This is a genomic window from Streptomyces sp. cf386 (genome assembly GCF_900103585.1).
GTDB lineage: Bacteria > Actinomycetota > Actinomycetes > Streptomycetales > Streptomycetaceae > Streptomyces.
In genome coordinates, this window is the sequence record NZ_FNHV01000005.1 from 451,965 (window position 1) to 557,501 (window position 105,537).

The 105,537-nt window shown below is 70.7% G+C and carries 86 protein-coding genes, 3 pseudogenes and 1 riboswitch; of the genes and pseudogenes, 53 read left to right on the forward strand and 36 right to left on the reverse strand.

Annotated features, from left to right (window positions below; translation table 11 throughout):
* The first annotated feature begins 87 nt into the window (after positions 1-87).
* From BLU79_RS15885 to BLU79_RS15915, 7 genes are all read left to right on the forward strand, one after another.
* The gene (locus tag BLU79_RS15885) at positions 88-951 is read left to right on the forward strand and encodes an alpha/beta hydrolase (protein ID WP_177001032.1); all 864 of its coding nucleotides are present in this window, start codon (positions 88-90) and stop codon (positions 949-951) included.
* Positions 952-1,042: 91 nt separating this feature from the next.
* Positions 1,043-2,851, forward strand: a complete 1,809-nt coding sequence (locus BLU79_RS15890) for a methylmalonyl-CoA mutase family protein (protein WP_093906390.1) — start codon at positions 1,043-1,045, stop codon at positions 2,849-2,851.
* A complete protein-coding gene (scpA, locus tag BLU79_RS15895) occupies positions 2,851-5,043 on the forward strand; it encodes a methylmalonyl-CoA mutase (protein ID WP_093906391.1) in 2,193 nt (730 codons plus the stop codon). The genes BLU79_RS15890 and scpA overlap by 1 nt, the downstream gene beginning before the upstream one ends.
* Positions 5,040-6,026 (forward strand): methylmalonyl Co-A mutase-associated GTPase MeaB, encoded by a 987-nt coding sequence (meaB, locus tag BLU79_RS15900; protein ID WP_093906392.1) that lies wholly within the window; start codon positions 5,040-5,042, stop codon positions 6,024-6,026. The genes scpA and meaB overlap by 4 nt, the downstream gene beginning before the upstream one ends.
* 108 nt (positions 6,027-6,134) lie before the next feature.
* Positions 6,135-6,260: riboswitch (cobalamin riboswitch) on the forward strand.
* A gap of 88 nt (positions 6,261-6,348) precedes the next feature.
* A complete protein-coding gene (locus tag BLU79_RS15905; protein ID WP_093906393.1) occupies positions 6,349-7,392 on the forward strand; it encodes an ABC transporter substrate-binding protein in 1,044 nt (347 codons plus the stop codon).
* Positions 7,389-8,441, forward strand: a complete 1,053-nt coding sequence (locus BLU79_RS15910) for a FecCD family ABC transporter permease (protein ID WP_093906394.1) — start codon at positions 7,389-7,391, stop codon at positions 8,439-8,441. The genes BLU79_RS15905 and BLU79_RS15910 overlap by 4 nt, the downstream gene beginning before the upstream one ends.
* Positions 8,438-9,274 carry an ABC transporter ATP-binding protein gene (locus tag BLU79_RS15915; protein ID WP_093906395.1) on the forward strand — a complete coding sequence of 279 codons (837 nt, stop codon included), beginning with the start codon at positions 8,438-8,440 and terminating at the stop codon, positions 9,272-9,274. The genes BLU79_RS15910 and BLU79_RS15915 overlap by 4 nt, the downstream gene beginning before the upstream one ends.
* On the opposite strand, the gene BLU79_RS15920 is transcribed toward BLU79_RS15915, so the two are convergent.
* Positions 9,233-10,048, reverse strand: a complete 816-nt coding sequence (locus BLU79_RS15920) for a methyltransferase domain-containing protein (protein WP_093906396.1) — start codon at positions 10,046-10,048, stop codon at positions 9,233-9,235. The genes BLU79_RS15915 and BLU79_RS15920 overlap by 42 nt on opposite strands.
* Positions 10,049-10,242: 194 nt before the next feature.
* On the opposite strand from BLU79_RS15920, the gene BLU79_RS15925 reads away from it, so the two are divergent.
* The gene (locus tag BLU79_RS15925; RefSeq protein ID WP_093906397.1) at positions 10,243-11,250 is read left to right on the forward strand and encodes a pectate lyase family protein; all 1,008 of its coding nucleotides are present in this window, start codon (positions 10,243-10,245) and stop codon (positions 11,248-11,250) included.
* A gap of 76 nt (positions 11,251-11,326) precedes the next feature.
* Complete coding sequence (locus BLU79_RS15930; RefSeq protein ID WP_093906398.1) at positions 11,327-11,947, forward strand: hypothetical protein; 621 nt, start codon at positions 11,327-11,329, stop codon at positions 11,945-11,947.
* A 19-nt stretch (positions 11,948-11,966) separates the two neighbouring features.
* Here BLU79_RS15930 and BLU79_RS15935 read toward each other — a convergent pair whose 3' ends face one another.
* Positions 11,967-12,869: a PhzF family phenazine biosynthesis protein gene (locus BLU79_RS15935; protein ID WP_093906399.1), complete on the reverse strand. Its 903-nt coding sequence runs from the start codon at positions 12,867-12,869 to the stop codon at positions 11,967-11,969.
* A gap of 206 nt (positions 12,870-13,075) precedes the next feature.
* Between BLU79_RS15935 and BLU79_RS15940 the strand changes: the two genes are divergently transcribed.
* A complete protein-coding gene (locus BLU79_RS15940; protein WP_093906400.1) occupies positions 13,076-13,432 on the forward strand; it encodes a hypothetical protein in 357 nt (118 codons plus the stop codon).
* A gap of 112 nt (positions 13,433-13,544) precedes the next feature.
* Here the strand turns inward: BLU79_RS15940 and BLU79_RS15945 are convergent, their stop codons facing one another.
* Positions 13,545-14,108, reverse strand: coding sequence for a GlcG/HbpS family heme-binding protein (locus BLU79_RS15945; protein WP_177001033.1), 564 nt, complete (start codon positions 14,106-14,108; stop codon positions 13,545-13,547).
* Between the two features lie 234 nt (positions 14,109-14,342).
* On the opposite strand from BLU79_RS15945, the gene BLU79_RS15950 reads away from it, so the two are divergent.
* A complete protein-coding gene (locus BLU79_RS15950; protein ID WP_093906401.1) occupies positions 14,343-15,548 on the forward strand; it encodes a sensor histidine kinase in 1,206 nt (401 codons plus the stop codon).
* On the forward strand, positions 15,545-16,186 hold the full coding sequence (locus BLU79_RS15955; RefSeq protein WP_093906402.1) for a response regulator: 642 nt from the start codon (positions 15,545-15,547) through the stop codon (positions 16,184-16,186). Before BLU79_RS15950 ends, BLU79_RS15955 begins: the two co-directional genes overlap by 4 nt.
* 22 nt (positions 16,187-16,208) lie before the next feature.
* Here the strand turns inward: BLU79_RS15955 and BLU79_RS15960 are convergent, their stop codons facing one another.
* Complete coding sequence (locus BLU79_RS15960) at positions 16,209-16,598, reverse strand: hypothetical protein (RefSeq protein WP_093906403.1); 390 nt, start codon at positions 16,596-16,598, stop codon at positions 16,209-16,211.
* A 458-nt stretch (positions 16,599-17,056) separates the two neighbouring features.
* Here BLU79_RS15960 and BLU79_RS15965 point away from each other — a divergent pair, with 458 nt between their 5' ends.
* From BLU79_RS15965 to BLU79_RS15990, 6 genes are read left to right on the forward strand one after another with little or no spacing between them, the layout of a single operon-like run.
* Positions 17,057-18,325 (forward strand): ABC transporter substrate-binding protein, encoded by a 1,269-nt coding sequence (locus BLU79_RS15965; protein WP_256333325.1) that lies wholly within the window; start codon positions 17,057-17,059, stop codon positions 18,323-18,325.
* 6 nt (positions 18,326-18,331) lie between these two features.
* Complete coding sequence (locus BLU79_RS15970) at positions 18,332-19,309, forward strand: carbohydrate ABC transporter permease (RefSeq protein WP_093906405.1); 978 nt, start codon at positions 18,332-18,334, stop codon at positions 19,307-19,309.
* The gene (locus tag BLU79_RS49075; RefSeq protein ID WP_093906406.1) at positions 19,309-20,205 is read left to right on the forward strand and encodes a carbohydrate ABC transporter permease; all 897 of its coding nucleotides are present in this window, start codon (positions 19,309-19,311) and stop codon (positions 20,203-20,205) included. The genes BLU79_RS15970 and BLU79_RS49075 overlap by 1 nt, the downstream gene beginning before the upstream one ends.
* A complete protein-coding gene (locus BLU79_RS15980; RefSeq protein WP_093906407.1) occupies positions 20,202-22,769 on the forward strand; it encodes a beta-galactosidase in 2,568 nt (855 codons plus the stop codon). Before BLU79_RS49075 ends, BLU79_RS15980 begins: the two co-directional genes overlap by 4 nt.
* Before the next feature lie 11 nt (positions 22,770-22,780).
* Entirely contained in the window at positions 22,781-24,034 is a 1,254-nt protein-coding gene (locus BLU79_RS15985; RefSeq protein WP_093906408.1) for an ROK family transcriptional regulator, read from the forward strand.
* A gap of 36 nt (positions 24,035-24,070) precedes the next feature.
* A complete protein-coding gene (locus BLU79_RS15990) occupies positions 24,071-24,664 on the forward strand; it encodes a 2'-5' RNA ligase family protein (protein WP_093906409.1) in 594 nt (197 codons plus the stop codon).
* 111 nt (positions 24,665-24,775) lie between these two features.
* Here BLU79_RS15990 and BLU79_RS15995 read toward each other — a convergent pair whose 3' ends face one another.
* On the reverse strand, positions 24,776-25,048 hold the full coding sequence (locus tag BLU79_RS15995; RefSeq protein ID WP_177001040.1) for a DUF6355 family natural product biosynthesis protein: 273 nt from the start codon (positions 25,046-25,048) through the stop codon (positions 24,776-24,778).
* A 338-nt stretch (positions 25,049-25,386) separates the two neighbouring features.
* Here BLU79_RS15995 and BLU79_RS16000 point away from each other — a divergent pair, with 338 nt between their 5' ends.
* On the forward strand, positions 25,387-25,794 hold the full coding sequence (locus BLU79_RS16000; RefSeq protein WP_093906411.1) for a RidA family protein: 408 nt from the start codon (positions 25,387-25,389) through the stop codon (positions 25,792-25,794).
* Between the two features lie 23 nt (positions 25,795-25,817).
* Here BLU79_RS16000 and BLU79_RS16005 read toward each other — a convergent pair whose 3' ends face one another.
* Both BLU79_RS16005 and BLU79_RS16010 read right to left on the reverse strand, forming a co-directional pair.
* The gene (locus BLU79_RS16005; RefSeq protein WP_093906412.1) at positions 25,818-26,690 is read right to left on the reverse strand and encodes an NmrA family NAD(P)-binding protein; all 873 of its coding nucleotides are present in this window, start codon (positions 26,688-26,690) and stop codon (positions 25,818-25,820) included.
* Positions 26,687-27,115, reverse strand: coding sequence for a nuclear transport factor 2 family protein (locus tag BLU79_RS16010; protein WP_093906413.1), 429 nt, complete (start codon positions 27,113-27,115; stop codon positions 26,687-26,689). Before BLU79_RS16010 ends, BLU79_RS16005 begins: the two co-directional genes overlap by 4 nt.
* A 92-nt stretch (positions 27,116-27,207) precedes the next feature.
* On the opposite strand from BLU79_RS16010, the gene BLU79_RS16015 reads away from it, so the two are divergent.
* A complete protein-coding gene (locus BLU79_RS16015) occupies positions 27,208-27,792 on the forward strand; it encodes a TetR/AcrR family transcriptional regulator (RefSeq protein WP_093906414.1) in 585 nt (194 codons plus the stop codon).
* Here BLU79_RS16015 and BLU79_RS16020 read toward each other — a convergent pair.
* Complete coding sequence (locus BLU79_RS16020) at positions 27,761-28,150, reverse strand: luciferase domain-containing protein (RefSeq protein WP_093906415.1); 390 nt, start codon at positions 28,148-28,150, stop codon at positions 27,761-27,763. The genes BLU79_RS16015 and BLU79_RS16020 overlap by 32 nt on opposite strands.
* Positions 28,151-28,689: 539 nt before the next feature.
* Here BLU79_RS16020 and BLU79_RS16025 point away from each other — a divergent pair.
* Positions 28,690-29,460: a hypothetical protein gene (locus tag BLU79_RS16025; RefSeq protein ID WP_093906416.1), complete on the forward strand. Its 771-nt coding sequence runs from the start codon at positions 28,690-28,692 to the stop codon at positions 29,458-29,460.
* 220 nt (positions 29,461-29,680) lie between these two features.
* On the opposite strand, the gene BLU79_RS16030 is transcribed toward BLU79_RS16025, so the two are convergent.
* The 3 genes from BLU79_RS16030 to BLU79_RS16040 form a co-directional block, all read right to left on the reverse strand.
* Entirely contained in the window at positions 29,681-30,604 is a 924-nt protein-coding gene (locus tag BLU79_RS16030) for a helix-turn-helix domain-containing protein (RefSeq protein WP_093906494.1), read from the reverse strand.
* Between the two features lie 143 nt (positions 30,605-30,747).
* Positions 30,748-31,551, reverse strand: coding sequence for an aminoglycoside adenylyltransferase domain-containing protein (locus tag BLU79_RS16035; protein ID WP_093906417.1), 804 nt, complete (start codon positions 31,549-31,551; stop codon positions 30,748-30,750).
* A gap of 188 nt (positions 31,552-31,739) precedes the next feature.
* Positions 31,740-35,114 (reverse strand): pyruvate carboxylase, encoded by a 3,375-nt coding sequence (locus BLU79_RS16040; protein ID WP_093906418.1) that lies wholly within the window; start codon positions 35,112-35,114, stop codon positions 31,740-31,742.
* A gap of 175 nt (positions 35,115-35,289) precedes the next feature.
* Here BLU79_RS16040 and BLU79_RS16045 point away from each other — a divergent pair, with 175 nt between their 5' ends.
* Positions 35,290-37,365 carry a SpoIIE family protein phosphatase gene (locus BLU79_RS16045; protein ID WP_177001035.1) on the forward strand — a complete coding sequence of 692 codons (2,076 nt, stop codon included), beginning with the start codon at positions 35,290-35,292 and terminating at the stop codon, positions 37,363-37,365.
* 181 nt (positions 37,366-37,546) lie between these two features.
* Entirely contained in the window at positions 37,547-39,994 is a 2,448-nt protein-coding gene (locus BLU79_RS16050) for a SpoIIE family protein phosphatase (protein ID WP_093906419.1), read from the forward strand.
* A 12-nt stretch (positions 39,995-40,006) separates the two neighbouring features.
* On the opposite strand, the gene BLU79_RS16055 is transcribed toward BLU79_RS16050, so the two are convergent.
* From BLU79_RS16055 to BLU79_RS16065, 3 genes are read right to left on the reverse strand one after another with little or no spacing between them, the layout of a single operon-like run.
* Positions 40,007-42,076 carry an iron ABC transporter permease gene (locus BLU79_RS16055; RefSeq protein ID WP_093906420.1) on the reverse strand — a complete coding sequence of 690 codons (2,070 nt, stop codon included), beginning with the start codon at positions 42,074-42,076 and terminating at the stop codon, positions 40,007-40,009.
* A gap of 4 nt (positions 42,077-42,080) precedes the next feature.
* Positions 42,081-43,073: an iron-siderophore ABC transporter substrate-binding protein gene (locus BLU79_RS16060; RefSeq protein WP_093906421.1), complete on the reverse strand. Its 993-nt coding sequence runs from the start codon at positions 43,071-43,073 to the stop codon at positions 42,081-42,083.
* On the reverse strand, positions 43,070-43,927 hold the full coding sequence (locus BLU79_RS16065; RefSeq protein ID WP_093906422.1) for an ABC transporter ATP-binding protein: 858 nt from the start codon (positions 43,925-43,927) through the stop codon (positions 43,070-43,072). Before BLU79_RS16065 ends, BLU79_RS16060 begins: the two co-directional genes overlap by 4 nt.
* A gap of 188 nt (positions 43,928-44,115) precedes the next feature.
* Between BLU79_RS16065 and BLU79_RS16070 the strand changes: the two genes are divergently transcribed.
* Complete coding sequence (locus BLU79_RS16070; protein WP_218137780.1) at positions 44,116-44,793, forward strand: DNA alkylation repair protein; 678 nt, start codon at positions 44,116-44,118, stop codon at positions 44,791-44,793.
* Between the two features lie 106 nt (positions 44,794-44,899).
* Positions 44,900-46,906, forward strand: a complete 2,007-nt coding sequence (locus tag BLU79_RS16075; RefSeq protein ID WP_093906424.1) for a SpoIIE family protein phosphatase — start codon at positions 44,900-44,902, stop codon at positions 46,904-46,906.
* Between the two features lie 7 nt (positions 46,907-46,913).
* Here BLU79_RS16075 and BLU79_RS16080 read toward each other — a convergent pair whose 3' ends face one another.
* A complete protein-coding gene (locus BLU79_RS16080) occupies positions 46,914-47,939 on the reverse strand; it encodes a LacI family DNA-binding transcriptional regulator (protein ID WP_093906425.1) in 1,026 nt (341 codons plus the stop codon).
* A 172-nt stretch (positions 47,940-48,111) separates the two neighbouring features.
* Between BLU79_RS16080 and BLU79_RS16085 the strand changes: the two genes are divergently transcribed.
* The 5 genes from BLU79_RS16085 to BLU79_RS16105 all read left to right on the forward strand — a co-directional run bounded on the left by BLU79_RS16085 (position 48,112) and on the right by BLU79_RS16105 (position 55,179).
* Positions 48,112-49,476 (forward strand): ABC transporter substrate-binding protein, encoded by a 1,365-nt coding sequence (locus tag BLU79_RS16085; RefSeq protein ID WP_093906426.1) that lies wholly within the window; start codon positions 48,112-48,114, stop codon positions 49,474-49,476.
* Positions 49,473-50,399 carry a carbohydrate ABC transporter permease gene (locus BLU79_RS16090; protein WP_093906427.1) on the forward strand — a complete coding sequence of 309 codons (927 nt, stop codon included), beginning with the start codon at positions 49,473-49,475 and terminating at the stop codon, positions 50,397-50,399. Before BLU79_RS16085 ends, BLU79_RS16090 begins: the two co-directional genes overlap by 4 nt.
* 30 nt (positions 50,400-50,429) lie before the next feature.
* Entirely contained in the window at positions 50,430-51,293 is an 864-nt protein-coding gene (locus BLU79_RS16095; RefSeq protein WP_256333327.1) for a carbohydrate ABC transporter permease, read from the forward strand.
* An 84-nt stretch (positions 51,294-51,377) separates the two neighbouring features.
* Entirely contained in the window at positions 51,378-53,459 is a 2,082-nt protein-coding gene (locus tag BLU79_RS16100; RefSeq protein WP_093906429.1) for a glycoside hydrolase family 2 protein, read from the forward strand.
* Between the two features lie 58 nt (positions 53,460-53,517).
* Complete coding sequence (locus BLU79_RS16105) at positions 53,518-55,179, forward strand: sialidase family protein (RefSeq protein ID WP_093906430.1); 1,662 nt, start codon at positions 53,518-53,520, stop codon at positions 55,177-55,179.
* Positions 55,180-55,242: 63 nt separating this feature from the next.
* Here BLU79_RS16105 and BLU79_RS16110 read toward each other — a convergent pair whose 3' ends face one another.
* The gene (locus BLU79_RS16110) at positions 55,243-56,199 is read right to left on the reverse strand and encodes a glycoside hydrolase family 6 protein (protein ID WP_371131870.1); all 957 of its coding nucleotides are present in this window, start codon (positions 56,197-56,199) and stop codon (positions 55,243-55,245) included.
* 198 nt (positions 56,200-56,397) lie between these two features.
* The gene (locus BLU79_RS16115) at positions 56,398-58,617 is read right to left on the reverse strand and encodes a glycoside hydrolase family 9 protein (RefSeq protein WP_093906432.1); all 2,220 of its coding nucleotides are present in this window, start codon (positions 58,615-58,617) and stop codon (positions 56,398-56,400) included.
* Positions 58,618-58,923: 306 nt separating this feature from the next.
* Here BLU79_RS16115 and BLU79_RS16120 point away from each other — a divergent pair, with 306 nt between their 5' ends.
* The 6 genes from BLU79_RS16120 to BLU79_RS16145 all read left to right on the forward strand — a co-directional run bounded on the left by BLU79_RS16120 (position 58,924) and on the right by BLU79_RS16145 (position 66,618).
* Positions 58,924-60,207, forward strand: a complete 1,284-nt coding sequence (locus BLU79_RS16120; protein WP_093906433.1) for an extracellular solute-binding protein — start codon at positions 58,924-58,926, stop codon at positions 60,205-60,207.
* Between the two features lie 158 nt (positions 60,208-60,365).
* The gene (locus BLU79_RS16125; protein ID WP_218137774.1) at positions 60,366-61,328 is read left to right on the forward strand and encodes a carbohydrate ABC transporter permease; all 963 of its coding nucleotides are present in this window, start codon (positions 60,366-60,368) and stop codon (positions 61,326-61,328) included.
* Between the two features lie 2 nt (positions 61,329-61,330).
* Entirely contained in the window at positions 61,331-62,152 is an 822-nt protein-coding gene (locus BLU79_RS16130; protein ID WP_256333328.1) for a carbohydrate ABC transporter permease, read from the forward strand.
* Positions 62,149-63,570 (forward strand): GH1 family beta-glucosidase, encoded by a 1,422-nt coding sequence (locus BLU79_RS16135; RefSeq protein WP_093906434.1) that lies wholly within the window; start codon positions 62,149-62,151, stop codon positions 63,568-63,570. Before BLU79_RS16130 ends, BLU79_RS16135 begins: the two co-directional genes overlap by 4 nt.
* 98 nt (positions 63,571-63,668) lie before the next feature.
* A complete protein-coding gene (locus BLU79_RS16140) occupies positions 63,669-64,670 on the forward strand; it encodes a LacI family DNA-binding transcriptional regulator (RefSeq protein ID WP_093906435.1) in 1,002 nt (333 codons plus the stop codon).
* 61 nt (positions 64,671-64,731) lie between these two features.
* Positions 64,732-66,618, forward strand: a complete 1,887-nt coding sequence (locus BLU79_RS16145; protein ID WP_093906436.1) for a DUF2264 domain-containing protein — start codon at positions 64,732-64,734, stop codon at positions 66,616-66,618.
* Positions 66,619-66,622: 4 nt separating this feature from the next.
* Here BLU79_RS16145 and BLU79_RS16150 read toward each other — a convergent pair whose 3' ends face one another.
* Entirely contained in the window at positions 66,623-67,681 is a 1,059-nt protein-coding gene (locus BLU79_RS16150; protein ID WP_305657738.1) for an Lrp/AsnC family transcriptional regulator, read from the reverse strand.
* 103 nt (positions 67,682-67,784) lie between these two features.
* Here BLU79_RS16150 and BLU79_RS16155 point away from each other — a divergent pair, with 103 nt between their 5' ends.
* Together BLU79_RS16155 and BLU79_RS16160 are read left to right on the forward strand one after the other, a co-directional pair.
* A complete protein-coding gene (locus BLU79_RS16155) occupies positions 67,785-69,041 on the forward strand; it encodes a metal-dependent hydrolase family protein (RefSeq protein ID WP_093906438.1) in 1,257 nt (418 codons plus the stop codon).
* Positions 69,041-70,606 carry an AbgT family transporter gene (locus BLU79_RS16160; RefSeq protein WP_093906498.1) on the forward strand — a complete coding sequence of 522 codons (1,566 nt, stop codon included), beginning with the start codon at positions 69,041-69,043 and terminating at the stop codon, positions 70,604-70,606. Before BLU79_RS16155 ends, BLU79_RS16160 begins: the two co-directional genes overlap by 1 nt.
* Before the next feature lie 14 nt (positions 70,607-70,620).
* Here BLU79_RS16160 and BLU79_RS16165 read toward each other — a convergent pair whose 3' ends face one another.
* From BLU79_RS16165 to BLU79_RS16180, 4 genes and pseudogenes are all read right to left on the reverse strand, one after another.
* Positions 70,621-71,418 carry an alpha/beta fold hydrolase gene (locus BLU79_RS16165; protein WP_093906439.1) on the reverse strand — a complete coding sequence of 266 codons (798 nt, stop codon included), beginning with the start codon at positions 71,416-71,418 and terminating at the stop codon, positions 70,621-70,623.
* Positions 71,418-72,452: an LLM class flavin-dependent oxidoreductase gene (locus BLU79_RS16170; RefSeq protein WP_093906440.1), complete on the reverse strand. Its 1,035-nt coding sequence runs from the start codon at positions 72,450-72,452 to the stop codon at positions 71,418-71,420. Before BLU79_RS16170 ends, BLU79_RS16165 begins: the two co-directional genes overlap by 1 nt.
* Complete coding sequence (fdxA, locus tag BLU79_RS16175) at positions 72,449-72,769, reverse strand: ferredoxin (protein ID WP_093906441.1); 321 nt, start codon at positions 72,767-72,769, stop codon at positions 72,449-72,451. Before fdxA ends, BLU79_RS16170 begins: the two co-directional genes overlap by 4 nt.
* Positions 72,770-72,774: 5 nt before the next feature.
* Positions 72,775-73,443 (reverse strand): annotated as a pseudogene (locus tag BLU79_RS16180) (NAD(P)/FAD-dependent oxidoreductase); the annotation flags it as partial.
* Positions 73,444-73,492: 49 nt separating this feature from the next.
* Between BLU79_RS16180 and BLU79_RS16185 the strand changes: the two are divergent.
* Positions 73,493-74,200 carry a CaiB/BaiF CoA transferase family protein gene (locus BLU79_RS16185; RefSeq protein WP_256333343.1) on the forward strand — a complete coding sequence of 236 codons (708 nt, stop codon included), beginning with the start codon at positions 73,493-73,495 and terminating at the stop codon, positions 74,198-74,200.
* Between the two features lie 5 nt (positions 74,201-74,205).
* Positions 74,206-75,717, forward strand: coding sequence for an AMP-binding protein (locus tag BLU79_RS16190; RefSeq protein ID WP_093906499.1), 1,512 nt, complete (start codon positions 74,206-74,208; stop codon positions 75,715-75,717).
* A gap of 24 nt (positions 75,718-75,741) precedes the next feature.
* Here the strand turns inward: BLU79_RS16190 and BLU79_RS16195 are convergent, their stop codons facing one another.
* From BLU79_RS16195 to BLU79_RS16215, 5 genes are all read right to left on the reverse strand, one after another.
* Positions 75,742-76,200 (reverse strand): SRPBCC family protein, encoded by a 459-nt coding sequence (locus BLU79_RS16195; protein WP_093906443.1) that lies wholly within the window; start codon positions 76,198-76,200, stop codon positions 75,742-75,744.
* 94 nt (positions 76,201-76,294) lie between these two features.
* Positions 76,295-77,176 carry an endonuclease/exonuclease/phosphatase family protein gene (locus tag BLU79_RS16200; protein WP_093906444.1) on the reverse strand — a complete coding sequence of 294 codons (882 nt, stop codon included), beginning with the start codon at positions 77,174-77,176 and terminating at the stop codon, positions 76,295-76,297.
* Between the two features lie 57 nt (positions 77,177-77,233).
* Entirely contained in the window at positions 77,234-78,898 is a 1,665-nt protein-coding gene (locus BLU79_RS16205; protein ID WP_093906445.1) for a serine/threonine-protein kinase, read from the reverse strand.
* 73 nt (positions 78,899-78,971) lie between these two features.
* Entirely contained in the window at positions 78,972-80,114 is a 1,143-nt protein-coding gene (locus tag BLU79_RS16210) for a hypothetical protein (protein WP_093906446.1), read from the reverse strand.
* A gap of 140 nt (positions 80,115-80,254) precedes the next feature.
* The gene (locus tag BLU79_RS16215; RefSeq protein WP_093906447.1) at positions 80,255-82,330 is read right to left on the reverse strand and encodes a glycoside hydrolase; all 2,076 of its coding nucleotides are present in this window, start codon (positions 82,328-82,330) and stop codon (positions 80,255-80,257) included.
* A gap of 314 nt (positions 82,331-82,644) precedes the next feature.
* Between BLU79_RS16215 and BLU79_RS16220 the strand changes: the two genes are divergently transcribed.
* Complete coding sequence (locus BLU79_RS16220; protein WP_093906448.1) at positions 82,645-83,673, forward strand: LacI family DNA-binding transcriptional regulator; 1,029 nt, start codon at positions 82,645-82,647, stop codon at positions 83,671-83,673.
* A gap of 70 nt (positions 83,674-83,743) precedes the next feature.
* Here BLU79_RS16220 and BLU79_RS16225 read toward each other — a convergent pair whose 3' ends face one another.
* The 3 genes from BLU79_RS16225 to BLU79_RS48610 all read right to left on the reverse strand — a co-directional run bounded on the left by BLU79_RS16225 (position 83,744) and on the right by BLU79_RS48610 (position 86,893).
* Positions 83,744-84,526 carry a DeoR/GlpR family DNA-binding transcription regulator gene (locus tag BLU79_RS16225; protein ID WP_093906449.1) on the reverse strand — a complete coding sequence of 261 codons (783 nt, stop codon included), beginning with the start codon at positions 84,524-84,526 and terminating at the stop codon, positions 83,744-83,746.
* A gap of 51 nt (positions 84,527-84,577) precedes the next feature.
* On the reverse strand, positions 84,578-85,594 hold the full coding sequence (pdxA, locus tag BLU79_RS48605; protein ID WP_218137775.1) for a 4-hydroxythreonine-4-phosphate dehydrogenase PdxA: 1,017 nt from the start codon (positions 85,592-85,594) through the stop codon (positions 84,578-84,580).
* Positions 85,595-85,663: 69 nt separating this feature from the next.
* Positions 85,664-86,893 carry a four-carbon acid sugar kinase family protein gene (locus BLU79_RS48610; protein WP_218137776.1) on the reverse strand — a complete coding sequence of 410 codons (1,230 nt, stop codon included), beginning with the start codon at positions 86,891-86,893 and terminating at the stop codon, positions 85,664-85,666.
* 360 nt (positions 86,894-87,253) lie between these two features.
* Between BLU79_RS48610 and BLU79_RS16235 the strand changes: the two genes are divergently transcribed.
* The 7 genes from BLU79_RS16235 (at position 87,254) to BLU79_RS16265 (ending at position 95,144) form a co-directional block, all read left to right on the forward strand.
* Positions 87,254-88,234, forward strand: coding sequence for an aldo/keto reductase (locus BLU79_RS16235; RefSeq protein ID WP_256333330.1), 981 nt, complete (start codon positions 87,254-87,256; stop codon positions 88,232-88,234).
* 31 nt (positions 88,235-88,265) lie between these two features.
* A complete protein-coding gene (locus tag BLU79_RS16240) occupies positions 88,266-89,051 on the forward strand; it encodes an HpcH/HpaI aldolase family protein (protein ID WP_093906450.1) in 786 nt (261 codons plus the stop codon).
* A complete protein-coding gene (locus tag BLU79_RS16245) occupies positions 89,051-90,004 on the forward strand; it encodes a phosphoglycerate dehydrogenase (protein WP_093906451.1) in 954 nt (317 codons plus the stop codon). Before BLU79_RS16240 ends, BLU79_RS16245 begins: the two co-directional genes overlap by 1 nt.
* 129 nt (positions 90,005-90,133) lie before the next feature.
* Positions 90,134-91,564 carry an Nramp family divalent metal transporter gene (locus BLU79_RS16250; RefSeq protein WP_093906452.1) on the forward strand — a complete coding sequence of 477 codons (1,431 nt, stop codon included), beginning with the start codon at positions 90,134-90,136 and terminating at the stop codon, positions 91,562-91,564.
* 68 nt (positions 91,565-91,632) lie between these two features.
* Positions 91,633-92,355, forward strand: a complete 723-nt coding sequence (locus tag BLU79_RS16255; RefSeq protein ID WP_093906501.1) for a PaaI family thioesterase — start codon at positions 91,633-91,635, stop codon at positions 92,353-92,355.
* Between the two features lie 112 nt (positions 92,356-92,467).
* Positions 92,468-93,886 (forward strand): hypothetical protein, encoded by a 1,419-nt coding sequence (locus tag BLU79_RS16260; RefSeq protein WP_143052501.1) that lies wholly within the window; start codon positions 92,468-92,470, stop codon positions 93,884-93,886.
* Between the two features lie 148 nt (positions 93,887-94,034).
* On the forward strand, positions 94,035-95,144 hold the full coding sequence (locus tag BLU79_RS16265; protein ID WP_093906454.1) for a beta propeller repeat protein: 1,110 nt from the start codon (positions 94,035-94,037) through the stop codon (positions 95,142-95,144).
* A gap of 16 nt (positions 95,145-95,160) precedes the next feature.
* On the opposite strand, the gene BLU79_RS16270 is transcribed toward BLU79_RS16265, so the two are convergent.
* Positions 95,161-96,366, reverse strand: a complete 1,206-nt coding sequence (locus tag BLU79_RS16270; RefSeq protein WP_093906455.1) for a glycoside hydrolase family 64 protein — start codon at positions 96,364-96,366, stop codon at positions 95,161-95,163.
* A 201-nt stretch (positions 96,367-96,567) separates the two neighbouring features.
* On the opposite strand from BLU79_RS16270, the gene BLU79_RS16275 reads away from it, so the two are divergent.
* On the forward strand, positions 96,568-98,562 hold the full coding sequence (locus BLU79_RS16275; protein ID WP_256333331.1) for a spermidine synthase: 1,995 nt from the start codon (positions 96,568-96,570) through the stop codon (positions 98,560-98,562).
* Between the two features lie 15 nt (positions 98,563-98,577).
* Here BLU79_RS16275 and BLU79_RS16280 read toward each other — a convergent pair.
* The 3 genes and pseudogenes from BLU79_RS16280 to BLU79_RS47425 all read right to left on the reverse strand — a co-directional run bounded on the left by BLU79_RS16280 (position 98,578) and on the right by BLU79_RS47425 (position 99,970).
* Positions 98,578-98,954, reverse strand: a pseudogene (locus BLU79_RS16280) (hypothetical protein).
* Positions 98,955-99,000: 46 nt separating this feature from the next.
* Entirely contained in the window at positions 99,001-99,690 is a 690-nt protein-coding gene (locus BLU79_RS16285) for a haloacid dehalogenase type II (RefSeq protein WP_093906456.1), read from the reverse strand.
* Positions 99,691-99,802: 112 nt separating this feature from the next.
* Positions 99,803-99,970: a S1 RNA-binding domain-containing protein gene (locus tag BLU79_RS47425; RefSeq protein WP_107489295.1), complete on the reverse strand. Its 168-nt coding sequence runs from the start codon at positions 99,968-99,970 to the stop codon at positions 99,803-99,805.
* Here BLU79_RS47425 and BLU79_RS16290 point away from each other — a divergent pair.
* Positions 99,932-100,386 (forward strand): annotated as a pseudogene (locus tag BLU79_RS16290) (transposase); the annotation flags it as partial. The gene BLU79_RS47425 and the pseudogene BLU79_RS16290 sit on opposite strands and share 39 nt — an antisense overlap.
* A 67-nt stretch (positions 100,387-100,453) precedes the next feature.
* On the opposite strand, the gene BLU79_RS16295 reads toward BLU79_RS16290, so the two are convergent.
* Positions 100,454-102,724, reverse strand: a complete 2,271-nt coding sequence (locus BLU79_RS16295) for an MMPL family transporter (protein WP_093906503.1) — start codon at positions 102,722-102,724, stop codon at positions 100,454-100,456.
* 175 nt (positions 102,725-102,899) lie between these two features.
* On the opposite strand from BLU79_RS16295, the gene BLU79_RS16300 reads away from it, so the two are divergent.
* The 3 genes from BLU79_RS16300 to BLU79_RS50005 all read left to right on the forward strand — a co-directional run bounded on the left by BLU79_RS16300 (position 102,900) and on the right by BLU79_RS50005 (position 105,200).
* A complete protein-coding gene (locus BLU79_RS16300; protein ID WP_093906457.1) occupies positions 102,900-104,072 on the forward strand; it encodes a sensor histidine kinase in 1,173 nt (390 codons plus the stop codon).
* Positions 104,047-104,709: a response regulator gene (locus BLU79_RS16305; RefSeq protein ID WP_093906458.1), complete on the forward strand. Its 663-nt coding sequence runs from the start codon at positions 104,047-104,049 to the stop codon at positions 104,707-104,709. The genes BLU79_RS16300 and BLU79_RS16305 overlap by 26 nt, the downstream gene beginning before the upstream one ends.
* 197 nt (positions 104,710-104,906) lie before the next feature.
* Entirely contained in the window at positions 104,907-105,200 is a 294-nt protein-coding gene (locus tag BLU79_RS50005) for a transposase (protein ID WP_371131874.1), read from the forward strand.
* A 133-nt stretch (positions 105,201-105,333) separates the two neighbouring features.
* Here BLU79_RS50005 and BLU79_RS16315 read toward each other — a convergent pair.
* Positions 105,334-105,537, reverse strand: a 204-nt coding sequence (locus BLU79_RS16315) for a hypothetical protein (RefSeq protein ID WP_218137777.1), incomplete at its 5' end; no start/stop codon positions are given.

The following is a 105,537-nucleotide window of genomic DNA, read 5'->3' on the forward strand; positions in this document are numbered from 1 at the left end:
GACTAGGGTCTGACGACCGATACCGGGCAACCGCCCGCGTGCCGTCACTGCAGTCGATGCCGTTCAGGCCAGAGAGTGAGCAGCCAGATGCAACCGACCTTCGTCCTGGTACACGGGGCCTTCGCGAACTCCTTCTCCTTCGCACCCCTCCAGGCCGAGCTCGGCCTCCTCGGGCACCGTTCGGTCGCGGTGGACCTGCCCGGGCACGGATTCGCGGCGACCTACCCGCGCGCCTATCAGGCGCCGCAGGATCTCGAAGGACTGGCCACCGCGCCCGGCTCGATCAAGGGCGTGACGCTCGCGGACAACGCGGCGCACCTGATCGGGATCCTGGAGCGGGCGAAGCGGAACGGCCCCGTGATCCTCGTCTCGCACAGTCGGGGCGGCGTCACGGCCACCGCGGCGGCCAACGCGCGACCGGACCTCATCGACCGCATCGTCTATGTCTCGGCCTGGTGCCCGGTCGCTCTCGACGTCGGCGACTACTACGCCGAGCCGGAGATGGCCACGGTCGACCCCGCCTCCCTGGCTCTCGCGATGGCCGGGAACCCGGCCGAACTCGGCCTGCTCCGCGTCAACTTCCGCACCGCGGACCCGGCCGCCCTCGCCGCGTTCAAGGCGGCGTTCCTCGCCGACGGCACCGACGACGAGTTCCTGACCTTCCTCAACACTTTCCAGCCCGACGAGAACCTGGACGTCGGCACCTCCGCCGACCGGGCGCAGGCCGCGACCTGGGGCCGTATCCCGAAGACCTATGTGCGGCTGGCCGACGACACGAGCCTGCCGCTCGCCCTCCAGGACCGGCTGATCCGCGAGGGCGACGCGCTCACCCCGGACAACCCGTACGACGTCCGCACGCTCGACGGCAGCCACCTGAAGTGGCTGACCGATCCGGCACCGGCGGCCCGGGTCCTTGGCGACCTCGCCGAGCTCCTGACGGCGGCGGATTGACACGAAGAGGCCGAGGTCACAGCCACGGAGAGGGCAAGGTCACAGTCGTGCCCTCTGCTGCTCCTTTGCGCCTCTGGCCTAGCATCCGAGCATGACGGTCCTGCCTGACGACGGGCTTGAGCTGGCCGCCGAGTTCCCTGATGTGTCCCACGAGCAGTGGCAGCGCCTCGTCGCTGGTGTGCTGCGCAAGTCGGGCAAGGACGTCGAGGGAGCTCAGGCCGAGGAAGCCCTGTCCACCGCGCTCGAGGACGGGTTGCGCACCCGGCCTCTGTACAGCGCGCACGATGCCGCACCCGACCCCGGCCTGCCCGGATTCGCCCCCTTCGTGCGCGGCAGTCGCGCCGAGGGGAACACGGTCGGCGGGTGGGACGTACGCCAGCGGCACACGACGGCCGACGGGGCCACGGTCCTCGCGGACCTGGAGAACGGCGTCACGTCCCTGTGGCTGGCCGTCGGCGAGGGCGGCATCCCCGTGTCGTCGCTCGGCGGGGCCCTGGACGGCGTCTATCTCGACCTGGCCCCCGTCGTCCTCGACGCCGGGCTCGAAGTCGAGCCCGCCGCCCGTGAGTTGCTGCGGCTGTACGAAGAGCGCGGCGTCGCCAAGGACGCGGCGCGCGGCAACCTGGGCGCCGACCCGCTCGGCCACGAGGCCCGTACAGGGCAGTCGTACGACTTCTCACCGGTGGCCGCTCTCGCGCGGCTGTGCGCCGAGGAGTACCCGGGGCTGCGGACGCTGACGGTGGACGCGCTGCCGTACCACGAGGCCGGTGGCTCGGCCGCGCAGGAGCTGGGCTGCTCGCTGGCGACCGGTGTCGCGTATCTGCGGGAGCTGACCGAGGCCGGGCTGAGCGTCGAACAGGCCTGTGCACAGCTGGAGTTCCGGTACGCGGCGACCGCCGACCAGTTCCTGACGATCGCCAAGCTGCGGGCCGCGCGCAGGCTGTGGGCGCGGGTGGCCGAGGTCTGCGGGGCCCCGGGCGCCGGGGCGCAACTCCAGCACGCCGTGACCTCGCCGGTGATGATGACGCGCCGCGACCCGTGGGTGAACATGCTGCGTACGACCATCGCCACGCTGGCCGCCGGGGCGGGCGGCGCCGACTCGGTCACCGTGCTGCCCTTCGACCACGCCCTCGGTCTGCCGGACGCGTTCGCGCGGCGTATCGCCCGCAACACCTCGACGATCCTCATCGAGGAGTCGCACCTGGCCCGGGTCATCGACCCGGCGGGCGGCTCCTGGTACGTGGAGCGGCTCACCGACGAACTCGCGCAGGCCGGCTGGGAGTTCTTCCAGCGGATCGAGCGCGGCGGCGGCCTGGCCACCGTCCTTCGCTCGGGGCAGCTGGGGCAGGACCTCACCGAGACCTGGCAGGCCCGCAGCGGCAGACTCGCCAAGCGGCGCGAACCCATCACCGGTGTCAGCGAGTTCCCGCACCTGGCCGAGAAGCCCGTGGAGCGGAAGCCCGCGCCCGAGCAGTCGTCCGGCGGGCTGCCGCGGGTCCGGCGCGACGAGGCGTACGAGGAACTGCGCGCCCGCTCCGACGCCCATCTCGCGGCGACCGGCTCCCGCCCGCGCATCTTCCTGGCCGCGCTCGGCCCGGCGGCCGCCCACACCGCCCGACTCACCTTCGCCTCGAACCTCTTCCAGGCGGGCGGCATCGAGGCCGTCACCGAGGGCACCTTCGAGGACAGCGGCGCCACGGAGGTCTGTCTGTGCTCCAGTGACGCCCTGTACGAGGAGGAGGCGGCGACCGTGACCGCCGAGCTGAAGGCCGCCGGTGCCTCGCACGTGTTCCTGGCGGGCCGTCCCGGGCAGTACCCCGGTGTCGACGCGTACGTCTTCGCGGGCTGCGACGCCGTCGCCGTCCTGTCCGCCACCCTTGACCGCATGGGAGTGTCCTGATGTCCGCCCCCCTTGGCCCCTCCATCCCCGACTTCTCCGGGATCGAGCTGGGGACTCCGGCTGTCGACGGCGGCGCCGACGAGTGGCGTACGGCCGTCAAGAAGGCGGCCGGCGGGGACGACCTGCTGTGGGAGACCCCGGAGGGCATCCCGGTCAAGCCGCTGTACACCGGGCAGGACCTGGAGGGCCTGGACTTCCTGGGCACCTACCCGGGCGCCGCGCCGTATCTGCGCGGCCCGTACCCCACCATGTACGTCAACCAGCCGTGGACGATCCGCCAGTACGCGGGCTTCTCCACCGCCGAGGAGTCCAACGCCTTCTACCGGCGCAATCTCGCCGCCGGCCAGAAGGGCCTGTCGGTCGCCTTCGACCTGCCCACGCACCGGGGCTACGACAGCGACCACCCGCGTGTGACGGGTGACGTCGGCATGGCGGGCGTGGCGATCGACTCGATCTACGACATGCGCCAGCTCTTCGACGGCATCCCGCTGGACAAGATGACCGTGTCGATGACGATGAACGGCGCCGTGCTGCCGGTGCTCGCGCTCTACATCGTGGCGGCGGAGGAACAGGGCGTACCGCCCGAGAAGTTGGCCGGGACCATCCAGAACGACATCCTCAAGGAGTTCATGGTCCGCAACACCTACATCTATCCGCCGAAGCCGTCGATGCGGATCATCTCCGACATCTTCGCCTTCACCTCGCAGCGGATGCCCCGCTACAACTCCATCTCCATCTCCGGCTATCACATCCAGGAGGCGGGCGCGACGGCCGACCTGGAGCTGGCGTACACGCTCGCGGACGGCGTGGAATACATCCGGGCGGGCCGGGAGGCGGGCCTGGACGTGGACGCGTTCGCGCCCCGGTTGTCGTTCTTCTGGGCGATCGGCATGAACTTCTTCATGGAGGTCGCCAAGCTGCGGGCGGCCCGGCTGCTGTGGGCCAAGCTGGTCAAGCAGTTCGACCCGAAGAACTCCAAGTCGCTTTCCCTGCGCACCCATTCGCAGACCTCGGGCTGGTCCCTGACCGCGCAGGACGTGTTCAACAACGTCACGCGCACCTGCGTCGAGGCGATGGCCGCGACGCAGGGCCACACGCAGTCGCTGCACACCAACGCCCTCGACGAGGCGCTCGCGCTGCCCACCGACTTCTCCGCGCGTATCGCCCGCAACACCCAGCTGCTGATCCAGCAGGAGTCCGGCACCACCCGGGTCATCGACCCGTGGGGCGGCAGCGCGTATGTGGAGAAGCTGACGTACGACCTCGCGCGCCGGGCCTGGCAGCACATCCAGGAGGTAGAGGCGGCGGGTGGCATGGCGCAGGCCATCGACGCCGGCATCCCGAAGCTGCGGGTGGAGGAGGCCGCGGCCCGGACGCAGGCGCGCATCGACTCCGGGCGCCAGCCGGTCATCGGCGTCAACAAGTACCGGGTCGACAGCGACGAGCAGATCGAGGTGCTCAAGGTCGACAACTCCTCCGTGCGCGCCCAGCAGATCGAGAAGCTGCGCCGACTCCGTGCGGAGCGCGACGAGCGGGCGTGCCAGGACTCGCTGGACGCGCTCACCCGGGCGGCCGGGGGCGAGGGCAACCTGCTGGAGCTCGCGGTGAACGCGGCCCGCGCGAAGGCCACCGTCGGCGAGATCTCCGACGCCCTGGAGAAGGTGTACGGCCGGCACGCGAGCCAGATCCGTACGATCTCCGGCGTGTACCGCAACGAAGCAGGCGAGTCCCCGTCCGTGGACCGCACCCGCGCTCTGGTGTCCGACTTCGAGGAGGCCGAGGGCCGCCGCCCGCGCATCCTGGTCGCCAAGATGGGCCAGGACGGCCACGACCGCGGCCAGAAGGTGATCGCCACCGCCTTCGCCGACCTCGGCTTCGACGTCGACGTCGGCCCGCTGTTCCAGACCCCGGCCGAGGTGGCCCGCCAGGCCGTCGAGGCGGACGTGCACATCGTCGGGGTGTCGTCGCTGGCGGCCGGCCACCTCACCCTCGTACCGGCGCTCAAGGAGCAGCTCGCCGAGGAGGGGCGCGAGGACATCATGATCGTGGTCGGCGGCGTGATCCCGCCGCAGGACGTGCCGACGCTCCTGGAGATGGGGGCGGCGGCCGTCTTCCCGCCCGGCACGGTGATCCCGGACGCGGCGTACGACCTGGTGCGGCGACTGTCGACCGGACTCGGGCACGACCTGTGATCGATGTCGACGCCTATGTGAAGGGCGTGCTCGACGGGAAGCGGGCGATCATCGCGCGCGCCATCACTCTCGTCGAGTCCACCCGTCCTCAACACCGGGTGCTGGCACAGGAGTTGCTCACCGAGCTGCTTCCGCACAGTGGCCGGGCGCGGCGGATCGGTGTCAGCGGGGTGCCGGGCGTGGGCAAGTCGACGTTCATCGACGCGTTCGGCTCGATGCTGACGGCGCTCGGGCACCGGGTGGCGGTGCTCGCCGTCGACCCCTCCTCAAGCCGTACGGGCGGCTCGATCCTCGGCGACAAGACCCGCATGGAGCGTCTGGCCGTGGATCCGGCGGCCTTCGTGCGGCCCTCCCCCACCGCGGGCACGCTGGGCGGGGTGGCCAAGGCGACGCGCGAGTCGATCGTGGTGATGGAGGCGGCCGGCTACGACGTGATCCTGGTGGAGACGGTCGGCGTCGGCCAGTCCGAGACCGCGGTCGCGAACATGGTCGACTCCTTCCTGCTGCTCACCCTCGCCCGTACCGGCGACCAGTTGCAGGGCATCAAGAAGGGTGTCCTGGAACTGGCCGACGTGCTCGCCGTCAACAAGGCGGACGGCCCGCACGAGCGTGACGCCCGCGCGGCGGCACGGGAATTGGCGAGCGCGCTGCGGCTGATGCACGGCAAGGACGCCGTCTGGACGCCGCCGGTGCTCAGCTGCAGTGCCCGTGAATCGACCGGTCTGGACACCGTCTGGGAGCGCCTCGAACAGCACCGCACCCTGCTGGACTCGACCGGGCGCCTCGCCGCCAAGCGCCGCGACCAGCAGGTCGACTGGACATGGAGCATGGTCCGCGACGAACTCCTCGGCCGGCTGCACGCCGACCCGGCGGTGCGGGCCCTCGCACCGGCTCTCGAACAGCAGGTCAGGGACGGGGCGTTGACGCCCACTCTGGCGGCCGAGCGCATTCTGGGGGCGCTCGGGAACTCCTACCCTTCCTGAGCACCCGGGACGTGCCCCGACCTGGGGTGTGACCTGGGAGGCTGCGGTGCCTGTGGTAGCTTGCCGAGGCCAGTCGTACCCGTGTGCGTCCCTGTACGCGCACAGGTCAGGGAATCCGGTGTGAATCCGGAGCTGACGCGCAGCGGTGAGGGCGACGGGCGGGGCAACGGCCACTGGACGGCGAACACGGTCCGGGAAGGCGTCTCGTCCGGGCGACCCCGAGTCCGAAGACCTGCTGGCGCCCTCCGGCAGCGTCAAGGGCCGGCGGGAGCACCGTACGACCGGGCTTCGCGCATGAGCCCTCGACGCCGAAGGAAGTCCCGTGCCGTTCGCACGCCCTGTCCGTCCTGCCGCCGTTCTCCTGACCGGTGCCCTGCTGCTGACCGGTTGCGGCGGCTCCTCCGACTCGTCGGCCGGGAGCGCGGCCACGGGCAAGTCCGCGGGATATCCGGTCACGCTCGACAACTGCGGCCAGAAGGTGCGCGTCGCGGCGCCTCCGCAACGGGCCGTCTCCCTCAATCAGGGCACGACCGAGATCATGCTCTCCCTCGGGCTCGCCGACCGCATGGTGGGCACCGCCACCTGGACGGACCCGGTGGCGAAGGGGCTGGAGAAGGAGAACGCGAAGGTGCGGCGGCTGGCGGACAACGCCCCGTCCTTCGAGAAGGTCCTGGACACCGAACCCGACTTCGTCGCCGCGTCCTTCGCCTCCACGCTCGGCAAGGGCGGGGTGGCCACCCGCGAGCAGTTCGAGAAGCTCGGCGTACCCGCCTACCTCTCCCCCTCCGACTGCGTCGGCAAGGACAACAGCGGCGACGGCGACGGCTCGCGCACCGAGCCGCTCACCATGGACGCGGTCTACGGCGAAGTCACCGACCTGGCAAGGATCTTCGGCGTCGAGGAACGGGGCGAGAAGCTCGTCGCCGACCTCCGGGCCCGGGTGAAGAAGGCCGCCTCCGGGCTCGACGCCAAGGACGTGACCCTCCTCTACTGGTTCGCCAACTCCCAGTCCCCGTACCTCGCGGGCTGCTGCGGCGCGCCCGGCGCCATCACCCGCGAACTCGGTGCCGAGAACGCCTTCGACGACACCCACGAGGAATGGCCCCAGGTCAACTGGGAGACGATCGCCGACCGCGACCCCGACGTCCTCGTCATCGGCGATCTGTCCCGCAAGCAGCAGACGGCCGAAACGGCCGCGCGGAAGATCGAGTTCCTGGAATCCGACCCGGTGACGAAGAACATGACCGCGGTGCGCGAGAAGCGGTACGTGCTGCTGTCCGGGCAGGCCATGAACCCGACCATCCGAACCGTCGAGGGCGTGGAGAAGGTGGCGGCGGCCCTGCGCCAGTTCGGCCTGGCCGGGTGAGCACCGCCCTGTCGGAGGTCGCCCCGGCGGCCCTGCGCGGCCTGCGCCGCACGCTGCTGTGGGCGGCCGGTCTCGCCCTGCTGGCCCTCTCCGTCGCCGTGGCGATCACCATCGGTCCTGCGGACATCGCCGTCGGGGACGTCTGGGCGACGGTGGCCGCGCATCTCGGCTGGGGCCGGGCCGAGTTGACGCCCATCCGGGACGGCATCGTCTGGAACCTGCGTCTGCCGCGCACCCTGCTCGCCGCGGTGTGCGGGGCCGGGCTGGCCGTGTGCGGGGCGGTGATGCAGTCCCTGCTGCGCAACCCGCTCGCCGACCCGTTCGTCCTGGGCGTCTCCTCGGGTGCCTCGACCGGCGCGGTCGTGGTCGTCGTTCTCGGCGCGGGCGGCGGCCTGCTGTCGGTCTCCGGTGGCGCGTTCCTGGGTGCGGTGGTCTCCTTCGGGCTGGTGCTGCTGCTCAGCCACACCCTCGGCGGCACCACGGACCGGGTGGTGCTCGCCGGGGTCGCAGCGATGCAGTTGTTCTCCGCGCTCACCTCCTTCGTGGTGATGACGGCGGCCGACGCCGAGACCACACGAGGTGTGCTGTTCTGGCTGCTCGGCTCGCTCAGCGGGGCCGGCTGGACCGATGTGGGCGTGGGGCTGGCCGCCCTGTCGGTGACCCTGCTGGTGTGCGCCGGTTACGCCCGCGCGCTCGACGCGTTCGCGTTCGGCCAGGACGCCGCCGCCTCGCTCGGCGTGCACGTGGCCCGCACCCGCATGGCCCTGCTGTGTACGACCGCCCTGCTGACGGCGGCTCTGGTCAGCTCCGCCGGGGCGATCGGCTTCGTCGGCCTGGTCCTCCCGCACGCCGTCCGCCCGTTGACCGGCCCCGGACACACCCGCCTGCTGCCCGCCACCGCCCTCGCCGGAGCGGTGTTCCTGGTCTGGGTCGACACCCTCGCCCGCACCGCCCTCGACCCGCAGGAGGTGCCGGTGGGCGTGATGACCGCGCTGATCGGCGTCCCGGCGTTCGTCCTCGTCCTCTACCGGGACAGGAGCAGCAGATGACCAACCCCAGCGCATCCTCGGGACTGCGCGCCGACCGCGTCAGCCGCAGGGCCGACGGCACCCTGATCCTGGACGGCGTCAGCCTCACCCCCCGCCCCGGCACCGTCACCGGTCTGCTCGGCCCGAACGGCTCGGGCAAGTCCACGCTGCTGCGGCTGCTCGCCGGCGTCATCGCCCCCGACTCCGGTGCCGTCACCCTGGACGACCGCCCCCTGGACCGGGCGGGCCGCCGCACCGTTGCCCAGCGGGTCGCGGTCGTCGAGCAACAGGCCGACACCCAGGTCGCGTTGACCGTCGTCGACGTCGTACGCCTCGGCCGCGTCCCGCACCGCCGGGCCTGGAGCCCCGTGACCACGGCGGACGAGGCCGCCGTCCGCTCGGCCCTGGCCCGCACCCACCTCACCGACAAGGCCGACCGGCCCTGGCACACCCTCTCCGGCGGCGAGCGCCAGCGCGTCCAGATCGCCCGCGCCCTCGCCCAGGAACCGCGCGAGCTGCTGCTCGACGAACCCACCAACCACCTCGACATCCAGCACCAGCTCGCCCTGCTGGACCTGATCACCGAACTCCGCCTGACCAGCGTCATCGCCCTGCACGACCTGAATCTGGCCGCCATGTACTGCGACCGGCTCGTCGTCCTGAAGCAGGGCCGCGTGGTGGCGAACGGCACGCCGAGGGATGTTTTGACGGAGTCCCTCATCGCCGACGTCTACGGCGTACGCGCCATAGTCAGCGCGCCCGACGGCCCGGAGGACAGCCCTCACATACGCTTCCTGGGCTCGCTCACGACCTCAGCTCACCGGGCGGCGGCGCCAGGCGGAGATCATCGGTGAGGTCGCCAGATCGAGGCCGCCCGCGGTGACGTTGGCCAGGTGGCGGTCGATCTCCCCGTCGGTGGCCAACCCCGCTGCGACGAGCCTGCCGCGCACCTGGCGGACGGTGGCCTCCTCCAGTTCGGCGCATGCTGGTGAGGTGATCGGGAAGTAGGCGTCGGCCTCGACGTCGGCCAGTCCGGCCTCGCGCAGCAGCCGCGGCAGTCTGCGCCCGTACGCCAGGTCCGCGCCGCGCTCCCGAAGCAGCTCGCGGAAGCCGCGGCGCAGCCTGTTGGCCAACTCCTGCTCGGGGCCGTACTCGTCGGGGCAGATCAGCGGCCGCAGCGCCGGGTCGGCGTCCTCCAGCAGCAGCCATCCGCCGGGGCGCAGCGCCTCGATCATCGACCGCACGGCCTGGTCACGGTCGGCGACGTGGACGAGTACGAGCCGGGCGTGGATGAGGTCGAACGGTCCCCCGGGCGGGGGCGCTTCGGCCGCGACGTCATGGCGCAGGACCTCGAAGCCCTTCGCCTCCCGCATCCAGGAGGTGTCGATGTCGGTGGCCACGACGTGCCCGCTCGACCCGACGCGCTCGGCCAGCCAGGCCGGCACGATGGCCCCACCGGCGCCGACCTCCCAGCAACGCCACCCCTCGCCGACCCCGACCGACTCGAAGTGGCGGAACGTCAACGGGTCGAAGAGCGCCGACAGTGCGGTGAACCGGTCGCCCGCTTCGGTCTGGCGATTGTCCAGGAGGTAGCCCTTGCCGGAAGTATCCCGCGCGTCCCGTGCCATGGGCCGATCATGGCACGCGGGCCATGACTCGGTTGCGACGCGAGGGCGCGGCCAGTTCGTTGACATGCCCAAGACATCTGATTAGCATCCGGACACCTTCGGAAAGCGCTTTCCAGCGTCCGTCGTTTCCCACCGTCCATGTCTCCGCCTCCGCACGACCGACAAGATCCACCCACCCCCACGGGAGGACCCCGATGAGGTCGTCGTCACGCGCCGCACGCGGCGTTCCCGCCGTCGCACTCGCCCACTTGCTCGGCGCGATGACGATGCCGGCCGGCACGGCGGCGGAGGAGCCACCGGCACCCCTGGCGGAGACTTCCCCCACCGGATTCGCCGCCGTAACCGCGCTGGGCCACAACGGCACGACCGGCGGAGCGGGCGGCCCGACCGTGACCGCCACCACCACCGAGCAGTTCCTGGAGTACATCGACACCACTGGCCCGTTGGTCATCCGGGTCCAGGGCGCGATCGACATCACGAGCAAGCAGGGTGTACGCCCGAACAAGACGATCGTCGGAGTCGGTTCCTCGGCCGTCATCAACGGCGGCGGTCTGGACTTCTACCGCTCCTCCAACGTCATCGTGCGGAACATCCGGTTCACCGGCGCCGAGGACGACGCCGTCAACGTCGGCCAGGAGTCGCACCACATCTGGATCGACCACAACGAGTTCGTCGCCCCGGTCGACGGGGCGGTCGACATCGTCCGCGGCTCCGAGTACGTCACCGTGTCGTGGAACTGGTTCAACAAGACCGACAAGAGCATGCTGCTCGGCCACTCCGACGCCAACAGCGGCCAGGACACCGGGAAGTTGAAGGTCTCCATCCACCACAACTTCTTCGACGGCTCCAGGCAGCGGCATCCGCGGGTGCGGTTCGGCGAGCCGGTGCACGTCTACAACAACTACTACCGGGGCACCGCGATCTACGGTGTCGCGTCGACCATGAACGCGGGCGTGCTGGTCGAGGGCAACTACTTCGACGCCGTCCCCCACCCCTGCCACTCCGCCGGCGGCTACGACGAGTCGGGACCGGGCCGACTGGTCCAGCGGGACAACGTCTTCGCGGGTGCCGGTGTCGGCGCCTGCGAGACCAACGGCACCGTGACCGAGCCGCGCACGTACTACGCGTACGCGCTGGACCCGGCGACCGATGTGCCCTCCCTCGTCCGGGCCGGGGCGGGAGTAGGGAAGATCGGCACCTGAACCACCGTCGCCCCCACACACACGCGACGGCCAACCCCCCACAGGAGGAACCCCGATGAGTGCACGACGAGCCCCGATGCCCACCGGGCGCACACCCATACCCTGGCGCAACAAGGCGGTGGTGGCCACCCTCGCGGCCACCCTGCTGGCAGGCCCGGGCATCGCGCAGGCGACCCCGCAGACCGCGTCGGCATCCCAGGAACAGGTGTCGGCGGCGGCCACCATCACCTGGACCCTCGAACGGGCGAGCAACCCCACCCAGGACCAGCTGACGGCCTACGACCTCATCACGAAGGCCATGAACGCAGCGGTCGCCCGCTACAACAACGTCAGCGACCTGGGCAAGGCCATCACCGTCCGCTACGACCCGGGTGTGCCCACCGCCGACGGCAACATCAACGGCACCATCCGCTTCGGCAACCGCGGCTACATGACCGAGCGCACCGCGCTGCACGAGATCGCCCACACCATCGGCGTGGGGACGAGCTCGGGCTGGTCCCGTCTCGGTGGCAGCGGCACCTGGACGGGTGCGCAGGCCACGGCACTGGTCCGGCAGTTCGACGGTTCGAGCGCCAAAGTGTCCACCGGCGGCGGCCACTTCTGGCCGTACGGCCTGAACTACGACAACGAGTTCTCGAACACGGCGGCCGACCGCCATGTCCAGATCGTCGCCGCCATGGTGCGCGACGGGCTGTGAGCCGAGGCTCCTCCACGCCTTACCGGGGTATGCGCGTGCCTGCGCCGCTGACCCGGACCCTCGGGTCGTCTGCGTGCAGGGTCACGGTCAGCACACCCGGCCTGCCCATGTCCTCGCCCTGGTGCAGGGTCAGCACCGACTCCTGGGGCACCAAGGCGAGTTCACGGGCGTAGGCGCCGAAGGCGGCGGCTGCGGCACCGGTGGCCGGGTCCTCCACGACACCGCCGATCGGGAAGGGGTCGCGGACATGGAAGACGGTGTCCGCGGCCCGCCACACCAACTGCACGGTCGTCAGGTCCAGCTTCCGCATCAGGGCGGCGAGCCGCTCGAAGTCGTACGAGAGGTCCGCGAGCCGTTCCCGGCTGCCGGCGCCCAGCACCAGATGCCGGGCACCGGCGAAGGCGATACGCGGCGGCAGCAGCGGGTCCAGGTCGACCGACGGCCAGTCCAGCGCCGCGAGCGCCTCGGACAGGTCCTCCGGGGCGATCTCCTCGATACGGGGCTCCACGCTCGTCAGCGTCGCCCGGAGCGTGCCGTCCGCATCGGCGGTGACGGTCACCGGCACCGTGCCCGCCCGGGTGGCGAAGACCAGGTCTCCCGAACCGATCCGCTCGGCCAGGGCCACGGCGGCGGCGACGGTGGCATGGCCGCAGAAGGGCACCTCGGCGAGAGGACTGAAGTACCGAACGGCGAAGGCCCGACCGGGCGCCCCGGCCAAACCCTCGGGTTCCCCGGCCAGTCCCTCGGGCGGCCCGGTCAGGAACGCCGACTCGCTGTACCTCAGCCGGGCGGCGATCGCCAACATCGCCGCGTCGTCGAGTCCGGAGGCGTCCAGGACGACGCCCGCCGGGTTCCCGCCTTCCGGGTGGGACGAGAAGGCGGTGTAGTGCAGCACATCGGTGACCTGCTCATTGGTCGTCATGCCGTACGACAACCAACGCGCCGGAGCGCGGATTCCCGGCGGTGCGTCAGAACTCGGCCGAAGCCGCTGTGGCGCATGAGTTGTGGAATGTTCAATGATCCGGAGCGGCCTTTTCGCTCAACAGTTCGCCAACCGTTTCGGCAACCGTTTCGAGGCACCCCCACTCCGGCGCACCGAGTGCCGGAGCCGAGAATCCGGAGTTCTTCATGCGTCTTCGTCCCGCTCTCCGCCGTACCCGCGCCACCCGCGTCGCCGCCCTGGCCGCAGGGCTCGCCGCGGCCGGCGCGCTGACCCTGACGGCCCCCGCGTCGGCCGCGGCCCAGGCCGATGTCACAGCCACCCTCCGCGTCACGATCACCGACGGGGACTCGGTCATGACGCAGACCGCGGGCGTCTACACCTGCCACAGCGGCTTCACCGTCGGCCAGGTGAAGGACATCTCCGTCACCGTGCCCGCCGGCCAGTGGGTCCAGGTGTTCAGCAGCCACGGCTGCTACGACTCCCTCAACATCAGCGGCGCCACCATCGAGACCGACGGACAGGTCATCAGTTTCACGTTGTGACCGATCAGGCGCGGCCCTGAGCGCTGAGCCGGACCCGCAGCCGCCCTCCGCGCATCCGGCTCACCACGCTCGTCACCGCCCCCGGAGCACATGTACCCCGCACTCAACGTGCCTAGCGGCCCACCGCGTCCGCCCCCGCCTGCGCGAACTTCTCGTCCAGCGCCCCGGACGGGGCTCCCGCGACGCCGATGCCGGCGATCGGGGCGTTGCCCGCGGTGACGGGGACGCCGCCCGCGAGGAACAGGGTGCCGGGGATGTCCTTCAGGTTCGGGGCCTGCTCCAGGCGCTCGGCCAGCTGAGAGGTGGGGGCGTTCCAGGAGACCGCGGTGAACGCCTTGCGCTCGGCGGACTCGTAGGACTGCGGGCCGGCGCCGTCGCCGCGCAGGGTGACGATCGTGTTGCCGTTGCGGTCGACGACGGCGACCGTGACGCGCTGGTTCTCCTTCTCGGCGGCGTCGAGCGCGGCCTGCGCGGCCTTGGTGGCGGCGTCGATCGTCAGATGGGTGGAGGTGGTGGTGGCCCGGGCCGAGGCGGCAGCGGCGGCGGCAGGCTCCGCGGCGGGCGCCGAGGCGTTCGCGGACACCGCACCGAAGCCCGCCACGGCGACGACGGCGAGCACGGCACCGCCGGTGGCGACGCGAGCGCGGCGGGAGAACTTCTTGTGCACGGGGTTCATGGGTCGGTCGACTCCTTCGGTGGGCGGGCGGCCCGGTTGCCGCCCCGCTTCGTCCGCTCCCCACCCTCGGCCCGGAACAGGGCTCGCACGGTCGACGTTCCGGCTGTCCCGCTGTCGCGCGTCGGACGACACCGGGGTCATCCGATCGGTTGACCTGCCAAGCCCCCACGCCGGGTCACAATGGAGGTGTTTGCCCAGTTCAGCGCCCGCTAGCGAGAAGGGAGGCGGCCCCGGATGGGGAACCGGCCGTACGAACCGAGCACCGTGGACACCCGGTGGCTCGGCGTCGTGATGCACGCGGCGTTCTTCCTGCTGCTCGGCGGAGCGCTCGCCCGGTTCGTGCTGCGTCATCCCGGTGAACCGCGCACTCCCTGGATCATCGCGCTGTGCGTCGTGCTCGCCGTACTGCATCTGCTGGGCCCGCGGACCGGCGACACGCGCCCTCGGCCCACCCGTCGGCACTCGGCCTGGCTGGCGTCGGTCGTGGTGGTGTGGATGGTCCTGGTCGTGCTCGCACCCAGCTTCGCCTGGTGTGCGGTGCCCCTCTTCTACACCGCCCTGCGCACGCTGCCGGCCCGCGCCGCCCTCGTCCTGGTGGCGGTTCTGACGGCATTCGTCGTCGCCGCGCAGGTACAGCTCGCGGGCCGCTTCGATCCGAACCTGGTCCTGGCGCCGCCCGCGGTCGCCGCCCTCGCCACCGCCGTGTTCCTGCAGATGGAACGGCACACCGAGCGCCAGCGCGTCCTGATCGACGACCTGATCCGCACCCGCCACGAACTCGCCGCCTCGGAACGCCGCGAGGGCACCCTCGCCGAACGCCAGCGGCTCTCCATGGAGATCCACGACACGCTCGCCCAGGGCCTGTCCAGCCAGCAGATGCTGCTGCAGGCGGCCGACCGGGTGTGGGACACCGAACCGGACAAGGCCCGCGCCCATGTGCGCACCGCCGCGTCCGTCGCCGCACACAACCTCGCCGAGGCACGGCGCTTCGTGCACGACCTGACCCCCGCGGACCTCGCCGGTGGCGGCCTCGACCAGGCGCTGCGCGCGCTCGCCGCGCGGGAGGCGGGCACGGATCTCACCGTACGGGTCCACATCGACGACAACGGCCGCCTCCCCCATCTGCCCGACCGGGTCCAGTCCGCCCTGTTGCGCATCGCCCAGGGCGCCCTGGCCAACGTCCGCGAGCACGCGGCCGCCACGCAGGCCGCCCTCACGCTCACCCTCCTCGACGACGAGGTCGTCCTGGACGTCTCCGACGACGGCCACGGCTTCGACCCCGCCGCACCGCCCGACTCCCCCGGCACGGTGGACCGCGGACACGGGCTGCCCGCCATGCGGGCCCGGCTGCGGGCACTCGGCGGGACCCTGACCATCGACTCCACGCCCGGCGAGGGCACCGTCCTGTCCGCCGTCGTCCCCCTGGAGGCGCCCCGATGACCCCCGACCGTGCCCCCGTGCGCATTCTGGTCTGCGACGACCACGCCGTCGTACGGGCCGGACTGCTCGCCCTGCTCGACAGCGCCCCGGACATCGAGGTCGTCGCAGAGGCCGGCACCGGCGAGGAGGCGCTCGCGCTGGCCGCGAAACTCACGCCGGACGTGGTGCTGATGGATCTGCAACTGGGCGAGGGCATCGACGGCGTGGAGACCACCCGCCGCCTCACCGCCGCCTCCGGCACCTCCACCCACGTCCTGGTCCTGACCACGTACGACACCGACGCCGACATCACCCGCGCCATCGAGGCGGGCGCCACCGGCTACCTCCTCAAGGCCGAACGCCCCGACGAGCTCTTCGCCGCCATCCACGCCGCCGCCGAGGGACGTCCCGCCCTGTCCGCGCCGGTCGCCGGCCGCGTCATGGCCAATCTGCGCCGACCCCGCCCCACCCTCACCGACCGCGAACGCGACATCCTCACCCAGCTCGCGCGCGGCATCGGCAACCGCGACATCGCCCGCGCCCTGTACATCAGCGAGGCCACCGTCAAGACGCACCTGCGCCGCATCTACGACAAGCTCGGCGTCGACACCCGCGCGGGTGCGGTGGCGGTCGCGAAGGAGCAACGTTTGCTGCCATGACCTCGGAGCCTGTGAACAAGGCTCAGGGCTCGACGGTGCTGAGGAAGATCCGATACTCGATCTTGAAGATGTCGGCGGCCTCGGCGCAGATGCTCTCGGCCTCCGTGCGCAGCGGCGGTGGAGGCTGTGGTTCGTCGCTGAGTCCGTAGCAGGGAATGGGGTGGCGCAGCCGCTCGAGGTCGCCCTGCACGGCGCTGGTGGTGAGGAACACCGCACTGTACAACTCGTCGGCGTATTCAGGATCCTTGCGCCGCAGCCGTCGTTCCGTGTCGGCGGCGACCTTCCCGGCCGCGGTGAGCGCCGCCCCGCAGTCCGTGTCGTCCAGTGACGTGCTCGTCGTGCAGTTGTCCACGTCAGCGCCCGGGTGCGCGTCCTTCGCGTCCTCGTAGGCGTCCTGGATGTCCTGCGTCACGGGAGATGTGGTTGCGGGTGCGGATGAGGCAGGGGCGGCTACGGAAGAAGCCGGTGCCGGGGATGCCGCCTTCGACGTGGACGGCGCGGCAGGTGCCGGATCGCCGCTGCACGCGGTGAGCAGAACTGCGGCGGCAACCACCGGCAGCAGCGGGCGAATCCGTCGGATCGCTCCTGGTCCTGAGAACATGCCGGGATCGTAGGGACTCACTTTCGGGAGGGGTCCCGACCCGGGCCGGCCATGCCGGCCGTCGTCAACGCGGTGCTGCTGCAAGCGCCCCGCTCGCTCGTGTGCGAGTCGTGCAGGTTGAAACTCGTAGGAATCAAGGGCTTGTAGCGCGATTTAACGAGGGTTAGTTTAACCGTCACTCGAAGCCGGATCCCGGCTGCTGAGAGCCGCTCCCTGCGCGTTCGCGCACTTCAGCTAGGGGTACAGCCATGCCTGTTGACAAGCTTCAGATGTCCCGCAGAGGTTTCCTCGGCCTGGGCGCCGCGGCCGGAGTCATCACCCTCACCGCCTGCGGAACCTCCAGCGGCGGTTCCAGTGCCGGCCCGCTCGTGATGACGGTGTGGGGCGGCGACCCCGATCGCAAGACGTACCAGGCGCGCATCGACCTGCTGGTGAAGAAGCACCCGGACCTGAAGGTCAAGCTCCAGCTGATCCCGGGCGACTCGTACCCGCAGAAGGTGCAGACGATGATCGCCGGCGGCACCGGGCCGGACATCATGCAGGTCGCCGAGAGCGTCAACACGTACTCCAGCAAGAGCCAGTTGCTGCCGCTCGACGACCTGGCCAAGAAGGCGGGCCTCGACCCCGAGCAGCGGTTCGGCCCGGTCGGCTCCCTCTACACGTACCAGGACAAGCTCTATGCGATCCCGGACCGCTCCGGCGCGGTCACCGTGTTCTACAACAAGGACATGTTCGACAAGAAGGGCATCAAGGCCCCCACCGCGGACTGGACTTGGGACGATGCCCTCGACGCGTTCAAGGAGCTGACGGTCCCCGGCAAGGTGTGGGGATACAGCGGTGCCGAGTGGTTTCCGCAGTGGTGGAGCCTCGCGTACCAGAACGGCGGCACCATCATCGACGCGAACGGTCGGCCCGCCGTCGACAGCGATGAGGTGGTCGAGGCGCTCCAGTGGGCGGGCGACCTGGTCTTCAAGCACAAGGTGGTACCGAGCAAGGCGGACTACGCCGACATGGGCCCCGACATCGGCGGCGACCAGGCGTTCCCCAACCAGAAGGTCGCCACCCACGCCAACGGCTTCTGGGTCATGTCGGGTCTGACGAAGGCGGCGTTCGCCTGGGACATCGCGCCGATGTGGCGCGGCAAGAAGCAGGCCGTGTCGGCGTTCGGCAGCGGCCTGGCGATCTCCCGTACCTCCAAGCAGCGCGACAACGCCTTCAAGGCGATCGACTTCCTCACCTCCCCCGAGGCACAGACGGAGATCATCTCCTCCGGCCAGGACGTGCCGGCCAACCTGGAGGTGCAGAAGAGCCAGGCGTTCCTCAAGCCGTCGTGGATGAAGACCCAGGTGAACATGGGGGTGTTCGCCGAGTCCAGCGAGTTCGTCTTCCGGGCGCCGTTCATCCCCGAGTGGAACGAGATGCAGGACGTGATCTCGAACGGCCTCGCCGACTTCTGGCTCGGCAAGGAGCGCAGCGCCAAGAAGGCGCTGACCGCCGTGCAGAAGGACCTCGAGTCCCTCATCAAGTCCGCGGGATGACCGGCGATGGCGACCACGACGGCCACCGACTCCAAGGCCGCCCCGGCGGCCGCGCGGAAACCCGCGTCACCGAAGAGGCCGAAGCTCTCGAAGCGGCGGCGCCGTGAGGCGCTCTCCTTCTATCTGTTCGTCTCGCCGTGGGCGATCGGCTTCCTGGTGTTCCTGCTCGGGCCGATGATCGCGTCGATCTACTACTCCCTGACCGACTGGGACTCGTTCACCCCTCCCCAGTGGGTCGGTTTCCAGAACTACGTCACTCTCCTCACCGACGACCCGACGTTCTGGAAGGCCCTGTGGCACACCCTCTACTACGCCGCGATCTCCGTGCCGCTCGGCCTGGTGCTCGGGCTGTGGCTGGCGAACCTGCTCAACAAGCAGGTCAGGGCCCGCAAGCTGCTGCGCACCCTGATCTATCTGCCGACGCTGATCCCGCTGGTCGCCACCGCGATGATCTTCAGGATGGTGCTCGCGCCGAACGGCCCGCTCAACGACTTCCTCGGCCTGTTCGGCGTCTCGGGCCCGAACTGGCTGCTCGACGGACCCTGGGTCAAACCCGCCCTGATCCTGATGTCGGCGTGGGGCGCGGGCGCCGCGACCGTCCTGCTGCTCGCCGCGATGAAGGGCATCCCGCGTGAGCTGTACGAGGCGGCCGAGGTGGACGGCGCGAGCGCGATGCGGCAGTTCTGGAGCATCACGCTGCCGCATCTGACGCCCATCATCTTCTTCAACCTGATCATGGGTCTGATCAACGCGTTCCAGATCTTCTCGCAGGTCTACATCCTCATCCCGAAGGGCAAGAACCCCGCCGGCTACGACGCGGCCCAGACCATGGTGCCGCTCCTGTTCGACCAGGCGTTCAGCTACTACCACATGGGCTACGCCTCGGCGATCTCCTGGCTGCTGTTCCTGGTGATCCTGGTGTTCACGGTGATCGCCTTCCGCACCACCCGGCGCTGGGTGTTCTACGAGACCGAGGTGAAGTGATGGCGACCCTGGCGACCCCCGTCAGCAAGAAACGCCAAGAGGCCCCTGCCGTACGGGCGTTCCGCGCGACCCCGTTCACCTACGGCACCCTTCTGATCGTCGCGGCGATCCTGACCACCCCGCTGGTCTTCGTCGGTTCGATCGCGCTGTCCAGCGACGCCACCGTGAACGCCGGCTCGTTCACGGTCATCCCGCGCGAGTTCCACTGGGAGAACTTCTCCCGGGTGTTCGGCACCGAGCTGCCGGTGGGCACCTTCCTGCTCAACTCGGTGCTCATCTCGCTGTTCTCGGTGGCGGGGCAGGTCCTCTCCAGCGGCCTGGTCGGCTACGCCTTCGCCCGGCTGCGGGCGCCGGGCAAGAACACGATGTTCCTCGTCGTCATCGCGACGATGATGATCCCGACGCAGATCACGATGATCCCCCAGTTCATCCTCTTCCGGGACCTGGGCTGGGTGAACACCTTCCTGCCGCTGATCGTGCCGAACTTCTTCTCCAACGCCTTCAACGTCTTCCTGGTACGGCAGTTCGTCTCCCGGCTGCCCAGCGAGCTCGACGAGGCCGCGATGATGGACGGCCTGGGCTTCTTCGGCATCTACCGGCGGATCATGTTCCCGATGCTCAGGCCGGTCCTGATCGCCATCGGCATCTTCACCCTCACCCACACCTGGGGCGACTTCATGGGCCCCCTGATCTACCTCAACGACGAGTCGAAGATGCCGCTCGCGCTGGGCGTGCAGTACATCACCGCCACCTCTCAGGCAGGCCAGGCCCCGCCGTGGAACCTGGTGATGGTCGGGTCGATCCTGCTCGCGGTGCCAATGATCGTCGTCTACTACCTGGGCCAGAAGTACCTGTACGAAATGGACATCAGCGGCGGAAGCGCGGGAGTGAAGTGAACCGTACGGAGACCATCGAAGCCGTCCGCCTCGACAGCCGAGGCGTGTGGATCGACGGCCGGCCACGCACGCTGCTGTGCGCGTCGCTGTTCTACTTCCGCCTGCCCCGGGAGCAGTGGCGCGAGCGGCTCGCCCAGGTGCGGGCCTCCGGATACACCTGCGTCGACGTCTATCTCCCGTGGAACTTCCACGAGTTGGCACCCGGCCGCTGGTCCTTCGAGGGCCGCCGGGATGTCGCCGCCTTCCTGGACCTCGCGCACGAGGAAGGCCTGTACGTCATCGCGCGGCCGGGCCCCTACATCTGCTCCGAGTGGGACGGCGGCGCTCTGCCCGCCTGGCTGGGCCTGGACCCGGAGTTGAGGGTCCGTCAGAACGAGCCGCGGTATCTGGAGCAGGTCACCGCCTGGTTCGACCAGGTGCTGCCGCTGCTCGCCGAGCGCCAGTACCCGGCGAACGGCGCGGTCATCATGGTGCAGTTGGAGAACGAGCTGGACTTCTTCGACTGCGCGGACCGCACGGGCTATCTGACGGCCCTGCGCGAGGCGGCCCTCGGTCACGGCATCACCGTCCCGCTGATCGCCTGCTCAGGGCAGGGCGACCTCGCGGGCGCCACCGGCGATGCCGACGGTGTCGTACCGGCCTGCAACTTCTACCCGGACGACGACTCCCCGGACATCGAGGCCGAGGTGCGCCGCTATGCCGGGCTGGTCGCCGAGCGCGGGGTGCCGCTGCTGGTCACCGAGACCAACCGGCGCCATCGGACGCTACGGCGGCTGCTGGCGAGCGGCGCCAAGCTGATCGCGCCGTATCTCCAGTCGTCCGGCTGGAACTTCGGGTACACCCCGTCGACCGGCAACTGGGGCCGCCCCGGGAACTTCATGAGCCACGGCTACGACTTCGGCGGCTACGTCACGTCGACCGGCGTGGAGCGTCCGGAGTTCGCCGAGGCGCAGGTCTTCGCGCGGGTCGTCGAGGTGTGGGGCGACCGACTGGCACTTGCCGTGCCGGGCGCCCCGGACACCGAGGTGGACTGCGACTTCCCCACGAGCTCGGCGCTCGGGACGCTCGACCTTCCCGAGGGCGGCCGACTGGTGGCCGTACCGCATCTCGGAACGGAGCCCGGTACGGCGGCCGTTCGGGGGGTGCCGGTCACGGTCGCACCGGGTTCGTGTCCCCTGATGGCGGTGGACGTGCCGCTGCGGCCCTGGGGCATGGACGCGACGCTGACACTCGCCTCGGCGGATCTCGTGGCGGCGGCGGACGGGGGGCTGGTGTTCTCCTCCGATGTGCCGGTCACCGTCGTACTGGACGGGACACGGGCCGAGATCCCGGTGTCCGAGCGGCGGACCGTGGCGGGAGTGACGCTCGTCGTGCTGCCATCGGCGGACGCGGCACGCCTGCGCGCGGTCGACCCCGACGGCTCGCTGCGCCTGGCCGATGCCCCGCACCGGCCCGACCAGCCCGCGCCGACCGCCGTACTCAAGGCACGGCGGCGGACCGACATCCCGCCCGAGCAGCCCGCGGGCCGTCACGACCTGCCGCCGACGCTGGAGTCGCTGGGGGTGTACCGGGGACGTGGCGTCTACCGGACCACCACGGACCTGACGGACGTCGACGAGCTGCTGCTCACCGGCGCGGCGGACATCGTCGATCTGTCCGTCGCGGGCAGGACGCATCCGCCGATCGCCGGTTTCGGCGCGGCGCGGCGCGTCGACGTACGGGAGGTGACGGGCGGCGTCGCGATCGAGGCCGTCGTGGAGATCTGGGGCCACGCCAACTTCGACGACGCCCGCCTGCCCGCGCTCCGCCTCGGCGCCCTGCGCGGCCTGGGCACTCTGTGGAAGGTGCGCGAGACGACGGACGTCTCGGCCCTGTGGACCGTGCACGGACATTGGGCAGGCGCCCCGGCGCCCACCCGGGTGCTCGGCGGCTGGAGCAGCACGCGCGTCGCGGTGCCGGTCACCTATATCCGTACGGTCCACTCCCCCACCCCGTCGGCGCTGCACCTGCGTGGTGTCGTCGAACCGCTGCGGGTGAGTGTGGACGGCGGCGCGCCGGAGACCGTCCACACCGAGAACCCGTGGGTGCTGCTGCCCGCCGGCACCCACCAGGTGTCGGCCACGCTGCCGCACCATCCGAGCGGCCCCGGCCTGCGCGCCGAACTGCTCGCGCTCGATGCCGTACGGGACTGGTCGTGCGCGGTGCAGGACGACGAGTCGCTGACCGCGTTCGCCGACCGGTCCGGCCGCACGGAGGAGATACGCCTTCCGCTGGCGCTGAAGCCGGGAGAGGAGGCGTGGCTCGACGTCGACCTGCCGGCCGCCCCGTCTCCGGGAGGGCACCTCGTCCGGTTGGACGCCACGCAGGTCCGGGTGACCGGATGGGCCGGCGGAGAGTGCGTGGGACGCGTCTGGACCGGCGACCGGCCCGCCTTCTCGGGCGGGGACCCCGACGCTCTCTGGGTACCGCCGGGATGGCCGGGCCTGACCCTGTTCGTCCAGGGTATTGAGGGGCGGGACGCTCCGGAGATCCGTACGCTGTGGCTGGGGGAACCGACCGACTGAGGGGGATACGGGTGGCCCGGCACACGGCCCGTGACCTGCGCAGCGAGAACCGGTTCGAGGTGCTGCACGCGCTGTTCGACCTCGGGCCGTCCTCCCGCCAGGAACTCGCCCGGCACACGGGCCTCAGCCAGGCCACCGTCACGACGCTGGCCGGCGAGTTCCTGGCGGAGGGTGTGCTGCACATCGCCGCCGTGGAGCGCAACGCGGTGGGACGGCCGTACGAACGGCTCACGATCAACCCGGGCCGCGGCCGCATCGTCGGGGTCGACGTCGCCGAGACCTACGTCGACGCCACGGTGTACGACCTCGCCCTCGACGTCCTGGGCCGCCACGAGGCCCCCCTCGACGAGGATCAGAACGACCAGGCGTACGTCGTCGACGGCATCGTCGGCGCGATCGAGGCGGCCCTGAAAGCGAGCGGTACCGGGCGCGACGGGATCGTGGGGGTCGGGGTCAGCATGCCGGGCCATGTCCAGCACGACTCCGGGGTCTCCGTCTTCGCGCCCAACTGGGACTGGCACGACGTCCACATCGAGGAACTGCTGGCCGAGAGGCTGCGGTTGCCGGTGTACGTCGACAATCCGCTCAAGGCGGCGATCCTGTCCGAGATGTGGTTCGGCGCCGGACGCGTCGTGGACAGCATGGCCGTGGTCAACATCGGGACCGGGGCCGGGGTCGGCCTCGCCATCGAGGGCTCGCTGATCCGGGGCATGACCAACAACGCCGGCGAGTGGGGACACACCCTGCTGATGCTGGACGGCCGCCCGTGCCGATGCGGTCGACGCGGCTGCGTGGAGGCGTACGTCGGCGCCCCTGGCTGGGAGGCGACCCTGGCCGAGATCGACCCGTCCCATCCGGCGCTGGGCCGGTCCGGGCAGCGGGACTTCGTCGAGGCCGTCGCCGCCGGCCTGGCCGCGGGGGACCCGGTGCTGCGGGAGCTCGTCCGGCGCTCGGGCCGCTGTCTCGCCGCGGCCCTCGGTGACCTCGTCAACCTCCTCAACGTCCCGAAGGTGACCCTGACCGGCTGGCTGCCGAAGGCACTGGCCGAGTGGCTCGTCCCCGCCGTACGGGACGAACTCCCCCGCCATGTGCTGCCGGGTTCCCTGCCCGGCCTCACCGTCGAGGTGTCCGAGGTCCCCGGCAACGCCGTGTCCCTGGGCATGGCGACCTTCACCCTGGAACAGTTCCTCACCCGCCTCGGCCTGGCCAGCCCCGCCCGAACCCGAGCGCAGGCGGGGGCCGAGGCCGCGCCGACGATCGGCTGACGCACCTGAGCGAACCCTCTTTGGGACCATGGCTCTGTGGACGGAAATCCGGTCTTCGGCGGGGCCGAGCCGGTGGATGTGCTCGCGGTGGCGCCGACGGCCCGGACGGCGGTGGCGTGGCTGCCTCCGCATGAGCTCTGGCCGGCGATTCAGGACATCCGCTGGGAGCACGATCCGCAGGTACGACGGTGGCCGCCGCATGTGAATCTGCTGTTCGGCTTCGTACCGGAGGACGAGTTCGCGTGGGCGGTACCGCTGCTCTCCGCCGGGGCGGCGAGGAGCACGGCGTTCACGGCCCGTCTGACCGGTGTGCGGTACTTCCGGCACCGGCATTACGCCACAGTGTGGCTCGATCCGGCCGCGGCGGATCCGGCGCCGTGGGCCCGTCTCCACCGAGAACTGCATCTGCGGTTCCCGCTCTGCCGCGGGCGCGACGGCCGGTTCACCCCGCATCTGTCACTCGGCCGCACCCAGGACCCGGGGCGCCTGGCCGCCGAGTGCGCCGCCCGGCTCGGCACGCTGTCGGCGGCGGTCGAGGAGGTCGTCCTGCTCTCCCGACACGGCGAGGAGCCCATGCGGCCCCGGGCCGTGATCACCCTGGGGACGGGAGAGGTCCGCCGTCCGGACTGACCCACGGCGCCGGACAGACCTTCCGCCGCGTGGCCCCAGCCGGCCCACGAACGACCGAGGCCACACATCAAGCGGAAGGGAACGGGGCCGCCGGCCCCGGGTGACTGCCTGTCAGCAGGTGCGGCCGACGTAGTAGGCACCCTGGATCTTGTCGGCGGAGCCCAGCCAGGTCTTGCCAGGGGCGACGCACCGCTCGTAGTCCGGGGCCAGGGCGACCTCGACCTTGATGACCACCCTTGAGCCGTCGGAGGTGCAGTGGTTGTAGAAGGCGTCGGCGCTGGTCTCGTAGAAGCCGCAGGGGTCGGCCGCCGCGGGGGTCGCGTGGGCGGTCAGGGCACCGAGGGACGTGAGCACGAGGGCGGCGGAACCGAGGGCGCCGGTCACCATACGACGAACACGCAAGAGGAACTCCTTGGGCAGTGGCGGACACCATGCCTGGACAGGCCTTTGTCCGCCGGTCGGTTGGATACCGGAACCAGGATCGCCAGGCCGCCCGGCGCGATTGATCGACTGACGTGCCGTTCACCTGGCGAATCGTTTGGCCTCTCCCTCGATGAGGTGATCGTGCCCGGTTCTCCACCCGCCCTTGAGCTGCTGGGTTTCCATCGGGTTCCCCAGTCACCGAAAAGTGCGTTCTTCCAGGTCAGCGCAGACTCTCCTACGGTTTCCAGGTAACGAGAGGTGACCAGGAACGTCCTGGTCCGAAGAAGGAGACGCGCAGCATGGCCATCACCCTGGTGAACCCCGCCGGACTGCCGGAGGTCGACGCCTATCGGCAGGTGTCGGTCGCGTCCGGCTCGAAGCTGGTCTTCATGGCCGGACAGGTCGCCTGGGACACCGACGGCGTCACGGTCGGCGAAGGCGACCTCGCCGCCCAGGTCGAGCAGTGCTACGTCAATGTCGCGACCGCCCTGGCCGGAGCCGGCGCGTCCTTCGACGACGTGGCGAAGCTGACCGTCTACGTCGTCGACTGGACCCCCGACAAGATGCCCCGGCTCATGGAGGGCATCGCCCGTGCGGGCAAGCGGCTGGGCGTCACGCCGGTGCCGCCCGCGACACTCATCGGCGTCGCCGCACTGGACGTACCGGAGCATCTGGTCGAGATGGAGGCCACGGCGGTGCTGGACTGACGCCGACTGGGGGGCTTCCTCACCTACCGGGTCGGGCCGGTCACAGATGCCGCTGGAAACGACAGCTCCCGTTCGGCGACCACCCGGAAAGGGCTCGGCGGGCGGCCCGTCACGCGCAGGACGGTGTCGGTGGTGCGGTCTTCGGCGTCCTCGGCGATGGCGCGGTCCATGTCGGCGAGCATGGTGGCGAACTCCCGCGGTATCACCGCGGCGAGCCGGTCGCGCAGGGCGTCGTAGGTCAGGTGGTGGTGGGTCACCGGGCGGCCGGTGACCTGCGTGAGGATCGCGGCGATGTCGTCGTGGCTGAGCGCCTGCGGCCCGGTCAGGATCAGGTCCGTGTTGGGGGCGCGGTCGTCGGTCAGGGCATGGACGGCGACGGCGGCGATGTCGTCGGCGTCGATGAATCCGACCCTTCCGGTTCCGGCCGCGGTCTCGATGACGCCGCGCTCTCGGATGCTGTCGGCATGGGTGTGCGTGCCGGTGAAGTTCTGCATGAACCACGAGGGCCGCAGGACCGCCCACTGGTCGAACAGGCCGGGCAGCGCCTGGTGCACCGCCCCCACCGCCGGGCCGCCCTCGGGGATCGCCGAGGAGCTGAGCAGTACCGCGCGCCGCACGCCGGCGGCGTGGGCCCGGTGGAGGAAGGGCACCATGACCGGGGCGGGCTCCGGATCTCCGACCGGCGGCACGAGGTAGACGCGGTCGACTCCGGTAAGGGCCTCGTCGAAGGTGGCGGGGTCGTACCAGTCGAAGCGGACCCGTTCCGTGCCCGGCAGCGGGGTGGCTCGACGGCCGGCCGCCTTGACCCGGTGGCCCGCGGCGATCAGTTGTGCGGCGGTGCGACGGCCCGTGGTGCCGGTGGCGCCGATGACCAGGGTGGTGCGGGTGGCGGTCATCGGGCGCTGCTCCCGGTGAAGTCCAGGCCGGGTTCGAGGACGGCGAGGGGGTTCCAGTAGTCGCGGTAGGAGGTGAAGTGCCCGTCCTGGACGGTCACGACGGCGATGTAGGTCATCTCGAAAGGTCCTCCCGTCTTGACCACACGGCCCACACCACGCATCTCGACCACGATCGTTTCGGGGTCGGTCGTCCGGTGGATGCGCAGGTCGGGGAAGTCATGCAGGTCGATGTAGTCGGGGTAGTCACGCATGTAGGCGGCGACGGCCTCCCGGCCCGCCAACCGCCCGGGCAGGCCCGGGGGCGCGAAGGGGAACTCCATGACGCCGTCGTCGGCCCAGAGGCCGACCCAGGCGGGAATGTCCTTGTCCAGCAGCAATCGCAGGCTGTGGCGGTAGAGATCTTCCGGTGAGGTGGTCGGGGGCATGAGCTTCTCCGTCCCGTACGATACGGACCAGCGGTCCGCTTCTTCCGTGAACGATACGGACCGCCGGTCCGCATCGCAACCGGAGGAGCCTCATGCCCGAACGCAAGCCCCGTAAGGACGCGGTCCGTAACCGGGCAGCCGTCTTCGAGGCGGCCGACACCCTCTTCGCCGAATGCCGGAGCCCCGAGGAGGTCACGATGGCCGACATCGCGGCGGCGGCCGGCGTCGGCAAGGGAACCCTCTTCCGTGCCTTCGGCGACCGCACCGGGCTGATCCGCGCACTGTGCGCCGCCCGACTCGAACCCCTCAGGAACGCCATCGAGGAAGGCCCCGCGCCGCTGGGCCCCGCCACGCCCCCGATTCAGCGCGTACCGGCGCTCCTGGACGCCGTCCTGTGCTTCAAGCTCGACAACCGCCATCTCGCGCTGGCCCTTGAGACCACCGGCTCCGACAGCCCCTACCGGACGGAGCACTACGAGCGTTGGCACTCCCTGCTCCGGGACCTCCTGGACGGCGTCCCGGGCGTGACCGACAGCGGCTTCGCCGCCCACGCACTGCTCGCCGCCACCCGGGCGGATCTCGTCGAGTACCTGGCCGGTGAGAAGGGGGTGCCACGCGAGGAACTGCGCGAACAATTGGCGCAGTTCACTGCCGGAGTTCTTGGTGGCAGTGCGTGAACCGGTGATCCTTGCACCCTGGTGACGACGCTTCGACTGCATCAGGCGACCTCTGGTGGGCCTGCAAGGCGACGCTCACCAGGGTCAGGAGCTGGTCGATGTCCGATTCGCATTCCAGGTGGATGGTGACCCAATGCGAGTCGGGCACCAGCCGGACGGCGGTCGAGTTCTTCAGTTCGTCCTGGAAGCGACGGATCGTCCTGGCGGTGAGGTGCAGATCGACGTTCCGGTCCGAGTGGAAGTGCACGCTCTCGGCTCTGGCCGAGCGCAGCGCCCGACCGGTGCCGCAGCTGGGCGGGGCCTCCGAGAGGTCCGGCCGGCCCGCCAGTTGCGTCATGGCACGTGAGGCCGTGGTCATTGCTCCATCATCGGGCGCCCATGGGCAGGCCACTAAGACGTGAGCAAGCCTTGACCGGGCTGCAGAGGCAGTGGTTCGTCCGGGACCCGTCCCGCACGACCCCCGGTAGGAGACGGGCATGAAGCTGACCAACCCGTTCCGGCGGCGTCGGCCTTCGGCTCCGCCGCGGCGCCCGGATCCGAGCACTACGACCCGCCCGAGCGGCGAACGCGAACTGCGCGGTCACAGCTCGATCGTGTACTGCCTGGCCACCGTGCCGACCGTCGGCGGTGCGCTGCTGGCCAGCGGCGACACTCAGGGCGGCGTACTGCTGTGGGACGGTGGGACCGGCGAGCGTATCGCCGGACCGGTCACCGTCGACGCCCTCACCGTGTCGGACCTGGCCGCGGTCGACCTCGGCGCCGACGGCTGGATGTTGGCATGCTGCGGCTCCGACGGCGTCACGTTGTGGGACCCGCGAGCCGGGCAAGGAACCACGGCGGCTCGTCGACACCGGTGCGTCGGCCCTGGCCGTCATTCCGGGCGAGCCGCAGCTGATCGTGATCGCCGACGCGAAAGCGGTCAGGGTGATCGACCCGGCGAGCGGGCAGGAGGTGTTCGGTTTCCCTCAACCGCCGCATCCGAAGGGCCACATCGGCGACCAGGTCCACAGGCTGGCCGGCGTACGTCTGGACAACGGGATATCCGGCTTCGCCGCCGCCCGGTACGGTGGCGCGGTCCAGGTGTGGGAGCCGGTCGGGGGCGTGTGGCGCAGGCGGCGTTCCCCACTCGGAAGCCTCCGCAGTGGCGTGCTGACGGCATTCGACAGCCGACTCGCGATCGCAGCCCGGCGCGGCGTCGAGGTGGGGGACCTGAAGACCGGCGCGCGTACCGCCCGGGGCGAGCTGGACACCCCTTTCAGGGCACTCGCACCGGTTCGGCTCGGTCGGCGGACGGTGCTCGCCGCGGCGTTTCGCGAGCACCACGAGTGTGGGGTGCAACTCTGGGATCCGCAGGAACCGTCCGCTCTCAGCGCGGTGTTCAACCAGCACGGGCCGGCGTTCGGTGTTCCGGCGTACGGCAGCGCGACGATCAACGCCGTCACCGGCATCACCTGCCCGGACGGGACGACCCGGGTGGCCGGCGCCGGCAGCGACGGCTGTGTGCTCATCTCGGCGCCGCTCGACGAGCACGACCTGGTCGCCGGGCAGCATCCCGGTCCGCACCACCGCGGCACAGTGGCGGCAACTTCGCCAAGGTGCGCGCGAGCGACGGCGAGATCGTCGGACTGTGGTGCGCGAGCGGCGCGCACGCCGGCGACCGCGGGTTGATCGAAGCGGTCCTGTTCAGGGAGGACCTCGTGCACCTGCTCGGCGCCGAGTACCGGGTGGTGCCGAACACCTACGACGACCAGGGCGGCGCGTTCGTCATGTTCGGCCGGCGCCCCGCGCCCGGGGAGACCGGTCGCGCGTAGCGTCTCGCAACCGCACGCCGGCCGGTCGGACGGTCCCCCGCGCCATCCGACCGGCCACCGGTTGCACAGCGGGGACGTTATCGGCCGGCCGACGGTTCGGTATTGGACGAATTTGCACTCGCCGAGAGAGCCAGTGCCCCTTCCACCCGGCGGGAGGCCACCATCTGTCCGGGCGTGGTGCCGGCGATGGCCCGGAACTCGCGGTTGAGGTGCGACTGGTCGTAGAAGCCGCAGGCCGTCGAGAGGTCGGTCAGACTCACGGCTCCGCGACCGAGCAGCGCCACGGCGTGGCGGAAGCGGAGCACCCGCGCGGACGCCTTGGGCGTCAGCCCGATCTGCTGGGTGAACCGCCGGATCAAGTACCCCTGGCTCCACCCCACTTCGGCGGCGATACGGGCGATCGGGACGGCGCCCGCGCTGCCGGAGAGCAGTCGCCAGGCGTGGCCGACCTCGGGCGCGGGTTCCGGGCCGTACCCGAGTCGGGCGAGCAAGGCCGCGTCCAGCAGATCGAACCGGGCCGCCCAGTCCGGGGTCGACGCCAACCGCTCCACCAGCGTCCCGGCTTCGGGACCCAGAACGTCCCGGATCTCGATGGCCAGGTTCGTCAGCTCGCTCATCGGCATGCCGAACAGCCGGTAGGCGCCCAGGGGTGTGAACTCGACCCGGATCGCCTCCTGGCCGCCTGGATGCACGCAGATCGCGGGCCGGTCCTCAAGCCCCACCACCAGCGACCCGATCCTCCCGCTGCCCCCGCCCCGTACGCCCAGCCGCCGCACCTGGGAGAACGGCTCCGCAAGGCTGATCAACAGGGTCGCGCACCCGGTCGGCACCAACCGCGCCTCATACGGCGTGGTCACTGCTTCCCAGTAGCCGACGTAGCTGCGCAGAAACGGTCGCAACCCCGGATGCCAGGGGCGTGTGACCCGCCACAGACCCCCCAGCCGCGCGACCTCGACCGCACCTGCACCGGCCCTGCCGCCGTGTACACCATGAACCGCCAAGAGGCTCACCCCTCGTCGGCTGCCGGGTGTGGCAGCCGGTCGTTCCGCGTGCTGCACAGTATCCAATTCGCTGTACCCAACTCGTGGGCGAACGCGGTGGAGTTGACATGCAGAGGGGTGCAGATCCGATGAGGGTCCGTGCCCTACCCTGCCCGATCCGCGGCGGCCGTCTCGTCGACGCGATCGGCCACCCAGGCCAGGAAGGCCTGTACGTCGGTGGTGGGCAGTGCGGTCACCGCGGCGCGTGGGCCTTCGTAGCTGCGCAGCGCGGCCGTCAGGAGGGGGCGGAAGCGTTCCTCGGACGCGGCGATCGACTGCGCCGCCCGGCGCTTGGCCTGCCAGCGGCCCGTACGGCAGAAGTGCACCGAGCGGCAGCCGTTGAGGATCCGGTTGTCCGCGAGGTGTCCCTCGCCGCCACTGTGCTCACGGACCGAGGCACGGAGCGCCGTGAGCAGGTCGGCGCGGGCGGGTTCGGCGATCACCGCCCGCGCCGGACTGCCGTACAGCACTCGTCCGGCCTGATGAGCGACGGAGCGGTCGATGACGTACCAGAAGGCCGGGGGTTCCGTCGGGTCGAAGCTGACCCGGTCGGGCAGCAGGGGTCCGGTGTTGAGGTCCAGCAGGTAGCCCGCCTCACCGGACGGCCGGGCCGCGAAGTCCTTGTCGTAGACCACCAGTTCCAGTCCCGCCGCCGGGCAGGGCAGGACGGGGTGGCTGAGTGCGGCGGCCAGGTCGGACAGCGCTCGCCCGGGGAGGGGCGCGTCCACGACCACCGTCACGTCGGTGTCGCTGCGCCCGTGCCGGTAGTCGCCGAGCGCGACGGAACCGACCGCGATGACGCTCACCAGGTGGGATCCGCAGACGGCGTGCGTGCGGTGGACGACCTCCTGAAGGTAGGGGCGGAGTTCCGCGGGGACGGATTGCGGGTCCACGAGAGTCCGGGTCATACGGTCAGTGTCCGCCGAGGCCGGAAATCGACGACTGCCCGAGCCTCGGGACACGGGCTGCACCCTCGCCACGGCGGCCGGCAGCACGCCCTGCGCCGGCACCGGCCCCACCATTCCGCCCGGGCAGAGCCAGGTCCGCGAAGCCCCGCGCAAGTGCCTCTCCTGCGCGGGGCGAGACAGCAGGCGGCTCAGGCGAGTTCGACCAGAAGGTCGCCGCCCTCGACCTGCTGGACGCGATTGATGGCCAGTCGCGCCACAGTGCCGGACTTCGCGGCGGTGATGGACGCCTCCATCTTCATCGCCTCGATGGTGGCCACCGTGGCACCGGCCGCCACCTCGTCACCCTCGGCGACCGTGAGGGTGACCACGCCGGCGAACGGCGCCGCGACATGGCCGGGCTTGGTCCGGTCGGCCTTCTCCGTCACCGGGACGTCCGAGGCCGCCGCCCGGTCGCGGACCTGGATCGGCCGCAACTGGCCGTTCAGGGTGGACATCACGGTGCGCATGCCGCGCTCGTCCGCGTCGCCGACGGCCTGCAACTCGATCAGCAGCCGCACACCGCGTTCGAGGTCGACGGCGTACTCCTTGCCGGGGCGCAGGCCGTAGAAGAAGTCCTTGCTGTCCAGCACGCTGGTGTCGCCGTAGATGTCACGGTGCGTGTCGAACTCACGCGTCGGGCCCGGGAACAGCAGCCGGTTGAGCGTCGCGCACCGGTCCTTCGCCAGCCCTTCGCGGTCGTCGGCGCTGAGCTCCTGCAGCGGCTTGGCCTCGGCGCGGCCCTGCAGCGCCTTGGTGCGGAACGGCTCGGGCCAGCCGCCGGGCGGAGTGCCCAGTTCGCCGCGCAGGAAGCCGATGACGGAGTCGGGGATGTCGAACCGGTCCGGGTCGGTCTCGAAGTCCGCAGGGGAGACGCCGGCGCCCACCAGGTGCAGCGCCAGGTCGCCGACCACCTTCGACGAAGGGGTGACCTTCACCAGGCGGCCGAGCATCCGGTCGGCGGCGGCGTACATCGCCTCGATGTCCTCGAAACGGTCGCCCAGTCCCAGCGCGACCGCCTGGGTGCGCAGGTTGGAGAGCTGCCCGCCGGGGATCTCGTGGTGGTAGACACGGCCGGTCGGCGAGGCGAGACCCGCCTCGAAGGGGGCGTAGACCTTGCGGACGCTCTCCCAGTACGGCTCCAGGTCGCCGACGGCCTGGAGGTCCAGGCCGGTGGGCCGCTCGGAGTGGTCGGTCGCGGCCACGAGCGCCGACAGCGACGGCTGCGAGGTGGTGCCCGCCATGGAGGCCACCGCGCCGTCCACCGCGTCCGCGCCCGCCTGGATCGCGGCGAGGTAGGTGGCGAGCTGGCCGCCCGCGGTGTCGTGGGTGTGGATGTGCACCGGCAGGTCGAACTCCCGGCGCAGGGCCGACACCAGCTTCGCCGCGGCCGGTGCCCGCAGCAGGCCGGCCATGTCCTTGACGGCCAGCACATGGGCGCCGGCGTCCACGATCTGCTCGGCCAGGCGCAGGTAGTAGTCCAGGGTGTACAGGCGCTCCGCCGGGTCGGACAGGTCGGAGGTGTAGCACAGGGCCACCTCCGCGACGGCCGTGCCGGTCTCCCGTACGGCCTGGATGGCCGGCCGCATCTGGTCGACGTCGTTGAGGGCGTCGAAGATGCGGAAGATGTCGATGCCGGTGGCCGCCGCCTCCTGCACGAACGCGTCGGTCACCTCGGTGGGATACGGCGTGTAGCCCACGGTGTTGCGGCCGCGCAGCAGCATCTGGAGGCAGATGTTCGGGGCGGCCTCCCGCAGGGCGGCCAGGCGCTCCCACGGGTCCTCGGCGAGGAAGCGCAAGGCGACGTCGTAGGTCGCGCCGCCCCAGCACTCCAGGGACAGCAGCTGGGGCAGGGTGCGGGCCACCACCGGGGCGACGGCGAGCATGTCCTTGGTGCGCACTCGGGTGGCGAGCAGCGACTGGTGGGCGTCGCGGAACGTGGTGTCGGTGACGCCGATGGTCGGTGACGCGCGCAGCCAGCTGGCAAAGCCCTCCGGGCCCAGTTCGGCGAGCCGCTGCCGGGACCCGGCGGGCGGCTCACCGGCCGGCAGCGCGGGCAGCTTGGTCAGCGGGTCGATCAGCTCGGGCCGTTCGCCGTGCGGTTTGTTGACCGTGACGTCGGCGAGGAAGGTGAGCAGCTTCGTGCCGCGGTCGGCGGAGTGGCGGGCGGTGAGCAGGTGCGGGCGCTGCTCGATGAACGACGTGGTGACCCGGCCGGCCCGGAAGTCGGGGTCGTCCAGCACCGCCTGCAGGAAGGGGATGTTGGTGGCCACGCCGCGGATGCGGAACTCGGCCACGGCGCGCCGGGCGCGGCCCACGGCGGCGGTGAAGTCCCGGCCCCGGCAGGTGAGTTTCACCAGCATGGAGTCGAAGTGTGCGCTGATCTCCGTACCGGCGTGGGTGGTTCCGCCGTCGAGGCGGATGCCCGAGCCGCCGGGCGAGCGGTAGGCGCTGATGCGGCCGGTGTCCGGGCGGAAGCCGTTGGCCGGGTCCTCGGTGGTGATACGGCACTGGAGCGCGGCTCCGCGCAGCGTGACGGTCTCCTGGGCGAGGCCGAGGTCGGCGAGCGTCTCGCCTGCGGCGATGCGCAGTTGCGACTGCACCAGGTCGACGTCGGTGACCTCCTCGGTCACCGTGTGCTCGACCTGGATGCGCGGGTTCATCTCGATGAAGACGTGATTGCCGTCGCGGTCCAGCAGGAACTCCACGGTGCCGGCGTTGAGGTAGCCGATCTGCCGGGCGAACCGGACGGCGTCGGCGCAGATGCGGTCGCGCAGTTCCGGGTCGAGGTTCGGTGCGGGGGCGAGTTCGATGACCTTCTGGTGGCGGCGCTGCACCGAACAGTCCCGCTCGAACAGGTGGATGACGTTGCCCTGGCCGTCGGCGAGGATCTGCACCTCGATGTGGCGGGGCTCGACGACCGCCTTCTCCAGGAAGACCGTGGGATCACCGAACGCGGACGCCGCCTCACGGGATGCCGCCTCGATGGACTCGCGCAGCTGGGCGCGGTCCTCGACGCGGCGCATGCCGCGCCCGCCGCCGCCCGCGACCGCCTTGACGAACACGGGAAAGCCGACGTCCTCGGCGGCACGGACGAGCTCGTCCACGTCGGTGGACGGCTCCGAGGAACCCAGCACCGGCACGTCGGCCGCGCGGGCCGCCGCCACCGCGCGGGCCTTGTTCCCGGTCAGCTCCAGGATCTCCGCGCTCGGTCCGACGAAGGTGATGCCCGCCTCTTCGCAGGCCCGGGCCAGATCCGGGTTCTCCGACAGGAATCCGTACCCCGGGTAGACGGCGTCGGCTCCCGCCCGCCGTGCCGCGCGGACGATCTCCTCCACGGAGAGATAGGCGCGCACCGGGTGCCCCGGCTCACCGATCTCATAGGCCTCGTCGGCCTTGAGCCGGTGCAGGGAGTTGCGGTCCTCGTGCGGGAAGACGGCGACGGTGCGCGCGCCCAGCTCATAGCCTGCGCGAAACGCCCGAATCGCGATCTCGCCGCGGTTGGCGACCAGCACCTTGCGGAACATTCTGGATCCCTTCAGCCTGCCGGTGACTCAGAGCCATGGTGTCGGCGACTCCTCGCTCACGCCATGTGAGCCGGGCCACTTATCGATGATCGATCAACCGCCCGTGCGCGACCGGACGGGCCTACGCTGTCCTTGAGCCTTATGCGGTCAAGGGCGGTGTGAGCGAGGTGCCCCTATGACCAGCGCGAGTCACCGCGGTGCGGATGCCCACGACGCGATCGGCGAAACGCCGGATCGGCGCCCGTCCGCGGCGGGACATGCGGGGGTGTTCCAGGACCTGCTTCCGCTCGCGCTCTGGGTGGTCGATGCCGATGGGCGCCTGGTGCAGTGGTCGCTCGCCGCGCAGGACCTGCTCGGTCACACGCCGGAGGAGATGGTGGGGCAGGACGCCAGGCGTGTACTCGTGCCGGAGGAGAACCGGGAGCTGGCCGACCGGCTGGGCCGGACGGTGCGGACGGGTGCTGCGGTGGTCGCACGGCTGCCGGTCCGGCATCGCGACGGGACCGTGGTCGACATGGAGATGTGGCACTGTCCGATCGCGGATGTGCGGGGACGTCCAGGGGTGCTGGCGATCGCGGCGGAGACCTCAGCCGTGGAGCGGATGCGGGATTCGCTGGCCGCGCTGGAGGGGCTGTTCACCCAGTCCCCGATCGGCCTGGCCATGCTCGGCCCCGACCTGCGTTTCCTCCGGGTCAACGAGGCTCTGTCCCGGATCGACGGTGTCCCGGTGGCCGAGCACGTCGGCAGACGCGTGACCGAGATCGCCCCCGGCGCCGGTGCGCTGGAGGCGGTGATGCGCCAGGTCCTCGACCGGGGTGAGGCGGTGGTCGACTTCCGCTACACCTCCGGCACGTCGGACCCGCAACGGATGCGCACGTGGTCCTGCTCCTACGCCCCCTTGCTCGGCGGGGCCGGCCAACGGGTGGGGGTGATCGCTTCGCTGATCGACGTCACGGAGGGGCAGCGGGCCCACCTGGAGGCGGAACGGGCACGGCAGCGCCTCGCGCTGCTGGTGGAGGCGGGTACGCAGATGGGTTCCACCCTGGATCTGACGCAGACGGCGCAGGAGGTGGTCCGCGTCCTGGTGCCCCGGCTCGCGGACTCCGCCGACGTCCAGCTGCTGGAGGAGGCGATGGCCCCGGACGAGACCGCCGCGTCGGCGCACGGTGTGGTCCGGCGTGTCGCGGCGACTTTCACGGATCCGGCCGCGCCTGCCGACTACCTCGCGGTCGGCATGACCCTTCAGCTCCCTCCCGGCTCGATGTACGAGCGGCTCATCAGTGCCGGGCGTCCCATGAACCTCTACCTGAGCGACATCGGCCCGCTGGTCACCACCCCCGGCGCCGACCGGCTGCGCGAGTACCTCCGCGCCCGCGTGGGCTCGGCGCGCGTGATCCCGCTGGTGGCCCGGGGCACGGTGCTCGGCGCGGTCGCGGTGACCCGGACCCGGGATCGAGAGCCGTTCGACGACCAGGACACGCTGCTGATCGACGAGTTGGTCGCCCGAGCGGCGCTGAACATCGACAACGCCCGCATGTACAGCCGGGAACGCGACGCGGCGCTCACTCTCCAGCGCAGCCTGATGAACCCCTCCCTGCCCACCGTCAGCGGGCTGGAACTCACCGGGCGCTATCTGCCGGCCGGTGACCACGAGGTCGGCGGCGACTGGTTCGACGCCATCGCCCTGTCGGGCGGCCGGACCGCGTTGGTGATCGGGGACGTGATGGGGCACGGCATCCACGCGGCGGCGGTCATGGGACAGCTGCGCACCGCCGTACGGACCCTGGCACGCCGGGACACCGCGCCCGACGAGGTGCTGCGTGCCCTGGACGCCGCCGTGGCGGACCTCGGCGAGAACGAGATGGCCACCTGCCTGTACGCCGTCCACGACCCGGGCACCGGGCACTGCCTGATCGCCCGGGCGGGCCACCCTCCCCCCTTGGTCGCCGACGAGCGGGGAACGGTCACCTTCCTGGACGGACCCGCGGGCCCGCCCCTGGGCGTGGGCAGGCAGGACTGCCAGGTCCAGCGGGTTCCCCTGCCGCCGCACAGTCTCCTGGTGATCTACACCGACGGTCTGATCGAGACCCGCGGCAAGGATCTCGACCAGGGCATGCGCCGTCTGGCGCAGGCACTACGGCATCCCGGGCATCCGCTGGAACAGGTCTGCGCCGACCTCCTGGCCCATGTCATGCCCGAGGCGGCGGACGACGACGTGGCGGTGCTCCTCGCCCGGGCACTGCCCCGGTGAACAGGAAGGTCGGACCGTCGCGGCCGGCCCTCACCGACCGTCCCGGCCGCTACGACGAAGCACACGATGCCCGTACAGCCGATACTGGGAGTGAGCCGCTGCAAACCAGGCACTCGGATCCGCAGGAGCGCCCCGGGGCACCGCTCTGCGGGCCCCGCCGACGGCGCGAGATGGGTGGGAGATGCGCAACACATCCCCGAAGACGCTCAGCGAGAGCCCGGAGGACCCGTTTTCGATCCATCGATCCGCGTCCGCCGTGCTGGACGGCCGCGGGCGGGTCGTCGCCTGGAGCGAACAGGCCACCACACTCCTCGGGCACCGGCCCGAGGAGGTGCTGGGCCGACCCATGCATGATGTCCTGGTCGACAGCGGGGACGAGGCCCTGATCGCCGAAGCGACCACCGCTTGCGTGCGAGAGGGCGGCTGGTTCGGGCTGTTGCCGGTCCTGCACCGCGCGGGCCACCGCCTGTACGTGGGGTTCAGGGCCCGCAAGGTGCGACGGCTGGACTCCTCCGTCGAGTGGCTCCTCATCGGCGCACTCGCCGAGGACATCACCCAGTGGGAGATCGACCGGTCCGTGCTGGACGGCTTCTTCCGCCGGTCCCCGGTGGGGGTCGCGGTGCTCGGCCCGGACCTGCGCATCCTGCGGGTGAACCGGGCGATCGCGCGGTTCGGCGGGCTGGAGGCCGAGGGGTACCGCGGGCTTCGCACCTCCGACTTCCTGCTCGGCCCGGACTCGGAGCTGATCGAGCGACGGCTCCGGAGGGTACTGGAGACGGGCGAGCCCCTGATCTTCGCCGAGCAGCCCTGCCGGTTGCTGCGGGACTCCCAGAAGGAACTGATCGTCTCCGTGTCCGCCTTCCGGATGCAGGACCCCTCCGGCAGGGTGCTCGGTGTCACCGAGATCGTCGAGGACGTCACCGACCGCCATCGGGCCCGTCGGCGACTGGCGCTGATCAACGAGGCCGGCGCCAGGATCGGCAGCACCCTGGATGTGGCCAGGACGGCGCGCGAACTGGCCGAGGCGGCGGTTCCCACGCTGGCCGACGCGCTCTCGGTGGATCTGCTGGAACCCGTGCCCCGCGGGGAGGAACCGGCCCCGGACTCCATGGGCCCACTGCGCAGGATGGCGGCGCACAGCATCCAGCCCGAGGCTCGGCAGGTGATGTATCCCGTCGGCCAACTGTTCTCCTTCCCCGAGGACACGTCGCCGTCACGTTGCCTGGCCGAACGGCGTCCGGTCCTCGAACCCCTCCTGGAGGGCAATCGCGGATGGTTCGCCGCCGAGCCGGAACGGGCCGCGAAGGCACTCGCGATAGGGGTCCACTCCCTGATGGTGGTGCCGCTGGCCGCGCGCGGTGCCGTCCTCGGCCTGGTGTGCCTGTGGCGCTCGCAGCGGCCGGAGCCGTTCGAGGAGGACGACCTGACCCTGGCGGAGGAGTTCGCCGCGAGGGCCGCGGTCTGCATCGACAACGCCCGCCGCTACACCCAGCAGCACAACGCCGCCGAGGCCCTCCAGCGCAGCCTGCTGCCCAGTGAGGTGCCCGAGCACCCGGCGGTCGAGACAGCGCACCGCTACCTGCCCGCACACGCCTCCGCCGGGGTCGGCGGCGACTGGTTCGACGTGATCCCCCTGTCCGGACTGCGCGTCGCCCTGGTCGTCGGCGACGTCGTCGGCCACGGTATGCACGCCTCGGCGACCATGGGGCGGCTGCGCACCGCCGTGCACACCCTGGCGCACCTCGACCTGGCCCCGGACGAGGTCCTCGCCCGGCTCGACGACCTGGTGGACCACTTGGACACCGAACAGCGGGCAGCCGACCGGAACACGCCCCGGATCGTGGGCGCGACGTGCCTGTACGCGGTCTACGATCCGGTCTCCCGGCACTGCGCCATGGCCCGCGCGGGGCACCCGCCGCCGACCGTGCTGCGCCCGGACGGCGGGGTGCACCCGATCGACCTCCCCGCCGGGCCACCGCTCGGCGTGGGCGGGCTGCCGTTCGAGACGGCCGAGGTCGAACTGGCCGAGGGCAGCCTCATCGCCCTGTACAGCGACGGCATCCTCCTGGCCGACCACCGCGACATCGACCAGGGACTGGCCCAGCTGCGTTCCGTGCTGGCCGGTCCGTTCCACTCGCTGGAGCAGACCTGCAAGGCGGTGGAGGACACGATGCTGCCCGACCGGCCCGCCGATGACGTCACACTCCTGCTGGCCCGGACCCGGGTGCTGGCGGCGCAGAACGTGGCGACCTGGCAGCTGTCGGCCGAGCCCACCGCGGCCGGCCGCGCCCGGACGCTGGTACGGGACTGTCTGGCCGAGTGGGGGTTGGAGGAATTCGCCTTCACCACCGAGCTGATCGTGAGCGAACTGGTCACGAACGCCTACCGGTACGCCGGTGGCCCGGTGCAGCTGCGGCTGATCCGGGACGGCCATCTCATCTGCGAGGTCTCCGACACCAGCAGCACCTCCCCTCATCTGCGCCAGGCCCGCGGCACCGACGAGGGCGGACGTGGGCTGTTCCTGGTGGCCCAGCTGTCCGAACGGTGGGGCACACGCTACGGCCGCAACCGGAAGACCATCTGGGCCGAGCAATCACTGACGGCACATCAAGAGGACTCGGGCGCCTGACCCTTGTCGCCGCTACCGGCGGCTGCGCACGAGAAGATGGAGGAAGTACGGCGTGCCGATCACCGCCGTCATCAGACCGGCGCCGAGTTGGGCCGGGGCGATCACGGTGCGGCCCAACAGGTCGGCGGTGCAGACCAGCGCGGCGCCCAGGAGCACCGAGACCGGGACCACCCGGACGTGCCGTCGGCCCACCAGCGCCCGGGCCGCGTGCGGGGCGACGAGTCCCACGAAGCCGATCGTGCCGGCGGCGGCCACGGCGGTGGCGCTGAGCAGGACGCTGAGGACGAGGAAGCCGAACCGCCCCCGCGCCAGGCCGAGGCCGAGGAGCCTCGGGGTGTCCTCGTCGAGCGACACGAGGTCCAGTTCGGTGCGTCGTAGGACGGCGATGGCCAGGCCCAGGACGAGGACGGCCGCGAGCGGGGCGATGTCGGGCATGGTGCGCCCGTAGGTGGAGCCGGACAGCCAGGTGAGGGCCTTGGTCGCGTTGAACGGGTCGGTGAGGACGATGAGCAGGCTGATCAGGGCCGTGGACCCGGTGGCGACTCCGATGCCGACCAGGACGAGCCGGTTCTGCTGGAACCCGCCGCGCGCGGCGAGTCCGAAGACGATGGCCGAACTGATCGCGGCGCCCAGGAAGGCCGCGCCCGCCATGCCCCACGATCCGGCCAGGGGCACGCTCGTCACCAGGAGGACCGCGCCGAGCGCGGCCCCGCCCGAGACGCCCAGGACTCCGGGCTCCGCGAGCGGATTGCGGGTCACGGCCTGGACGAGCGTTCCGGCCAGGGCGAGTGCCGCGCCCGCGAGGAGCGCCGCGAGGACCCGGGGCACACGGGTGTCGAGGACGAAGGAGACGGTCCGACCGGCGTTGCCCTGCGCCCAGTTGACCACGTCGCCCAGCAACAGCTTGCTGTCGCCGAGCAGCACGGCGGCGATCGTCACACCCACGACCACGGTGACCAGTACGGCCGTGGTGGTGAGGAACAGGGCACGGCTTCTGATGCGCAGCCGGTCGGGTGCGGCGGCTGCGGCCGTGTCCTTCAGCCGCGTGGCCATGACGACCAGGAACACCGCGCCGACGAGGCTGGTGACGACACCCGTCGGCACGGCGACCGCCAGGTCGGCCGGTACGAGGACCCGCAGCAGCACGTCCGATCCGAGCACCAGCGCGGCACCGGTCAGCGCCGCGACCGGAAGCCGTGTCCGCGACCGGGTGAAGGCGCGGAACCTGCGGGCGAGGGAGCGGACGAGGGCGGGGGCGCACAGGCCGACGAAGCCGATCGGTCCGGCGAGGGTGACGGCCACCGCGGACAGCAGCGAGGCGAGGACGACCGCCGTGACCCGGGTGGCACGGACCGGGATGCCGAGGCCGCGGGCTGCGTCGTCGCCGAGGGACAGGGCATCCACCCGGCGGGCGATCAGCAGCAGCCCGAGCAGACCGGCGAGGCAGACGGGCGCCATCTGGGCGACCCCGTCGAAGCCGCTCTGCGCGATGCTGCCCTGATTCCACCGGTAGAGGCCTTCGGTCTCCTGGGGGAAGAGCAGGAGCAGCCCCTCGGTGACGGCGGTCAGTCCGAGGGCGAGGGCGGTGCCGGCCAGGACCAGCCGGACGGTGCCCGCGCCCAGGCCCGACAGTCCGAGGACGACGGCCGCCGCCGCGAGGCTCCCGACGAACGCGACGCCGGAGGAGGCGAGCAGCGGCAGCGAGACGCCGGTGACGGCGGCCAGCCCGAGCGCCAGGTAGGAGCCCGCGTTCACCGCGAGGGTGTCGGGCGAGGCGAGCACGTTGCGGCTGACGGCCTGCAGGGCCGTGCCCGCCATGCCGAGCACGGCCCCGACGAGGAGTCCGGCGGCCGCCCTCGGCAGCCGGGAGGCGATGACGACGGACGCGTCGGACGGGTCGGCCCGGCCGGTGAGCGCCTTCCACACCTCACCGGCGCCGACGGCGGCGGTGCCCTGCGTGATGTCGACGACCGCGAGGGCCGCGACCAGCAGGACCAGTAGGGCCGTCACCACGGCCGCGCCCGTCCGGGACGTGGTCTCCGTCGGCGTACGGGTGACGGGGGGTGTCGCGGTGACGGCCATGGCGCTACTTCGTCAGCTCGGCGACGACGGCGTCGATGTACGCCTCCATCGACTGGGGACCGCCGAACATCCAGATGCCGTCGGGCAGTCGGTGGACGTTGCCCTTCTTCACGAACGGCAGGGAGGTCCACACCTTGTCCTTGGACAGGGTGCCGTCCGCGGTGAACGGAGTGCTGCTCTTGTCGCCGTCGTTGGCGATGTAGGCGAACCGCACGTCGTCGCCCAGCTTGGTGAGGCCCTCGACGTCGGTGGTGCCGAGTCCGTAGTCCTTGTCGCCCTTGACGGTCCAGGCGTTCTTCAGACCGAGCTGCTCATTGACCGCGCCGATGAGGGAGCCGCTGGTGAAGGGCCGGATGGAGACCTGGTTGGAGATGTTGTAGCCGTCGGCGAAGGCGTACTGCGCACCGCCGAGCTTGGCATCCGCGAGGGCCTTCTTGCCTTCGGCGACCTTCGCGTCGAAGTCCTTCTTGAGCTGGTCGGCCTGCTCGGTGGTGCCGGTGGCCTGGGCGATGAGGTCGAGGTTCTTCGTCATCTGCCCGATCGGGTCGGAGGCGCCGGCGGAGCGCACCTCCAGGACCGGGGCGACCTTGCGCAGTTGCTTCACGGCGGCCGGGGGCAGGTCGGTGCTGGCGACGATGAGGTCCGGGGACAGCGCGGCGATGGTGTCCATGCTGGGCTCGCCGCGGGTGCCGATGTCCTTGGGCTCGTTCTTCAGGGGGACCGCCTGGTCCCAGGTCTGGTAGCCCTTGACGTCGGCGACGCCGACCGGGTCGACGCCCAGCGATATCAGGAGCTCGACCTCGTGCCACTCGGTGCCGACCACCTTCTTGGCCGGCCCGTCGAGTTCGACCTTCGCGCCGGAGGCGTCGGTGAGGGTGATGGCCTCGTTCGTCTTCTTCGCGTCGTCGCTGTCGGCGGCGGGCTCGGTCGTACCGCATGCGGTCAGGGCGAGCGCCGCGGCGGTGGCGACCGCCGCGGTCATCATCAGGCGTCTCATGAGGATGTGCTGAGCCTTTCGCTTCGCGTGTGGTGGCGGCCGATCGCGCGGGTGCGCAGATGGCCGGTGAGCGGGTCGGTGCCGACTTCGATGCGGATGCCGTAGATGTCGGTCAGCCGCTGGGCGGTCAGTACGTCTTCGGGAAGGCCGTCCGCGACGATGCGTCCCTCGTGCAACAGCACGATCCGGTCGGCGAGAGCCGCGGCCTGGTCGAGGTCGTGCAGGACGGCGCCGACGGCGATCCCGTGGTCGTCGGCCAAGTCGCGGATGAGGTCGAGGAGTTCGACCTGGTAGCGCAGGTCGAGGTAGGTCGTGGGCTCGTCGAGGAGCAGTACGCCGGTCTCCTGGGCGAGGCAGCCCGCGAGCCACACCCGCTGGAGCTGCCCGCCGGACAGGTGCTCGGCCCCGCGCTCGGCGAGTTCCGCGACGCCGGTCATGGCGAGCGCGCGGTCCACCGCGGCCCGCCCGTCCGGGTCCGCCCTGCCCCAGCGGCCCCGGTACGGATAGCGACCGAACTCGACGACGTCGCGCACGGTCAGCCCACTGGGCGTGGGGCGCCCCTGCGTCAGCAGCGCCACCCGGCGCGAGAACTCACGAGGGGTCAGCGCGAGGCCGTCGGTGTCGTCGATGACGAGTGTGGCGGTCCTGGGCCGCTGCAGCCGTGCGATCGTGCGCAGAAGTGTCGACTTCCCGCTGCCGTTCGGGCCCACCAGCACCGTCACTTCGCCCGGCCGCAACGCCAACGACGCCTCGTGTACGACGTCGATGCCTTCGTACGCCACGGTGACTCCCGTGGCCGACAGTTCATGACCGCGGGGACGCACCGCCGCAGAGGTCTCTTCACCCGCATACACGGAGCACAGGTTAGCCTAACCTAAGTGCCATCTGTGAAGGGGTGGACGTCCGCACGCAAGCAACACTTCGGCCAAGGTCGGTCTCCAACAGGGAGCCGACTTCCCTCGTAGGCTGAATCTCGCCCGCGAACGGACAGGAGGCCGAGGTGCCCGAGACAACGCCGACCGAGACGACGGTCGCCGAGGTGATGGCCGAGCTGGCCGAGCTGGCCGAGCTGGCCGAGCTGGCCGAGCTGGCCGAGCTGGAGGACCCGAAGGCACGCGCGGTGAACGAGAAGCACGGCGACGATCACGGTGTGAACCTCGGCAGGCTGCGCGCGCTCGCGAAGCGGCTGAAGACGCAGCAGGAACTCGCGCGCCGACTCTGGGAGACGGGTGACACCGCGGCCAGGCTGCTGGCACTCCTGATCTGCCGCCCGAAGGCGTTCACGCGTGACGAGCTGGACGCCATGCTGCGCGAGGCGCGCACGCCCAAGGTGCACGACTGGCTCGTGAACTACCTGGTGAAGAAGAACCCGCACGCCGAAGAGCTACGCCTGGCCTGGCCGGCCGACCCGGATCCGGTGGTCGCGAGCGCCGGATGGGCGCTGACCACCGAACGCGTGGCGAAAAGGCCCGAGGGCCTCGATCTCGCGGGACTGCTCGACACCATCGAGGCGGAGATGAAGGACGCCCCGGATCGCCTGCAGTGGGCCATGAACCACTGCCTGGCCCGGATCGGGATCGAGCACGCCGAGCACCGCACCCGTGCACTCGACATCGGCGAACGCCTGGAGGTACTCAAGGACTACCCGACCTCCCCCGGCTGCACGTCCCCGTTCGCGCCCGTCTGGATCACGGAGATGGTGCGCCGACAGCAGAACTAGACGGCAGTGAGGCAGATCAGACCTCTTGCGCAATTTGTCCGCATGACGTCACCATGTTTGGGCCGAAACCGCAGACGGGGATCCCCAACGATCGGCTCCCGCCCCTATGTCCACCGAACCCCCACCGTCCAAGGTCCAAACGCCTGACGCCCTCCATCCCCTGGCCAACGCCGTCCTGACTACCGACCGCACTTGGCGGGTCACGTTTTTCAACAGACCCGCTGAACGCCTTTTGGGCCTGTCGGAGGAATGGCTCGGCCGCGTGCTGTGGGATGTGGTCCCCCATTTCCACACCACAGGTGTGAAGCTCGCCTGCCAGCAGGCCACCACCGCCGGCAAGCCGACCGGCTTCAGCGTCGGCTGGCCCCTGGACCAGCGCTTGCTCCGTATTCAGGTGTTTCCCGTCTCCACCGGCATGACTCTCTGCTTCAGCGACATCACCCACCGACACCGGAACGGGGAGGAGGCGCCGGCCGAGGGCACGGTCGCCAAGTACGCCGACAGGATCGTCGAACTCACTCAGGCCCTGGCCATGGCGGTGACCGGACTGGACGTGGTGAGTGTCGTCGAGGATCACGCACGGCAATTGTTCGGCGCCGACGGGGTCGGTTTCTGGTATCGCGACGGGGAACAGTTGACGTCGTTCGGCAATGCCGGAAACACACTGGAATTCGTCAACTGGATGAAGGAGACGCCGCCACCACCGTTCGATCGATGCCCAGCCGGAGAGGCACTGACCGAACGTGCCCCGTTCTTCATCTCCTCGCCCGCCGAGTACGTCGGCCGCTACCCGCACATGGCCCACATGCCGACCGCCAGCGGTAAGAAGGCCTGGGCGTTTCTTCCCTTGGTCACCTCCGGCGACCCCATCGGCGTGTGCATCTTCTCCTACAACCGGCCCCATGCATTCAGCCCCGAGGAACGCAACCTGTTCACGGTGCTGTGCGGTCTCATAGCCCAGGCGCTGGCCCGAGCCCGTCTCTACGATGCCGAGCACCGCCGGTCGCATGAGCTGCAGCGCGGTCTCCTCCCCCGGGTCCTGCCCTCCCTCCCCGGCGTCACCACGGCCGCCCGCTACCTTCCGGCCGGCGACGGAGCCGAAGTCGGCGGCGACTGGTACGACGTGATTCCGCTGCCCTCGGATCGAGTCGCCCTCGTCATCGGTGACGTCATGGGCCATGGTCTGCGCGAGGCCGCGATCATGGGGCAGTTGCGCACCGCCGTGCGCACCCTCGCCGATCTCGGGCAAGCGCCGGACGAACTCTTCTACCACCTCAACAGCCTGGTCGGTGACCTCGGCGACGACTACTACGCCACCTGTCTGTGCGCCATCTACGACCCGACCAGCCGCCTTTGCACCCTCACCACGGCCGGCCATCCCCCACCCGTCGTCGTCCACCCCGACGGCTCCCGCTACTTCCCCGATCTGCCCGACAATCCACCCCTGGGAACCGCGGCCTTCCCCTACGAGACGGCAACACTCGAACTCCCCGAAGGCAGCCTGTTGGTGCTCTACACCGACGGCCTGATCCAGGATCCGACGCGCGATATCGACCAGGGAATGGCCGAGCTCTCCCGGCGCGTCGCAAGAACTCGGGAACCCGGCAGTGCCGATCTCGAAGCCCTCTGCGACAGCCTGCTGAGCGGCTTCTCCCACACCGACACATCGTGCTTCCGGGACGACGCCGCACTGCTGATCGCACGCACCTGCGCGTCATCTCCCCAGGACATCGCATCCTGGCAATTGCCCGAGGACCCCAAGGCCGCCGGACAAGCGCGCAAGCACGTCCGGGATCAACTCACCACGTGGGGACTGGAAGAACTGGTGATGACCACGGAACTCCTCGCCAGCGAACTGGTCGGTAACGTGATTCGCCATGCCAAGGGCCCGATCACCCTCCGCCTGCTGCGCAGCCGCACTCTGATCTGCGAGGTGACCGACCGCAGTCTCACCATGCCTCGCATTCGCCATGCGGCGGACACGGACGAGGGCGGAAGAGGCCTGCAGTTGGTCGCCGCGCTGGCCGACCGGTGGGGGGCGCGGTGCACCGACTCCGGCAAATGCATCTGGACCGAGCAATCCCTTGCGGCCGACAAATCGGCAGCTTCGTGACGGTCGGTCAGACAGACCGGGAATCCGTCGTCGTACTGCCCCGGACGAGCAACCGGTGCGGCGCCTTCGCGTCCGCCGGCGGCGATGCCGTACCGGCGATGATCCCGACGAGTGTGCTGACGGCCGTCTCCGCGATGCGGGCCTTGTCGGGCGCGATGGTGGTGAGGGTCGGCGAGCTGTACTCGCCTTCCTGAATGCCGTCGATGCCGATCACGGCGATGTCCTCGGGGACGCGGACTCCGGCGCGTGTCAGCGCGTGCATCGCGCCGATGGCGAGAAGGTCGTTGTAGCAGAAGACGGCGTCCGGTGGCTCGGGCAGGGCGAGGAGGCGGGTCATGGCCTCGGCGCCGAGGTGCCGGTGGAAGCGTGGCGTGGGGACGATGAGGCTTTCGTCGAGGGGCAGGCCCGCACCCTCCAGGGCCCGGCGGTAGCCGATGGTGCGCAGCTGCGCGGTCTCGCCGGTGCTGTAGGGCTGGTCACCGATGGCTGCTATCCGCCGGCGGCCCAGGCCGATGAGGTGTTCGGTGGCCTCGCGGGCCGCGGCGACGTTGTCGATGGCCACGTGGTGGAAGCTGCCGTTGAAGATGTGCTCGCCGAGCAGGACGACGGGCACCCGGTTGGTGCGGCCGCGCAGTTCGTCCTCGGAGATGGCGAGCGGGCTCAGCAGCAGTCCGTCGAACATGGTGGCGCGCGACTCACGGCCGAGCAGCTCCCGCTCCCGCGCCACGTCGCCGTCGGTCTGGTCGAGCATCACGACATAGCCATGGGCGCGGGCCGCGGTGATGACCTCGCGGGCCAGTTCGGCGAAGTAGGGGACGTCGAGCTCCGGCACGACGAGGGCGAGCATGCCGGTGCGGCCTCGGCGGAGGTTGCGGGCGACCAGGTTGGGCCGGTAGTCGAGCTCTTCCAGCGCCGCCTCCACGCGGGTGCGCAGTTCTTCGGAGACGGGCACCGAGGAGTTGACCACGTTGGACACCGTGCGGATCGAGACTCCCGCGCGTCGCGCGACGTCACGCAGGGTTGCGCCGGCCATCCCTGTCCCTCTCTGCCGGTGTTCCGCCCGCCGGGCCTCTCCGGCGGGGCTGCTGCACATCGCGGCAATCGAATGTTACCCGGGTATTGCATCGTTGCAAAAGGCGTCGCATCATCTCTGCATCGTTGCAATCCGGCCTTGGTGACCGCATCCCCCCAGAGGAGCCGCGCTCATGTCCAGATCATCCGTTCCGCGCCGCAGGGTCCTACGCGGCGCCCTGGGCGTCGGTGCCCTCACCGCCGGCGCCGGCCCGCTCGCCGCAGCCTGCGCCCCCGGCTCCACCGGGACCGAGCCACGCAGACTCACCGGGACGCCCACCGCTTCGGCCAAGGGCGAGATCACCATCTGGAACCGCTCGGGCGATCTCTTCAAGGTCTTCGACGCGGCCATCGACGAGTTCCGCAAGGCCTATCCCCGGGTGACGGTGAATCACCAGGCCGTCGACATCGACGCCAAACTCGCCAACACCCTGATCACCGGGGCGGATCTGCCGGACGGCAGCTTCTGGGACGACGCCAAGATCGGCAGTCAGGCCGAGCATCTGTACGACCTGACGGACCTGATCGAGCCCTATCGCAAGCAGACCTCGCCGTACAAGCTCTCGGTCAACACCGTCGACGGCCGCATCTACGGCGTGCCCTGGGATCTGGACCCGGGTCTGCTCTGGTACCGCGAGGACCTGCTGGAGGACGCGGGCGTCGATCCGGCGGGCATCGGGACGTACGACGATCTGCTGGACGCGGCCCGGGCGCTGAAGGAGAAGAACCCCGAGGCGGCCCCGATCCACCTCGACAAGGATCCCTTCCTCGGCCAGCTGTGGCTGGAGATGCTCGCCAACCAGCAGGGCACCAGCCTCACGGACGCCGATGGCAAGGTCCGACTGGACTCCAAGGAGTACCGCACCATCCTGAGCTGGGTTCGGTCAGCGGTCGACGAGAATCTGGTGACACATGCCGAGTACCTGAAGCAAGCCGACCTCGCCGCGCTGGAGGACGGCCGGCAGGCACTCGTGCCCTGGGCGGTGTGGTGGTCGTTCGCTCCCCAGCAGCTGCTGAAGCGGACCAAGGGGAAGTGGCGGGCCACTCAGCTGCCCGCCTGGACACCCGGTGGTGCGCGCAGCGGCGCCATGGGCGGCAGCAGCTTCATCATCCCGGCGAAGGCGAAGAACCCCGAACTGGCCTGGCTGCTCTATGAGTTCCTGTGTTTCAAGGAGCCCGGCTACACCGCGGTCTACGGACCGGGCAACGTCTACCCGGGCGGCCTCAACACCTCCGTGCCCAGCTACACACCCGCGCGCAAGGCCGACAAGCCGCTCTTCGAGCCGGTGCAGGCGCTCGGCGGTCAGGACCTGTGGAAGATCGCCGTGGACGCGGCCGCCACCATCCCGGCCGCCGCGCCGATCCCGGCCTGGTGGAGCAAGTCGGTCGACTACCTGGGCAACAACCTCCAGCGGCTGATGGAAGGGGCCATGGCCCCCGACGACGTCATCGACGACTCCACCCGCAAGATCCAGCGCAATCTGGTGGACCGCGCGTGACACCGACGACCCTCACCCCGCTGCGCCGCGAGGAACAGACGTCCCCGGCACCGTCCCGGGCCCGCCGTCGGCTCTTCCTCACGCCCTACCTGTTCGTCGCTCCGTTCTACGTCGTCTTCGCCGCGTTCGGCCTCTACCCGTTGCTGTTCGCGCTGCAGTTGAGCTTCACCAACTGGAAGGGCGCCGGTGAGGCGCGCTTCATCGGCCTCGACAACTACACCTACCTGCTCACCAGCCCCGAGTTCTGGGCCTCGCTGGGCAACAGCGCCGTGATGTGGCTGCTGATCGTGCCCGTGCAGATCGTCGGCGGCCTCGCCGCTGCGGTACTGCTGGCCAACGCGCGGCTGAAGCTGCGCGGGATGTTCCGGGTGGCGTTCATCGCGCCCTTCGTCACCCCGCTGGTGGCCATGGCCCAGGTGTGGATCGTGGTCTTCGACACCGACTACGGGCTGGTCAACGACCTGCTGGGACTGGTGGGCCTGCCCGCGGTCGACTGGCTGACGTCGACGGCGTGGGCCAAACCGACACTGGCGCTGCTGTTCCTGTGGAAGACCACCGGATTCGCGATCATCATCCTGCTCGCGGGACTCCAGGCCGTACCGCCCGACGTGTACGAGGCCGCGGCACTCGACGGGGCCTCACGGCGACGCCAGTTCTGGTCCCTGACACTGCCCCTGGTGCGCCGCAGCATCGCCTTCCTGGTCGTCGTACAGACCCTCGCGGTGTTCCAGATGTTCGCCGAGCCCTTCGTGGTCACCCAGGGCGGCCCGTACGGCTCGACCACCACCGGCGGTCTGTACCTCTACAACCACATCACGGCATCCGACCTCGGCACCGGAGCGGCGAACTCCTTCCTGCTCGTCCTGCTGGTGTTCGCCCTGTCCCTGCTGTCCGTGCGCCTGTTGCGCTCCCGAGACGAGTGACCCATGAAGCACAGGAATCTCGAGCATCGCGTGAAGCACAAGACCCTCGCCCAGCCCAAACCCGGACCCTTTCAGTACATCGTCCTCGGCGGCCTGGCCGTTCTGTTCGTCTATCCCATCTGGTGGGCGATCAGTTCCTCCCTGAAGCCGGCCAACGACATCGTCCGCGACCCGCTGGCGTTCTCGCCCGGCTCGGCGACGCTCGACAACTACCAGGCGATGTTCCACGACGTGCCGATCGGCACCGGGTTCCTCAACACCGTGCTGGTCGTCGCCGTCAAAGGCGCGATGACGATGTGCTTCTGCCCGCTGGCCGGCTACGCCTTCGCCAAGTACCGCTTTCCCGGCCGCGACCTGCTCTTCGGCGTCCTCATGCTCACGCTGATGCTGCCGACCCTGGTGCTGATCATCCCGCTGCTGCTGGAGATGAGTCAGCTGGGCTGGGTCAACACCTACCAGGCGCTGATCCTGCCCGGCAGCATCGACGCCTTCAGCATCTTCTGGATGCGGCAGACCATCGCCGCCGTACCCGACGAACTCCTCGACGCCGGCCGCATGGACGGGGCGAGCGAGTTCGGGATCTTCGCCCGCATCGTGGTGCCCGTCATCCGTCCCGGGCTCGCCGCGCTCGGCGTGCTGACCGCGATGAACGTCTACAACGACTTCGTCTGGCCGGTCGTCGCCGTCAACGACGAGAGCCACCAGACCCTCCAGGTCGTCCTGTCCACCCTGGCGCAGAACGTCACCGGCAACCGCATCGGCGCCGACTTCGGAACCGTCTGGGGTGAACTGCTGGCCGCCGGGAGCATCGCGATGCTGCCCGTCCTGCTGCTGTTCATCCTGCTCCAGCGCCACTTCATCAACGGAATCCTCGCGGGCAGCGTCAAGGGCTGACACCCCGCACACCCGGCATCGCCTCCAACCCGGTATCGCCCCTCGCACTCCACATCCGCCCTCCCGATCGGAGCAGACAGACCCATGCCCATCCCCCGCCCCGAGTACCCGCGCCCGCACTTCGACCGCTCGCACGCCTGGCTCAGTCTGAACGGCTCCTGGGACTTCCGGGCCGACCCCGGCGCACGGCAGACCGCGGACGCCGCCGACGGCTACGACCAGCGGATCACGGTGCCCTTCGCCTGGGAGACCCCCGCCTCCGGCATCGCCGCGCACTGGCTGCAGACGGCCTGGTACCGCCGCACGTTCACCGTGCCGACCGTCTGGTCGGGGCAGCGCATCGTCCTGCACTTCGGCGCCGTCCACCACGAGGCCACCGTATGGGTCAACGGCACCGAAGTGGCCCACCACGTGGGCGGCTACACGCCGTTCTCCGCCGATGTGACGGACGCCCTCGGCGTCGGCGAGCAGCAGCTCACCGTCCGCGTCCACTCCCCCGCCGACAAGCTGGACATCGTGCACGGCAAGCAGCGCAGCATGCCGCGCGACGACTACGACGGTGTCTGCTTCACACCCTCGTCCGGGATCTGGCAGAGCGTCTGGCTGGAGGCCCGCCCCGCCACCCACCTCACCGCAGTGCGGCTGCGCCCCACACCGGATCTGACCGGCATCGCCGTCGACGCCACGGTGCGAGGCCCGCATGCCGAGACCACCGAGCTGCGCCTGAAGGTACGCGGTGAATCCTCCGCCGTCCTCGTGAACGTCGCCGCGGACGGGCGGGCCATTGCCGAACTCCCGCTCCCCGCCCCGCGATTGTGGTCCCCCGAGGACCCGCACCTGTACTACGTCGAGGCGGAACTGACCGGCCCCGACGGCACCGACCGCGTCACCTCCTGCACCGGCCTGCGCTCGATCACCGTCGACGGCGAGGTGCTGTACCTCAACGGACGCCGGCTGTTCGTCCGCGGTGTGCTGGACCAGGGCTACTGGCCCGACACCGGGATCACCGCGCCCGACGACGCCGCCCTGCGCCGGGACCTGGAGCTGGCGGCGGAGGCCGGCTACAACCTCGTACGCAAGCATCTGAAGCTGGAGGATCCCCGCTTCATCCACCACGCCGACACCCTCGGCATGCTGTTGTGGGCCGAGCCCGCCTCTCCCGGACGCTTCTCCGCCGAGTCCGCCGCCAGGTTCGCCGAGCAGATCGAGCCCATGGTGGAACGCGACGGCAACTCGCCCGCGATCGTCATCTGGGGCCTGTACAACGAGGAGTGGGGCCTGGACTGGGACATCCCCGGCGACCCGGCCAAGCAGCGGGCGGTCGCCGACGCCTACGACGAACTCAAGGAGCTCGACCCCACCCGGCCCGCCGTCGACAACTCCGGCTGGACGCACGTCAAGACAGACCTCCTCGACTGGCACTACTACGACGAGAGCGCCGCCTCCTGGGCCACCACGGTCGCCGACCTCCTCTCGGGCAGGCGCGACGACTTCCCCGTCAGGCTCGGTCCCGACTATGTCGTCCACAAGAAGCTCGCCGTCCCCGAGCAGCCGCTGCGCGGTCTGCCCAACCTGAACAGCGAGTACGGAGGCGGCTTCACCGGCCTGGAGCGCGCCTGGCATCTGCGCTGGCAGACCCAGGAACTGCGGCGCCACGACCGGCTCGCCGGGTACGTGTACACCGAGTTGTACGACATCGAGCACGAGAGCGCGGGGCTGCTGGACTTCCATCGCGGGGCCAAGGACCTCGCCGGCGTCGACCCGGCCCATGTGAACGCGCCCACCGCCCTCGTCCTGGACGTCACCCCGGTCGCGCCCGGACGTGATCTCCTCACCGCCACACGGGAGTTCACCGTCGGCGTACGGGTCTCCCACCACGGCACCGACCCGGTCGACGGCACCCTGCACACCACGTGGACCCCGGTGTACGCGCCGACGCCCGAATCGCCCGGCGCCGCCGTGCCCGGATGCCGCGCCGAAGCAAAGCCCTATCTGCTCGGGGAGCCCGTCGAGGTCCCCGCCGCGCTCCCCGAGGGCTGGACCAGCGGGCGGCTCCACCTGGCCCTGGTGGCAGAGGGAACGGTCGTGGCCCGTACCGCACTCGACGTGGACACCCGGACCGCCCCGCACGTCGGCGACGATCCGTCGGCCCGACCGGCCGAGTAGCCCCACACCCCACCAACCTGTGCACCACCCGACACCCCACCCGCAAAGGAGTCATCCCGTGCGCGCATGGTCACCCCCGCACAGATCACCAGCCCTGCTCGGCGTACTCACGCTGCTGGTCGCCCTGTTGTCCCTCTGGTCCACTCCGACGTCCGCGGCGCCCGCCGGACAGGTGCTGGCGTCGCCGGACCTGTCGGCGTATCCGCAGGGCGACAACAGCTATCCCCGGGCGATCCGTCTCGACCATGACGGTTCGTCGGGTCAGACCATGCTGGCCGCGTTCGCCCGGCGGAACCAGAGCGGTCAGAACTCCGTGCCGATCTACCGCAGCACCAACGGCGGACAGTCCTGGAGCGCCAACCCCATCTCCACGATCACCTCGAACACCGCGGGCTGGGACCTGGAGGCCCCCGTCCTGTACGAGGTCCCCCGCACCGCGAACGGACTCAACGCCGGCGACCTGCTCGCCGCCGGCACCGCTTGGGACGCGGGCAACTTCACGGCGCAGAAGGTAGAGGTCTTCAAGAGCACCGACGACGGCCAGAGCTGGCAGTACCTGTCCAACTGCACGCAGACCAGCGGGCTGCCCAACACCGTCGGCCACGGCATCTGGGAACCCTGGTTCCACCTCGCCCCGAACAACACGCTCGCCTGCTTCATCTCCGACGAGCGCCCCGCGAACACGGCCACCAACAACCAGGTCATCGGCCACTACTCATCCACGAACGGTGGCCAGACGTGGAGCTCCACACTGACCCAGGACGTGGCTTTCCCCGCCGACAACCTGGCCCGCCCCGGCATGCAGATCATCGTGCCGCTCCCCAACGGCACGTTCATGATGGCCTACGAGCTGTGCCGCGACGCCACGGATCCCGACCACGCCTGCGAGGTGTACACCAAGACCAGCGCCGACGGCCTGAACTGGGCACCCACGGACGGTGTGGGCACCCTCGTGCAGACCAGCGACGGCCGGCAACTGCTGCACACCCCGTACCTGGCCTGGCAGTCGGGCGGCGGACCCAACGGCACCCTGCTGATGTCCGGACAGCGTGTCGTCACCGGACCGACGGGCAACAAGGCCGTCATGGCGGAGTCCGGCACGGTCGTCCTGGCCAACACCAACCTCGGCAGCGGCGACTGGACCGAGATCGAGGCCCCGGTCAACACGGACCCGACCGGCGGCTACAACACCGGCGAGCCCTCCTGCCCCGGCTACAGCTCACCGATCACCCCGCGGGCGGACGGCACCTCCTTCCTGTATCTGACCGCGACCTGGCTCGGCACCGGCAACCAGTGCCAGATCCGCTTCAACACCGGCGGTCTCGGCGGCCCGGTCGGGCAGGTCACCACCCCGTGGGTGGCCGGCAAGTGCCTCGACGTCGACACCAACACCAGCGGCAACGGCAGGGCCGCGCAGCTGTGGGACTGCAACACGGCGACCGGGCAGCGCTGGTCGGTCGCCCCGGACGGCACGGTGCGCGCATTCGGCAGGTGCCTCGACATCGACGGCAACGGCACGGCCAACGGCACCAAGGTGCAGCTGTGGGACTGCAACGGATCCGGCGGCCAGCAGTGGCAGCGCCAGTCCGACAGCTCCCTGCGCAACCCGCAGTCCGGTCGCTGCCTGGACATCCCCGCGGGCGCCACGGCCAACGGCACCAAGTTGCAGATCTATGACTGCAACGGCCTGGGCACGCAGAAGTGGAACATCCCCACGTAGCGGCCCTGGCCTCGGACTGCGCGCCCCGCCACGAGCAAGCGGGGCGCGCAGCCGGCGTGTTGATCAGGTTCCGTTGATCAGGCGCATCGCGAGGTCGGGGCTGAACACCCCGGCGGGGACGGTCGGCGCGATGCCGCACTCGCCGTCGGAGTTGCCGGGGGTCTTCACCCAGAGCAGCATCTCGGCGCCGCCGCCGGTCTGGGGCGGTGTGCCGAGCTTGCGTCCGGCCGGGTTGCACCATTCGCCGTTGGAGCCGTTGCCGTTGCGGCTGGTGTCCACGACGAAGCGGGCGGTGCCGCCGAGTTCCGCGTTGACGGCGTTGGCGTACGTCAGGGAGGCGCTGTTGCTGTAGTAGTTCGACACGTTGACGGAGAAGCCGCGCACGTTGTCGACCCCGGCTGCGTCCAGCCGGGGGGCCATGGTCGCGGCCGAGGTCCAGCCGGCGTTGCCGCCGTCCAGGTAGGCCCAGGTGTTGGGGGCCTTCTCCTGGAACATCTCGGTGGCGTACCGCAGCATGTCCAGCCGCTCGTCTATGGCGGTCTGGGTCATGCAGCTGAAGTCACCGAGGGCGTCGGGCTCGATGACGACGACGGCCGGCCGGTCCGCGATGGCCGCGGCGAAGGTGGAGATCCAGGTCTTGTACTCGGCGACGCTGCCCGCACCGCCGGAGGACTCGCCGCCGCAGGCGTCCCGGCCGGGGAGGTTGTAGGCGACGACGACGGGGAGCTTGTCGTGGCTGTCGGCCTTGCCGACATAGCTGGCGACGGCACTTCCGGTGGAACCGGTGCCGAACCAGCGGCCGATCGGGCGGGAGGCGATGTTCGTCTGGATGGAGGCCGCGCGTGAGTCGGTGGGGTTCGCGGCCACCCAGACGGCCGGGCTGGACTCGGGGCTGACATAGAAGCCGCTGGTGAGGGTGAGAGGGTCGGCCGCGGCGGCGGTGCCCGCGGTGGTCAGGGACCAGGTGAGTACGGCCGCGGTGCAGGCCAGGGCCGCCGCGAGACGGGTCTTCGTGTGCACGGTGTGCCTCTTTTCATGGGGGGAGTCGGGCTGCCGCGGGGCCCGGGGCTCGGGCATCCGCGCGCGCTCGTCCGGGCGCGCGCGGGTGCTGCGGCGGTGGTGCGGTTCGGTGACACGTGGTGGTGAGCCCTGGTGGGGGAGGTGGGGGGACTCACCACCACGTGCGGGTGGGTGGCGCTCGGCGGGCCGGCGTGGGGCTCAGCGGGCCGCCGCGAAGGTCGCCACCCAGGCGAGGGCGGAGTTCCAGTTGACCGCTACCTCGTTGGTCGAGTACGAGAAGATGTCGTCGATGTAGCAGGTGGCGGGCTTGCAGCCGGGCAGGTTCTGCTGGGCCACCGGGTCCTGCAGTGCGGAGTTGGGGCCGCCGGCGAGGGATCCGGCAGGGGGGTTCGGCAGGGCGGGGTTGAGTTGGTGGGCCCACCAGCGGCTGTGCTGGTTGTGGCTGGCCCGCTCGCCGTAGCCGGTGACGAAGGACTGGTCGAGGGCGTTGCGGCCGAGCAGGTAGTCCAGGGTTTCCAGGACCGCGTCGCGGTAGCGGGAGCGGTGGGTCAGGTCGTACGCCGTCGCGAGGACGACCGCGTTGTTGGCGGAGGCGCTGTTGGAGCCCCAGACGTACTTGCCGTCGGCCGGGAGGTAGGGGTTGGGGTAGCCCTGGGCGTCCTGGTTGCGCAGGAAGGCGTCGGCGACGGAGGTCACCCGCTTGCGGGCGCCGGTCGCCATGAGGTCCGGGAAGCGGTGGGGCAGCCGGGCGATGGTCAGGTCGGTGAGGCCGTCCGTGTCGCGCCAGGAGAACCCTTCAGTGGTGAGCTTGGCGTCGATGTGGCGCAGATAGCGCCGGTCGCCCGTCGTGGCGTACAGCTCGGTGGCCGCCCAGGAGAACTCGTCCGAGACGCGTGTGTCGTCGTAGGCTCCGCCGCCGACGCTGTCGCTGTCCGGCGCGTAGCGGTCGGGGTGCGCGAGCGCGGCCTGCCACGCCGTCCGGGCCGCGGTGAGGCAGCGGGCGGCGAAGTCCTTGTCGTACGCCTTCCACACGCGGGCGCACCGGGCGCCCGCGGCGGCCAGGTTGAGGGTCGCCGCGGTGGAGGGGGCGTGCAGGTAGCGGGGCTGGGGGTCCTGGTGGGGCAGGGTGGGCAGCGCGGTCCAGGCGGCGTCGTGGATCTTGTGGTGGGCCATGCCTGCCAGGGGCTGTCCGGACGGGACCCGCATCCGCAGCAGGAACTCCAGCTCCCAGCGCGCCTCGTCGAGCACGTCGGGTACGCGGTTGTCGTTCTCCGGGATGCTCAGCAGCCCGTCCTGGGTGGCCGCCTTGTCGCCGTGGCCGCGGGCGCGTTCGTAGGTGTCCATCAACTGCCACGCCGCGAGGGCCCCGTTGACGACGTACTTGCCCTGGTCGCCGGCGTCGTACCAGCCGCCCCGCACATCCAGCGAGTAGTCGCAGGTGCCGGGCTCGCAGGGCACGTCGGTGTCGCCCTTGTTCGGTGCGACGCCGAGGTGGCCTGCGGGACGGGCGTAGGCGTCACCCGCGAGGCCCGCCTCGATCGGGGTGCCGCTGCGGGCGGGGTAGAAGTACGCGAGGGCGTCCTCGCGGAGGGCGGCGTACGGGTTGTCGGCGATGTCGAAGGGCTGGCTGGAGCGGCTGCCCACGACCAGTTTGTAACCGCTCCCAGTCTGGTGGAACGAACTGAAGTCGGCAAGGTGCACATGGTCGCCGGAGCCCTGGTCGTCGCCCAGGACCTCAGTGCGACCTTCACGTACGACACCGCCGGAAGCGTCGACCAGCTGCCACGGCACGGGGTCCGTGGAGTCGTCGGCGACAGAGGCTCTCTTGGGCCCCTCGCTCTCGTAGCCGTACTGATTGGTGCGCACCGGTGAGCCGAAGTCCCGGCCGCCGCCCGGGGGTACCGCTCCGCCGGTCAGCGAGACGTCGTCGAGGCACAGGGTGAACGCCTGGGTGGCGCCGCCCTGCTGGAAGGACAGCTGTCCATGCAGGTCAGAGGCCTTGGACAGGCCGGTGACGGTGAAGGTCTGCGGTGTCGGGGTGAGCGTGATCGTCTTGTTGAAGGTGGTCGTGCGAGGGGCCACGCCCAGTTGCAGCACCGCGCGGACGGAGGTGGCGACGGTGGCTGACGCGGTGAAGCGCAAGGTGTAGGGCTGGTCGGCCTCCAGGGGGATGTTGTCCTGGGCGATCATCGAGTCCCACGCATGGGTGGTCCCCGCGGGGACGGCTCCGCACAGCCGGCCGTCCTCGACCCGCGACGGAGTGTTGGCACTGCTCCACCACGGTGATTTTCCGTTGTCGAACCCGCCGTTGAGGACGCGCTCGTAGGCGGTCGTCTCGGCGGGGGCTTCGGTCGCGACCAGTCCCGCGATGAGGACGGCGGGCAGGGCGACGGCACAGAGTCTTGCTTTACGTGACATTCCGGGTCCTTGTCCGATGACGAGAATCCCGGCCCGCTGTGGCGTCAGTGGCCGATCGTCGTCTTGCCGCGCGGACGTGTCAACGGTTGGAGCGCCACGAAATTCTTCGGCCGGACACTTCCCTGCAACACGACGATGGCCTACAGTCCCGGACTGTTACCGCTCCCAATTTTTTTCAGGGAGCGCACAGGCACCGGCTGAGGCTGTGGCGTCACCGCAGGTACAGGGTGCTTCAACGACCCCATTCGACCTCCACCAGGCTGTAACCGCTCTCGGCATTGCCGGCGCGAGGAGAGGAAACGCGCGATGAGAAGACTCCTACGAACCAACCTGGCGGCACTCACGGCCGCGGCATTCCTGGCCTCGCTGGCGGCCTGCGGCGGCGCGGAGAGCGACAGCGCCTCCGGCAAGACGACGCTGGTGGTCAAGACGTTCGCCCAGTTCGGCTACGACGACCTCTACGAGGAGTACGAGGCGTCGCACCCCGGTATCGAGATCAAGGAGGAGAACATCGCCAAACTGGGCGACTACGCGCCCAAGTTGCAGCAGTGGATCGCCACCGGCAGCGGGGCCGGTGACATCGTGGCGATCGAGGAGGGCAACCTCGCGCAGTACATGACCGCGCCCGACCAGTTCGCCAACCTCCTCGACTACGGGGCCGGTTCACTCAAGGGCGAGTACCTGGACTGGAAGTGGCGCCAGGCACTGACCCGGGACAGCAAGCAACTCGTCGGACTGGGGACGGACGTCGGCGCACAGGGCATGTGCTATCGCACCGACCTGTTCAAGAAGGCCGGGCTGCCCACCGACCGGGACAAGGTCGCCGCACTGTGGCCGACTTGGGACGACTATCTGGCCACCGGCGTCGAGTTCACCAAGGCCAAGACCGGTGCCCACTTCTTCGACTCCGCCGGCAGCGTCTACCAGAACATCCTGATGCAGCAGGGCGATCACACCTACTACGACACCGACAACAACCTGGTCATCGACTCCAACCCGGGCGTCAAGGCCGCGTGGGACCAGACCGTCGACATGGTCGACTCGGGCCTCTCGGGCAACATCGCCCCATGGAGCCCGCAGTGGAACGCGGGCTTCAAGAAGGGCACGTTCGCCACCATCCCCTGCCCGTCCTGGATGCTCGGCATGATCGAGCAGCAGTCCGGCGCGGAGAACGCCGGCAAGTGGGACGTCGCGAAGGTGCCCGGCAACGGCGCGGTGCGCGGCGGCTCGTTCCTGGCCGTGCCCAAGCAGAGCGAACACCCCAAGGAGGCCGCGGAGCTGGTGAAGTTCCTGACCAGCGCCAAGGGCCAGACCACGGCGTTCAAGGCCAAGGGCAACTTCCCCTCCGCGCTGCAGGCCATCGACAGCCCGGCGGTCAAGAACTACACGGTGCCGTACTTCTCCGACGCGCCCGCGGGCAAGATCTTCGGTGACAGCGTCAAGGCGCTCAAGCCGGTCTACCTCGGGCCGAAGAACATTCCCATCAACGACGCCGTCGTCAACGCCCTGACCGCCGTCGAGCAGGGCAAGCTGAGGCCCGACGCCGCCTGGAGCAAGGCCGTCGAGGACGCCGAGCGGCTGGTCCGATAACGCCCGCGCCGCCGGGCGCGGCGACACCGCCCGACGCGACCACGTCCGCGTGAGTCACCTGACCGGCTCGCACGCATGGGTCTCGTGGTCGCCGCGCCCGGTCCCGTACCGAACCGTTGCCGCGCCCGGCTCCGTACCAGATCTCCGAAGGACACATCTTGGCCACCCAGCTCCGGCCGCGTCCCGCCTCCCGCTCCGACGCACCGGCCGATCCGCCCCCGAGTTCCCGCAGGCGGCTGCTGTCCCGCCTGGACACCGTCGGCTCGCCGTATCTCCTCATCGCCCCGTTCTTCCTGCTGTTCGCCGTCTTCGGCCTCTACCCGCTCGGCTACACCGCCTGGGTCTCCCTGCACGAGTGGGAGATGTCCGGGGAGGGCAGTTTCATCGGGTTCGACAACTACGCGGACCTTTTCGCCGACCCGGACTTCTGGAACGCCGTGGTGAACACGCTGGGCATGCTCGCCCTGGCCACCGTGCCCCAGTTGCTCCTGGCCCTGGTCATCGCGAACCTGCTCAACCAGAAGCTCCGTCACATGACGCTGCTGCGCCTGGGGATCCTGCTGCCGATCGTGACCTCGGTGGCCGCCGTGGGCATCGTGTTCAGCCAGATCTTCGACCGTGACGCCGGCATGGTGAACGGTCTGCTGCAGCTGCTCGGCGTCGGCCCGGTGGACTGGCGTGCCGACAAGTGGTCGTCGTGGCTTGCCATTTCGGCCATGGTCGACTGGCGGTGGACGGGCTACAACGCGCTGATCTACCTGGCCGCCATGCAGTCGATCCCCCGCGAGCTGTACGAGGCCGCTTCCATCGACGGCGCGAGCCGCAGTCGGCAGTTGTGGACCATCACCGTCCCGATGATCCGCCCGGCGGTGATCTTCACGGTGATCTCCTCGACCATTCACGGCCTGCAGCTGTTCACCGAGCCGCTCATCTTCGGCCAGGGGGGCGACGCGATCACCGGCGGCAGTCTGCGGCAGTTCCAGACCCTGTCGATGTTCATGTTCGAGAAGGCGTTCCGGAACTTCGACTACGGATACGGCTCGGCCGTCGCCTGGATGATCTTCCTGATCATCCTCGTTCTCACCGTGATCAACTACCTGCTCGTGCGAAGGATGAAGTGACCGTGCGCAAGTCCCAACCCCTCGTCTATCTCACCCTGTTGGTCGCCATCGCGCTGTCCGCCTTCCCGTTGTACTGGCTGTTCGTGGTCGCCAGCCGCTCCAACGACGTGGTGGGCGACTGGCCGCCACCGCTGCTGCCCGGCGGGGACCTCCTCGACAACATGTCGCGGCTCTTCCAGGCCGAGGACGCCCACTTCCTCAAGGGCATGCTGAACTCGGCGATCGCCTCGCTGACCATCACCGTGTCCGTGGTCTTCTTCAGCACGCTCGCCGGGTTCGCCTTCGCCAAGCTGCGCTTCCGTGGCAAGAACTTCCTGCTCATCGCGATCCTCGGCACCATGATGGTGCCGGTGCAGATGGGCATCATCCCGCTCTACATGATCATGGTGGAGTTCGGCTGGACCAACCAACTGCAGGCCGTCATCGTGCCGTTCCTCGTCTCCGCCTTCGGCGTCTTCCTGATGCGGCAGTACGCCGAGCGCGCCATCCCCGACGAGCTGATCGAGGCGGCCCGCGTGGACGGCTGCAACACGTTCCGCATCTACTGGACGGTCGTGCTGCCCGCGCTGCGCCCCGGTGCCGGTGTGCTCGCCCTGTTCACGTTCATGGGCGCGTGGAACGAGTTCCTGTGGCCGCTGGCGGTCCTCGAACAGGACAACCCCACCGTGCAGTTCGCCCTCAACCAGCTGTCCACCGGCTACTACACCGACTACACCCTCATGTTCTCCGGGGCCCTCGTCGCGACGCTGCCGCTGCTCGTGGTGTTCGCCATCTCCGGCCGCCAGATCATCGGCGGAATCATGGAAGGAGCCGTCAAGGCATGAGCACCGCCACCGAGTCCGGGGTGCAGCATCAGCCCGGGGTGCCCCACGAGCCCGATGCGCGTCACCGGCCCGGCCAGGACGACCTGCCTCACTGGGCCGGAGCGTTCCCGCCCGGCTTCCTCTGGGGTGCCGCCACCTCCAGCTACCAGATCGAGGGCGCCGTCACCGAGGACGGACGCGGCCCCTCCATCTGGGACACCTTCTCAGCCACCCCGGGTGCCGTCGAGCGCGGCGACACCGGCGCCGTGGCCGCCGACCACTACCACCGCTACCGCGACGACGTGGCGATGATGGCCGGCATGGGCCTGGGCGCCTACCGGTTCTCCCTCGCCTGGCCCCGGATCCAGCCGGACGGCACCGGGGCCGTCAACCAGCGAGGGCTGGACTTCTACCGACGGCTCGTCGACACCCTGCTGGAGCGCGGCATCCAGCCCTGGCCCACGCTGTACCACTGGGACCTCCCCCAGCCGCTGGAGGACGCCGGCGGCTGGCCCGCCCGCGACACGGCCCTGCGCTTCGCCGACTACGCGGCGGTCGTCCACGACGCCCTCGGCGACCGTATCCCGAACTGGACCACCCTCAACGAACCCTGGTGCTCGGCGTTCCTCGGCTACGCCACCGGCCGCCACGCCCCGGGCCGCCGTGACCCGGCCGGGGCCCTGCGTGCCGCGCACCACCTGATGCTCGGCCACGGTCTGGCGGTCCAGGCCATGCCCGGGGCCCAGGTCGGCATCACGCTCAACCTCACCGATGTCCGCGCCCTCACCCATCAGGCGCTCGACGTCGACGCGGCCCGCCGTATCGACGGGATGCAGAACCGTCTCTTCCTCGACCCGCTGCTGCGCGGCGCCTACCCGACCGACGTGATGGACGACCTGCTTCCGCTGGGCCGACCCGACCACATCCGCGACGGCGACCTCAGAACGATCTCCGCCCCCCTGGCCTTCCTGGGCGTCAACTACTACTCCCCCATGCTCGTCGCCGCGTCCGACACCGCCCAGGAGCACGCCTACCCGGGGTCGCCGAAGGTGCGGATCGCCGACGGCGGACGGCCCAAGACCGCCATGGGCTGGGAGATCGACGCGGACGGGCTGCTCGCACTGCTGGTGCGGCTGAACGGCGAGCATCCCTCGCTACCGCTGTACGTGACGGAGAACGGGGCGGCCGTCGACGAGGGCCTGCGCGACGTGACCCGGGTCGGCTACCTGGAGAGCCACATCGGCGCCTGCGCCCAGGCCCTGGCGATCGGCATCGATCTGCGCGGGTACTTCGTCTGGTCCCTGCTGGACAACTTCGAGTGGTCCTTCGGCTATCGCCACCGGTTCGGGATCGTCCACGTCGACTACGCCACCCAGCGGCGCACCCTCAAGGACAGTGCCCACTGGTACGCCCGCCTGATCCGCGGCAGGACCCGGTGAGGGCGGCGGCACCGGCACCTGGGCGCCACCCGCCGACTGGGAGCGCTTACAGTGCAGGCAGTCTCCGTCAACCAGGCCAACGAGGGCGGTAATACTCCATGAGCAGTCGGCAGCCCACACTCGACGAGGTGGCCGAGCGTGCCGGTGTCTCCCGCGGGACCGTCTCCCGCGTGATCAACAACCATCCGCACGTCAGCAAGAAGGCCCGCCAGGCCGTGCAGACCGCCATCGACGAACTCGGCTACGTCCCCAGCGGCGCCGCCCGGTCGCTGGCCACGCAGAAGCGCGGTGCGGTGGTCCTTGCGATCTCCAGCGACGATCCCGCGCTGTTCACCAACCGCTTCTTCGCCGAGGTGATCGCCGGGGTCAACGCCGTCATCGAGGAGACCGACCTGGAACTGCTGCTGGTCATGGCGGCCACCGAGCGCGGCCGTGACCGTCTCGCCCGCATCCTGCAGTCCCGCGGCGCGGACGGTGTCATGCTGCTGGCCCTGCGGGAGAACGACCCCCTCGCCAAGGTCGCCGAGGGCGGCGGCATCCCCGTCGTCTACGGCGGCCGGCCGCTGGAGCGCGCCCCGCAGTACTACGTCGACGCCGACAACCGCGGCGGGGCACGGCAGGCGGTGGAGTATCTGATCTCCACCGGTCGTCAGGCCATCGGCACCATCACCGGCCCGCTCGACATGCATGTGGGCGTGTCCCGCTACCTGGGGTTCCGGGAAGCCGTGGTCCTCGCCGGTCTGAGCGACCACCGGGTGGTGCACAGTGACTTCAGCGAGGCCGGCGGTGCCGCGGCGATGGAGCGGCTGCTTGACGAACACCCGGATCTGGACGCGGTCTTCGTGGCCTCGGACGCCATGGCGGCCGCCGCCCTTCGCGTCCTGCACGATCGGGGCCGCGCCGTCCCGCGCGACATCGCGGTGGTCGGCTTCAACGACGTGGTGACCGCCCAGCACACCCACCCGGCCCTCACCACGGTCCGCCAGCCCATCGAGGCCCTGGGCCGCGAGATGACCCGTATGTTGCTCCGGCTCACCAACAACGAGACCCCGACGCCGCTCATCCTGCCCACCGAGCTGGTGATCAGGGACTCCGCCTGAGACCGCGGTCCCAGGGCCTGTCCGCCCCTGCCCGCCCGCCCGAGAGAAGGACGCCGCCGGTATGACACCCGACCTGCCTCTCCCGCCGCCCGACCACACCGTCAGCCCGCACACCGGGTACACCCGAGCGCACTGGCAGGCCGCTGCCGACGGCCTGCTGGCCGCCGCGTGGCGCTGGGCCACCCCGAGCGGTGCGCTGCTCGACCTGCCCGGCCGCCCCTCGTCGGCGGGGGTGCGCTCCGACGGCCTGGAGGGATACGCCCGGACGTTCCTGGCCGCCGCCTTCCGCGTCGCCGGAGCCGCCGGGGCGGACCCGCACGACTGGCTGGGGCGCTATGCGGAGGGCCTGGCCGCCGGCACGCGCACGCCCGGTCGCGACGACCTCGAATCGTGGCCGCTCATCCGGGACATCCACGTCCAGGGACAGCCCATGGTGGAGTCCGCCTCCGTGGCACTCGGGCTGCAACTGACCCGGCCCTGGCTGTGGGACCGCCTGGATCCGGCGGTGCAGGACCGCGCCGAGCGCTGGCTGCGTGACACGCTGCGGCACCTTCCCTCGCCGAACAACTGGTACCTGTTCCCCTTCACCGTGGCCTCCTTCCTGGAGTCGGTCGGCCGCGGGGACGAGGAGACGGGGCGCGCCCGCCACCGCGCGCTGGAGCTGCTGGAGAGCTGGTACCGCGGCCAGGGCTGGTACGCGGACGGCGACGGCCGGGCCTTCGACCACTACAACGGCTGGGCCCTGCACCTGTACCCGATGCTCCAGGCCCACCTGACCGAGGACGCCGAACTGGCCGGCGTGTACGGGCCGCGGCTGCGCGCACACCTGGAGAGCCTCGCCCTGCTCTTCGCCACCGACGGCGCGCCGATCCACTTCGGCCGTTCCCTCACCTACCGCTTCGCCGCGGCCTGCGCCGTCGCGCTGGGCGCCGTCACCGGCCACACCCCGTTGCCGGCGGGAACGTCACGGCGCCTGATCAGCGGCTGTCTCCGGTACTTCCTCGATCGCGGCGCCGTCGACGCGCACGGCCTGCTGAGCCCGGGCTGGCACGGCCCGCACCAGCCGACCGTGCAGCCGTACTCGGGCCCCGCCTCCCCCTACTGGGCGTCCAAGGCGTTCGTGGCGCTGCTCGCCGACGCCGACCATCCGCTCTGGACGGAGACCGAAACGCCGGCACCGAGCGAGGAACACGACCGGATTCTCGCACTGACCGGCCCCGGCCTGCTGATCCACAGCACGGCGGCCGACGGCATCGTCCGGCTGCACAATCACGGCAGCGACCACGTACGCCCCGAGGAGGGCGAGTCGGCCGACGCCGAGGACCCGCTCTACGCCCGCCACGCGTACTCCACCCACACGGGTCCGACAGCGCGCGGCAACCCGGCCGACAACCACTTCTCCGTCGTCCTGGGCTCGGTGCGCAGCGTGCGCCGCCGTATCCACCCGCTGGGATCCGGGAGCGACACCGACCGGGGCTGGGCCGCGTCCTGGCATCAGCCCGTCTTTCCCGACGGTCCGCCGCTGGTCCCGGGACTGCGCGTGGAGAGCGTCACGGTCGTGCGCGGCCCGTACGAGCTGCGGGTCCACCGGGTATCCGGGGGGCCGCACGGCGCCCGGGCCGAGCAGACCGGATGGGCGACCGGACCGGACGAGTATCCGCTGTCACGGCTGCATCCGCTGCTGGGCTGGTCCGACCAGGATGGTGTCCGCGCCCCTCGGGGTACCGCGTTCGCCCCCTGGGCATCGGCGCCACGACTGAGCGCGGACGCCACCGGCGACCGCCTGTTCGCGGCCGTCGCCACACTCACCGCCGAACCGCCCGCCGTCCCCGCGTCGATGGCGGTCACCGAGGCCACCGTCGCGGACGGACTGCTGCGTGTGCACTGGTACGACGACACCGTCACCCACGTGGCCTTCGCCCCCGACACGGGAGTGACGTGGTCCTGACCCCCTAGAGGTGCGGGTTGCGCAGCGGCACGACCCCGACGCAGCGGCCGTCGCGGTCCAGCAGCCGGCCCATGTGCTTGAGCGTGCGCAGCACCACCGAGCGGTCGGCGACCGTGAGATGCGGGATCCTGCCCGACAGATGGGCCTCGAAGGCGTGCACGTCCCGCAGTTCGCGCAGCCACACGTCGATCACCAGGTTGTAGGGACCGGCCGTGATGGCGCACGAGCGGACCTCGCGGACCCCGGTGAGCACCTTCGTGGTCTGCTCCACGTACTGGCCGGGCACCGAGGCGAAGTAGACGGCGGACAGCGGCCAGCCCGACAAGGGGCGGGCCAGGTCGCAGCGCAGGTTGAGCCGTGCGGACACCAGCGACTGGACCTTGCGGCGCAGGGTCGTCTGGCTGGTGCCGGTCGCCGCCGCGAGGTCGCGCAGCGACATCCGGCCGTCCACGCTCAGCAGTTCCAGCAGTTGGGTGTCCAGGTCGTCCCAGTGGGCCTGGTCCGGCGACAGCGGCCGGGCGACCGGAGGGACCGAGGCCTCGATACGGGCGGTCTGCAGGTCGTCCAGGCTGCGCAGCCGCCACCGGCTGCCCTCGGTCGGCACGCCGGTCGACACATGCGTCCGCGTGGCCCGCACACCGGGCGTGCGCTGGAACAACGACGTGGTGAGCCGGTGGAGTTCGTCCAGGCTGCGGGCCTGCACGGCGACCACGATGTCCCGGCCGCCGGCGGTGAGCTTGATGTTGGGCACGGCCGGATCCTTGGCGAAAGCCCGGGCCACGTCCTCGGCGGCGCCCGGTTCGGTGTCCACCTCGACGATCGCGGTCACCACGATCCGCGGGTCGGACAGCCGGGGATAGGCGGTCACCCAGGCGAGGCCCGCCCGCGCCAGGCGGTGCCAGCGCCGGGCGGCGGTGACCGGGTCGACGCCCAGGACCTCGCCGACGAGCTTCCAAGGGGCCCGGGGATGGATCTGGAGCGCGTGGACGACCCCTCGGTCCAGCTCGTCGAGCTGCACGGCGGCAGAATCCTGCACGCCCAGGGGCGGCACTTCTCTGCTCACGTCGCGGGAATCCGGCGAGAAACCTGCATCGTCACACCAGGTCTTCCTCTGCATTCCACACTCCTTTCCCTCGCTGCCGACAACGGAGGAGTGACCCCACCCCATGACGGATGCCAGCCCCCGGACCGCTCTTCGCGTCCACCACGCCCGGCTGATCGACGGTACGGGCGCGTCCCCGGTGGACGACGCCGTAGTCACCATCGATGCCCAGGGCAGCATCGCTTACGCCGGTCCCGCCGCGACCGCGCCCCCGGCCGGCGGCGCTGACCGGGAGATCGACGCCGGCGGCCGCACCGTGCTGCCCGGCTTCTTCGACTGCCATGTCCACCTCGCCTACGCCCAGGGCTCGCCGCCCAGCCGCCGCGCCGAGCTCGACCCGGTCCTGGTCACCCTGGACACGGCAACGCGGCTGCGCCAGACCCTGGACGCCGGCATCACCACCGCCCGCGACCTGGGCGGCCTGTCGGCGGGCTTCCGTACGGCCGTCGAGTCGGGCCGGATCGTCGGGCCCCGGCTGCACACGGCCGTGCGGATCATCAGCCACACCGGCGGGCACGCGGACGTACGGCTGCCCGACGGCACCGATCTGAGCGCCGGGATGTCCGAGATCGCCGACGACACCTCGGCGGCCCGGCTCGCGGTGCGGCGGGTGCTGCGGGACGGCGCCGACCTGGTGAAGGTGTGCGCGACGGGCGGCATGGGCAGCCCGTACGACGACCCCGACGACGAGGGTCTGCTGGAGGAGGAGATCCGGGCCGTCGTGGACGAGGCCCGCCGGCACGGCGGCAAGCCGGTCGCCGCGCACGCCCAGGGCAACGCGGGCATCCTCAACGCCCTGCGCGGCGGCGTGACCAGCATCGAGCACGGGTACGGCCTGGACGAGCGGGCCCTCGACATGGCGGCCGAGCGCGGTGTCTTCGTCGTCCCGACACTGTCCACCGTCTACGCCGGCATCAACAAGGACACGATGCCGGACTACCACTACCAGAAGAAGACCCGCTGGTCCGGCGTCACCAAGGAGAACATCGCCCGGGCCATCGAGTACGGCACCCGGATCGCGCTCGGTACCGACGCCGCCGTCGGCCCGCACGGTGTGAACCTGATGGAGCTCAGCTATCTCGTGGACCTGGGCATGGACCCCATGGCCGCCATCGTCGCCGGCACCCGCACCTCCGCCGAACTGCTCGGTGTCGCCGACCGGTTGGGCACCCTCACCGCGGGACGCACCGCCGACCTGGTCATCTGTGACGGAGATCCGCTGCGGGACATCGGTGTACTCGGCGACCCCGCGAACATAGTCTGCGTCGTCCAGGACGGCGTCGTACGCAAGGACCTGCTGCCAACAGGGGGGCGATGCTGATGAGCTCACTGACCGACCTCCCGGACGCCGAGGCACCGGACGAGCGCCGACCGAGCGGTGTCGACCGGGTGCTGTCCCTCATCGAGCGGGCGGGCAACGCGCTGCCCAACCCGATCCTCCTGTTCACCGGCCTGTTCGTGATCCTGGCCGTCGTCTCCACCGCCCTCGCGCTGGCCGACGTGACGGTCACCGTCCCCGGCACCGACGAGACCAAGGCCGTCACCGGGCTGTTCACCGGCGAGGGCGTGCGCTGGCTGACGGAGAACCTCGTCACCAACTTCTCCACCTTCCCGCCCATCGCCGCCGTGCTGCTCATGGTCATGGCGGTGGGGGTCGCGGAGAAGGCCGGGCTGCTGGACACCGTCATGCGGGCCACGCTGGCCCGTGCGCCGCGCCCGGTGCTGCCGTACCTGGTGGCGTTGGTCGCCTGCCAGGCGCACATGATCAGCGACGTCGCCGCGATCGTGCTGCCGCCGCTGGCGGCGGTGGTCTTCCGCAGCGCCGGACGCCACCCGGTGGCCGGGCTGATCGGCGGCTTCGCCTGTGTCGGCGCGGGTTATGCAGCGGGTTTCACCATCGGCTCCCTCGACGCCCTCTACATCGGCATCACCCAGCAGGCGGCCGCGGTCCTGCCGGCCGCCGAGGGCCTCGACCTGCACCTCCTCGTCAACTACTACTTCACCGCGGCCAGCAGCCTGGTCCTCGGCCTGCTCGGCGGCTTCCTCATCGCCCGCGTCCTGGAACCGCGCCTCGGCACCTACGAACCCGGCGAGGACGAGCCCGAGAGCCAGGACCTCACCCTCACCCCGATCCAGCGTCGGGGCCTGCTGTTCACCTCCGTGGTCCTCGTCCTCTACACGGGCGCCGTCCTGTCCCTGTGGCTGCCCGAGGGCGCCCCACTGCGCGGTGAGGGCGGAGCGCTCGTGCCCTCGCCGCTGCTCACGGGCATCGTCCCGGTGCTGTTCACCGCGTTCATGCTGGCCGGGCTCACCTACGGCTTCACCGTCAAGGCGCTGTCCGGCTCCGAGGGCGTCGTCACGGCGATGTCCGACGCCGTGAAGAACATGGCCGGCTACGTCGTGCTGATGTTCGTCGCCGCCCAGGTGATCGCCCTGTTCAACTGGTCCAACGTGGGGATCCTGCTCGCCGTGAAGAGCGCGGCGGGACTCGACTCCATCGGCCTGACCGGCTTCTGGGTGCTCCTGGCGTTCGTCGTCCTGGTCGCTTGTCTGAACCTCTTCATCGTCTCGGGGTCCGCCCTGTGGTCGCTGGTCGGACCCGTCTTCGTGCCGGCGTTCATGCTGCTCGGCATGAGCCCCGCCCTCAGCCAGGCGGCCTTCCGCATCGGTGACTCGGCCACCGGCATCATCACCCCGATGAACCCGTACGTCTTCCTGCTGCTGGCGCTGCTGCGCCGGTACGAACCCGACGCCCGGCTGGGCACGCTCATCTCCCGGCTGGCGATCTTCACGGTGCCGTTCCTGCTGGTCTGGCTGGCGATCCTCGGGATCTTCTACGGCTTCGATCTGCCGCTCGGCCCAGGTGCGCACATCGGCCTCAAGTGACCGCTGAAGCCGCGTTACGCGGCTGCCGCCCAGTCCACGACGACCTTGGCGAACTCCCCGGGCAACTGCTCGGGGAGTGGCACGTGGCCGCCGGACAGGACCCGGGTCCCGCAGCCCAGGGCGGCGGCGAACTTCTCCAGGGCGGGCAGGGAGTAGTGGTCGCCGGGGGCGCAGACGGCGAGGGTGCGGGCGGTGATCTCGGGCAGCCTCCGGTCCATCCCGTAGCTCCGCACGGCAACGTGGCCCTCCTCCACGCGGTCCAGGACGGTCAGCGCGTCGACCAGGAATCGGTTGAGCGCTGCTTCCTGCCCCTCCTCGTAGAAGCCGCGACGCCGGTTCCACAGCTCCACGAGGTGGGATCCGTCGGGCCTGGGATCGACGTGGTCGACGGGCTTGCGCTCGCCCGCCGTACGCCGCTTGTCGTCGTCGATGAACGGCGTGGCGGAGAGGAGGAGGCTCGCGACGCGGTCCTGGAGGCGGGCGGCGAGTTCCACCGCGATCACGCCGCCGGTGTGGTGGCCGACGAGGTGGAAACGGTCCAGACCGAGCGTGTCGACCAGGGATTCGGCGGCATCGGCGAAGCGCTCGATGGAGTGCGGTCCGTCGGGCTTGGCGGAGGCGCCGAAGCCCAGGGTGTCCATGGCGATCGCCCGGTGCTCGGCGCCGACCAGCGGCAGGACGTCGAGGTACTCGGTCCAGGAGCGGGGGGTCTGGTGCAGCATCAGGACGGGTTCGCCGGCGCCGCACTCGACGAAGTGCAACTGGCCGAATTCGCTGGGCACATAGCCCTTGTGCAGAGTCAGCAGGGTCATCAGTCGTTCGCCTTCAGTCGGGGCAGCACGTCGCTGCCGACGGCCTCGATCAGGTCGGTGGGCGGGTCATAGGAGCCGACGTGCTGGAGGAAGACGCCGCTGACGCCGGTCGTGTGCAGGGTCCGGAGTCGTTCGTTGATCTGGTCGGCGGTGCCGAACAGGCAGAACTCCTGGGCGAATCGAAGGGCGGCCTCGTCGCTGATCCAGGCCGAGCAGATGTCGACGGCGGTCTTCCAGTCCTCGGCGTGGACGAGGTCCGGGTACACGCCCTCGACCGTGTCCGGGACCTGGACGTCGATTCCCGCGAGGGCGAGGAAGGGTCCCCCGCCGTTCTGCGCGATGGAGGCGCAGATGGGCTTGATCTGGCGGGCCTCGGCCTCGATGTCGTCGGTCACCGCGCAGAACGCGGAGACGGTGAGCGGCAGTCCGGTCGTCCGTCCGGCGGCCTCGGCGCCTTCGGCCACCCGCGCGGTCGCCTGCGCGAGGGTCTTCGGTGAGACCCCGCTGAGCAGGATCACCCCGTCGGCGATCTCTCCGGCGAGGCGTAGGTTCCTCGGCCCGCTCGCCGCGAGGTGCAGGGCGACCTCGGGGCGCGGGTCGCGGAGCCGGGAGCGGACCTTGCCCTCGAACTCCCAGTCCTCGCCGGCGAGCAGGGCCCGCAGCATGCCGATTCCCTCGCGCATCACGGCCGACGTGGTCTGCCGCAGTCCGATGGGGCCGACCGAGCTGTTGCCCACACCGAGGCCCAAGGTGAAGCGGCCCAGGGCGAGTTCGGCGACGCTTCGGGCGGCCGAGGCCACGACGGCGGGGTGCCGGGTGGCCAGGTTGGTGACCGCGGTGCCGAGGCCGATGCGTTCGGTGCCGAGCGCGGCGGCGGTCAGTGTGGTGAACACGTCCCGCCACAGCAGTTGGGAGTCGGGGAACCAGACGTCGTCGAAGGCGAGCCGCTCCGCCCTCCGTACCGTCTCGACGACGCGGTCCGCGCGGTCACAGGGCGGGACTCGGACACCGACCCGCAACTCCGGTGCGGTCATCGGGCGTTCACCAAAGGAGTGTCGACGCCGACCGGGCCGAGGCCGCCCGCTCCGCCGGGGGTGCCCAGGGGCGTCGTACGGCCCGGCAGGGGCTCCTCGAAGAAGCGGCGGTTGTCGTCCCGGAAGGTGGCCTCGGCGAGGCGGTCGACGGTGATCGCCTGTTCGGGGCAGGCGGTTTCGCAGGCGCCGCAGTCGATGCACTCCGCCGGGTTGATGTAGAGCTTGCGCTCCCCTTCGTAGATGCAGTCGACGGGGCATTCCTCGACGCAGGAACGGTCCATGATGTCGACGCAGGACGCGCCGATGACGTAGGCCATGGTGCTCAGTTCTCCTTCTCGGTGGAGTGCCCGGGGAACAGGGCCGCGTCCGGGTCGATGACGGTGGCCGCGTTGTTCACCGCGGTGGCGACCTCGCCGAAGCCGACGGCGATCAGACGCACCTTGCCCGGGTAGTCGGTGATGTCCCCGGCGGCGAAGACGCGGGGCAGGTTGGTGGCCATGCGGGTGTCGACGGCGATCTTCCGGGCGTTGAGGGTCAGGCCCCAGTGCTGGAGGGGGCCGAGGTCGGCGAGGAAGCCGAGGGCGGCGACGACGGTTCGGGCCGGGAGCAGGCGGGTGGCCTTGGTGGTGCGGTGGCGGATCTCGGCCTGTTCGACGTGGACGGTGCCGTGCAGGGCGCTGACCTCGGAGTCGGTGATGATCTCGATGCCGAGGGCGCGGACCTTCTCGACGCTCGCGCGGTGGGCGCGGAAGCGGTCGGTGCGGTGGACGAGGCGGACGGAGCGGGCGACCGGGGCGAGGGTCGCGGCCCAGTCGAAGGCGCTGTCGCCGCCGCCGACGACCAGGACGTCGTGGTCGCAGTGGTCGGCCGGGTCGGGGACGAAGTAGACCTGGCCTCGGCCGAGGTAGTCCTCGCCCGCCGGGAGCGGGCGGGGGCTGAACGTCCCCACTCCGCCGGTGATCACGACCGCGCCGGCCCGGACGACGGCGCCCGCGAGTTCGGGGCTGACCGGCCTCACCGGCCGGGGGCCGGACGACGTGGTGGGCGTGATCTACGGCCACGGCGACATCGTCGCGGGACTGCAGGCCGCGCTGGCCACGGTCGCCGCGCTGGAACACCGCGAGGAGACCGGGCGCGGGCAGCACATCGACCTGTCCCAACTGGAGGCGATCTCCGCCCACATGGGCACGAGTCTCCTCACCGCCTCCCGGTCGCCGATCGGCAACGCGCACCCGCGCTGGAGCCCTCAGGGGGTGTACCGGTGCCTCGGCACGGACCGCTGGCTGGCGCTCGGCGTGCGCTCCGACGCCGAGTGGAGGGCGTTGTGCGAGGTCCTCGGCCGACCCGAACTCGCCACCGACGAACGGCTGTCGACGGCGGACGGGCGCAGACGCGAGGGGGCCCTGGTGGACGGCGCACTGAGCGACTGGGCGCGCACCCTGCCCGCCGACCTGGCAGCCGAGCTGCTCCAGGCGCGGGGGATCCCGGCCGGCGCGGTCCAGGACGGCCGCGAACTGGTCGAGCACGACCCGCAGTTGAGGGCGCGCGGCTTCTACGTCCGAAAGGAACACCCGGTCGCGGGTGCCTTCCTGCACGAGGGCCTGCCGATCCGCCTCACGGGCACGCCCGGCTCGATCCGCAGGCCCGCTCCCGTGCTCGGCGCCGACACCGACGAGGTGCTGCGCGAGGTGGCGGGGCTGTCTGCGGAGCGCCTGCGGAGTCTGCACACGGCGGGTGTCCTGAAGTGAACGGCATGACCGTGCCGGGCCTGGTCGAGGCAGCGGCGGAGAGGTTCGGGGACCAGGTCTTCCTGCGGATGGGCGACACGGCGCGCACGTACGCGGAGACCCGTGAGGCGGCGGCCACCATGGCCGGGGCCCTCGCGGAGCGCGGCTGCCGACCGGGCGACCGGGTCGCGGCCCTGCTGTCCAACCGGATCGAGCTCGTCGACCTGGTGCTCGGCTGCGCCTGGCTCGGCGCGGTCGCGGTGCCGTTGAACACGGGGCTGCGCGGCCGTTCGCTGCGGCAGGCGCTGGACGCGGCGCGGCCCCACTTCCTTTATACGGAGCGGGAGTTGACGGCTCACGCGGTAGCAGCAGGACATCGGGGTGCCGTCTGGCAGGTGGGTGATGCGGACGTCCCCCGGCCCGGCTCCGTCGTCCCGCTCCCACCCGCCCCGGTCCGTCCGCGGGACACCGCCGTCGTGCTCTTCACCTCGGGTACGACGGGCGGGCCGCGGGGTGTCCGCTGCCCCCAGGCCCAGTTCGCCTGGTGGGGCCGCAACGTGGCGGACGCGCTGCGCCTCACCCGCGACGACGTGCTGTTCACCTGCCTCCCGCTGTTCCACACCAATGCCCTGAACGCCCTGGCGCAGGCCATGACGGTGGGTGCGAGCTGTGTGGTCGGCGGGCGTTTCTCCGCCTCGCGGCACTGGGAGCAGGCGGCCGAGGTCGGGGCCACGGTGGTCTATCTGCTCGGCGCGATGGTGCCGATGCTGCTGGCACAGCCGCCCGGCCCGCGGGACCGGGCTCACCGGGCCCGGCGCGGCCTCGCCCCGGCCACCCCGGCGCCCCTGTGGGAGCCCTTCCGCGAGCGGTTCGGCGTCACCCTGGTCGACGGCTTCGGCTCGACGGAGACCAATCTCGTCATCGGCGCCACGCCCGAGCGATGCCGGCCCGGCTACATGGGCACCGTACGCAAGGGCTTCTCCGCGCAGGTGGTCGACGAGACCCTGGCCCCCGTGCCCGACGGGACGCCCGGCGAACTCCTCGTGCGCAGCCACCAGGACCATGCCTTCGCCACGGGCTACCTGGGCGACCCCGAGCCGGCGCCGGGCTCCTGGCGCCGGACCGGTGATCGCGTCGTCCGCGAGCCGGACGGCTGGTTCCGCTTCGTGGACCGCATCAAGGACGTCATCCGGCGGCGCGGCGAGAACATCTCCTCCTACGAGGTCGAGTCGGTGCTGCGGACCCATCCTGCGGTGGCCGAGGCCGCGGTCTTCCCGGTGCCCTCCGAACTGGCGGAGGACGAGGTCATGGTCGCCGTCGTGGCTCGGCCCGGCACCGCCCTGGATCCGGCGGACCTGGCCCGGCACTGCGCGCACGAGCTCCCTGCGTTCGCGGTACCGCGGTACGTGGAGGCGGTCGGGTCCCTGCCGCTCACCGAGACCGGGAAGGTACGCAAGGCGGTACTGCGGGAACGGGGTGTCACTGCCGCGACGTGGGACCTCGGTAGCCGTACTCGCGGTCACCGCCGGACAGACTAGACACGCAGGCCTGATCGAGGGACGTCAGCGCGCTTGGATCGCCGCCTCGGCTGCCGCCTTGATCCGGGCGCCGAAGCTGTCGGCGTCCTTGCGGGCGGCGGCGAGCGCCAGGCCGACGAGGAGCTTGCCGAGGCCGTGGCCTTCCAGGACGTTGAAGATGTGGACTCGCGTCCTGCCGTCGGCCAGCGGCTCCAGGTCGTAGCCGCCTTCACTGGCCGTGACGCTGTTCTTCGAGATCTCGGCCCACCGGATCCTCACCGGGGCTTCGAGGTCCGTGATGCGGAACTCCCTGGCCGTCTTCATCCCGGCGTCCTTGACCGTGCTGCGGAAGACCGTACCCACGGCGGTCGGGGTATCGGGAATCCGCTCGATCCTGAGTACGCGGGGGCTGAACTGCGGATCGTTGCGTCCGTCGGCGAGGTAGTCGAACACCGACTCGACACTTCGATCGATCTCTACCGTCGCTTCAAACTGTCCTGACATGAGCACTCCTCAATCGCTTGAGCTGCGGCGTGCCCGCGACTCTAAGGGGCCCCTGGACATCTCGCGAGGCGAACGGCACGGCCAGGGTGCTCGATCAAGCCGGATCGAGGTCGGTGTGCACCAGGTGGTGGTCCGAGTACGCGCTGGGATGCACACCGTGCTCGCGCGGGACGAAGCCTCGTACGAAGACGTAGTCGAACTTGCTCTGCCAGTCGGTGGTCGGCTCGCAGGTGCCGGACTGCGAGGGATGACACTGCGGAGCCGCATCCGCGGCCAGTTCCCACATCGGGGCGAGTTCGGGAGCGTCCGGCACGGCATTGAAGTCGCCGAGAACGATGGCGCGGTCGTGCCGGGCGACCTCGGCGGCGAGTACACGGACCTGCTCTGCCCGGAACTCCTCCTGACGTCGATGGGCGAGGTGGGTGTTGAAGACCCGGACGGACCGGTCCCCCACCCTGGTGGTGACCGCCATGTACCCACGGTCCTCGGATCCGCCGTCGGGGTACTCCACGTTGACGCGGTCTGTCATCGGTGCCGCCGAGAGAATCGCCTGGCCGAAGGCCCCCGGACTCCACGGCACTCCCCCGCAGCGGCCCCAACTCCGGAGAACCGTCCCGTACTCGACGTGGTAGACCAGCCCGTGAAGGTTCTCCAGATAGTCCCGGATCATCTCGACATCACGCACGCACGCTTCTTGCATGCCTATGACCTGGGGCGCATACGTGGCGATCTCCGCCGCCCGGTCGACGTTGCTCACCTCGCAGGGGTTGCAGATGTTCCACGTCATGACCCGGTTCGGTACGACATCCTTGACGGCTTCGACGGGCTGTGACCTGCCGAAGAGGGCACTGCTTGGTGCACTGGGGCCGACGAGCACCATGCAGGCCACGATCACAGCGCCCGCGAACAACCGCGTGCCCCTTGCGAACACCAGCGCCTCCTCGAAGTGGATACACGTCGTATCTGACGTCTCCATGCACGAGGTTATGGGACCTGGCTGTGAGCAACACACGCGAGGGCGCGGTGTGAGCCGTCAGTCCGCCGCGGGCGACACGCGGGTCACCTTGCCGTCGGTGTCGGCCTCCAGGTAGCCGGACTGGTTGTACTCGTCGCTCAGGTAGACGGCGATTCCGGCCGGGGTGTCGAAGACGTCGTTGGGCTGTTTCACCAGCAGGTAACGGTTCTCCGGATCCGGGACGTTGAGCTTCTTCCGCGCCTCCTCCAGGAGCGCGGGAACCTTGTCCCAGTTGAAGTCGTCGAGGCTGACGGGCTGTTCGCCGCCGGAGAGGGTGCCTTTGATGATGCCCTTCTCCACGCCCTGGCCCGGACGGTAGGTGTAGGAGTCGTATTTGGTGTCACTGCCGTCGACCATGAGCTGGGCCGACACGAAGTCCGGGTAGACCGAGAAGTCACCGAACCTGTCCCTGCCGGTCTCCTCCTCGAATGCCTTGATCGCGGTGCGGATGCCCTCCGGGGTCAGCATGTCGCCGACCTCGGGGTCCTTCGACTGCTGGGCTGCGGGGGCGGCATCGGTCGGTGAGGCGGTCGCCTTCGGGGTCGAGGTGGCCGAGGGGGTGGGCAAGCCACCCGCGGCGGAGTCGCGTGCGTCGGCTCCCAACGGCAGCAGCCACCAGGCCAGGGCGCCGGCCAGCGAGACTCCCGTCACGCTCAGCAGGACAGCGCGGCGCGGGCGAGGTCGGCCTGCCGCTCCCCCGGGCACGGTCACCGGTTGGGGCGGAATCTGCCCTGGAAGGGGCTGTCCCGGCGGCGGGCCGAACCCGGCGAAGGTGACGGAAGGCGGCGGGGTCAGCGGATACGAGGTGGGCTCGTCACGTACGGCCCCAGCGGCCGGCCCCGACTCGATCTCGGCCAGCCTCAGGTCCAGTACCGAGGCCGACGGCCGTGCCGACGGGTCCCGCACGAGCACGCTCATCAGAACGTCGCCGAGGGCACCGGCGCGCACCGGCGGCGCGACGTCGTCGTTGAGCACCGCGGCGAGGGTCGCCAGGGTGCTGCCCCGGCGCAGGGGGTGGTGGCCCTCCACCGCGGCGTACAGCATCATCGCCAGCGACCACAGGTCGGAGGCGGAGCCGCCCTCGTTCCCCGCTATGCGCTCCGGTGCCATGAAGTCGGGCGTTCCGATGATGGAGCCGGTGGCCGTGAGTCCGGTCGTCTCACGGATCGCGGCGATGCCGAAGTCGGTGAGGACGGGGCGCCCGTCGGGCCGCAGCAGCACATTGGCCGGCTTGACGTCCCGGTGCTGGATACCGGCGTCGTGTGCGGCGGTCAGCGCGGCCAGCACCCCCCGCCCGATCCGCGCCGCCTCGACCGCCGCCATCGGGCCCTGTGCCAGCCGGTCGGCCAGCGATCCGCCGCTGACCAACTCCATGACGAGCCAGGGGTAGGTGCCGTCGCCGCCGTCGACTATGTGGTGGATGGTGACCACGTTCGGATGGTCGATGCGGGCCAGCGCCCTGGCTTCACGCAGCACCCGCTCGCGCAGCATGCGCGCGCCGTCGGGATCGTATTCGGCGAGGTCCCGGTCGGGCGGCCGGACCTCCTTGACGGCCACGAGCCTGTGCAACGCCAGGTCCCTGGCCCGCCAGACCGTCCCCATCCCGCCCCCGCCGAGGCGGGCCTCCAACTCGAAGCGCCCGTCGACAACTCGTCTGCCGGCGCCTCTGTCGTCCTCGCTCATGGGCGGGAGCATAGTTGCCGGCACCGACAGCCTTCGCCGCAGCTGGATCGGCAGATACGCACGCGTTCCGCCGCTATCCGCGCTGCGCGAAGCGCCGCCACTCACGGCCCCCGTCGCGAGAGATCCACAGCCCTTCGCCCTCCACCAGGTCGTACGTTGCCGTCGTCGCGTCCGCGATGCCGTAGAGCGTCGTGCCGTGGACGGTGAACGACGTGAACCTCGCCGGTGTCTTCAGCTCGTGGAAGGCGCTGTTGGTGCGGTCGTCCGCGAGCCAGTAGCGGCCGCCTTCCTCACCGACGAGCAGGCGCCCGTCCGCAAGCAGGTCCAGGACCAGCGCCTCCGGGCCACGCTGCAGGTCCCGCCAGGGGATGCCGCCGGCGAGGACCGTCTGCCAGTGCTCTGCGCTGTCCGTCGTCACCAACACGCCGCGCACGCCCTCGCCCTCGCCCAGGACGAGGGACAGCGCGGCGGTGCCGGCTCGCGCAGCGAGGATGCCGCCCGTATACGGCTTCGGGACGGTGGTGGAACCAAGGGTGCGACCGTCGCGCTGCCATACGACGCGGTCGGGGTCTTCGGTCAGGGACTGGTCCAGGCTCCACACCGTGCCCCGCTCGTCCACGGCGAGACGGACGGCGCCGTCCGGCACTCCGGCCGGGGGCGCCACGGCTCGCGTGGCGGGGCGGTGGACGAGGGTCGGCTCCAGTTCGGCGAGCAGCCTGTCGCCGGGGCGGGTGCGCAAGGGGGTCTCGGCGATGACGACCCTCTGCCGCTTGCCGTGCAGGTCGAGGGCGTACGTTCCCTCGGCACCCTCCCCCTGCGGCACCCGTACGAAGCCCCCGCGCACCCCCTTGAACGCGGCCTGCACGGCCTCCGCGTCCGTGTGTTCCGCGTGCTCGGCGACCGTACGGCCGTCCGGGCCGACGATGCGCCAGGCCATGGCGGCCGGCCCCTCGTCGTCCTCGACGTTGCCGGCCTCGTACGTCAGGAGCAGCGAGCCGTCGTCCGCGCGTGCCACGCCGGTGGGTGCGCCGGCCGCCTCGATGACGTCGGCGGGGCGAGGGTGCGGATCCTCGATGACACGCTTGTACTTCGCCTCACGGTCCCCCGAGCCCCCGTCGTCGGAGCCGCCCGGGCCGCACCCGGCCAGCACCAGCGCCGCACTCGCCGCGGCCACGAGGCCGACCGTCTGCCTCTCGCGTTCCCTCAGCCATGCCATTGCCCCATCCTCCCCCTCCCTCCGGGAGAACCGGCAACACGACGTCACCGTCCCGGCCGCGACTTCTGCGGGGCCGGGACGGTGACGTCGTAGGCAAGGTTTCGTGACGCGCTGCCGCCGGCGCGGCGGCGCTTCCCGGCTTACGAGCCGTCGTCGGACGCGGTGCCGGCCGTCACGTCGGTCACCTTCCAGCGCTGGTTGGCGCCGGAGTTGGGCTGCCACACGCCGACCGCGGCACCTTCGTTCGTGGACTGGCCGCCGACGTCCGGGAGCTGGCCGGTGGCGGCGTTGACGAGGGTCCAGGTGCCGTCGCCGGTGGTGGACATGATCCACTGGGCGGCGTTGTCGCGACTGCCCTCATCGGGCTCGGCCACCAGCTTGCCGTCACGGACGGCGAGCCGCTTGTCCTGGGTCGCCTCGGTGAAGACGTAGCGCTTCCGGTTGTCGTTGCCCCGGCTGGTCTGCTCCAGCCTCCACTGTTGACCGCTCGGGTCCGCGGCGTCGGCGCTCTTGATGACGAGGCCGGTGCCGTTGTCGGCGATCGTGAGGTCCTTGCCGCTCTGGACGCCGGTCAGCCGGTAGGTGTGGCCCTTCTGGAGCTCGGCCGCGTCCTTCGCCACGCCGGTCACGCCCTTGACGAGGAAGGACGTCACGGACTGGGCGGGCACGGTGACCGTGGCCTGCTTGCCGGTGACCCGGACCGGCTGCTGCCGCTCCAGCTTGCCGTCGGCGCTGGTCACCACCGGGGTGACGGTGGCGTGGGACGAGACTCGCCCGAAATTCGAGAGGTCGAGGGTGACGTCGCGGGCCTCGGTGGTGCTGTTGACGTGGACGACGGTCGCGGCGTCGCCCTTGCGGGAGAGCGCAGCCGTGCTGGAGGTGTCGTTCGTCTTGATCAGCCGGTCGCCGGGCTTGATGTAGTGGGTGAAGTTGCGGGCGGTGTCGAACTTGGTGTTGGTGTAGATCGGGCAGCTTTCGAGGGTGTCCTTCGAGGTGCAGCTGAAGGAGAGCTGGATCGAGCCCCAGTTGCCGCCCTTGGCGGACTCGCCGCCGGGCTTCATGTTGTCGTAGTCCTCGACGGGCTGCCAGAACACCCAGGCCTTGGGCTCCAGTTCCCGCAGGTCGTCGACGATGCGCTGGGCGAGGCCCAGGCCCGGCCGCATGTCCGTGAAGCTCTGCCCGTCGCCCCAGTCGCCCTCGACCTCGCTCATCCACAGCGGCTTGTCCGCGGCCTTGGCCAGGTCGCGCACGGTGGTGCGCTGGCCGGTGCCGTAGGTGTGGACGTTCATCTGGCCGACGAGGTCGCGCACCTCCTGCGGGTAGGAGTTCCAGTTGGTGGCGAAGGTGCCGGGGTTGGTCTCGTCCATGGCGGAGATCTCCGCGTCGCTCTTGGACTCGCTCAGCACCGGGCCCAGCGCGCGGAGCACCTTCTGCTGGAGCTCGGGGCCGATGTGGGCGCCCTCCTGCCGGCCGCCGACGGGCTCGCCGTCCGCGCCGAGCTTGGTGCCCCAGTAGTTGGTGTTCGGCTCGTTGAAGGGGTCCAGGGTGTCGACCTTGATGCCGTGCGCCTTCTCCAAGCGCTCGGTGGCCCCCACCAGGTACTTGGCGAAGTCGTCGACGGACTCCGTCTTGAGCTGGTCCTTGCCCGCGTCGAAGTTGCCGGAGACGTAGCCGCTCTCGGTCATGAACCACGGCGGCGAGTTGCTGAACGTCTCCCAGTGGGTGATGTCCTTCTTGATGCGGTCGACCCACCAGCGCTGCGTTTTGTCCGCGTTCCTGTTCCAGTCGGCGGAGTCGTCGGCGTCCCACCAGTCGACGTCCTCGCGGGTGGTGCCCGCCGGGGCCTTCCACCAGCCCTCGACCGCTCCGCCGGCCCGCAGGTAGTCCTTGACGTCGGGGGCGTTGCCGCCGCCGATGTTGTAGCGGGCGATGTTCAGGGCGAGGCCGTCGTCCCCGAAGAGGAGCTTGGCCAGCTTCTCGCGTATCGCGGGCGGGTAGTCGCCGGTGGCGTTGGCGAACCAGACCAGGCTGGTGCCCCAGCCCTCGAACTTCTCCTGCTGGTAGGAGGGGTCGGGCCGGACGGTGACCGCGGCGGCGGCCGCGGCCGGGTCGGCGTGTGCGAGGGGCAGCGTGGTGGCGGCCAGGAGGGTTCCGGTCGCCAGGGCGGTGACGCCGATGGCCCCCAGGAGCCTTCTCTTGCGGGTGCGGTGTGCCATCTCGAGTACTCCAGCTCTTCTGCGTGCCGCGCGTCCCAGCGGGCTGCAGAGATCGGGGTCCGCACGGGGCGGTCTGGTGCGATTCGATGCGTTCTCGTATGGTTTCGACTAGCTAATGTTTACGTAAACATCCACTGGCGCGATGTCTACACTGTGCGAATCTCGGCGGTCAAGGAGTCGTCCGGGACAGAAAGTTGCGTGGCTTGGGGGCCGGGATGGACACGACGGACGACGGTGGCCGCACACCGGCGGGAACGCGCAGGTCGGAAGGCCGTACGAGACGGCGCTCGACCCGCCCCCGGCAGGGCGCCTCGATGGCCGACGTCGCCCGCGTCGCCGGCGTCTCCTCGCAGACGGTCTCCCGAGTCTCCAACGGCTTCCCCGGCGTCACCGACGAGACCCGCCAACAGGTCCTGGCCGCCATGCGGGAGCTGGGCTACCGGCCCAACAGCGCCGCGCGGGCGCTCAAACGCGGAGAGTTCCGCACCCTCGGCGTGATCACCTTCTCCCTCTCCACCATGGGCAACATCCGCACCCTCGAGGCGATCGCCACGTCCGCCGCCCAGCAGGGCTACGCCGTCACGCTCCTGCCCGTCGCCGTGCCGACCCAGGACGAGGTGAACGGGGCCTTCTCGCGCCTGGGCGAACTCGCGGTGGACGCCGTCATCGTCATCATGGAGATCCATCTGCTCGACGCGGCGACCGTCTCACTGCCGCCCGGCGTCCAGGTCGTGGTGGCCGACTCGGACGCCGGTGACCGCTACACCGTGGTCGACACCGACCAGGTGGGCGGCGCCCGCGACGCCGTACGGCATCTGCTGGACCTCGGCCACGACACGGTGTGGCACCTGGCCGGGCCCGAGGACTCCTTCGCCGCCCAGCGCCGCGCCAACGCGTGGCACACCACCCTCACCGAGGCGGGCCGGCTCCCACCGCCCCTCGTGCGCGGCGACTGGTCGGCCGAGTCCGGCTACCGGGCCGGTCTGCGGATCGCCGGCCAGCAGGACTGCACGGCCGTGTTCGCCGCCAACGACCAGATGGCCCTGGGACTGCTGCGCGCCCTGCACGAACGCGGCCGGAGAGTACCCGAGGACATCAGCGTCGTCGGCTTCGACGACATCGCCGAAGCCGCGTCCTTCCTGCCTCCCCTCACCACCATCCACCAGGACTTCGCCGAAGTGGGACGGCTCTGCGTCGAAGGGGTCCTCAGCAAGATCCGCCGACCCGCACAGGAACCGACGGGACACGGCACCACACTCGTCCCGACCCGCCTCGTCCTGCGCGACAGCACCGCACCACCGCCACCCGGCGGGGACGGCCACGGGGCGCGACCCCGGTCATGAACAGGCGCTCCCCGTACGGCACTTCACAACGTCCGGCCGTCCCGCTCCCCCGGACACGGCCGGGCCCGCCTCACGCCCCCGCCGGAGGCGCGATCTCCACCCGTACGCCCCGCGCCTCGAAGGCTTCGACCTGCGCGGCGGGCGCCGTCGCGTCCGTGACCAGGGTCCACTCCCCCGGGAGCGTCGCCCAGGCGTGGAACGGCGCGCGCCCCAACTTCGCGCCGTGGGCCAGCACATAGACGTGGTCGGCACGGCGGCACATCAGTTCCTTGAGGCGGGTCTGGCGCAGGTCCGCCTCGCAGATGCCGCGGTCGACCGTGACACCGTCGGCGCCGAGGAAGACCCGGTCGAAGGACATCCGCTCCAGCGCGGCCTCGGTCAGCGGACCGACGAAGCCCTCGCTGAGCGGGCGCAGCGTGCCGCCCAGGCACTCGACGTGCACGCCTTCCGCGCCCGACAGGGCGTGCAGCGCCGTCAGACCCGTCGTCGCGATCGTCAACTCCTTCGCGGAGCACAGCTCGTGTGCCAACGCGCCCACCGTCGTACCCGCGTCGAGCAGCAGCGTCTCCCCCGATTCGACCTGCCGCGCCGCCCACTGCGCGATGGCCCGCTTCTCCTCGTACGCCTCTCCCGTGCGCTGGCGCAGTGAGGCCTCGGGGTGCGCGGTCAGCGCCATCGCTCCGCCGTAGGTGCGGGCGAGGCGGCCCTGCGCGGTGAGCTGCGCGAGGTCGCGGCGGATGGTGGAGGGCGTGACGTCGAAGAGCCGGGAGAGCTCCTCGACACTGGCGAGGCCGGTGGTGGTGGCCAGGTGCACGATGCGGTCGCGTCGTGCCCGGGATGTGGTCGGCGGCATCTGCTCGGTCCTCTACGGTACGGCGGTAACGGCGGTGCAGGGGACGGCGGTTCAGGCCACCGGGGCAACCGGCGCGGTGGCCATCTCGGCCGCCTGGCGCAGTGCCTCGACCATGCTACCGGCCTCCGCCCGGCCGCTTCCCGCGATGTCGAAGGCGGTGCCGTGGTCGACGGAGGTGCGGATCACGGGCAGTCCGACGGTGAGGTTGACGCCCGCCTCGATGCCGAGAACCTTGACCGGGCCGTGGCCCTGGTCGTGGTACATCGCCACGATCAGGTCGTAGTCGCCCCGCGCGGCGAGGAAGAAGGCCGTGTCGGCGGGGAGCGGGCCGCGCGCGTCGACGCCCGCGGCCCGCAGCTTCTCCAGGGCGGGGACGATCTTCTCCTCCTCCTCGCCATAGCCGAACAGGCCGTTCTCGCCCGCGTGCGGGTTGATGCCGCAGACGCCGATGACGGGGTTCGGGGTGCCGGCCCGGACCATCGCCTCGTGGCCTCGGCGGACGGTGCGCTCGACGAGGCCCGGTTCGATGCGGTTCACGGCGTCGATCAGACCGATGTGGGTGGTGACGTGGATGACCTTGACCTTCTCCGTCGACAGCATCATCGAGACCTCGTCGGTGCCGGTGAGGTGGGCGAGGAGTTCGGTGTGGCCCGGGTACATGTGGCCCGCCGCGTGCAGGGCCTCCTTGTTGAGGGGCGCGGTGCAGATGCCGTGCACCTCACCGGCGACGGCGAGTTCGGCGGCGAGCTTGATGAACTCGTACGCGGCGTTTCCCGCGACGGGCGACAGCTTGCCCCAGGGCAGGTCGGCGGGGAGCAGGGCGAGGTCGACGACGTTGACGCGCCCGGGCGTGAACTCGGCGTCACGCAGGTGCTCGACGACCGCGATCTCGCATTCCTGAAGGCCGCGAATCCGGGCGGCTTCGCGCAGGCGCCGCGCGTCGCCGATGACGACGGGGCGGCAGCGGGTCAGTACGGCGTCGTCGAGCAGGGCCGCGACGACGACCTCGGGACCGATACCGGCGCCGTCGCCCATGGTGACGGCGATGAGGGGCAGCGGGGTGGTCATGGGAGCAACTCCTTGGCAGGGGGCCGGTAGCGGGCGGTGAGGTGTGGTGGTCGGTCGGGCACGGCTGGATCAGGCATGTGCCGCCGGGGCGAGCAGTTCGGGCCGTAGTGCGGTGGCGATACGGTGCAGGGAGTCCTCGGCGCCGAAGCTGCCGGGGCGGGTGACGACGCTGCGGCCGTCGGGGGTACGGGAGTGGACGGCGCCGTGGTGGATCTCGCCGAGGGGCACCAACTCCCGTATGGCCAGGGCGTCCAGGGTGGCTCGCGCCGTCTCGCCGCCGGTCAGGACGAGGTCGGGGCGGCCGGGATGCTGGACGGCGAGCGCGGCCAGCGCCGCGCTGAGGACACGGCCGGTGCGGGGACGCAGGCCCGCCGAACCGTCGATGGAGAGCACGGTCGGAGCGGTCCCGATGTCGGCGGGCAGTCGTGCCGTGCCCGCCGCCAACTCGTCCGGATCCACGGTCACATGGTGCGCGCCGAGCGCGGTGAGTTGCGCGATCTGCGCAACCGCGACGGGCTCCGCGGTCCCGATGACGAAGAGCAGCGGGGCGGTTTTCGGGGCGGGCGGGGGCAGCGCATGGGCGTCGGAGGCGGAGGTCCGCGCGAGCGCGCGCCCGAGTGCGGCTGCCAAGCCGCCACTGCCGAGGAGCCGGAAGCGGGGACCCAGTCGCAGCGTGGCGGCGGCGATGGCCGCCAGGTCGGCGTCGGTCTCGGCGTCCGGCGCCGGGTGCGCTCCGGCTGCGGCGATCCGTCGGAACTCGGCGTCGAGGGCGCCTCGTTCGGACCGGACGACGTCGAGGGGGACGGTTCGCACCGCCATACCCGTCAACGCCTCGGGGATCGAGCGCGGGGCGGTGGCCCCCTCGGCGCGCCAGCCGTCCGTGCCGTGCAGGGGAACGCCGTCCAGGTGCACGACACCCCCAACCACCGTGCGCCGGGCCGCGGGCAGCGCGGGTGCGATGACCACGGCGTCTGCGCCCTCGGCGTAGGCGGCGGTCTCCGCGGCGAGGTTGCCGCGCAGCTGCGAGTCCACCTTCTTGAAGAGCAGCCGGGCCGGGCCGCCCCGCGCCGCACCCAGTGCCGCGCGTACGGCATCCGCCGCCTCGTCGGGCAGCAGGTGGCGCGTGTCCAGGTCCACGACGAGGTCGCGGGGGACCGCCGCACCATCGGCCACCGCTCGGGCGGTGAGCGACAGGCGGACCGCCCCGCCGAGCGCGCAGGCGACCTCGGCGGCGCCCGACAGGTCGTCTGCGAGCGCGAGAACGGCCGGCACCCGGGACGACCCGGATGGCTCGGGCACGTACGCGGAAGTGCTTACGCACAAGAGTGGGGGCGGCGAAGCCACAGGATCGAACCTCCTTGAGAGCGCCCGGCATGGGCGACCCCGCTCGGATGATGACACACATTGCGCGATTCACGCGAGACCACTTGCGCGTTTCGCGCAGCCATGCGAGCGTTCCTCATGGCGCCGACGCCTGTCACCCGTGGACGGCGACGCCACCTGCGCATGCGGCGCACCATGCGCACCAGCGACGCACATCAGGCGTCCGGCCCGCCGTCCGGCACCACCGGAGATGCGCACATCGCACACGACATCGCATCGCTGGCGCCGCTCGCACCACTGGCACCGCTCGCATCACCCGCCCCGGAAGGAAACGCCGTGACCGTCGGCATCGATATCCCGCACGTCCCCGTCCCGCTGTCCCGTCTCGTCCTCGGCACGATGACCTTCGGCGACACCGTGGACCGTACGACGGCCGCGTCGATGCTGGACGCAGCGCTCGACGCGGGCATCACCGGCGTGGACACCGCCAACGGCTACGCGGGCGGCGAGAGCGAGCGCATCCTCGCCGAGCTGCTGCCCGGGCGCCGGGACCGGATCGTGCTCGCCACCAAGGCCGGCATCCCGCACCCCGACCAGGGCGACCACGCGCCGCTCTCCCCCGAGGGCCTGCGCGCCGCGCTCGACGGCAGCCTGAAGCGTCTCGGGACCGACCACGTCGACCTCTTCTATCTGCACCAGCCGGACCGCGCGACGCCGACGGCCGAGACCCTGGCGACCGTCGCCGAGTTCGTGCGGGAGGGCAAGGTCCTCGCTCTCGGTGTCTCCAACTTCGCCGCCTGGCAGATCGCCGAGCTCGGCCGCGTGGCCGACGAGGCCGGCGCGCCCCGACCGGTGATCGCCCAGCAGCTGCACAACCTGCTCGCGCGGCGCATCGAGGAGGAGTACGTCGAGTACGCCGCCGTCACCGGCCTGCGCACGATGGTCTACAACCCGCTCGGCGGCGGCCTGCTCACCGGCCGCCACACCTTCGAGCAGGCCCCGGACAGCGGCCGTTTCGGTGATTCCAAGCTGGCCGCGATGTACCGCGAGCGGTACTGGAACGAGGACCTGTTCCGCGCCGTCACCGACCTCACCCGCATCGCCTCCGACGCGGGCCTGCCTCTGACCGCCCTCGCCCTGCGCTGGCTGCTGTCCCGTCCCTCCACCGACGCGCTGCTGCTCGGCGGTTCGAAGGTCGACCACCTCAAGGCCAACATCGCCGCCGCTGCCGCGGGAGCGCTGTCCGCCGACGTGCTGGCCGCCTGCGACGAGGTGGGCGCCCGCCTGCGCGGTCCGATGCCCGCCTACAACCGCTGACCGCCCCACCCCCTCTGTTACGGAGACATTCATGGCAACCGGCCGCACATCAGCCGAGTTCACCGCCGCCCTGCGCGCCCGGGAGCGGCTCATCGGCTACTGGTCCCTGCTCGACTCCCCGATCGCCGCCGAGCGCCTCGCCCGCATCGGCTACGACTACCTCGCCTTCGACGCTCAGCACGGACTCTTCGGCTACCAAGGCATGCTGAACAACCTCCTGGCCACCGACACCAAGGGCAGCACCGCCGTCGGCATGGTGCGCGTGGAGGCCAACGACCTCACCTACATCGGCAAGGCACTGGACGCGGGCGCGACCGCCGTCATCGTCCCGCTGATCGACAACGCGCAGGACGCCGCGGACGCCGTCGCCGCCGTCCGCTACCCTCCGCTGGGCCGCCGCTCGTACGGGCCGATGCGCGCCCAGCTCCGGATCGGCCCGAACCCGGCCGACACCCACGAGCAGACCGCCGTCCTCGCGATGATCGAGACGGCCGACGGTCTCGCCAACGTGGAGGCGATCTGCGCGACGCCCGGCCTCGACGGCATCTACGTCGGCCCGTCCGACCTGCGCCTGGCGATCGGCGGCGCGACGTCCACCGACCCGTCCGTGCAGGAGGAGTTCGAGCAGGCTCTGGCCCGCATCAGCAAGGCGGCCGAGGCGGCGGGCATCGCGGCGGGCATCCACAACGCCGACGGCGCGAGCGCCGCCCGCCGCCTCGCCGAGGGCTTCACGTTCGCCTCGGTCGCGGCCGACGTCGTCCACCTCCAGCAGATCGCCACGTCCCACCTCGAAGCGGCGCGCGGCGGAGCGCGCTGATGCCGACCACGCTCATCACGACGCCCACCTTCGCTCGGCATTCGGCGCGCCCCTGGCAGATCCTCGAGGAGGCTGGGGCGGGACCGCTCCGCCCCCGCGCCGACGCGGCCCTGCCCACCGCCGAACTCCTCGCCCACGCCATCGAGGCGGACGCCCTCATCGTCGGCATGGACCCCATCACCGCCGAGGTGCTGGACGCCGCTCCCCGCCTCAAGGTGATCGCCAAGCACGGCGTCGGCGTGGACACCATCGACGTGGCCGCCGCCCACGCGCGCGGCATACCCGTCGTGTGCGCACCCGGCAGCAACTCCCGTGCGGTGGCCGAGTACAGCTTCGGTCTGCTCCTGTCGGCGGCGCGTTCCCTCACCGCCTCGCACACCGCGGTGGAGTCGGGCGGCTGGCCGAAGCTGTTCGGCCCCGAACTGCACGGCAGGACGCTCGGCATCGTCGGCTTCGGCCGCATCGGCCGTCTGCTAGCCGGCTACGCCCACGCCTTCGGGATGCGCGTACTCGCCCACGACCCGTACGTCCCCGGCGACGACGTCCGTGCGCACGGCGCCGAACCGGCCGCCCTCGACGACCTGTTGGCCCGCGCCGATGCCGTCAGCCTGCACTCCCCGCCCGACCCGTCCGGCACGCCGTTGCTGGACCGCGCCCGCCTCGCGGCGATGCGGCCGGGCGCGATCCTGGTCAACGCGGCGCGCGGCGGCCTCATCGACGAGAGCGCGCTCGCCGCCCTGCTGCACTCCGGGCAGCTCGGGGCCGCGGCCCTCGACGCCTTCAGCACCGAGCCCCTGCCCGCCGACCACCCCTTGCGCGAGGCGCCCCGCACCCTCCTCACCTCGCACATGGCCGCCTGCACTCCGGAGGCCAATCAGGCCATGGGCGCCATGGTGGCCGAGGACGTGGTGCGCGTACTGGCAGGCGAGACGCCCCACCACCAGGCCCGCTGAGCCCCGTCACCTTCAGGGCCGGCCGCCCCCGAACGCCCCCACGCACGCGCCCGGCACCACGACTCACCCCCCACCCGTCCCCATACCGGATACCGGCGACGACGCCGGAAGATCCCCCTAGGACCTGACATGGCCATCACGTCGACCGACGGCGCCGCCGCGGCGCCGACACCCGCGCAGCCCGACCCGTACGCGCTGCGTGCCGAAGACGCCCGCCCGGCCCCCGACTCCTTCCGTGGCCGCCTGCGCCACCTCGGCCCCGGGCTCATCCTGTCCGCCGCGGTGGTCGGCTCCGGTGAACTGATCACCACCACCGCGCTCGGCGCGAAGGCGGGCTTCGCCCTGCTGTGGCTCGTGATCATCTCGACCGCGGTCAAGGTCTGGGTGCAGATGGAGCTGGCCCGCTGGACCATCCTCAACGGCCGCCCCGCGCTGGACGGCTTCCGCGATGTCGGACCCCGCATCGGCCGCCTGAGCTGGATCAACTGGCTCTGGATCGGCATGGACTTCGCGAAGATGTTCCAGCGCGGCGGCATCATCGGCGGTACCGCGGCCGCCTGTTCCATCCTCTTCCCGATCCACGGCGGGTCGCTGAGCACCGCGTCCCTCACGATCTGGGCCGTGATCGTCACCGCCGCCGCCATCCTCATCCTCCAGACGGGCAAGTACCACGTCGTCGAGCGCGTCGAGGTCATCGGCATCACGCTCAAGACGGTGATCACCGTCGGCCTGGCACTCGCCCTGCCGCTCACCGCCTTCGGGTACGGCACCGAGCAGTTCGTCGACGGGCTCAGCTTCCAGATCCCGGCCGGCACGGTCGGCATCGCCCTCGCCATGTTCGGCATCACCGGCGTCGGAGCCGACGAGATGACGACGTACACCTACTGGTGTCTGGAAAAGGGCTACGCCCGCTGGACCGGCCCCGACGACGGGACCGAGCAGCGCGCCCGGCGCGCCGAGGGCTGGCTCAAGGTCATGCGGCTCGATGTGGGCGTGTCCTGGATCGTGTGCACCCTCTGCACCCTGTCGTTCTACGTGATCGGCGCCTCCGTGCTGCATCCGCAGGGTCTGGTGCCCGAGGGCAACGACATGATCACCACGCTGTCGCACAGCTACACCGACACGCTCGGCCCCTGGGCCGAGTACCTCTTCCTGGCCGGCGCGATCTCCGTGCTCTTCTCGGTCACCGTCGCCTCGTCGGCCAGCGTCCCGCGGCTGTGGACCAACACCCTCGGTCTGCTCGGCGTGATCGACTGGAAGGACATGCGCGTCCGCACCCGCACCATCCGGATCCTCACCTGGTGCCTGCCCCCGGTGTGGATGTCCTTCTTCCTGTGGGTCCAGTCCCCGGTCCTGATGGTGCAGATCGGCGGCATCGGCGGCGGCATCTTCCTCCTCGCCGTCGTGATCGCGGTCTGGCGCCTGCGCTACACCGGCGTCCCGCCCCGTTTCCGCGCCAACCCCTGGCTCACCGCCGCCCTCGTCATCAGCAGCGCGGCGATCCTCTTCCTCGGGGTGTACGGAGTGCTCAACACCCTGGGCCTCACGCCGGGCAGCTGAGCCGGCACGCCACCTCGGCCGGCCCAGTCGGCATGAGCGTGATCCTGAGGTGTGGTGAAGTGGGGATCATGACGACGAGTGACGCGATCGTGGTGCCGGAGCTGTACATCGGCTACCCCGAGGTGGCCTTCGGCGGCTACGTCGCGGGCGTGTTGGCGGAGAGGTCCGGGGCGCGGACGGTGCGGGTGGACTTCCGTGGGCCGGTGCCGGTCGAGGTGCCCGTGCGGATCGCCGAAACGGCGGACGGTGGCGTGGAGTTGGGCGACGCCGAACGACCCCTGGCCTCCGCGCGTCCCGCCGAGTTGCAGGTCGACCCGCCTGCCGCGCCCTCCTGGGACGACGCGGCCGCCGCGGCCGAAAGGTTCCGGGCTGCGCCGCCGTCGGGTGTGGTCGACTGCTTCGGCTGCGGCCTGCGCGCCGCTGACCGCGGTCTGCGCGTGTACTGCTCCCCGGTGCCGGGTCTCGACCTCGTCGCCTCGGCCTGGATCCCGTCGCACGCTTTCGCCGACCCTGACGGCCTGCTCCCCACCCACCTGGTCTGGGGCGCCCTGGACTGCCCGGGAAACTGGGCGGGCCGCTTCCTCGGCACCCAGCGCCCGGGTGCGGTCACCGCGTCTCTCACGGGCACGATTCTGCGGCCGGTCGCCGCGGGTGAGCCGTACATCGCATACGCGTGGCTGCTGTCGGAGTCCGGCCGCAAGCACACGATGGGCGCGGCGGTCGCCACGGCCGAAGGCGAACTGTGCGCCGTCTCCGAGGCGTTGTGGATTGATCCCAGGCCGGCCCCCTGAGGAGCCCCGCCCCCTGAGTCGACTGCGGGGCTCGCCGTACGACGTGACCCTGCGTCAATCGTTGCTCACGCACGACTGGATGCGATGTGCGTCTCCCGGGCACCATACGCGCATGACCGATGACTCCAGGGTTTCGCCGTCAGCTCCACCGGCGCCTCGCTCCAAGCGACGCAATGCCGTGCTGGCGCTGTACGACAGTCCCGTTCATCGGGACTGGGCGTTCTGGATGACCGTCGGCTGGGGGCTCCTGACAGCCGTCTCCATTCCCTCCGGCGATCAGCCCACCGAGTTGCCGGTATGGCTGGACACGCTTCTCGCCGTGCTGACGTTTGTCATCCTTTTCGGCGTCTTTCCCACCTGGCTCCGGTTGCTCGTCAGACGCTGGCTGGCGCGCAGGCGTGACCGCTCGCCCCACTCCTTTGCCGGGGCCCCGCCCGGTGCAGCTGATCGCGCCGCCGCTCCCTCCGCTCGTCGGCCCACTGCGCCGCCCGTGACAACGCCTCCGCAGCCACGTACTGAACCGGCACGACGCCGGCCTCCACCTCCCCGAACTCAGTCCCCGCACCAGCAACGGGAGGCTTCGGAACCCCAGCGGGTGCAGCAGAGCGTTCCGCTCGCCAAGGACGACACGAAGCCGCCTTCCACCTCCGCGGTATGGGTGGACGCCCGGAACAAGATGCCCCACCCCGTTGCCCGCGCCCTTCGCACGCTCCAGCAGGCGAATACCAGCAAGGAGCAGTACGAGGCGTTGCTCGATGCGGCTGAGATCCTCGCGATCAGCGTCAGCGTCACCGCGGCTGCTCTCCTGCGGGGGAAGAGCGGTGGCAGCGAAGGGAGCGAGGAGAGCGGCCGGCGCAACCTCTCCACGCTCCGCAGCGCCCTCCTCGCCGGAGGGGGTGCGACGTTCGGGACCTGGACCAACTGGCTGGAAGCCCTCCGCCCGTTCGCCGCGAGCCACCCTGATGTCGTTCCCGGGCTCCCGAACGCGCTGCGGGGCGACCTCCACACCACTGGGCTGGTCGACCACCTCAACGCCCTGCGCACGGAAAGGAATCGCGCCGCCCACGGCGACAGGCCCCAGAGTGCGGGCGAGTCCACCGTACGAGTGGCGGAGATCAGACCCCACCTCGAGCAGGCACTGATCAAGGCCGAGTTTCTGACGCGGTTACCGTGGCTGCTGACCGTTTCCTGCTCTTACCGGCCGAGGTCGGACACGTTCGACGTTGTCGCACACCACGTGATGGGTGATCACCCGGATTTCGAGCGACGGGAGTTCACCTGGCCCGATCCCGTGGCCAACGACGTGTTCTACGTCTTGAGCGCCGAAGGCCCGGTCACGCTGTCCCCCTTCGTCGCCAGTCTGTTCTGCCCGCAATGCCGGCAGATGGAGGTCTGCTATTCCGCCCGGGCCGCCAAGAACACCGGGCCCGCGACCCTCAAGAGCTTCGCCCGAGGGCACACCGTCCACTCCCCCGACCTCGGCGACGAGATTCGCTCACTGCCCGACCACCGGCAGGGAACCGCACCGTGAAAGGGGTTGACCCGCAAAGATCCTGGCGCCGCGTTTCAGGGGGATTTGTCACTTGAGCAACTAGACCTCTGCGGTTCGCTGGTTCACGGTGGTCCCTCCTGTCCGCCCATCCGACTGGAGGGACCCCGCGGTGAGACGAAGGCGTTTTGTGGCAGGGGCGATCGGCACGGTCTCGGGGATCGCGCTCGGCCCGCCTCCGGCCCAGGCCGATTTAGCGACGCCCCGGACACAGGAATGGCAGGCCGTGCCGGCGCCCGGCAGCACTCCGGCCGCGCAGCTGCGTCGTATCGCCGCTGCCGGACCCCAACTGGCCTGGGCCGTGGGCGAGGAAGGCCGCGTCGGGGCGTCGCAGGGGCGGGGGCTGGCCATGCTGTGGAACGGCAGCGCCTGGACGAAGACCGACCTGTCGCACCTGAACCACACCCGGTTGACCGACGTCGCCGGTGTCTGCGCCGCCTCGGCGTGGAGTGTGGCCCAGCCCGCCGGAACCGGTAGCCCGCTGCTGAGCTGGGACGGAGCGACTTGGCGCGAGGCGACGTTCCCGGGCTTGGGCGAGTCGGACGTTCGCCTGAACGCGGTGGCGGTCGGCCCGGACCGGCAGGTGTGGATCAGCGGCAGCCGAGGCGGAGCCGCCCGTCTGCTCCACGGGGAGGGGCAAGAATGGCAATGGCTGGACCCGCTGCCCGTCGAGAGCGCGAATCTGTACCGGGTCGTCCTGCGCTCCCCGGGCGAGGTCTGGGTGAGCGGTGACCAGTCGAACGGCGGGGGCTGGTCGGGGCTTGTGGCCCGCTGGGACGGGACGTGGACGGTCCTGCCCCCGGTAGCGGGCCTGCGTCTGGGCATAGCCGACGTCCACTCGGCCGGTCCGGACGATGTATGGGCGGTGGGCACCGAGGCCGGCATCGGCGGCCCGCCGGGCCGTCCCGGCAACCCTGTCCTGGGCCACTGGGACGGCACGTCCTGGACCCGAGAGGAAGTGGGCTTCACCGTCGGGTCGTTGAGTGGAATCGCGGGCGACGCACAGGGCCGCGCCACATGGATATCGGGCTGGAACTACCAGGACCAGAGCCGCAGTACGTATCTGCACCGCGACGAGAGCGCCTGGACCGTCGTGCGAGGCCCGGCCGAAGCGGCGCCGGCCCCGTACCTGAACGACGTGACGTCCGTTCCCGGCACCACGGAGTTCTGGTCGGTGGGCATGACCAGTCCCACACCGGCCCCTCCGACCGAGGCGTACACGGAACGCCTCGAAGCCTGACGCGGCCCCCGGGACATCAGTTGAAGGGCTCCAGTGTGAGGTAGGCCTGGCGTGGGCTGCCGTCGTGGACGAGCGCCTCGTGATGGCCGACGTCGTCGAAGGCGAACGCGTACGCCTTCCCGTCGGCCATCTGCGCGTGGATCGTGCGGGCGTAGTGGTTGGTGACGCCGTCCTTGTAGAAGGCGTCGGCACTGGAGTCGGGCTGGTTGGGGTTGACCAGGAGCGTGGAGCGGTTGAACCCGGCGCACAGGGTGCGCGAAATCGGGCCGCGTACGAGGTCGTTCGGCGCGTCGAGCTTCCTGTGGCAGCCGAAGATGGAGGAGGCGTCCGGCTTCTCGAAGCTGGTGACGACGGCGCCGGCGCTGTTGGTGAAGTTCATGACGCCGCCGGAGACCCGGCCGTAGTACTTGGTGGTGGGCTGGTCGGCGAATGGCGTGACCGTCAGTGTCGAGGTGGCGTACTTCTGCCAGACGCGGTTGACGTAGTCGTCCATGACCGAAGTCGGCAGCGCCCCGGTCTCCACTCCGTACAGCGGCGACAGGGCGCGCAGCACGGTGCCGTCGGGGCGGGTCTGGATCAGGTTGGCCCAGCCTCCGGGCTGCGCCCTGAGGGCGTTGAAGAAGCCGTTGTACCCGCCGGGCTTGAGCCGGCCGGTGCTTGCGGTGCTGCCGTCCGCTCGCTGCACTCCGACCGCGTACGGCGCGGAGAACATGTCGACCTGGGTGCTGTTGATCCACAGGCCGGAGTCGTTGAGCGTGTACTCCGACCAGTTGAACAGGATGTTCCGGTTCGGGTCGGTCGGGTTCTGCACGGCGGGCTGAACCAGGCCTCCCGTGGTGAGCTTGAACACCAGTTTCTGGCCGTAGGAGAAGTACACGCGGCCGGAGAACTTCGGTATGCGGATGGTTGCCGACTGCCCCGCCGCCGGCCCCGGGATCGCGGCGTCCGGCGCGGGAGTCGGCGGGTTCCCGCCCGCCGGCCAGGGATGGAACGTGCCGTTGGCGTCGGCCCAGCCCTGTCGTCCGGTCGACAGTTCCGTGCCCAGGTTGTAGATGTACAACTGCTCGCCGCGGGCCGAGTTGTTGGTGATCTGCAAAGGGATGGTCGCCGGGACGGCGGCGTGGGCCGGTGCACCCACTCCGGTCCCGAGAAATACACCGGCGAGGGCCGTGGCGAGGAACAACCTCACAGCTGCGGCTCGGTGTCCGAGTGTCCGTAACATGCTCTGTCTCCGTTCGACAACGGCCGATTCAGGAAATCCTGAGAGCGCTCTCAGAGTCCCGCTTTGGTACGGACCTGTCAATGAACCGGAATGAAGTAGACCGGCAAGGCAGCTCGACTCGTCGGCCAGAAGCTGGCACCGTAAACCGACGTGAAGGTGAACAAAAGCGGGCAAACAGAAAGCTCGGTGCGCTGGAGGCTCGTGCTGGCCAGCACCACCATGCTCTTCGTCGAGCTGGCGCTGATCAGGTGGGCGGGCGCCAACGTCGTCCACCTCAGCTACTTTTCGAACTTCATCCTGCTGGGGTCGTTCCTCGGCATCGGCATCGGGTTCCTGATCCCCGCCGCGCGCGGACAGTGGCTCAAACGCTGGACACCGATCCCCCTCGCGCTTCTCGTCATCCTCGTCCGCGCGTACCCGGTGCAGGTACGCCAGAGCAGCAGTGAGGTCATCTACTTCACGGCCGTGAAGACCACCGGCCTGCCCCAGTGGGTGACCCTGCCGGCCATCTTCCTGCTGACCGCGGTGATCATGGCCGGGATCGGCAAGATCACCGCAGATCTCTTCCGCCAACTCCCCTCGCTCGATGCCTACCGCTACGACCTGCTCGGCAGCATCACCGGCTCGGTCGCTTTCGCCGCACTGTCCTGGCTCCGTGCCCCCTCGGTCGTGTGGGGCGTACTCGCCGCCGCGGCCCTGCTGATCCTCGGCGGGCGCCGCAACACCCTGCTGTACGGCATCCCCCTCACGGCGATGGTCGCCGCGCTGTTCCTGGAGACGACGACGGCCGGCATCTCCTGGTCGCCCTACTACAAGATCGAGCTCAAGCCCTCGCCGACCGCCACCCGGACGTACTACATCTCCGCCAACGGCGTCCCGCACCAGAGCACCGCACCGCTCCCGGTGCTGATGCGGGAGAACTCGCCCTATCGGCAGGCGTACGAGCAGACACCACGCAACCCGCACAAGCGGGTGCTGATCATCGGGGCCGGCAACGGCAATGACGTCGCCGTCGCACTGGCGCACGGAGCCCAGCGCGTGGACGCGGTGGAAATCGATCCCCGTCTACAGGAGATCGGCGCACAGCTGCACCCCGCCAGGCCCTACGACGACCCCAGGGTGCACGTCTACATCAACGACGGACGGGCATTCCTGGAGCGGACGAACGCCAAGTACGACCTCATCGTCCTGGCGCTCCCTGACTCCCTGACGCTGGTGTCAGGTGCGAGCAATCTGCGGCTGGAGAGCTACCTGTTCACCCGGCAGGCGTTCGAGGCGGCCCGCGATCACCTGGCGCCGGACGGCGCGTTCGCCATGTACAACTACTACCGCAAGAGCTGGTTGGTCGACCGCTTCGCCGGCGATCTCGACGACCTCTACGGCCACGCCCCCTGTATGACGACGTTCAAACGGAACGCGGCCGTGCTGGTGGCCGGGATGACCCCCGCCGACCAGTCCTGCAAGCAGACCTGGCAGCCCAGCGGCCCGGTCCCGGCCGCCGCGACCGATGACCACCCCTTCCCATACCTGCTGCACCGGAACATCCCCACGCTGTATCTGGGCGCCCTGGGCGCGATCCTGCTGGTGACGCTGCTGTCGGTGCGCCTGGCCGGGGTTCGCCTCCGAAGCACCGTCCGCTACACCGACATGTTCCTGCTGGGCGCGGCCTTCATGCTGCTCGAGACGAAGAACGTGATCGGCTTCGCGCTCTACTTCGGTACGACCTGGCTGGTCAACGCCCTCGTCTTCTTCGGCGTCCTGGTCTCCGTCCTGGCCGCCGTCGAGGTCCGACGCAGACTGCGGCGGGTCAACCAGCTGGTGCTTCAGCTCATGCTCTTCGGCTCCCTCGCGGTGGCCTGGCTCGTCCCGGCGCAGGCGGTGCTCTCGCTGCCCTTCGCCGGCCGACTCACCGCCGCGATCGCCCTGGCCTTCGCTCCCATCTTCTGCGCCAACCTCATCTTCTCCGACCGACTCGCCCTCGCCCCCGACCCGACGTCCGCGTTCGGCGCGAACCTGCTGGGCGCGCTGACCGGGGGCGCGCTCGAGTACCTGGCCCTGATGACGGGCTATCAGACGCTGCTGCTGATCGTCGCCGCGCTGTACCTGGCGGCATGCATCGCCATGCGCTTCACCGGACGCGGACCCGGACAGCAGACAACCCGGATGCCGGACGAGACAGTGACCATCAAGACGTGACCGGACGGGCGGATCTCAGAGCCATCGCTGTGCCGCCTCGACGCTGCCCCCGCCACTGGTGTTGAACGCGATGGCGGCCTGAGGCGCATGGCGGTGGGTCAGGTTCACGATCCGCTCGAAGAGCGGCAGCAGCTGCTCGGTCTTACGGATCCCACCGCCGACGACCACGACGTCCCAGGGGCGCTCGGTCCACGACATCCCAGGGACGCTCGGTCAGCGACGCGACGAGAGAGCGGACTCGGCCGTTTGTCGAACACGACCAACGCCATGGCCGCGTCGATACCGTGCTCGCCGAACCGGGCCAGCTCCGCATCGAGAGCCGCGCTCAGGGCCTCCCTGTCGACGCCGGGTATCGCTTGCGGGTCGTAACCGACAACAAGTGCAGAAGGCATGCGGGCAACCTACCGAGCCGTGCCCGCGCATGATCGGCCGGAGGCCCTAGGCGTGGACGAGTTGGTCGGCCAAGTCGGCCAGGTCGTCGGCGTGCAGGTCGAACCTGTCCGAGGAGATGGGCGGGTCGCCGACGGGGCGGGCGACGTAGGCGGTGCGCAGGCCGAGGCCCTGGGCTCCGCGCAGGTCCCAGGCGTGCGCGGCGACCATCAGGAGCCGCTCCGGTGGTCGTCCGGAGACGGTGACGGCCAGCTTGTAGACCGCTGGGTCCGGCTTGTAGGTCCGGGCTTCTTCAGCGGACAGAGCCTGATGCCAGCGCAGCCCGGCATGTGCGTTGAGTCCCAGCAGCGCCGTCCGGCTCGCGTTGGAGAGGCCGATCAACGGGAACCGTTCGGCGAGCCGGGCGAGCCCTGCCACGGTGTCGGGCCACGGCGGGAGCCTGCGGCCCGACAGGGCCAGCGCCGCCACGGCGGTCGGGTCGTCGACTCCGACGGCATCGGCGACGAGCCGGGCGGCCTCCAGGTCGAGGACGTCGCTGGTGAGGTAGGGCCGGGCGCCATCGACGATGCGGCGTTGCTCGCGCTCGATGTGCTGCTGCCACAGCGACAGAAGCCGCTCGACGCTGGGAGTGTCGAGCGACGGGTCGAGTTCACGAATGCCGGCACGGATACCGGCGGGTTCGTCGACCAGCGTGCCGAGCACGTCGAACACGATGGCATCGATCTCTGGCTCTGACATGAGAGGGGTCTCCTGGACGCAGCAGGGGCGGGCGAGTGGCTGTTGGCCGAACACGGCCGGCAGCCACCGTGATTCCCGAACCGCGTCTCACGCAGACCGCAGCGCGGCCTGGTCAGAGCTCTGAGGCAGCTTGCCGGTGCGAGAGGGTGATACGCCGTCGCGACAGGTCGACTTCCAGGATCTTGACCGGCAAGGCGTCACCGACCTTGATACTGCTCGAGTAGCCATCGGCCAGTTCGGAGTCGGACGTTCCAGCGGCGGGCAGACCAGCAAGGTCCACCTCGCCGCCGACCGCAAGTGCCGCCCGCCGGCGTTCATCCTGACCACAGGCCAGGTAGCGGACAGCCCGCAGTTCATCCCCGTCCTGAAGAAGGTACGGGTACGCGGGCCCGTCGGCCGGCCCCGCATCCGGCCGGACGCGCCCACCTGCGCAAACGCCGCATCAAGGCGGTCATCCCGGAGAAGAAGGACCAGGCCGCCAACCGGAAGAAGAAGGGCTCCAGAGGTGGCCGACCCGTCAGCCACGACGCCGATCTCCACAAGGAGCGGAACACCGTCGAACGCCTGATCAACAAGCTCAAAGCATGGCGAGGCATCGCCACCCGATACGACAAGACTCCCGACAGCTACCTCGCCGGTCTCCACCTGCGCGCCTCGATGATCTGGATCAAGGACCTCACCAGGACCACCCGATGATCACGACTCGATATGCCCCTAGGTGACGCGCTGAGGTGCCGGACGCCAAGGTCGGGCAGGAGTTGGGTCAACGGTCAACCAGCCGTGGACGCGGGGCCTCACCCGTGGATTCCGCGTCGGTGTCGTCGGTGCCGACCGGGCCGCGGGGAAGCATCCGGTCCAGCCACTTCGGCAGCCACCAGTTGGTCCGGCCGAGGAGTGTCATGGTCGCCGGTACCAGCACCATGCGTACGACCGTGGCGTCGATGAAGATCGCGGTGGCCAGGCCGAGCCCGAACATTTTGGTGGAGGGGTCGTCGGCGACGGCGAAGGACAGGAAGACCGCCACCATGATGAGGGCGGCCGAGGTGATGATCCGGGCGGTGCGCGAGACGCCCTCAACGATCGCCGTGCCGTTGTCGCCGGTGCGCAGGTACTCCTCTCGTACGCGGGAGAGGAGGAACACCTCGTAGTCCATCGACAGGCCGAACAGGATGGCGAAGAGGAACATCGGGATGAACGACACGATCGGAACCGTCGCTTCCAGCCCGATGAGTGCGCCTCCCCAGCCCCACTGGAAGACCGCGACCATGATGCCGTAGGCCGCGCCGATGCTCAGCAGATTCAGCAGTACCGCCTTGAACGGTACGAGTATCGAGCGGAAGACCAGCATCAGCAGCAGGAACGACATCGCCAGCACGGCGGCGACGAACACCGGCAGGCGTTGGCTGGTGCGTTGGCCCACATCGGACAGGCTCGCGGCGGCGCCGCCGACGTGGGCCCTGGCCGGGCCGTGCCCGATCGCCGTGGGCAGCACGTCGGTGCGCAGCCGGGCGATGGTGTCGGCCGTGGCCTTGTCCTGAGGGCTGGTGGTCGGGAACACCACGAGGGTCGCGATGCCGGTGGCCCGATCGATGTGCGTCGGCGCGACGGATGCGATGCCCGGATCCGCCGCGACCGCCCCGACGAGTCGGTCCAGCACTCCCGGATCACCGGTGGGGTCCGCGGCGATGACGAGGGGACCGTTGGTGCCCGGGCCGAACCCCTCGGCGACGAGGTCGTAGGCCCGGCGCTCGGTACGGCTGTGGGGCAGTGAGCCGTCGTCGGGCAGGCCGACGCGCAGGCCGAGCACGGGCAGCGTCGCGGTCAGCAGCAGCCCCGCCGCGCCGACCGCGTACGGCACCGGGTGCCGGCTGACGTGCCCGATCCAGCGACGCCACCCGGCGGCGTGGGCGGCGCCTGCCTCCGGGTCCCGCCGCCGTGCGAGTCGGCCCGGCTTCCTGGTCTGCAGAGCCCGGCCGATCCGGCCGGCCCGGGCCAGGCGCGGGCCCGCCGCGCCGAGGAAGGCCGGCAGCAGCGTCACCGACGCGAGCACCATCGTCAGGACGACGATCGAGACGGCAACCGCGCCCACCGTCATGAACGGCACGTTCGCGACCGCCAGGCCGAGGATCGACACGACGACGGTGCCGCCGGCGAAGACCACCGGCCGCCCCGCCGTTGCCACCGCTCGTCCGGCCGCCGCCTGCGGATCGAGCCCGCACGCGAGGTACTCCCGGTGCCTGGCGAGCACGAACAGCGCGTAGTCGATGCCCACTCCGAGCCCGACCATGCTGCCCAGGACCGGTGCGAAGGTGGGGACGTCCGTGACCCCCGCCAGTACCGTCATCGTGGCGACCCCGACGGTCAGCCCGAAGACCGCCATGCCGATCGGCAGCGCGGCGGCGACGAGCGAACCGAACGCCAGGAACAGGATCGCGGCCGCGGCGAGGAGGCCGATCAGCTCGCTCGCACCGCCGTCGGGGTCGGAGAAGGCGTAGAAGAGGTTCCCGCCCATCTCGATACGCAGGGGCAGTTCGGCGCGCAGCCGGTCGCCGAGATCGACGAGGGCGTCGAGGTCTTCGGCCGACAGCCGGCTCTGGTCGGGGTACTGCACCCGGACGACCGCGATCCGCCCGTCGGCCGAAACGAGGCCGCCGCGCACGGCGGTGTCCCCGCCCGTGTCGAGCGCCCCCGCCGGGTCGCTCGTGCCGAGCACGTGCGGCAGCCGCTTCACCTCGGCCCGCAGCCGCGTGAGAGCGGTGCGCGCGCCGTCGTCGTCGAAGAACGTCGCACCGTCGTCGAGGGGGGTGACGACCACTTGGGCGGTCATCCCCTCCTGGCCGGTGCCGGCCCGCTCGATCAGTTCCGCGGCCCGTTGGGAGTCCAGTCCCGGAGCGGTCAACGAGTCCGCAGTCCGCCCGCCGAAGGCGACGGCGGCGAGGACGGCGAGTGTGGCGGCGATCAGCCATGCCGCGATCACCCGCCAGGGATGGCGGGCGGCGCTTGCGCCCAGGCGCAACAGGGCTTTCGAGAGCATCGGGTCCTCCAACCACCTCGTCGGCCGTCCTTGTACGGCCGCCGATGCCGAGGCTCGTCGCCACGGCGTTCCGCGGCATCGGCCCGCGGGCCGCGGATCCGTCGGCCCCGGGGCGGAGTGACGACCCGTCCTTTCGGCCGATGCGCGGCACGCCGCGGTCCCTAGGCTGAGAACCGTGCTCCGAGACGACCTGCGAACCCTGTGGACCGAACCCCGGCCGCCCGACGCGCCCGCCCGGGTGCGGAGGGACTGGGCGCTGCTCGCCGCGGGGCTTGCCGGTGTGGCGCTGGAGGCCACCCTGCGCGAGAACGTCGTGTGGCGGCCGGTGGCGGTGGTGTTCGCCGTATGGCTGTGCCTGCTGCCCCTGTGGCGCCGGACCCGCCCGCTGGCGATGGTGACGCTGGCGTTCGGCTCGGTGATCCTGCTTCAGGCGGCCTCGCTCGTCGCCGCACCGCGCGAGCCCGTCGGCCTGTACACCGGCGCGGTCGTGCTCGTGCTGGTGTACGCGCTGCCCCGGTGGGGATCGGGACGCGAGATCGTGCTGGGCGGCGCGGTGATCCTCGCGACCGGCGCGCTGTGTTCCGTCACGGACGAGACCCCGGTCGTCGAAAATGTCGTGGGCTTCGTCTTCCTGCTGCTGCCCGGCGTGGTCGGGGCTGCCGTGCGGTTCCGGGTGACCGCTCGCGAGCGGCAGGTGGAGCAGGTGCGCTCCCGCGAGCGCGAGCAGCTCGCCCGGGAACTGCACGACACGGTGGCCCACCACGTGTCGGCCATGGTGATCATCGCCCAGGCGGGCCGGGTGCTCGCGGGCACCGACCCGTCCGCCGCCGTCGCGGCGCTGGAGGGGGTCGAGGAGGAAGGGGCGCGCACGCTGGAGGAAATGCGCGCCATGGTCGCCGCGCTGCGCGACCGCGGGGTCGGCGCCGAGCTGGCGCCCCCTGCCGGAGTCGCGGATCTGGAGCGCCTGGTGCGCACCCCGGGTGCTCGCCTCAGGGTCGACCTGGGGCTCGACGGCGAACTGGACGCGCTGCCCCCGGCCGTGGACGCGGCCGTCTACCGGATCGTGCAGGAGTCGGTGACCAACGTGCTGCGCCATGCGGTCGACGCGACCGAGCTCGTCGTTCGGGTCGCCGCGGAACGGCACACGGTACGGGTGAGTGTGCGCGACAACGGCCGGCGCACCGGCCGGGGTCGCGACGGATACGGACTTACCGGACTGCGCGAGCGCGCGACCCTGCTAGGCGGCACACTACGAGCCGGCCCGGGTACCGACCGGGGCTGGCGTGTCGAAGCCGAACTGCCGAGAGCGAGGAGCGAGAGCGGTGTCCATTCGCGTCCTCGTCGCTGACGACCAGACGATCATCCGCACCGGGTTGCGGATCATGCTGAACGCCCAGCCCGGCATCGAGGTGGTCGGCGAGGCCGCCGACGGGCGGGAAGCGGTACGTCTGGCCCGCGAACTACGCCCAGACGTCTGCCTGTTCGACATCCGCATGCCCGTACTCGACGGGCTCGAGGCCACCCGGCTGGTCGCCGGCCCGGGCGTCGCCGACCCGCTGGCCGTGGTCGTCATCACCACGTTCGACCTCGACGAGTACGTCTACGGCTCACTGCGTGCCGGCGCCCGCGGATTCCTCCTCAAGGACACGGGACCGGACCTTCTGGCGCAGGCCGTACGGTCGGCGTCCGACGGTGAGGCGCTCATCGCGCCCAGCGTCACCGTCCGTCTGCTCCAGACATTCGCGGACCTGCCCGCCGGCCGGCCCGTGGCCCAGCCGGTGTCCCCCGTCACCGCCCGCGAGGAGCAGGTGCTCCTCGCCGTCGCCCGCGGGCTGACCAACACCGAGATCGCCGACGCGCTGCACATCAGCCTCAGCACGGTGAAGACGCATCTGGCCAGCCTGATGGCCAAACTCGGCGCCCGCAACCGGGTCGAGATCGCGATGTGGGCCTACGAAACGCGCCGTATCCTCCCCGGCACCTGAGCCGGGTGCCGGGCCATGTCCCATGAGTCCCCGCCCGGACATCAGTGCACCGGTCGGCTCACGTCGGCTCCACGTGCCTCACCCGCCCCAGAGCGTGACGTACCAGGAGGCCGGAAAGGGGACGGTGAGACACCCGATACGACAAGACTCCCGACAGCTACCTCGCCAGTCTCCACCTGCACGCCTCGATGATCTGGATCAAAGACCTCACCAGGACCGGCGGACAGTGGCGGGAGATGCCGCAGGAGTTCGACGCCTGGTCCACCGTCCACAACCGCCTCCGGCAGTGGTCTGACGCCGGCGTCTTCGAGGCCCTGCCGGGGAGCCCGACGCGGAAGCAACGAAGCGGGGCGCGGTGGACCTGTCCCTCCCGGAGAAGAGGACCAGGCCGCCAACCGGAGGAGGAAGGGCTCTGGGGGCGGTCTGCCCGTCAGCCACGACGCCGACCTCTGCAAGGAAAGCGTGGTGTTGTAGGGGCTGACGTCTCGTGATCCCTGCGTAATGCCGCCGTGGTCAGTAGGAACGGTGACGGGCGGTCAGCGGCAGGTCGTTCAGCGTGGAGTCCTGGTGTCAGTCTCTCCTGACGGCATCGGGTCTTCCCCGAAGCCGGGTATGGCGGTGGACTCAGCGCCAGTCGTCGATCACGTAGGCGTCTGGGTGGCTGTAGCCAGGTTCGTTGGGCTTGTGCATGGTCACACCTTGCAGCCAGGTACGGAAACCGCGGTCGACCATGCGCCGGTAGGCATCCTGGCGGGCCAGGCTCATTCCGGCGTCCAGTTGTCCCAGTCCCTTCTCGGTGGCCAGCTGCTCGCACGCGTTCAGCAGTCG

Excerpts from the sequence above, each read along its gene's own strand:
- BLU79_RS16170 (WP_093906440.1), bottom strand. The coding sequence starts at position 72,452 with ATGACCGCACCGGAGTTGCGGGTCGGTGTCCGAGTCCCGCCCTGTGAC.
- BLU79_RS16050 (WP_093906419.1), top strand. The coding sequence starts at position 37,547 with ATGCGCAACACATCCCCGAAGACGCTCAGCGAGAGCCCGGAGGACCCG.
- BLU79_RS15940 (WP_093906400.1), top strand. The coding sequence starts at position 13,076 with ATGCGTCTTCGTCCCGCTCTCCGCCGTACCCGCGCCACCCGCGTCGCC.
- pdxA (WP_218137775.1), bottom strand. The coding sequence starts at position 85,594 with ATGACCACCCCGCTGCCCCTCATCGCCGTCACCATGGGCGACGGCGCC.
- BLU79_RS16005 (WP_093906412.1), bottom strand. The coding sequence starts at position 26,690 with ATGACCGCCACCCGCACCACCCTGGTCATCGGCGCCACCGGCACCACG.
- BLU79_RS16120 (WP_093906433.1), top strand. The coding sequence starts at position 58,924 with ATGAGAAGACTCCTACGAACCAACCTGGCGGCACTCACGGCCGCGGCA.
- BLU79_RS16080 (WP_093906425.1), bottom strand. The coding sequence starts at position 47,939 with ATGGCCGGCGCAACCCTGCGTGACGTCGCGCGACGCGCGGGAGTCTCG.
- BLU79_RS49075 (WP_093906406.1), top strand. The coding sequence starts at position 19,309 with ATGGCGACCCTGGCGACCCCCGTCAGCAAGAAACGCCAAGAGGCCCCT.
- BLU79_RS15885 (WP_177001032.1), top strand. The coding sequence starts at position 88 with ATGCAACCGACCTTCGTCCTGGTACACGGGGCCTTCGCGAACTCCTTC.
- BLU79_RS16040 (WP_093906418.1), bottom strand. The coding sequence starts at position 35,114 with ATGTTCCGCAAGGTGCTGGTCGCCAACCGCGGCGAGATCGCGATTCGG.
- BLU79_RS15930 (WP_093906398.1), top strand. The coding sequence starts at position 11,327 with ATGCCCACCGGGCGCACACCCATACCCTGGCGCAACAAGGCGGTGGTG.
- BLU79_RS16240 (WP_093906450.1), top strand. The coding sequence starts at position 88,266 with ATGGCAACCGGCCGCACATCAGCCGAGTTCACCGCCGCCCTGCGCGCC.
- BLU79_RS16060 (WP_093906421.1), bottom strand. The coding sequence starts at position 43,073 with ATGAGACGCCTGATGATGACCGCGGCGGTCGCCACCGCCGCGGCGCTC.
- BLU79_RS16070 (WP_218137780.1), top strand. The coding sequence starts at position 44,116 with ATGGCCGAGCTGGCCGAGCTGGCCGAGCTGGCCGAGCTGGCCGAGCTG.
- BLU79_RS15935 (WP_093906399.1), bottom strand. The coding sequence starts at position 12,869 with ATGACGACCAATGAGCAGGTCACCGATGTGCTGCACTACACCGCCTTC.
- BLU79_RS15965 (WP_256333325.1), top strand. The coding sequence starts at position 17,057 with ATGTCCCGCAGAGGTTTCCTCGGCCTGGGCGCCGCGGCCGGAGTCATC.
- BLU79_RS16215 (WP_093906447.1), bottom strand. The coding sequence starts at position 82,330 with ATGGCACACCGCACCCGCAAGAGAAGGCTCCTGGGGGCCATCGGCGTC.
- BLU79_RS16285 (WP_093906456.1), bottom strand. The coding sequence starts at position 99,690 with ATGTCAGAGCCAGAGATCGATGCCATCGTGTTCGACGTGCTCGGCACG.
- BLU79_RS16245 (WP_093906451.1), top strand. The coding sequence starts at position 89,051 with ATGCCGACCACGCTCATCACGACGCCCACCTTCGCTCGGCATTCGGCG.
- BLU79_RS15970 (WP_093906405.1), top strand. The coding sequence starts at position 18,332 with ATGGCGACCACGACGGCCACCGACTCCAAGGCCGCCCCGGCGGCCGCG.
- BLU79_RS16220 (WP_093906448.1), top strand. The coding sequence starts at position 82,645 with ATGGCCGACGTCGCCCGCGTCGCCGGCGTCTCCTCGCAGACGGTCTCC.
- BLU79_RS16010 (WP_093906413.1), bottom strand. The coding sequence starts at position 27,115 with ATGCCCCCGACCACCTCACCGGAAGATCTCTACCGCCACAGCCTGCGA.
- BLU79_RS16205 (WP_093906445.1), bottom strand. The coding sequence starts at position 78,898 with ATGAGCGAGGACGACAGAGGCGCCGGCAGACGAGTTGTCGACGGGCGC.
- BLU79_RS15925 (WP_093906397.1), top strand. The coding sequence starts at position 10,243 with ATGAGGTCGTCGTCACGCGCCGCACGCGGCGTTCCCGCCGTCGCACTC.
- BLU79_RS16000 (WP_093906411.1), top strand. The coding sequence starts at position 25,387 with ATGGCCATCACCCTGGTGAACCCCGCCGGACTGCCGGAGGTCGACGCC.
- BLU79_RS16190 (WP_093906499.1), top strand. The coding sequence starts at position 74,206 with ATGACCGTGCCGGGCCTGGTCGAGGCAGCGGCGGAGAGGTTCGGGGAC.
- BLU79_RS16260 (WP_143052501.1), top strand. The coding sequence starts at position 92,468 with ATGACCGATGACTCCAGGGTTTCGCCGTCAGCTCCACCGGCGCCTCGC.
- BLU79_RS16250 (WP_093906452.1), top strand. The coding sequence starts at position 90,134 with ATGGCCATCACGTCGACCGACGGCGCCGCCGCGGCGCCGACACCCGCG.
- BLU79_RS16035 (WP_093906417.1), bottom strand. The coding sequence starts at position 31,551 with ATGACCCGGACTCTCGTGGACCCGCAATCCGTCCCCGCGGAACTCCGC.
- BLU79_RS16210 (WP_093906446.1), bottom strand. The coding sequence starts at position 80,114 with ATGGCATGGCTGAGGGAACGCGAGAGGCAGACGGTCGGCCTCGTGGCC.
- BLU79_RS16155 (WP_093906438.1), top strand. The coding sequence starts at position 67,785 with ATGACGGATGCCAGCCCCCGGACCGCTCTTCGCGTCCACCACGCCCGG.
- BLU79_RS15915 (WP_093906395.1), top strand. The coding sequence starts at position 8,438 with ATGACCAACCCCAGCGCATCCTCGGGACTGCGCGCCGACCGCGTCAGC.
- BLU79_RS15945 (WP_177001033.1), bottom strand. The coding sequence starts at position 14,108 with ATGAACCCCGTGCACAAGAAGTTCTCCCGCCGCGCTCGCGTCGCCACC.
- scpA (WP_093906391.1), top strand. The coding sequence starts at position 2,851 with ATGTCCGCCCCCCTTGGCCCCTCCATCCCCGACTTCTCCGGGATCGAG.
- BLU79_RS16020 (WP_093906415.1), bottom strand. The coding sequence starts at position 28,150 with ATGACCACGGCCTCACGTGCCATGACGCAACTGGCGGGCCGGCCGGAC.
- BLU79_RS16140 (WP_093906435.1), top strand. The coding sequence starts at position 63,669 with ATGAGCAGTCGGCAGCCCACACTCGACGAGGTGGCCGAGCGTGCCGGT.
- BLU79_RS16085 (WP_093906426.1), top strand. The coding sequence starts at position 48,112 with ATGTCCAGATCATCCGTTCCGCGCCGCAGGGTCCTACGCGGCGCCCTG.
- BLU79_RS16015 (WP_093906414.1), top strand. The coding sequence starts at position 27,208 with ATGCCCGAACGCAAGCCCCGTAAGGACGCGGTCCGTAACCGGGCAGCC.
- BLU79_RS16255 (WP_093906501.1), top strand. The coding sequence starts at position 91,633 with ATGACGACGAGTGACGCGATCGTGGTGCCGGAGCTGTACATCGGCTAC.
- BLU79_RS16195 (WP_093906443.1), bottom strand. The coding sequence starts at position 76,200 with ATGTCAGGACAGTTTGAAGCGACGGTAGAGATCGATCGAAGTGTCGAG.
- BLU79_RS16270 (WP_093906455.1), bottom strand. The coding sequence starts at position 96,366 with ATGTTACGGACACTCGGACACCGAGCCGCAGCTGTGAGGTTGTTCCTC.
- BLU79_RS16295 (WP_093906503.1), bottom strand. The coding sequence starts at position 102,724 with ATGCTCTCGAAAGCCCTGTTGCGCCTGGGCGCAAGCGCCGCCCGCCAT.
- BLU79_RS16200 (WP_093906444.1), bottom strand. The coding sequence starts at position 77,176 with ATGGAGACGTCAGATACGACGTGTATCCACTTCGAGGAGGCGCTGGTG.
- BLU79_RS15955 (WP_093906402.1), top strand. The coding sequence starts at position 15,545 with ATGACCCCCGACCGTGCCCCCGTGCGCATTCTGGTCTGCGACGACCAC.
- BLU79_RS16115 (WP_093906432.1), bottom strand. The coding sequence starts at position 58,617 with ATGTCACGTAAAGCAAGACTCTGTGCCGTCGCCCTGCCCGCCGTCCTC.
- BLU79_RS16055 (WP_093906420.1), bottom strand. The coding sequence starts at position 42,076 with ATGGCCGTCACCGCGACACCCCCCGTCACCCGTACGCCGACGGAGACC.
- BLU79_RS16075 (WP_093906424.1), top strand. The coding sequence starts at position 44,900 with ATGTCCACCGAACCCCCACCGTCCAAGGTCCAAACGCCTGACGCCCTC.
- BLU79_RS16160 (WP_093906498.1), top strand. The coding sequence starts at position 69,041 with ATGAGCTCACTGACCGACCTCCCGGACGCCGAGGCACCGGACGAGCGC.
- BLU79_RS15920 (WP_093906396.1), bottom strand. The coding sequence starts at position 10,048 with ATGGCACGGGACGCGCGGGATACTTCCGGCAAGGGCTACCTCCTGGAC.
- BLU79_RS16045 (WP_177001035.1), top strand. The coding sequence starts at position 35,290 with ATGACCAGCGCGAGTCACCGCGGTGCGGATGCCCACGACGCGATCGGC.
- BLU79_RS16165 (WP_093906439.1), bottom strand. The coding sequence starts at position 71,418 with ATGACCCTGCTGACTCTGCACAAGGGCTATGTGCCCAGCGAATTCGGC.
- fdxA (WP_093906441.1), bottom strand. The coding sequence starts at position 72,769 with ATGGCCTACGTCATCGGCGCGTCCTGCGTCGACATCATGGACCGTTCC.
- BLU79_RS15950 (WP_093906401.1), top strand. The coding sequence starts at position 14,343 with ATGGGGAACCGGCCGTACGAACCGAGCACCGTGGACACCCGGTGGCTC.
- BLU79_RS16145 (WP_093906436.1), top strand. The coding sequence starts at position 64,732 with ATGACACCCGACCTGCCTCTCCCGCCGCCCGACCACACCGTCAGCCCG.
- BLU79_RS15890 (WP_093906390.1), top strand. The coding sequence starts at position 1,043 with ATGACGGTCCTGCCTGACGACGGGCTTGAGCTGGCCGCCGAGTTCCCT.
- BLU79_RS16100 (WP_093906429.1), top strand. The coding sequence starts at position 51,378 with ATGCCCATCCCCCGCCCCGAGTACCCGCGCCCGCACTTCGACCGCTCG.
- BLU79_RS16135 (WP_093906434.1), top strand. The coding sequence starts at position 62,149 with ATGAGCACCGCCACCGAGTCCGGGGTGCAGCATCAGCCCGGGGTGCCC.
- BLU79_RS16225 (WP_093906449.1), bottom strand. The coding sequence starts at position 84,526 with ATGCCGCCGACCACATCCCGGGCACGACGCGACCGCATCGTGCACCTG.